Here is a 95,721-nt window from a genome sequence, read left to right as displayed (position 1 = left end):
CATTGTCATGTTTCAAAAGCACACGATAGCCGCTGCCGTCTGCTTCCGCGTGGATTGCACTCCAGCCCGTGAGTGAGCCTGGTCCGATCGCCTTACCTCCTAGAAGGATCTCGGTTGTGTCATCAATCAGATAGGTTACACCCGATGATCCTTGGGTCGAGGTTGACAGAGATGCCGAACCGATACTCTCGATCAGATTTGTTACATGCCCGACCGTTGCATCGTTGTTTAGATCGACATCATAGAACTGCTCAACATCGACGACGTTCTCGACAAGCGCACCGCTAACATGTGCGCCTTGGCCATCGAGAACCCATTCGAAGTACAGGCCATTGTCATGTTTCAAAAGCACACGATAGCCGCTGCCGTCTGCTTCCGCGTGGATTGCACTCCAGCCCGTGAGTGAGCCTGGTCCGATCGCCTTACCTCCTAGAAGGATCTTGGTTGTGCCATCAACCAGATAGACTGTACCATCCACTCCTTCTGTAGTTGTCGAGAGCGTGCTACCACCGGTGTTCTCAATTGTGGTTGTCTTATGACCAATCGTGCCGTCGTTATTCAGATCCGCGCCATAGTATTCTTCCAAATCCACGACATTATCGACGAGCGCGCCGCTAAGATGCGCACCCGTGCTGTCAAGTTCCCACTCAAAAAAGCTGCCGTCATCATGTTTCCAAAGCAGCTTGTAACCGCCAAAAATCTTGGCCTGAACATTGATCGCAGACCAGCCATCCAGCGTATCTTCTCCGACAACATTTCCGCTGAGTGTAACGGCGATATTAGTGGTCGGGCCGCCAACAAGATACACGCCTTGCTTTGCGTGCTGAAGGATTGTGCCAGTTGTCTCTATGGTTGTGATCTGTGTAGCTGAGGCGAGTTGTGCCAAGTTGTACCCATAGGCACCGTTCAGAAATTGAAACAGCTCAACATCATTGTTCACGGTAAATGTCTGGCGTGTGACGACGTTCAGAAATTCGTATTCTCCACCGTTGTCGAGAAACAGGAACTTTTCCAATCCACTAATAAAGCGAACGGTATCCGTACCCGATCCACCCGAGAACGAACCAGAGTTATTCGTGACGATAGCAATATCATTGCCCGCGTCCCCAAAGACCGTATCCTCGCCTTGGCCGTTGGCAACGTGAATGACATCATTGCCGCTGCCACCGAAGATCTTGTTGTTGTTGGACCCGTTAGAGGACGAGCGGATGGTATCGTTCCCGCCATTCCCGCTAATGGTGTTCTGCGCAGTGTTGCCAATGATGGTGTCGTTTCCACTACCCGCGATATACTGTTCGATAATCGTATCGCGCATAATCGCCATATTGCCGATCAGCCCATAAACGTTCGAATAGGTCTCTGCGTTCAGGTTGACGTATTGGTTTCTTGTATCATTAGCGAAGTTGACTATGTCCCAGCCACCATCATCGACAATGTTGAAGGCGACGCGGTAGCCGAGGGAAGCGATCTGATCGTAAACTCCGCCAGCATTCGACCCCACGCCATAAGTAGTGTTACTGGTCCTTAGATCGTTGGGCTTGCCGTAAAGCTCCCACATGGCCAGCACATCCGCGATCATCGGAGTGATCACAAGCGCGTCTGACGCGTTTACATTCGGATTCTCGCCTTGAGAAAAATATGACATGACAGAGGCCTGCCAGCTGTCATTTGGGAAGATCGCACTGTTTCCAAAAGTTACACCAGCGCCGTTATAGGGACCGGGGTGGCCAAGCCCTATGGCATGTCCAATTTCGTGCAAGTAGGTCTGAAACGAATATGTGTCGACACCGATCCCGTAGTTTGCGATCCAATTCGTACTTACGTTCACATCAGCATAGGCCATATCGCGCAATGTGCTGCTATTGTACCAGCCATATTGCGAATAAGCCCCACTGAAATCGTCGTAAAATAGAATATCAGGCCTGGAACTGCTGCTTAGCTGAAAGTCGATCCCTGTGACAGATTCCCAAGTATCCAGTGCCAGTTGAACCATCCATTGGACACTGGGGTCGACACGCGAATAGTTGACCGTGATTGTATTGGAATCCCACTTTCGAGGCCGACTGTCCTCGCCATATACCAAATAGTCGGCGATCTGATTGTGTGCGCTTGCTGACATTCCGCAGTGACCCTTGATAAAATCGAAAATTAATTCTGTTTTCCAATGATTAACTTCTGGACCCTACATGGTCCATTCGCAACAACCAGAATACGGATACGCGTGTACGAGATGTTGCACGCACGCACCGGTTGCTTTGGACTGCCCAGATCAATGCAAATGAGTGGGTCCTAAAGTTGACTAAATTATGACAATATGAGGCGATGCGTCCTGAGGAAAGCTAATCCCCATCACAATCCGCGACGAACCGAAGCAATGCGCAATATTCTGTCGCAAAATAACTATTATGATTGATTTATTCGTTCAGCCTGAGGCCTAGAACGGGTTTAATTCCCGCTCCGACACGCACATTTCGCAGGCTCGTCAGCAAAGTTTAGCCAACCGATTGATGGTTGGCCCGAGAGCACTCAGCCTTGCGCTTCTTCCAGCAAATAGGCCAGCAGGTTCACGATGTCTTCGTCCTTCTTTAGGCCCGGGAATTGCATCTTGTTGCCTGGAACCGTGCCGCGTGGATCGGCAAGGAACCCAGAGAGCGTTTGGATGTCCCATGTGATACCAGAGTCCTTAAGTGCCGCCGAATATTTGAATCCTTCGACCTGTCCTGCCTGCGCCCCCAGAATACCAAACAGTGTCGGACCAACACCGTTGCGCCCTTCTTTCAACTTGTGACAGGCGCTGCATTTGCGAAAGACTTTCTTGCCAGCCTTTGCATCCCCCAGGACGGTCACCGCTGCAACCTCGGTTGTGGTCGCAGGTTCTGCACTGGCCTGTTCACCGTTCAGTTCGAACATAAGCCGCGCAGTGACAGGAACGGTGCGGGTGATGCCTGGCAGCTCGGCCAGTTCCATCAGCTTGTCGACCCCGGCATTCACACCAGCATCTTCGGTGCTGACAAAGACCATATCATTGGTTGTAACCAAGACCGACTTTTCCGACAGGCGGGCCACGAACAGCTCTGCATCAAATTCAACATCTGCACCAGCCAGGGAAAGCACCGCTTCGCTATCAACCGTTGTGGTTTGCCCAACCTCAAGCGCGCGCAATTCGCCCATGTCGATCTCGGCCGTCAACGTCGCGGCGCCTGCTTTGCGGAAGACGTACTCGATCATGCGTTCATTGCGGATATCGATATTGGTCTCGACCGAAGACAGGTCAATTTCAATCATTGCCTGGCCGTCTGGGCTAACCGTCCCACTCAGTGAGGTGAAACTGTTGACCTCACCCTCGCTGTCTTTCTTGATGCTACCATAAGCGAGGTGCGAGCCGTCTGGAACCAAAGTCCAGCCTTCGGCCAGGGCAGGGCCTGCAATAATTGCCGACGCGATCGTGACCGCATGTATCAGATGTTTCATTTCATTCCTCCTCGGGTTATGCCAGTCCTGAGCGCGCGGGCCCGGTCCGTGAACATGAAACACACACAGGTCGTATTTTATTCGATGGCGGGTGAAATAAGCTCGGAACAGGCGGTCAGAACCGCAGTGCAGACGCATTCCAAACGCGTCTGGCGTTTTGCTTTGGCGCTGTCGGGTGCGTCGGACGTGGCCGATGATCTGGTTCAAGCCACATGCCTGCGCGCGCTTGAGCGTCATCATCAGGTGACATCGCACGATCGACTGGATTCGTGGCTAATGACAATCTGCCGATCAATCTGGTTGAACGAGATCCGATCTCGCGCTGTACGCAAGGCACAGGCGCTGTCGGTAACGCCCGAATCCGAACTGGTTGCAACAGGTCCGGATTCAGAAACGAATATTTTCGCCACTGAAGTGTTTACCCAAGTGATGCAACTGCCAGAAGCGCAGCGGGAAACGGTCATGCTGGTGTTTGTCGAAGGCTACAGCTACCGCGAGGCCGCCGCGTTGCTGGAGGTTCCCATCGGCACAATCATGAGTCGGCTGTCCAGCGCCCGGCAAAAACTGAAAACCGTAATGCAGCAAGATGCGGCAAACGCCGCACAACGGAGTGGCAAATGACGTTTTCCGACGAGACGCTTCTGGCGTATCTGGAAGGCAATTTGGAAGAGGCCGAGGCCCGTCAGATCGAGCAGGCGGTCGAGGCGGACCCAGAGCTTGAACAGCGTGTGATGGCGCTGGACCCGTTTGCCAGTATGGTGCAGGGGGTTTTCGAAGCCATTCCCGCGCAAGCGCCCGAAGTTGTTCTTCCTGAGCTCGCCGCTCAAACCTCCGGGCCTGCTGGCATAGGTTTGATGCGGCTTGCCGCTGTAGCAGCCAGTGTTGCGGTTATCGCCGCGTCTGCGACCTGGTGGACCATGCGACCCGCACCTTTGGGCTGGGCGCAACAGGCCGCGATTTATCAGTCACTCTATGCGCCAGACACAATCGCCCCGCTGGATGCGTCGACCGAAACACTGGACAAGCAGTTTGCGATGGCCGAAGAACTGCTGGGCCGTTCCTTGAACCGAGATGCGTTGGAGGCATTGCCGGGGCTTGAGCTGAGGCGGGCGCAGGTATTGTCGTTCAAGGGCAAGCCGCTGATCCAGATCGTGTTTGCAGATGAACAAGGGCAACCCTTGGCCTTTTGCGTGATCCGTCAAGGACCTGATGCCCCGAATAAACCAGCCAAATCGGCGGTTCTAAGCGGTTTGGCCACAGTAACATGGGCTCAGGATGGGTTTGGCTACATGCTTTTGGGCAGCAATCCAAAAACCGATCTGAGCGGTGAACTGGACGCTCTGTCCCAGACATTTACGGGTTAGAAAAATCCACTTGTGAACCGCCCGAAATGCCCAAAGAATAAGGGCATGAAGTCCAAGTCTGTCATACCGCTGCCCGAGGATGAGGCCGAAGAGGCCACACCGCCAAGCATCTATGACGCTGACCCATCCGACGAGGATGACCTTTGGTTTCTCCCTCCTGAGGATAAGGATGCAACAGAGGATTTTTTGCCTCCCGGCCCCCGGGAGGACAATCGGGTTTTGTTCGACCCGCGCGACTGGCGGGCGGCGCAGGCCGCACTCTCCGCTGAGCTGGCCGATCTGGCCCTAACTTTTGGCGCGCTGGATGAACGCTTGCGGGCGGGACCCGATGGGTGGACCCACCGTCTGGCATTGATGGACGTCTCGGATCTGGGCTGGTGGACGGGCGACCGGATCGGGGTGGACCGACTAGCCCTGTGGACAGGCTTGCGCATTGGGGCGACCAGCGATGACGCACAAGCCCTGTACCGGGCGGGGTGGGCCGTGCGCCGCCTGACTTCGGGCGCGGGTCCGTCGGTTGGTGGATGGCAGGCCGGGTTAGGCGCATTTCTGGACCGAATGGCGCAGGGGATCGAAGAAGTACCCGAGGCCGTGGCCGATTTGGCCGAGGTCATGGGCAATGTGGAAGGCTTGCATCCGGTGACACAGGCCGCGATTGCCTTTCACGCCTGGCGCGCCGTCTCGGACGGGATCGGACAGGATACCGAAGCTGCGATTATCGCCGCACGCCATGCAGCCTCAATGGGTCGTGGCGGGGCCATGTTCATGCCGCTGGCCTTATCCGGGCCCGGCGCGCTGCGCGGGATGGGCGAACCCGAAGAGAAACTCGCGGCATGGATCACCGGGGCAGGGCAGGCGGCCCTGGCCGCGTTGCTGCATCTCGATCGCGTCAATGCGTGGGAGGTGCGAGCCCGCGAAGCCACAGAAGGTTTATCCGGTCGCACCCCGCCTCTGTTGATTGATGTCCTGACTGCATGGCCTATGGTTTCGGCCCCGTTGGCCGAGGAACTCACAAAAGCGTCGCGTGCTACAGTACAACGCAATATCGACCGGTTCAGTCGCCGCGGCTTGCTGCGCGAAGTGACAGGGCAGGGGCGGTATCGCGTCTGGACAGCGGCTCTGTGATCCAACAGCCACTCCTGCCGGAAAGCGGCCACTGCGCGCCGTGACAAAGACAGTTTCGGTTCTAAGCACGTGGTTGTTACAGCCAAACTAATGTCGCTGAAGTGCTAGGCATATGGGCCAAACCAAACGTAGCCTTACAGTCAAGAAGCACTGTTTTGGGCCATGTCCCAGCGTGGCTTCTTTCGAAACACAGCGACAGGTGCCTAGATGTCAAACGCGCATGAACTGACCCAAGAACAGTCTGAACGGTATTGGCAGGATGGCTTTCTGTTCCCTCTTTCTGTCTTTTCCGAAAACGAAGCTGCGGAGTTCCGCGCCGAACTGGAACAGATCGAAAAAGACTGGCTGGCGGCAGAGCTGCCATTGCCGCTGAACACCTATAAACGGGTCAACGCCCATCTGGTGATCCCACTGGCAGCCCGGATCGCTCAAGACAAGCGTATTCTGGACGCGGTCGAAGGTGTTCTGGGCCCTGATATCATGATCTGGTCCGCCGAGTTTTTTATCAAGGAGCCACAGACCACGCAAACGGTTGGCATGCATCAGGACCTAACCTATTGGGGCATGGGCGAGACGCCTGATCAGGTGACGGCCTGGATCGCGCTGTCACCCGCCACCGTTCAAAGCGGATGCATGGATTTCGTACGTGGAAGCCACAAGAACCCGATCCTGCCGCATACCGACACCTATTCCGAGACAAACCTGTTGTCGCGCGGTCAGGAGGTGGCCGTCGACGTTTCTGAGGACGACAAAACTCATATCGAACTGAAACCCGGCCAGATGTCACTGCATCACGGGCTGACAATCCATGGCTCTGGCCCGAACGCATCAAACGATCGGCGGATCGGATTGGCGATCCGCTATCTCAGCCCCGGGGCACAGCAACTGGTGGCAGATCGTGATTATGCCATGTTGGCGCGGGGATCGGATGCGCACAGCAACTTCGTACCCATCCAGGCCCCAGACGCACTTTTTTCTTCTGAAGCCCTGGCGCTGTATGAACAAGTGCGGCTGGACCAAAGCAAAGCGTTGGCTGCAGGGGCGGACAGCTCCGTTCCGCTTTATACCAAGATGTAAGCTAGAAGGGTCAGGCGCTTAGCGCCCGACACCTACATAGGTCTCAAAGCCAGATTTCAGCGCTTTGCTTTCAGTATAGATATTGCGCAGATCGACCATGTGGGGTGTGTTCATCGCTTCTGCTAGGTCCGTTAGATTCAGCGCCCGGAACTCATTCCATTCCGTGAGCAGTACGACCACGTCGGCGCCTTTAGCGGCGGCATAGGGATCATCAGACCATTCAACACCGGGCAACAGCGCTTCACCTTCGGATTTACCCTGCGGGTCCACCACACGCACTTTGGCCCCACCGCCGATCAGGGCAGGAACGATGGTTAGCGATGGCGCATCGCGCATGTCATCGGTGTTGGGCTTGAACGTCACACCCAGCATCGCAACGGTTTTACCGTTGAAACTGTCGCTACAGGCTTCGCGGATTTTCTCGATCATGCGCTTTTTGATCTCGTCATTCACGCGAATGACGGTTTCGGTGATCTGCATCGGATACGCGTGCTCTTGCCCGATCCGCGCCAGCGCGGCGGTATCTTTGGGAAAGCACGACCCGCCGTAGCCGGGACCGGCATGCAGAAATTTGTTACCAATACGACCGTCCAGACCAATGCCGCGTGCAACCTCTTTCACGTCGCCGCCGACCCGCTCGCACAATCCTGCGATTTCGTTGATGAAAGTGATCTTGGTCGCCAAAAAGGCGTTGGCTGCGTATTTGATCATTTCAGCGCTTTCCAGATCGGTGGTAAGGATCGGGAAGTCACGCAGATAGAGCGGGCGGTAAATTTCGGCCATGACCTCAGCCGCGCGGTCACTTTCAACGCCGACCACGACACGATCAGGGCGCATGAAATCGTCAATCGCGGCCCCTTCGCGTAGGAATTCAGGGTTCGAGGCGACATCGAAATCCGCATCGGGATTGGCTGCGGAAACAACCGAATGCACCTTGCGGTTTGTGCCTACCGGCACGGTCGATTTGGTGACAATGACGGTATAACCGGTCACCGCCTGCGCGATCTCTTCCGCTGCGGCCATCACGTAAGTTAGGTCCGCATGGCCATCGCCGCGCCGTGTCGGCGTGCCCACAGCGATAAACACAGCATCCGCACCGTCAACGGCTGCCGCCAGATCGGTGGTAAAGCTCAGCCGTCCGGCGGCCACGTTCTTAGCCATCAGCACATCAAGACCCGGCTCGTAGATCGGAACGTCGCCCGCCTTCAGCATGTCGATCTTTGCTTCGGCCTTGTCCACGCAGATCACGTCATGGCCAAAATCCGAAAAACACACGCCCGACACCAGGCCCACATAGCCAGTGCCGATCATCGCAATACGCATTCTAAAAATTCCTTCTCACCAATTACCGCCTGCGGCGCGCATACAATCAAAGAAACTGCGAAGGGATTCAATGCCTGACTCAGGCCTGTCCCTGCATTACACAGTTTCTTGCTGATTTTTGAGACGGAATCAGACGATGCGCCCCCGTAGGCCACACCCAACAGTCCGCGCTGATGAGCGGAAACATGGAAAGAGTGGGGCCAATCTGGCCGAATTCCTGTTGGATCAGAAGCGTGAATTCATGGTTTCAAGCAGCGCGCGCCATCGTTTGGCACGAACCACTTGCGCTACATCTCTTGGGAAGCAGGCGAAACAAACCCAAATCTCTGCATACATTATCGTAATCTGGAGGACATTATTGACCCGCCGCGAATCGATCTGCGGCGGCAACAGGACAAGGCGAACCCTGACTGCGGGGCCTTGTCCGATTGTTCTTTGAGGAACAAAAGCGCTGACGTTTGCGCCCTAATAACTGGTCTGTACGCCAGCTACTTCAATCAGAACCAGCGACCGATGGCGGTAACCGTCGACGATAGTGTCGAAGCGTCAGAGGCGGCCGACAGCACCTTGTAGCTTACCTGAGATGTGGACGGCGCATCAAACCCGACAAAGCGCGCTGTGGCCCCGCCGCTACCGCTGAGGGCAGGGGTATCAGCGAATGTGGCAGGAAAGGCCCAGGTGGCAGAGCCGCTTGAAAACAGCGCACCTTCGGCATTTGTGCAATCCGTTGCGGGTAAGGCGGCGGTACAGATTTGCGTGCCATCTGCAAAGCGGATGTAGTCGCCATTTGCGGTGCTGCCCCGTTCGATCACGGCCCCTGTCGGGGTGCCCGAAACCTCGGAAACAGTCCCCAACAAATTGCCCGGACTATAGCCATAATCGGCGCGCATAAGGCGTCCGGCGGTTGTGTCGTCCGCACTGGTCTGGACCGCCGCGCCTGTGGCGGTGCCGGTGGCGGGGTCAATGCTCAGCGCATCCGTCCAGCTGCCGCCATCCGGGGAAACCTTAATCGAGAAACCCGTGCTACCGTTCAATCCCATCTCGGCATGGCCGGTCCAGTTGGACTGAAATAGCAGCGATGCGGTGTCTGAGGCACCGGATTTGTTGATTTTCAACTGATGACCACCACCATCGTGGCTCAGCAATGTAGCCGGGCTGCGGACGGACAGGCGGTTGTTAGCATCAGAGCTGGTGCCCACACCCACCCCATCCAGATTCTGCGTCGGGATCGGAGGGGTGATCCAAGCCCCACCATCCCAGACCTTCTGCAGGTCAGCCGCCAAGTCCCAGGCGCGCCAACCTGTGTTTGGCGTGACGAAATGCCAGCTATTGTCCAGCCAGGCTGCCAACTCTCCGCCGTGACCAGCCCAATCGCCTGTTGGGGTTGCGCCCAAGGCGTGTATCTCACCCTGTTCCGGCACAGCGGGTGGCGTAGCTGCATCGGTCGAGGCGACAGTCAGTTGCAACACTAGATCCAGACGGCGCAGTGCCTCGTTATGGGTGACGTGTTTCTGCGCCTGAGAGGGTTGCAGGAAAGGAAGGTTCAATCGGGGTGAGTTTTGTGACACGGGGCGCGTCCTCCTGTAGCTGTCGGTCAGACATTTCTGTTGCGCGCCACCCTGCCGTATTGCGCATGAATCCCTTCTGACCGGGCAGATCGCCCAATTTACCCAATGTTAGGTCTTTGTTTCCAAAACATGGACAATAGTACGATATGGCGCAGCACGTTCACGAAACAGAGGTTGCAGACGTGATTCCCCGCCCCGCGCGACGGGTTATGTTTAATTGCGCGCGTAGATGTCTTCGTACCGGACGATGTCATCTTCACCCAGATAGCTGCCGGTCTGCACCTCGATCAGAACCATGGGCACTTTGCCCGGATTCTCCATCCGGTGAACCGCACCTAGCGGGATATAAACCGACTGGTTTTCCGAGACGAGCTGAACCTCATCATCAATCGTGACTTTGGCCGTGCCCTTGACTACGATCCAATGTTCCGAGCGATGGTGATGAGACTGCAGGCTTAGCGCTGCACCAGGGTTTACATGGATGCGCTTGACCTGAAACCGATCATCAATCACCAGGCTTTCAAACCACCCCCACGGCCGGTGGTCGACAGGCAAAGATTCTGCCTGCCTTGCACCCTTGGCCTTCAGCGCACTTACCGCCTGTTTGACATCCTGCGCCCGGTCCATGCTCGCCACCAGAACCGCATCGGGCATGGCGACTGCGATGATGTTTTCCAAACCCATGGCAACCACCTCTTGCGCCGGAGATTCCGAACGAATCAGAACGTTCTGGCAATCGATGGTTGTAACTTCACCTGTCGTGGCCACACCGCTTGCGTCGGGTTCGCTCAGCTCATGCACGGCGGTCCAGCTGCCCACATCGGACCAGCCATCGGCATAGGGGACAACACTCAGGTTTGCCGCCTTTTCCATCACCGCATAGTCAATCGAGATATCATCGACCTTGGCCCAGGCACTGGCGTCCAGGCGCAAAAAGCCCAGATCGCTTCGGGCCAGCTCCACCGCTTGCCGGACCGGCTCGATCAGTTCGGCCGCGTGCTGTTCGAAGGCCCCGATAATGTCTCGCACGGCAAACAGAAAGATGCCCGAATTCCACAGATAGCTGCCATCCGCCAGCATCGCCTCAGCGCGGTCCAGATCAGGTTTTTCGACAAACCGGTCCAATGGAATGGCCGCACCGGATGCGTCCGGCGTTTGGCTGAGTTTCAAATAGCCATACCCGGTTTCAGGTCGGTCGGGCGTGATGCCAAACGTGACCAGATCACTGCGTGCAGAAATCGCTTCGATCCCGCGTGAAACTGCTGCGTGAAAGGCGGTTGTGTCGGGAACCACATGATCAGACGGAGCCACCAACATGATGGCTTCTGGGTCACTGTCTGACAGCTGCAGGGCGGCGGCCAGAACGGCAGGCGCGGTGTTGCGCCCTTCGGGTTCGATTAGGACCGGGCCAGGATCAACACCCACGCCCATCAACTGTTCAGGCACCACAAAGCGGAAGGCTTCATTGGTTAGTATCAAGGGGTTAGCATAGGGCGCAGCCTTCGGCCCGCGAAGCCGCACCGCGCAATCCTGCAGCAAACTGGTCTCACCCACCAACGGCACAAACTGCTTGGGATAGCTTTTGCGGGACAGCGGCCACAAACGGGTTCCTGACCCACCGCAGAGAATGACGGGATAGACGGTATTCATGATGCGCATGCCTTTGAGCTTCAGCTATCTGAATGTATCGCCTTATTCGCCGTTAAGGGGAAGGGCCAGCGCCTACTGAGCCGCTTTTCCCGTGGCAACGATGTCATTCAGATACTGGCTCAGATCGCCGCGCAAATCGTCACGCGCCAGTGCAAAGGCTACAGTAGCCTGCAGGAACCCAGCTTTTGAGCCGCAGTCAAAGCGCTGACCATCGAATTTGTAACCAAATACCGGGACACCGTTCCGAATGTCTTCGGCGATCGCGTCGGTCAGCTGAATCTCGCCACCGCTGCCGGATTTCATCGAGTTCAGATTATAAAGCACCGACGGACCCAAAACATAGCGCCCAATGACGGCAAGGTTAGAGGGTGCCTCATCCGCTTTGGGCTTTTCCACCATACCACGCGTGCGTACCACGGTGCCCACGTTGTCACCCACGTCCAGCACACCATAGGAACTTGTTTTTTCCTGCGGAACTTCCATCGCGGCAACCATGTTACCGCCGGTTTCCTCATAAGCTTCGATCATCTGCTGCAGGCAGGGTTTGTCGGCTGCGATCACGTCGTCTGGCAGCATCACGGCAAAGGGCTCGTCTCCGATCAGACGACGCGCACACCAAACAGCGTGCCCCAGTCCCAGCGCCTTGTGCTGACGGATATAGGCAATTGCACCGCTTTCCATATTGGTCGCGTTCAGCGTTTCTAAAAGTTCATCTTTGCCTTTGTTCTTAAGCTCTTGTTCCAGAACCAGGTTGTGATCGAAATAATCCTCAAGCGCAGATTTCCCGCGCGAGGTAACAAAGATGAATTCCTTGATCCCGGCGGCGCGCGCCTCGTCGATGGCATATTGCACCAAGGGCCGGTCAACCAAGGTCATGATTTCCTTGGGAACAGATTTCGTCGCAGGCAGGAATCGTGTGCCCAACCCGGCAACGGGAAAAATCGCTTTGGTGACCTTGCGTGTCATGGTGCCTCTCAAATCGTAACTTAACCGGAGGATTGCAGCCTGACCGGTGTGTCCTCATATGCTGCGAAACCGGATCAATCAATAACGCCCAACAATTCGGGTACTAATAGGTCAAATCGTGCCATCTTGTGGAGGCAGAGTCAAAATCCGATCTATTATCTGGCTGAATTGTCACGCACTGTTCACCGGATGGGCGAAATCCCGATCACTGTCAGTTTTTCAGACGCGATTTCATCGTTTTCTCGGGGAAACAGGTGGGGTCTTGGCCCGTGGCCTCCTGCCATCGCCCGATTGATCGGCGGGTTTTGAACCCCGGCAGCCCGTCGGCGCCGCCGACATCGTGTCCCTGTTGTTCCAGCGCTCGCTGCATTGCTGCGATGTCTGATCGATAGAGGCCCCCGACTGCGCCCCAACGGCCCCGGAAATCTCCGACACCATACTGAATCCGGTCTCCGACATGGCCCACAAACAGGGCATAAAGATCGCTTTTGTTGTACTCCTTCAGCACGTAGAAATTTGGTGTCACAAGAAACGCCGGACCGTTGCGACCAGCAGGCATCATCAGATAGCCCTCACCCTTGAGTTCGTGGTTTGGGAAGGGTTTGCCCGAAACGCGACTGACACTCAATGCGGCCCAATCCTGTATGGCACGCCCTTGGTCTGGTCCTTCAAGCGCACAAGATAGCGAGGTTGGCACCGTCACCTCAAACCCCCAGTCGCGACCTTCAACCCAACCGTGCCGGTTCAGATAGTTCGCAATCGACGCGATTGTGTCGTCGGCGGAGCCCCAGATATCAGCCAGCCCATCTCCATTTCCATCTACTGCATAAGTCAGAAAGTTAGTCGGCATGAATTGCGGCTGCCCCAAAGCACCAGCCCAAGAGCTTTTCATTTCGCGCACATGACCCGCCTCGGCGATTTGCAGCGCGGCGATCAACTCGGTTGTGAAATACTCAGATCGCGTGCTCATGAACCCTTTGGTCGCCAGAACCTGAAACGCATCATGCCGAATTGGAACCTGACCATACCCGCTTTCGCGCCCCCAGATCGCCAAAATGATGCGGGCTGGGACCCCTGTTTGCGCCTCGACACGAGACAGGGTAGCCGCATGGCGGCGCGCCATTTGCCGCCCCACAGATGTGGCCCCCTGAACCGACCCCGCATTGAAGTATCGCGCCGGCGAGCCAAACTCTGCCTGCCTTTGGGCTTTGGGTGTCTTCGCTTTGCTTCCCGGAGGGATAAGGTCGGGCAGGTCCCAATTCAGCGTGACGCCGTCAAAGGCCGCGTTCATCGTCTTGCGTGACACACCCTTGGCGCGAGCCTGCGGCCAAACGGTCTGATCGAGCCAGGACTGGAACTGCCGTTCGATCGATGCACGATCCTGAGCGGTCACGCCGCTGGCCAAACATAGGCAAAATAGAAGAAAAAGCACCTTGCGCATCTGAAATCACCTGCTCTGAGCCTGTTTGGGCAATTCGTTTTCGTTGATGCCAAGGATGACTGAAACCCGCATCAAAATCCATGAGATTGAACCACATATACGACATGCCGCCTTGCGGTCGAAAAAACCTTGAGAAATGCGCGGTCTCTGCCGATAGTTGTGACCAATGTAGCAGCGAAAGAGAGCAGGCATGACCACGAACAGAGCGTCCTTTGTGGCAAATGTGGTTCTGGTAGCCCTCGGAATTCTGGTCGCGTCGACGCATATGGCAGGGGCCAGTGACAGTTTCATGGACCCCCAGGGCCCTATCGCGGCAGTGCAGAAAACGCATCTTCTGCGCGCAACAGCGCTGATCCTCATTGCCGTTATTCCTGTCCTGGTTTTGGTTCCATTGATCGCACTGCGCTATCGACGTCGAAAAGGAGGGAACGCGGCGTACAGGCCCAATTGGGATTTTTCCGCCCGGCTTGAGATGCTGATGTGGGGCGTACCGGTGGCCATCGTCGCAATCCTGTCCTTCTATCTGTGGAAAACAACCTATCGGCTCGACCCCTATTCAGCCTCGTTCGGTGACGAGCCTGCCGTGCAAGTGCAGGTTGTTGGTCTGGATTGGAAATGGTTGTTCATCTATCCCGATCTTGGAATCGCCACAGTCGGAGAGCTTGGCATTCCCACCAAACAACAGATCGCCATGACACTGACCACCGATACGGTGATGCAATCTTTCATGATCCCAGCTTTGGCGGGACAGATTTATGCAATGCCGGGTATGACCACCAAGCTGCATCTGGTCGCGGACCAACCCGAGGTAATGCAAGGCGAAAACACCCAGTATAACGGGCGCGGTTTTACCAAGCAGAAGTTCGAAACGCTTGCGATGGACCCTGAGGATTTCGAGGCCTGGGTCAACAAGGTCCGTCAGGGCGGTATCGTGCTTGACGCGGAAACGTATAAAACCCTTGCCATGCGCACCGACCGGGATGAGGTTCAGGCCGCGCTTGGCACGCCCGAGATGCCAGACCGTGCCGTGTATTTCAAACTGGATGACGGGGATCTGTTCCATACCATTCTCCACCGATACCATGGCGGCAAAGCACTGCCACTGGATCAACAACCCGGAACAGCTGCATATGGGCAGGAGGTCGACCAATGACATCGGAAAGCGGTTTTTTTGGTCGCCTAAGCTGGGATGCATTGCCGATCACCGGCCTGATTCAGGATCCCAACGCTAATGAGATTGTAGCCAATGCCGCCGCAGGTATTGTCATCGTAGGGGCAGTCGCCGTAGTTGGTTTGCTAACCTGGTTTCGGCTTTGGGGGCCCTTGTGGCGCGATTGGCTAACAAGCGCTGATCACAAGAAAATCGGCATCATGTACATCGTCTTCGCCATCGTGATGCTCGCGCGGGGCGTTCTGGAGGGCGTTGTTATGCGCGCCCAGCAAGCCGCCGGACCGGGCGACGGTTTCCTCGAGGCCGAACACTTTGCCGAACTGTTCAGCACCCATGGCACGATCATGATCTTCTTCGTCGCCGTGCCTTTTGTGTTCGGAATCGCCAACTATGTTATTCCGCTGATGATCGGCGCTCGGGATGTGGCTTTTCCGGTGATGAACCAAATCAGCCTCGGCCTGACGGTATCGTCCGGTATGATGCTGATGGTCTCGCTGGTGGTCGGAGAGTTCTCGACCGGGGGCTGGACGGCCTATCCGCCCTACACGGGCGCTGCGTTCAACCCCGGCGTAGGGCCGGATTACTGGATCTGGGCCATCGTTGTCTCAGGGATCGGAACAACGCTGACGGGAATTAACTTCGCCGTAACGATCTATAAGCTGCGCGCGCCGGGTATGACGTTCATGCGTCTGCCGATGTATTGCTGGACGATCATCTGCAGTTCCATCCTGATAGTCTTCGCCATGCCGCCCTTGGGCGTTGCAGCGCTGTTGCTGGCAGCGGATCGCTATCTCGACTTCCACTTCTTCACCAACGACCTTGGCGGCAATATGATGAACTACGCCAACCTGTTCTGGCTGTTCGGCCACCCCGAGGTATATCTGCTGGTTCTGCCCGCCTATGGTATCTATTCCGAGATCTTCGCGACCTTCTCGGCCAAACGGCTCTATGGCTATACCTCATTGGTCATCGCCACAATGTCGATTGCGGTGCTGTCCTTCACTGTCTGGCTGCATCACTTCTTCACCATGGGCCAAAGCGCGCTGATCAATGCAGTATTCGGCATCGCAACTATGCTGATCGCCATCCCGACGGGCGTGAAAGTCTATGATTGGATGGCGACGCTGTGGCGGGGACGCATCCGGTTCTCAGTTCCCATGCTGTATGGTCTCGCCTTCCTTATGCTGTTTGTTATCGGTGGCCTAAGCGGCGTGATCCTAGCCAATCCAACCATTGACTACCAAGTGCATAACACTCTGTTTCTAGTGGCGCATTTCCACAATGTCCTGTTGCCAGGCGTTCTGTTCGGCTTGCTGGCCGCCTATAACTACTGGTTCCCCAAAGCCTTCGGGTTCCGTTTGCACGAAGGCTGGGGCAGGGTAACAGTCGCGCTCTGGACGATTGGTTTTATGCTGACTTTCATGCCGCTTTACTTTGTCGGCCTGATGGGCATGCCCCGACGATCCTATAGCTGGGAGGACCCAAGCTTTCACCCTTACATGATCGTCGCCGTCATCGGAGCCTTGGTTATCACCGCAGCGCTGTTTTCAGTTCTGGTGCAGCTATGGGTCAGCATCCGCAACCGCGATAAAACCCGTGTTCCCGTTGGTGATCCATGGGATGCGCGCACGCTGGAATGGTCTATCCCAGCACCACCGCCACCTTATAACTTCGCCATCATCCCGCAGGTCACTGACCGCGACAACTTTGCTGCCGCTAAGGAACGCGGCGCGGCCTATCCAGCCCCTGATGCCTATGAGGATATCGAAATGCCACGCAACACCGGCATCGGATTTATCCTGTGTGTGGCCAGTGGAATTTGGATGTTTGCATTGGTCTGGTGGATTTGGTGGCTGGCCGCGCTGATGACCGTTGCTATGATCTTGGCCTTCATCCTCTGGACTTTTGATACCAGCACCGAAATCACCATCCCCGCAGAAGAGGTGCAGCGCGAACATGAGGCTTGGCTGGCATTGGTCCATAGCGAAATCGCGGTGGACCGCGACCATGAGACGGCCCCGGAAAACCGCGGCCTCGCGCGCCCAGACACGGAGGCGGTGACATGAAACGTGCTCCAACCCACAGCTATCCGGGCATAAATCTCGGTGACCGCCATGCCAGCGCCCATAAGGCTTCTGAGGTCGTAACTTTCGGCTTCTGGGTCTTTTTGATGAGCGATCTGGTCTATTTCGGCCTGATGTTCGCCATCTATATCACCATGATCGACGCTCAGGCAGGCGGGCCCGGGCCGCATGAGCTGTTCGATCTGACCAGCATCTTTGCGCAAACCATGATCCTGCTGACCAGCAGCCTGACGGTCGGATTGGCGATGCTGGCCCTGAAATACAATCTGCCGCGACCACGGATCATCCTTTGGTTCGGGGTGACTCTCTTGCTGGGGATCAGTTTCCTTGTATTGGAGATCCGAGACTTCATGGCCATGGCCGAAAAGGGCGGCATCCCGCAGCGCAGCGGGTTCCTCTCGGCCTTCTACGGCCTTGTGCCGCTACACGGTCTACATGTTGCTGCGGGGTGCGTGTGGTTGATTGTGCTGGGTATCCAACTGCGGGTTATGGGCATGACCGATGTCGTCAAATCACGTGTGGTCAGGCTGGCGCTGTTCTGGCACTTCCTTGACCTGATCTGGATTGGCATCATCACGATCGTCTATTTCGGAGGGCTAACCTATGGATAAACGCTCTGAAATGCACCGGCGCGAGCGGCGGCGTTACGTGATCGGCTATGGCGGTTCGTTACTGCTGACTTTCGCGATGTTCGGAGTGGCCTATCGCTGGGGGATTGAAACAACCGGTGTTTATCTAACCATTGGCCTGCTTGGGCTCGCTCAGCTGATCTTTCAACTGGTCTATTTCTTACATATCGACCGCAGACGCAGCAGCCGAGAGGATTTGGACCTGATCCTGTTCTCAACTCTTGTCTTATTGATCATCATCCTCGGCACGGTCTGGATTTTGGGCAACCTCGCGGTTCGCATGCACATGCATCCGATGTAGGAAACGTGGCCCGTTCGGCTATCGGATCAGCTCCAACCCCAGCCACAAAGCACCCCAGCACAGAACAAGACTGACCATGATATTGCCAGCCGCCAGTTCAAGCGTGCGTTCGCGGCGCAATTCCAGCGTTTGATAGGCAAAGCTTGAGAATGTTGTGAACCCACCACAAAAGCCAAAAACCAGGCGCCTCTGCTCTTCCCCCATCTCAACAGGACCGCCCAAATAGCCGATCCAGAGGCCCAGTAACAGGCTGCCGATTACATTCACCATCAGGGTCGACAGTGGCAACGCATGCGTAACCCGCAATGCAAGCCAATGGCGCAACACTGCGCCCAGACCACCACCCAGGCCAAACATTGCGTGCAGGTAGAGATCAGTCACTACCGCTCCTTCCTGCATGAAACCGTCGGCCGAGCGCTTCGCTTGCCAAGGCTGCGGCCAGACCAAATGCAATCTCCAGCCCAGCAGCGGCAGGTGCAGTCCAAAACGTGGTTTCGGCCAAACGCTCTAGCTCGGCCACGAAAGAAGAAAAGGTCGAAAGGCCACCACAAAACCCTACCGCGCCCAGATGTAGAACATGGGCATGAACCCGATGGCGGATCGCGTAGAGCCAGCCCAACACGAAACACGCAAACACATTTATGCCAAATGTTGCGGTCAGCACAGGCGCGCCAGAGACCTCGAATGCGAACGCCTCACGCAGTAACGACCCCAGCGCGCCGCCAACAAACACAGAAAAAAACATCAGGGCTTGTTCGTGTAGTCCGCGTTTGGTGTCTGGTCTCGTCAAGTTAGCTGCCTTTTGCTTTGGTATGATCCGAATACCGCCTGCGAAACGCGGGATCAATCAACGCCTTAACAAGGTTTCACATTCGCGTCCGGTTTGATTTCAATGGGCCGAAGGGCTTGCAATCAAAGGCCAAGCTGTTTCACTTTGGCTTCAACACCTTTGGCACATACTTCACCCACGGAGATCAGAAATGGTTGTACGCAGGCTATATTACTTTCTGAGTTTCGTCTGTCTGCCTTTGGTGGCCGTCTGGGGCTTTTTCTGGTCTCCCGCGCATTGGCTTCTGGTTCTGCTAATCCCTTACGCCGTGGTTGGGATGTATGACATGCTGACCACTAAGCACAACGTACTGAACAACTACCCCGTGCTGGGGCATTTTCGCTATATGCTGGAATTTGTCAGCCCCGAAATCCGCCAGTATTTCGTCGAAACCAACGAAAGCGGGCGGCCGTATAATCGGATCATTCGCAGCCTTGTCTATTCCCGTGCCAAGGGCCAGGTCGACACACAGGCGTTTGGCACTCAATACGATATCACGACCGTAGGTTATCATCGCTCCAACCACTCTCTGGCCCCAAAAGAAGTGGACAAGAGCGAAGAAAGGGTGATGCTGGGCGGCCCGCAATGCGAAAAGCCCTATAACGCATCGCGCTTGAATGTTTCGGCCATGAGCTTCGGTGCGCTCAGCGCCAATGCAATCCGAGCGCTGAACGGCGGAGCCAAGGACGGCGGTTTTGCGCATAACACAGGTGAGGGCGGATTGTCCCCACATCACCTCGCCGAGGGTGGAGATATTATCTGGCAGATCGGTACCGGCTATTTCGGCTGCCGTACACCGGACGGAGGCTTTAACAAAGACCTGTTCGCCGAAAAGGCCAAGAAGGATGTTGTCAAAGCAATAGAGATTAAGCTGTCCCAAGGGGCGAAGCCCTCGCACGGCGGCGTTTTACCCGCCGCAAAAGTCGACAAAGAAATCGCCGAAATCCGTGGCGTGCCCGAGCATCAGGATGTGATCTCACCACCCATTCATTCGGCTTTCGACGGTCCAACCGGGCTGATGGAGTTTGTACAGCACTTGCGCGAAATGTCAGGTGGTAAACCCATTGGTTTCAAACTGTGCATCGGCCACCCATCCGAATTCATGGCGATCTGCAAAGCAATGCTGGAAACCGGTATTCTGCCCGATTTCATTACCGTCGATGGGGCCGAAGGAGGGACTGGCGCCGCCCCGGTCGAGTTCACCAACCGCCTGGGCTTACCCGTAAATGAGGCAGTGGTCTTCGTGAATAACTGCCTTCTGGGGGTTGGGCTACGTGACAAAATACGGATCATCTGCGCAGGCAAAGTGGCCACAGGCTACGACATGATCGAAAAGTTCGCCCTTGGTGCGGATATGTGCAATGCCGCCCGGGCGATGATGTTTGCCGTTGGCTGTATTCAGGCCTTGCACTGCAACACAAACCGATGCCCGTCAGGCGTGGCCACCCAGGACTCGATCCGGGGCAGGGCGGTCAACGTACCGCAAAAACGTCAGCGGGTGCACCGGTATCACGATGCCACACTCGAAAGCTTCCGGGAACTGCTGGGCGCAATGGGCAAAGCCACGGTCTCGGATCTGCATCCCGGCGATATCCGCCGTCGCATGGCAGATGAAACCGAGCGTTCTTATGCCGAAATCTACACTTTCGTCGACGAAGGCGCACTTTTGTCTGGCAAAGCGCCGGACAACTACACAGCAGAATGGGATCGCGCGTCAGCCGCGCATTTCTAGTGGCATCAATTGATCGTCGATCGGGGCTGACTATTGGCATGCGTATTGATCCGACGCACGCTCCATTCCACTGAATCCCGCATTGCTCGACCCAGGGCAAGGTCAAACGCATTGACCAGATCCGGTGTCTGATCGCTGGCTGAAACCACGTTTTCCTGGAACGAACTGGAGGCGATGATCTTGTCCTCGAACGCATCGACGATCTTGATGTTCATCCGAACGTCAACACGCACGGTTTTTGAGTTTTCAGTCTCGGCAGTCACGATGCCCTGAAACTCACGCAAATCCGGCACGATGATATAGTCTGCGCGCAGGCCTACGGTCGACCGCCCGACTGCGGCCACCTTGCCCGAGTTCTCATAGCTTTCGACCAACAGAGCCTGCACAATCAGCGGTGCGCGATCCACCCACCGGGCGCGAGGCAGATACTGAACCTGTAGAGGTGTCGGCTGAACTGCGATCTGGTCGGTGTTCACCGCGGCGGTTGCTGTGGGTTCTTCCACGACGATCTGCATCTGAATACGCGGCAACGAGGACGCAAACGTGCTTTTGGGGGTCAAAAGATACAGGTCATTGGGTTTGGATGCTTGCTGCAACGTACCCAAACCCGCGCAGCCACAAAGGGCCACCGCGATCAGAGTAAGAAAGAAAGGCCTGATCATTGACGGAACTCCGATGCTTGGGTGCCCAACAAAAAGCGTGCCGGGTCGCGCTCAACCTTGTCGACAAGGCGGTCTAGGCTGATAACCAGGCGCTGAGATTCTTCAACAAAGCGTACGAATTGCGGCAAACCGACCCGCAGGAAATCCGAAAGCTGGCGACGATTGTCTCGGACAATGCCGTCGACGGTTCCCAGCAGTTCTTTCGCAGAATTCGACGCGCTAAGCACATCGTCCGAAATCTGGTCGATCTTGACGGTGATGCGCGAGACCGTTTCGGTCACCTGATTGGCGGCGCGGCTGATATCCTGTGCAACCGGGCCGACTTGCGTTTCAATGATACGGTTGGCCGAGTCAAAGGCACGCTCAGCCGAGGCCAAAACCCCTTTGGTCGAATCCATCGCAGCGGTGATCGAACCCAACGTCGTATTGGCATTCACAACCGTTTCCGTGATCACACCCAGTGATACGCTGGCTTCTTCCGACAACCGCGTCAGATGATCCGCAAGGTTGGACCCGCGCTGTATAAACGGGCGCACATCTTCTTCGATGGTCCGGTTCGTGGTTGCCAATGTCACCTTCGCCTCTTCCAGCGCTTCTTTGGCGGTGTCGGACGCTGACTTGACGGATTTCAACGTCTCACTACCCGTCTGCAACGTGGATTCCGCAGCGCTGATTAGCGGATCCAGCTTTGTGGTAAAATCACCGATTTGCTTGGCGGCCTCTCCAATATTGCCTGAGACGGATTCAAAGTCTGAAAGTGTCTTGTCCAGTCGTCCCGTGGCCGAAGCCAGATTGGCCAAAATGTCAGAGACTGCCTTTTGGTTCTTCTCATCAACGATAGAGTTCAGCTCCTGCAGCAGGCTGACGGCCTCGTCCAGAACTTTTGGGGCCCCTTCGAACAGGGATTGAATGGTGCTGCGTTTGCTTTTGATGACACTGTTATTGGGCAACCGCTCAGCCGTGCTGGACCCTCCACTCAATTCCACGTAGCCAACGCCGGTCACGCCCAGAGATTGCAGCTGTGCGATGGTTTCCTTTGTGACAGGGATGTCGGCGTCGACCTCAATCCGGACCCGAACTTTCGATGGATCATCTTCATCAAGATTCAACGAGATCACTTGCCCGACCGGAAGGCCATTGTAGCTTACGCCACCCGCCGCAGACAGGCCCGACACATTTTCGAACAACACGTCATAATATGCGTACTGGCGGGTCACTTCGAATTTCGCGAGCCACAGGAAAAAGCCAAAAGCACCCAATATCCCCGCAAGAGTGAATGCGCCGATCAGAATGTAATTCGCTCGGGTTTCCATCGCCTCTACCTGTCCTGCCCTTTGTCTTGCGCCGCGCGGGCACGGGGGCCTGTGAAATACTCCTGCACCCAAGGATGATCGACCTTGGTCATCTCTTCTATCGGACCTTCAACCAGCACGCGCTTTTCTGCAAGCACGGCGATCCGGTCGCAAATCGCATAAAGACTATCCAAATCATGCGTCACCATGAAAACGGTCAATCCCAGCGCCTGCTGCAATTCGCGGATCAGATCATCATAGGCGGCGGCCCCGATCGGGTCCAATCCGGCCGTGGGTTCGTCCAGAAACACAATCTCAGGATCCAATGCCAACGCCCGCGCCAACGCTGCCCGTTTGCGCATGCCGCCTGACAATTCCGATGGGAACTTACCGCAGCTCAGCTGCGGCAATCCCACAAGGCTGATCTTGAGGCCGCCCAGCGACTCCATCAGTTTTTCGCTGATCCCCGTATGCTCGCGCAACGGGGCCATCACGTTCTGCAAGACGGTCAAAGATGAAAACAGCGCCCCATCCTGAAACGCCACGCCCCAATGGCGTTCAATGCGCCGGCGATCCTGTTCTGGGCCATTCAAGACATCAACGCCCAGAACCTCGATACTGCCAGCAGCCGGTTTGTTCAGACCCACGATAGTCCGCAACAATACAGATTTGCCGGTACCCGAGCCGCCAACAATGCCCAGAACTTCGCCGCGCCAAACATCGAGGTTTAGGTCGTCATGCACCACCTGTGGGCCAAACTGATTGCGCAATCCGCGCACTCGGATCACGGCCTCTCGCTGCGTGTCTGCCGGGGCTGATTGATGCTGCACCGTACCGTCCATCTCAGATCCCCATCTGCGAGAAGAAGATCGAGAACAAGGCGTCGATGGCGATTACCATGAAGATCGATTGCACCACCGACGCGGTCGTGCGTTGCCCGACGCTTTGGGCCGACCCTTTGACCTGCATCGCCTGCCAACAGGCTATCACACCAATGACCAGAGCAAAGAACGGCGCCTTGATCAGACCGATGGCCAGTTGCCAAACCCCCGTGCTTTCGTTCAGGCGGGTCAGGAACATGCCCGGGCTTATCCCCAGATCAATCCAGCTCATCAATGCGCCGCCGAACAATCCGGCCATGTCGGCCACAAAACCCAGAATGGGCAACATGATCAACAGGGCCAAAACGCGCGGGATCACCAGCACCTCAATCGGGTCCAGGCCTAGGGTCCGCATGGCGTCAATCTCTTCCTGAACTTTCATCGAACCGATTGAGGCGGTAAAGGCCGATCCGGACCGGCCCGCAACGATGATCGCGGTCAGCAGAATACCCAGTTCACGTAGGATCGAGATCGAGATCAGCTCGACCACAAAAATCTCGGCCCCGAACTGTTTCAACTGCGTGGCACCCTGAAAAGCCAGCACAACGCCGATTAGGAACCCCATTAACGCCACAATCGGCAACGCCTTGAAGCCGGTTTCCTCCATATGTGTCACAAGCGCGGCGCGGCGCAGCCTCCAGGGCATAACGACGGTTCGGGCCAGACGGTGCAGGGTCAGCCCTAGGAACCCAAGGATCGACATTGTGTCCTGCCACGCCCCAAATGTGCCGCGACCCACACTTTCGACCCAATCTGTAAAGGTTCTGGGCGGGTCCAGCCGACCGGGCTGTTCGGGGATGCTATGCGACACAGTATCAATCAAGGCGGCATGCGCAGGCTTAAGGCCCAGAAACTGGAGCTGCGCGCCCTGAGCGGTGAACCGCTGTGACAAGTCTGCCACGAGCCACGCGCCGCTGGTATCCAGCGCTTCCATCTCGGTCAGGTCGAACGTCACATCGCCGCCAACGGGCTGAATGGCGCTAAAGCCGCGCTCAACGTGTTCCACCAACTGCGTGAGCAATGCGCCTGAGATATGCACAACCGTACGGTCGCTTTCCTGCGAAGACGATATCTGAGGCGGATTCATGCCTGCATGTGACGGAAAAAGAAGATCGGCTGCAACGGGTTTGTGTATTTGCGCCCTGATTTGACCGGTCGGAATGGCACCCGTGTGACACTGATTAGCGCCAATGAGCGAATTTCCCGAAGGTGAGTGACCTAATTCACTTGTTTCAACCAAAGGTAATGGTATCTTTATGGACGTAATTGTTTGTTGTTATTCGGTTGTGTTTCATGTCTGACCATCAAGCCAATGTTGATGTCGAAATCGGGTCTGAACGAGGGTTCGGTTTTGTCTTCACGGCAGTCTTTCTGATCATCGCACTCTGGCCCCTTTGGGGCGGCGGTTCTGTGCGGTGGATACCCCTGGCAATCGCGGGGGCCATTCTTGCGGTAACCTTCCTTGCGCCGCAGGTTCTGACCAAGCCCAATCGGCTTTGGTTCAAATTTGGAATGTTGCTGGGGGCCATCGTAGCACCCATCGTCATGTTTCTGGTTTTCATCACGACATTCGTGCCCTTCGGACTGGTGGCGCGCCTGTTGGGAAAAGACCTTTTGTCTGAGAAATTAGACAGTTCCGCAGAAAGCTATTGGGTTGTTCGCAAGGATCAGCCCGGCAGCATGAAACAACAGTTTTAAAGAAGGGAGTACCAGACGTGACATTCGTTTCCGAGCTCTGGTCATTTATGAGGGTCAGAAAAAAGTTCTGGCTACTGCCCATCCTTGTGGTGCTGGGCATCTTCGGTGGCCTGATCGTTCTCAGCCAAGGTTCGGCAATCGCGCCGTTCATCTATACGCTGTTCTGATCACATGACCTACATTTTGGGCATTTCCGCGCTGTATCATGACAGCGCAGCAGCACTGCTGTGCGACGGCAAGATCATTGCCGCCGCGCAGGAAGAACGCTTTACCCGCAAGAAACATGACCCTGGATTCCCGGAAAAGGCGATTGAATACGTACTGGCCGAATCAGGGATCACCCTGGCGGACGTGGACAATGTTGTCTTCTATGACAAACCGTTTCTAAAATTCGAACGCCTGATCGAAACCTACATCGCCGTTGCTCCACGCGGTTTCAACTCGTTCCGAATGGCGATGCCGGTCTGGCTGCGGGAAAAGCTGTTTCTGAAGGATTTGCTGAACAAACAGCTTCGTAGGATTGATCCCGATTTCACCGTCGACAAGATTTTGTTTTCGGAACACCACGTCAGCCATGCCGCCAGCGCTTATTATCCCTCGCCCTTCGACGAAGCGATTGTTCTAACCGTAGACGGTGTTGGCGAATGGGCCACCACAACCGTCGGGATTGGGCGCGGCAACGAACTGACGATGGTGAAAGAGCTGCACTTCCCACACTCGCTGGGGCTGCTTTATTCTGCTTTCACCTACTACACCGGCTTCAAGGTGAATTCCGGTGAATACAAGGTCATGGGTTTGGCACCTTATGGCGTGCCGCAATTTAAGGACCTGATCCTTGAACATCTGGTCGACCTGAAAGAGGACGGCTCATTCCGCCTCAATCAGAAATACTTCAACTATACAGCCGGTCTGACCATGACCAACAAAGCGCTGGAGGACCTGTTCGGCCATCCCGTGCGCAAACCTGAAACCGATCAGCTGACACAGTTCCATATGGACATCGCCGCATCCGTGCAGGCCGTGACCGAAGAAATCATGCTGCGCATCACCCGCAATCTGGCGCAGGAACACGGTATCCGTAATCTGTGCATGGCGGGCGGCGTGGCACTGAACTGCGTGGCCAATGGCAAAATCCTGCGCGATGGTGCGTTTGACAATGTCTGGGTGCAGCCTGCTGCCGGTGATGCCGGCGGGGCTCTGGGGGCGGCCTATGCAGCCTGGCATCAGGAGTTGGGCAATCCGCGTCAGGTCACTCCAGGCGATCAGATGCAGGGGTCATATCTTGGCCCGCGTTACGAAGATGGCGCAATCGCCGATGAACTGACCCGTGTCGGAGCCAAATTCACCACTTACGAAAACGGTGAGTTGGTTAACCAAACCGCGCAGGCATTGGCGGACGGTAAGGCTGTTGGTTGGTTCCAAGGCCGGATGGAGTTTGGACCACGCGCCTTGGGCGCGCGCTCAATCCTAGGCGATCCACGATCCGAGTCGATGCAGAAGACCTTGAACCTGAAGGTCAAATACCGCGAAAGCTTCCGCCCATTTGCACCATCTGTTCTGCGCGAAGACGTAGCCGACTGGTTCGAGCTGGATGGCGACAGCCCCTATATGCTGATCGTGGCCGATGTTCAGGACAAAATCCGCCGCAAGATGACGGATGAGGAAAATGCCCTGTTTGGCATCGACAAGCTGAACGTCAAACGGTCGGATATTCCGGCTGTGACGCACGTGGACTATTCTGCCCGTATCCAAACAGTGCATGAAGACACGAACCCGGCCTATCACGCGCTGATCTCGAAGTTCAAAGACCTGACCGGATGCTCGCTGGTGGTGAACACCTCGTTCAACGTGCGGGGTGAGCCAATTGTCTGCACGCCCACGGATGCGTTCCGCTGTTTCATGGGCACCGATATCGAGGTCCTGTCGATCGGCAACTGCCTGTTGCGCAAAGAAGATCAGGACCCCGCGCTCAAGGAAAACTACGAGACCAAGTACGAACTGGACTAAACCCTTGCGAGGGTAGCCGTTCCGCGACACAGTCCGCACCTGAAACTCGGGTGCGGATTCGGAGTGCGCGACATGGGCCAGGCCGGAAAAGTTCTGTTCATTATCATCGATCAGCTACGGGCAGATTGCTTGTTCGGCGCGTTGGCAGATCATGTTGATCTACCGCATCTGTGCGCGTTCATGAACGAATCTGTCTCGTTCAAACGTCACTACTCTGTGACAAATCCCTGCGGCCCATCACGCGCTTCGTTGCTCACCGGGCAATACTCGATGAACCACCGATCTGTCCGCAATGGCACGCCATTGCGCCATGACATTCCCAACATCGCCACCGAGATGCGCAAAGCAGGCTATATGCCAATGCTGTTCGGCTACACCGACACCTCGGCAGACCCGCGTGTTCACGATGTGAATGACCCGGTGCTAAAATCCTATGAGCAATCAATGGATGGATTTCTTGAGATCGTTGAGATGCGGCTGGAAGAATCCTATCCCTGGCGCGCGCATCTGATGAAACAGGGCTATGCGTTCGACACCTATATGGATGTCTATAAACCGGTTTCACCCTCTGGGGAGGCGCCAAAGCTGAATGACCCAGCGCTCTATCGCGCTGAGGACAGCGACACTGCCTTTCTGACCGACGCGTTTCTCGACGGCATCGCGCCTTACCAAGATCAGAACTGGTTTGCGCATCTAACCTATATCCGCCCGCATCCACCGCTTGTTGCACCGGCACCCTACAATCGGATGTATGACCCCGTCACTTTGCCTTTGCCGCGGCGATTGGGGACACCCGAGGCCGAAAAAGCGCAGCACCCGTTTTTTGATCCGAACCTCGACCTCTACAAAGCAGTTGATTTTGTTCACGGTTTCGATGAGGTCGAGTCGACAGACGAGAATATTCAGATCCTGCGCTCGATCTATTTTGGGTTGGCGACCGAGGTCGACCATCACATTGGCCGCGTCGTTCAGTATCTGAAAGACAGCGGGCAATATGACGACACTCTGATCGTTATCACCGCCGATCATGGTGAGATGCTGGGCGACCGTCACAGTTGGGGCAAGATGACTGTCTATGATGCGGCGTATCATACGCCGCTGATGATCCGGATGCCCGGCAATCAGGCGCAGGCTGGGGCCGAAATCACCGTGCCAACGGAATCCATCGACATCACACCAACGATCCTGCATTGGGCTGGGCAATCGATCCCAAATGAGATGGACGGCCGGTCTCTGACCCCCCTGTTGCAAGGCGAAGTGCCCAAAGATTGGAGGGGTTACTCATTCAGCGAACTGGATTTTGCTGAGCCGGAAAACCCGACCCCATGGCAACAACGTCTTGGCACCAAAAACAGCGAGTCCTGTCTGGGTATCCTGCGCGATGACCGCTTTACCCTGGTTGAATTTGCCGCCGATTTGCCGCCGCTTTTGTTCGATCATCAAGGGAAAGGTGAATTCGAGAACGTCGCAGAAAATCCCACCTATGCGGCTGACCTTGCGCGCCTTTGTAGGCAGATGTTGCGCCATCGGATGCGGAACATGGACCACACACTGTCACTGCATTCCAATACGCCCGATGGGCCCAAGATGCGCATGCGGCATTGATCCCCTCTACACCTGCTGGTCGTCAGGTGCTACGGGTAGAATAGGGGAGGGTGAATTTGCGCATCACCGAACAACGGATCAAGGCGATGACAACCGCCGGGCTGAACCTGATCGGCCAGGCGCTTTCCATCTATGACAGCCAGTTGCGCCTGGTCCTTAGCAACCGACGGTTTCAAGAAATGTTCGACCTTCCCGATGCACTGGTGCAACCTGGCGCGTTGTTTCGGGACACAATCCACTTTCTGGCGAGCCGTGGAGAGTACGGTGACGAGGGAAGTGTCGATGACATGGTCGAAGTGCGTGTCGAACAGGCGCTGGCGTTCGAGCCACATTACATGGAGCGCGAGCGTGCAAATGGTCAGGTGATCTCGATCGAAGGCGCACCGCTGCCTCAGGGTGGTTGGGTGGCAGTCTATACAGACATAACCAGCGCAAAACGCGCCGAAAACCTGCTGCGCGCGCGGTCCGAGGAATTGTCAGGCCAGCTGCTTACCCATGCCGAAGAGCTTTCGGCCACCAACCGGAAACTGGCAGCAACCATCACCGCGCTGGAAGAAGCCAAGCGCGAGCTGACCGAGATCGAAGCCCGGACTCGTCTGACGACCGAGATGATGCCGGCCCATATCGCGCATCTGAACAGCGAGGGGCGATATGATTACTCGAACCGGCGGCTCAGTTCTGTCATGCCGGGGCGACCATCTGAGATTTTGGGCCTTCACATATCTGAAGCGCTGGGGGCAAACGCCTTTGCCCGGGTCAGTGCTCACCTGCAAAATGCCTACAACGGCAAAACATCGGTGTTCGAGTTCACCGAAGATCAAGACTCGCGCCGCATCCGCGTGTCTTTCACACCTGACGGGGCAGGGGGCGTTTATGTGATGTCGGTAGATATCACCGAAGAAACCCAAGCCCGTGTCGCCCTGCAACAAACCCGCCGCCGTGAAATGGCTGCACAGATGACAAATGGCCTAGCGCATGATTTTTCCAACCTGCTGACAATCATCCTGGGCATGCAATCCCAGCTCGACAAGATGGCGTTGCCAGAAGACGCACATGCGCTGATCGCCGCAACCCAAAAAACAGCGCGGCGTGGTGGTCAGTTGTTGAACCGGATTGCGGATATGACCGGCCATCGCACACCTCAGCCGAAAGCCACCGATCTGCGCCGCTTGCTCGAGGATTTGCGGATAGTGGCCACCCCGTCTTTGCCACGCGGTGTTGGGCTATCGGTCGTGAATACTTTGCCGGATCAGGCGCTTATGCTCGATCCAGGGATGCTTCAGGATGCGCTGTTGAACCTTGTTCTGAACGCACGCGATGCTTGTGGCACAACCGGGCAGGTGACGATCAGTGCACATGCAATCGGCGATATCTGGATCGAAATCACAGTTTCCGATACCGGTTCTGGCTTTTCGTCTGAGGCACTGGAGAAGGCTTTGAACCCCTTTTTCACAACGAAAGGCAGTGATGGATCGGGCCTTGGTTTGCCGATGGTTTATGACACCGTAAAGCTGGCGGGCGGTGACCTGAACCTGCGCAATACGCCCTCAGGCGCATCGGTGATCTTGCGCTTGCCCTACCGCCCAGCACCCCCCGCGCAAGAGGGGCTTGTGCTATTGGTGGAAGACAGTGACGATCTGCGCGGCCAATTCCGGGACATGCTGATCGACCTTGGCTTTTCTGTGATTGAGGCGACCTCGACAGATGAGGCACTGGCTCTGACCGAGAACGTTGAAGGTATTGTCATGGTGCTGTCCGACATTCGACTTGAGGGCACAGCAACCGGGCTTGATCTGTTATCGCAACTCAAATCTCGCTTGCCCTGCATACTCATGACATCATTACCATATACCGATCCTCTGCACCGACAGGCATTGGCCATGGCGCCTGTGCTGAGCAAACCCTTTTCCAAGGCACAGTTATCCGCCCTTGTCCGAACTGAGGCCGCCTGATGACCCAGCCTTTGGTAACGATATTGGATGATGAACCCGAGATTCGGCATATCCTGACTGATGCTTTGGAAGAGGCTGGGTTTCGAACCCAAAGCTATTCCCGGGCCCGCGAGTTCGAGGCCGCACTGAACCAGATCACACCTGACGTCTGCTTGGTGGATTTATCCCTGCCGGATACGGATGGCCTGGCCCTGGTACACCGATTGGCGCTGGAACAAGGTGCGGCCGTGATCATTGTGTCGGGCCGCGCGCAAGTTCAGGATCGCGTGGCCGGGCTGGAATTGGGAGCGGATGACTACATCACCAAACCCTTTGATCCAACAGAGGTTGTGGCGCGTATTCGCGCGCGGTTACGCGCACCGCGCGGTCAAACCTCGAACACCAATCTCGCCGAGTTCAACGGGTGGACAGCATATTTTGATCGGTATCTTCTGAAGGACCAATCCGGGGCCGAAACACCGTTCAGCCACGCCGAAGGTGAGGTTTTGCGCCTATTTCTGGAAAGCCCCAAACGCCTGATCAGCCGTGCACAAATGCAGGACTCCCTGGGTGGCGCAGCCGGGGACAGCTTCGACCGCGCCATGGATGTGCGTATCTCAAGGCTACGAACCAAGCTTGGTGAAGACCCTAAAAACCCGCGCTTGATCAAGACGATATACGGGGCAGGATACATCTTTCTGGGAGATGTTGTTTGGAAATAGGCAGCATCACTCGGATAACTACAGTTACTCGCGCAGGGCCCGATCTTTGATTTTCACAACAGGCTGCAGGATGTAGTCCAACACCGATTTCTTCCCCGACAAAATGTCCACCTCTGCAATCATGCCGGGGATGATCTCAACAGCAATTCCTTGCCCGTCGAGCATTGTATTGCTGGTGCGGATCTCGACCACGAACACCTCTTCATCATTCCGCTGGGATCGGGTGATAGTATCTGCACCGATGCGCAGGATTTCACCGTCCAACCCGCCATAACGTGCGAAGTCATAGGCGGTGATCTTCACCTTTACCGGCTGGCCCGCGCGCAGGAACGCGATATCATCGGGTTTGACATAGGCTTCGACCAGCAAACTATCGTCCAATGGCACAATCTCAATCAGGTCTTCGCCACTTCGGGCCAGCCCACCAATTGTTGTTCGATGTATCCGATTCACTATTCCCCGGACCGGCGATTTCACCTGCGCGCGGAGGGCGCGGTCGCGCAAAGCGGGCAGGGCAGGCTCAAGTGCCGCAAGCTCGGCGGTCGCGAGGGCCAAATCCGTTAATGCTGCGGTCCGAAAACGGCTGCGTGTGGCCTTTATTCGGTCATCGATTTCCTCGAGGCCCGTCTTTAAGCGGTTGGTCACTGCCTCGGCACGTACCTTGTGGCCTTGCCACTCAGCCTCGCTACGGCGCAAGGCCAACAGTGTGGTCGCGGGTTCCATGCGCTGTTCAACCAACGGAGCCATAATGGCCCGCTCTTCAGCCAGCACCTTCAGAGTTTCATCAGCGGTAACCTGATCAACCAACCCCTCTTCATATTCCCGCTGCCGTTGCTGTCTCTGCCGCTCCAGAATGGCAATCTCGGCGCTGAGTTCAGCTTGCCGCCCCTGATAGAGCGCAGTTTCCGAACGCACGACATTTGGCGCGCCTTTTATGAGAGTTGTGTCAAAGCTCAGCTCTGTTCCATCAATTTCAGCCTGCAAGCGCTGAACCCGCGCCATAAGGCCATAGGCACGTTGTTGTTCCTGGCTCAATTGGCTGTCAATCTGGGTGGTATCCAGCTCCATCAACACAGCACCCTGATCAACCAACTCACCCTCGCGCACATGCAAAACCTGCAAAACTCCTGGTTCCGTTGCTTCGATCACCTGCACATCCCCCGATGGCACAATCCGGCCATCCACGCGGGTGACATCATCCAGTTCTGTAAGGTAGGCCCAAGCACCCGCGCTCAACAAACAGGCCAAAATAACCAGCAACAACAGCGAACCTTGCAGCGGTGCCCGCCCCTGCATCTCACGTGCGAGCTGACTCAGATCAGGATGCCGCGACATTTAGATGCCTTCCTGATCTGCGCGCGTGTTGGGTCAGCAGGCTTTTGGGGCCATCCGCACCGATTTTCCCGCCTTCGATCACTATGACACGGTCGACCAGTTCCAGCAGGCTGGTTCTATGGGTCACCACCACGACTGTGGTGTCTGTCGTTGCCGCCTTCAAACGCTGGATCACCTGCGCTTCGGTTTTGACATCCATCGCGCTGGTTGGTTCATCCAGCAACAAAACCGGAGGCCGACCAATCAGGGCCCGCGCCAACGCTATCGCCTGTTTCTGACCACCCGACAGCCCTTCGCCTCGTTCAGCCAATTGTTGATCATAGCCACTGGGATGTCGGGCGACAAAATCCTCAACGCCCGAAGCGCGGCCAGCCGCAATCAAGTCCTCGTCACGCGGTCTAATCGCGCCGCTTATAATGTTGTCCCGAACAGTGCCTGAAAACAGCCAGATATCCTGAAGGACTGAGCCGATATTACGCCGCAGGTCGCCCGGATCAATCTGGCGAATATCCAGCCCATCCAGCATGACCGACCCGACCCGCGGCGAATAGAGACCCAACAACAGCCTGGCGATTGTGCTTTTGCCCGATCCGATTTGACCCAGGATAGCCACCTTTTCACCTGGTTTGATCGTAAAAGATACACCGTTCAGAGTGTCTTCATTCTGATCTGGATAGGTGAAGTGCACGTTGCTGAACGAAATGGCCCCCTTGAAACCCGCCCTCGTGATCCAGCTTCGGCCTTCAGGACGCTCACTTTCGGCCTGCATCAAGGCATCCAAATTGCGATAGGCGCTGCGTGCCTGATTGACGCGGGTCAGGGTTTGGGCCAGCTGTCCCAACGGGGCCAAAGCACGCCCCGTCAGCATGACCGAAGCCACAAGCGCACCCATGCTGGCCTGACCTTCGGTGATCAGAAACACGCCATAGAATACTATCAGAACCTGCGCTGCCTGCTGCGTAAAGCCTGTCAAATTCAAGGCAAACTGGGTCACGGCGCGACTGCGCGCGCCATGGGCGGATTGTCGTTCGATCGCCTGCTCCCACCGATTGCGCATTTGTCGACCGGCAGAGGTTGTTTTGATCGTCTCGAGGCCCGAAACCGCCTCAACCAACACCGATTGTTTGGATTGACCATCCGCCAGGCTTTTCTCGGCCATACGCGACAGGATCGGCTGAACCACAAGACCAGCCAGCAAAACAACCGGTACAGCAAGGGCCGGGACCAGGGCCAAATCGCCGCCGACCAGATAAATCACGAAGATGAACAGCGCGATAAAGGGTAAATCTACAACGGCAACCAATGTTGCCGAGGTAAAGAACTCTCGGAGGGTTTCAAACTCACGCACCGTGCTGGTCATCGCCCCGGTCGAGCCTGTGCGCGATTTCATCTGAATATTCAGCAACTGATCGAAGACACGGCGCCCCATGAACATATCAGCGTTTTGGCCCGCGCGATCGATAAAGCCAGCCCTCAGAAGCTTGAGTACGAAATCGAAAACAAGAGCAATACCGACGCCAAAGGTCAGAGCGATCAGCGACTCGGTTGCTTCGTTCGGAAGGACGCGGTCATAAACCACCATGATGAACACGGATGTCGCAAGGCCCAGCAGGTTGGCAAGCGCGGCGGCCAGTGCCACTTGGACATAGGACCAGCGGTTGGCAGATAGCGCAGACCAAAACCAGTGGCCGCTTCGAACTTGCCCATCATTAGTGACTTCGGCCTTATGATCTCGGCGAAACAGGATCGCAAAGCCCGCATAGACGTCGCTGAGTTCTGATTCAGATATCTCGCAGAGGCCACTGCCGATCTCGGGATCAAAGATCAACATCTCCCCACCGGGCGCGCGGCCGTGATAGGTGACGGCCTTATTACCATCCAGCAAAAGCATCGCGGGAACCAGAGCATCGTCAAAATCTTTCAACGGCCGTGCTCCATATCCGGCCTGCAACCCTGTGTTTTGCGCCAACGCAAGAATGTCCCGAACGGTCAAATCTCCATCCACACCCGACTGAGCAGCCTGCAAAGCGGCGAGCGTAACTGGCCGTTCAAGGCTGCTGGCGATGTTCAAAAAACAGGCTTCATAAGCTGAGATTTGAATATCGGAAGATGGGGAACCTGCCGTCATTGCTGGGCGCTCCAGGTACCGACCGATAAGCCAAGCAGATCAAGGATATCACCTGTCAGGCTCAATGCGGCATAGTTGGTTAGAAAAAAGCTCTGTTCAGCCAAGATTAACCTCTCCTGCGCGTTCACAAAGTCCCGTTGAGCGTCCAGAATTTCAATCAGGCTGCGCCGCCCGATAGTAAATTGTGCACGAGCGGCTTCGACACTTTCAGCGTTGGCCTGCACTGCCAATTTTGCGGCCCGAAGTCTTTCAGCACCGGCTTTTTGATCAGAACGGATAAACCCAAGCTCTCGGGTTATTTCGCGGATCAGCGCCTCGCGGGAGAATTGGGCGTCCTTCACCCGCGCGTGCGCGGCGGCGATTGCCGCGCGTCTTTGGCCGGTACTGTCAAGTTCGTAATTAAACGACAAGTCCACACCGAAATTGGCATCCCGATCAGTATCTTGATTGGCGAAAGCCGCCACTCGGATATCAGGCTGCCTGCGGGCCTGAGCTGCGCTCCATTCAGCCTTTGCAGCCACCAGGCTTGCATCAGCGCGACGCACCTGAGGGCTGCTCATGACGATTTGGGCATCACTTCGGGTCAGGTTCGGAGCAGGGATTGGTTGCGGAAGGGCGTCTGGTGCGGAATCAAACACTTCGCGATAGCGCGCTTCGGCGCGGTCGACCTGCGCAATCGCATCGGCGTAACGGGTTTGAGCATCCGCCATACGTGAGCGTGCAGTCAGCAGATCGGCATTAGAGCCTGCCCCGCTGGCAGTTCGATCCGATATCTGCCGTACCAGCTTTTCATGCGCTGCTACGTTCTGCGCGTTGATCCCTTGGATCTTGCGTCTGTCCAAAACAACGACATAGGCTTCGATCGCGGACAAAGCAGTTGCAGCCGCAGTCTGCAATTGATCCCCTCGGCTTTCGTAAACACGGGCTTCGGCGGCAGCCAGCTCACCTGATGCCGCACCGCCATCGTAGACCAGTTGCGAAACGCGAAGGTAGGGCGACACATCTGAGACATCGGAGTCTACGCGCTCAGACCGGGCGTTGATGCCCAGTGAGACCTGCGGCAGAAAAGCGCCTTTGGCGGCATCCTGTTCTGCCGCTGCGGCCTCCAGTCTTGTTTCACTCTGAGCAAGGTTCGGGCTTGTTTCAACAGCCTGACGGATCTTGCGGCCAAATGCACTTTGGGTCAGCGTTTGAGCAGGCGGCGTTGCGCCGGCACCAGCTGTTCCGCTGGAGAATGAAACCTGGATTCCAGACAGCCCGGGCGGTTGCTGACACCCTGAAACCAGGGGCGCGAACACCAACATGCATGCGAAAGCCTTAAGCATATGCATAAGCGTCCCCTTGCTTATCATAGTTGAATGGCAACTCTTCGAGCTGCGCGTTCACGACAGCATCCAGAAACCCGGAGACCTCGGAGGAGGTTTGGAGCTGCGATCTATCGGCCAGTTGATCCTGTATTTGTCTCAACCACTGCACGTGCGACAGTGAAACCTGATGCGCATGAATCAGGCGCATGCCTCGGCTATTGTTCAAAAGCGCCCGGTGAGTGGACCGCAGACCATGTATCGCCTGAAGATGAATGCCAAAAAGACCATGCGGGCCATCAGCCTTCAAAACCTCGCCCAGCGGCGAGAGTAGATTCAAATCACGGATCAGGCGACACAGCTCCGACGTTTCATGCTCAGCTGCTGCGCGCTGAAAGAGAAACGATTTTACTTTGATGAGATCGCAGTTCAGCCTCTTTGCATCATCAAAGAAACGAACATCATCGGGGTTATCGGTGACCAGCCCCATGGTTTCATCAACAAGCAAATGAAACTGTTGCCCTGAGGTTGAAGAGGCAGGGCCCGCACCAAAGGGTGGGCATCGTAGCGCAGTTGGCAAATATCGCGCCAACCAAGTGCCATTTGAGGCGACAAAAGGAGTGGTGGAATCGACCTGCATCGACAACAGAGCAACGGGTTGGCAACCCACTGGGGTCATTCGGAAAGCGATCGGAAACATGGCGGCAACCTGCAGGACTTCCGCTTCTACAACAGTGCACTCCGTCAGATGTCGAGCAAACTCGTAAGATGTGAACCGCCGCCAAAAGCGATGCCCATGCCGTTCGAAAGTGACCGGAGTCAGGCCGTTCTGTAGCATAGCATTCCCCTCACGCTGTCTGATTAAAAAAGTCGAATCCAAATGTATGACTGCGAGGCGGGTTACGCCGTCGCGCCCGTTGGATCGGTATGCAGGATGTTGTCGGTGGACAGCGCGCTTAGATCATCGAGCCCGTCAAAGATGGCCACGGTTTCAACACTCGCGTCACTCGATCCTGAATAGTCCACCCTGATCAACGCACTGTCTGTACCGTCAGTCGCCAGTACATAGAGCGCATCGCCAGATTGTGCACCTGTGAGGCTTTCGACAGCCGTTTCAAGCGACGCTGCCGTGAGATCGGTCAGCACTGTCGTCAGACCGACAAAGCCAGTGTCGAGACCCAACGCGTCACCAACTGCCAGGGTTTCAAATCCGGTTCCGTCGCCTCGCAATGTGCTGACATCTAACCCGCTGAGCATAAACGCATCCGTCACGTCTGTTGCCGGACCAAGTGTAAAGCCGGTGATCGTATCAACGCCGTTTATTGTCGGGTCAGCTTCGAAGACAACAACATCGCGCCCGGCTGTGTTCAGGTCAATCGCGTCATCCCCTTCGCCGCCACGCACCAGCGTATCGACATCAGACGCCGTCAGCGTGTCATCACCATCCGTTCCCAGGTGCAGCACCATTGGCCCTCCGTCCGGAGTCCTGATCGTCAAAACAATCGGCTGGTTGGGATCCTGTACAGTCATCGTGAATGTAACCAAAGGTTGGGACAGGTCTGTGAAGGTCGTCGCCGCACCCGCAAAACTGACGACATCGCCTGGTCCGGTGTTGGCTAAGAACAGATCGAATTCACCATTTTCTGTGTCAGAATTCACATCGAACGTGACCACGGAGGAGTCGTATTCCAACTCAGCTGTCATGGCCAAACCAGATGAGATATCCCGATCAGAATCCGCGTGGATTGCGAAGGTGATCGTCGAGCCGGATTGCGCAATCTCGGAAATCACATAGGCTGCAGGCACATAGGCTGCTGTTTCTGTCGTAACAGGCAGCGGATCTGGCCCACCCGAGACGATGGCTTGCGCCGTGAAGTCGAGGTCATCACCCGCTTCGGCACCCGCAAATTCAGACGCCGATACTGTCAACGACCATGTTCCATCCGGGCCAACAGTTGCAGTACCGACCGAGTTGCCGTTCAACAGAACATCAACGGCTTGGCCTGTGCTAAGACCCGCTGAGCTGCCACTGACAACCACGCCAGAGCTTTGCGCATCGCTTAGGGCTATCGCTTCATTCGTTCCAATTGCGCGCATGCTCAGCGTGGGCCGGAAATCCGTCGTAACCGAAGTGGTTGCCGCAGGAGAAATGTTTCCAGCGCTGTCCGGAACGCTGGCCGAGATTGGATAGCTGGTCACGTCTGACAATGCGGCCAGATCAGATGTCGGGACAGTGACTGTCCAAGTCCCACCTGAGGCAGTGGCGACATAGGTCTGCCCGCCGAATGCGACGGATACGGTTTGCCCATCCCCGGCGGTTGTGGTTCCAGAGATTGCAAGGTCGCTGTCACGTTCGGTGACATCTAGAACCGCTCCCACAAGCAAGGCATCGATTGTGATGGATGGTGCGGAGAAGTCCGTGTCAAAGCTGGTATTCGTTTGACCTCTATTGCCTGCGCTGTCGGTTACGGATGCAGTGACATCATATGTGATGTCAGGCTGTAGCCCGCTCAGATCAGACGATGGTGCGGTAAGGGTCCAATTGCCACCGGACACGGTTGCGGTTCCAGTGACATCCACCGTTCCATCGGGCCGCACTATCTCGACGGTTACAACCGTCCCGTCTGGTGCATCTGAAGTGCCTGAAATGGTCAGATCCGTACCCTGTTCAGCCGCATTCATCACCGCACCATCAGATAGATTGGTAATAGCGACACTGGGTGCGGTGAAATCGGTATCAAAGCTGTTCGTTGCCTGAATGGCTGGGTTGCCCGCAGCGTCTGACACGTCAGCTGTCACCGATATGGTGGACGCATCTGACAATGCTGCCAGATCGCCAGTGGGGACAGTGACGCTCCAGCCGCCGCCGCTGGCAGTTCCGGTATAGGTTTGACCATTCAGCTCGACCGTAATGACCTGCCCATCCTCAGCCGACGTTGCGCCGGTAATCGTCAGATCAGTCGCTTGCTCGGAAGCATTCATGACAGCGCCATCCGAGAAGCTATCGATGCTGAGTGTGGGTGCGCTGGCATCTTTGGTGAGGGGCGTGTCTGCCTGAGGAGCAGCAAGCCCATCAACATCCGAAACGTCCGCCGTGATAGAAAAGCTACCTCCATCGGCGAGGGCCGCAAGATCACCGGCTGGAACAGTGACGCTCCAACTGCCGCCCGAGACGGTGCCGGCGTAGGTTTGCCCATCGAGCGTGACGGTGACGGTTTGACCGTCCTGCACATTTCCAGTTGTGCCGGAAATGGTCAAATCCGACCCGGCCTCGGCCGAGTTCAGAACCGAACCAATTGTAAGAGGTGCGATGCTGATCGACGGGCCCGTCATATCAACAGGCACCGAAGCCGTCGCAGCGACCGCCGGGTTTCCCGCCGCATCTTCAACGGTGACGCTGACCGCCACAGGCGTTCCAGTTGTAAGGCCCAAAAGATCGGCGTTCGGGACTGTCACGCTCCAACTGCCACCCGAGGCGGTGCCCGAATAGGTTTGGCCATCCATCGTAACCGTAACGGTTTGTCCATCTTCGGCACTAGTGCTGCCCGTCAGCGTCAAATCACCGCTGACATCAATAAGCTCGATCGAACCGCCAGCGACAGGGTCCAATGAAATGGTCGGAGCGCTGAAATCGGTATCGAAACCGCTACTTGCCTGGGGGGCAGCGTTGCCGGCCCCATCCGAAACGTCGGCAGTAACCGATATGGTTGTGCTATCCGGCAATGAGGCAAGATCAGCAGCCGGGACAGTCACGCTCCAATTGCCGCCCAAGACAGTGCCTGTGTAGGTCTGACCATTGAGCGATACGGTGACAGTTTGCCCGTCCTCGGCATCGGTTGTTCCGGTGACGATCAAATCTGTTGCTTGTTCGGCAGTGTTCATCACCGCCCCATCCGAGAAGCTGGTGATAGCCAGGGTCGGGGGTACTGTATCAACGTCGAAAGTAACAGTTTCAACCGACAGCTCATCCCCCATGTCATCGAGATGTCGAATGGTGATGTCCGTCACGCCCTGAGGCACGCCGCTGGCCTCTGACGGGGTCAAAGAGACACTCCAGTTCCCATCTGAGTCTGGGGTCACGGTTTTGACCACTGATCCAATGGTGATCTCGACACTGTCGGTGCCCGCTGGGGCGACGGAATTGATGGTCGAACTGCTGAGCGTTGTTCCCTGTAACTGAGCCAGGTTCAGGCTTGGATGGCTTGGAGCAGGTGGAGGTGTTGGGGTCGGCGCAGGGCTGGCATCATCGCCACCACCACCGCCACCAGCAGCGGCGGCGGCCCCCGCCAGGCCCAAACCGCCCAAGGCCGCTCCAGCCCCACTGACACCGCCTGCAGCAGCAGCGCCCGCTTCAGCCAGGCTGAACTGCGCGATCTCGGCAACCGCCGCTTCGGCGATCATGATGGCGCCGCTGTCCAGAACCTGAATATTCTCGGCCGCGACAATCATGCTGCGCCCATCGGTCATCTTGAGAAGAACATCTCCATTTTTCAGAAGCTTGGCCGATTGCACGCCGGGAATAGTTTCAGCGAACTGGTAGGCATACAGCTCTTCAATCGTGGCCTGAGCAAACGCGGGCAGCGCCAACAGAGATGACCCCAGCCCACCTGCCAAACCACGCCCGGCCCAGCGGCCCATTTTGCGATCTATCCACTGGCGAATGCGGCGCGAGCGGTCCGTTTCTGATTGATCCGCTGCAGGATTCGTATTGGTCTCAGGTGCTTTGGTCATCTTACCCTCACATGTATTGCCGGCGATCTTGGAAGGGGGACAATCCGCACCGTTTAGGCTTTTGCTCATCTGTCTTACCCTTTGACTGCGTCGGCGATCGGACCCGAAAAAATTGAACTAAACTCAAGCCGAACTCCTCGTTTTCACCACATTCTTGCTATGGTTTCGGTCTGGGCATCGGATCATCTTTGTGCTCAACGCCAGGGGTGGCGGTGGGGTGATGACTATGATGCTGCAATTCGAAACATTGGTTGCAACGGGAAGCACGGCGCTCGATTCAGGTATCGGCGATACGGCTTTAAAAACGTTTAACGGGGACACGTATCTCTACACATTGACCGGCCCAACCGGGGGCATCGCGGTATGGAGGCTGGTTGACGGCGCAATCCCACAACTGGTGGATACCCAGTATTACAGCGGGTCGATCATGTTTCAGGTGGGCGGCACAGGAACGCCTGTTTCGCTGGCGGGCACAGATCATCTGGTACTTGATATCGATACGGCCACCGGGATTGTCAGTTATGATCTGAACACCGACGGCACGGTCGGAGATTTGCAGGAAACCGGAACGTTGAGCGGCGGTGGCGATCTGTCTGCCGTGACCCAGTTCTCTGTAGCCTCGACCAACTATCTGGCGCTCGCGCATGAAGATACCGGCCAAATCGGAACCTACATCGTCAACGGTGACGGCAGCTTGTCGCTCGCCGGGCTCATCACCGGAACAGCCGATTCTATGCAGGCAATTCAGTCTGGTGCCGGGCAGTTTATTGTTGGAACAGATGCAGTAGGCGACGGCATCACTGTGTATCGCATCGACCCGGCGAACGGGACGCTCAGTGTGGTCGACAACAGCGACGCCATCGCAACCCTTGGCATTTCGACACCAACTGCGGTTGAAACTGTCGAGGCGTATGGCGAATCCTGGATCGTGGTCGCCGGATCGGGCAGCAACTCGCTCAGCATTATGCGAGTGAACAGTGATGGTACACTTTCGCCGTCCGATCATGTGCTGGATACGTTGGACACCCGGTTCCAAGACGTACAAGACATCGCGGTTATAGAAGTCGACGGGCGGGTCTTTGTGGTCGCTGGCGGTGGCGATGATGGCATCACGCTTTTCACCATGAGCCCAAACGGACAACTGATCCATATGGACAGTTTCGCGGACACGGTGCTGAGCGGGTTGCAAAATGTCGAAAACCTGAGCGTGGCCCAAGTCGGGGGTGAGCTGCAGATTTTGGCGACCAGCCAGATTGATGCAGGCGTGAACCTTCTGACCGTCGACGTTGCAAATCTGGGCGATGTCCGGGAAGGCTTCGGCACCGTCACTGGCACTGCTTTGGACGACATGCTCAGCGGTGGCGTGTTGAATGCAAACCTGCTGGGCGGGGCAGGGGATGACATCCTGATTGCAGGGGAAGGAGCCACTACGATGACGGGGGGGGCAGGGGCGGATATATTCGTGATGCAATCCGGCAGCGGCGTTACAACCATCACAGATTTTGAGGCGGGAACAGACCGGCTTGATTTATTTGACTACTTGCTGCTGCGATCGCCGACCCAGCTGACCGTTACCAGCACGGCAGACGGTGCGGATATCACCTATCGAGGCGAAGTCATCCACATCACCTCTTCGACCGGAGGGCCTCTGACCAGCACCGAGATCTTTGGCACAGGATTTGGCGGCCCCGACCATATCCCTGTTGATTTCAGTGATTTTGGTGTGTCCGAACCACCCAGTTCAGGAGGGATACAAGGCGATATCTCGATCAGCTCCGAGACCGGCAATCCGGGTCTAGGGGATGCTGAAATTCAATTCACACCTGACGGAAACAGCCCGATTACCACAACCGCAGACGAAGACGGAAATTTCGATCTCGGCCTGCCCTCGGGGACTTACTCCGGGCATCTCGACATCACCAAATCCTATTCGACGGCAAGTGCCGAGATCACCGCACTTGATGCATTGCAAGTGTTGCGGATCGCGGTTGGGTTGGACCCGACCTTCGGGCCCGCTGCGCCGGAAAACCTTATCGCTGCGGACATTACGCAAGACGGTAGAATCAATGCACTAGACGCATTGGCAATCTTGCAAGTGGCCGTTGGGCAGACGCCCACACATGAAGCCGAATGGGTTTTTCTGGACGCTAGTGCAGATTTGTCAGGGATCACCGCGTCCAATGTCGATTATGATACGGGAATAGATGTTGTCGCAATCGATGGCGTGATCGAAGCGGACATGACATCCATCCTTTTGGGCAACCTCGAGGCTGTATAAATACTCATAATGATGATTATGTTAAATATAATTGGTGCGGGTGGAGGGACTTGAACCCCCACGCCTTGCGGCGCCAGAACCTAAATCTGGTGCGTCTACCAATTTCGCCACACCCGCAACCGGGCACCTATGTGCCGGACTGGAGCGCTCCATAACAAAGCTTTACTCGGGACGCGAGAGGTAAAATTCACCCCGGCTCAAGATTTTGATCGGCAGGTTTCGCGCGATTTCCCTACCCTTGGGCAAAGTCGCTGGCAAAACACCAGCATCGGGATGTCTCGGCTCATATAGTATGAGTGCTGGAAGGCTGATTTTTCGGGATTAGACTTACACGATCCGAGACGTAGATCTTGGGTACCAATTCGCTCGATGAGACAGAGATTTCTCGATCAGCAGGAAAAACGCGCTTACGTTGTATCGGTTGGACTGCGAAGTTCAAATCGTGTCGAGCTGGCTTTGTCAGTTCGACCTTTTCTGCAATCGGGCCATTGGCAAAAAATCCAGATCGCTCACAGAACAGCACCAGCAGCACCGGAACTAATGCCGCAAATACTGAGTGTTAACGCGATCTCAAAAAACGCAACGAACTGTCTGTGAAATGCGCTCAATGCGGCACTCGCTCAATCTTCAGACCTAAAAACACTGCGCACCTGTTAACTATACACCTCAAGGTTGAGGCATTCCTATGCACGCCACTTCATATTTACGCCACAATTCAAGCACCAAAATATCTTATTCGCGTCAAAATAACACCGCCTTGGCCGGGCTTCTTGGTCCAAGGAGTTAATGAGTCCTTTTCGCCGTTTTGGCACCTGTACGAGTCTTCCGCTCAACTCCAGTAACAAGGGTCTTTGATGTGACCAGCATGAACAACTCCGCCGCTGCCGAGCAAGAGGCCGTCTTCTTCGCTCGCGAAAGCTTCATAGGTGAGCTGAAGTCTTTGAACCGGGACTATCCTGATACAGGCTTTGGTATCTCTCTTCGCACCCACTCGGGTGAACATTACCTGCTGGCAAACGCACGTATGCCCCTGCCCGCAGCGAAATCGGACGGGTTTCCAACCGGCCGGCGTTTGGCCTGCCTCGAAAATGGGGATCGCTTCAGCGCAATTGAGGTGCTGGCTGATTCCCACGCATATGAAACCATCTCACCTCGGGACGAAGCCGAAATTCTGGGTAACGCTCTGGATCTGATCGCCCGTATCGACACCCTGACCAACATGCCCGCAGGCTGCGTTTCGCAGGCCCAGCAAATCGCTGCGACTGGCACCGGAGGCTAACACATGGCGCGCAACGACCACCTTTTGTCCGTCGGAAACGAGGCGCTTGCCCCGATGACGTCGGCAATGTCGTCATTAACGACTCAGATCGACCAATTGACAGAAGTGGCCGATGCGCGGTCAACGGCCCGGCTTGCGACGCTGAAAACGCGGATCGAGAACTTTTCTGCAAGCATCACGATGGTTGGGCAGGTCAAAGCGGGTAAATCCTCGCTGGTGAATATCCTGGCCGCTCGCCCTGCCCTGTTGCCCTCGGATGTGAACCCGTGGACTTCGGTTGTGACCACGCTGAACATCAACACCCGGACACCGGGCGATACGCGGTCCAAGTTCACCTTCTTCGAGCAAGAAGAATGGGACAACCTGATGGTTGGCGGTGGACGCCTTGGTGAATTGGCCAATCGCGCCGGTGCAGATGATGAGATGGAAGACATCCGCCGTCAGGTCGCCGAAATGAAAGCCAAATCAGAGGAGCGGCTGGGCAAGCATTTCGATCTGATCCTGGGACAAAGCCACCAATATGACTATTTCGATGAAGAGCTGATTCAGCGCTATGTCTGTCTGGGCGACGAAGACGACCCGGATATCGACCCAAAAACCGGCCGTTTTGCAGATGTGACGAAATCCGCGGAACTATTCATGGATATTCCGCAATATCCGATCTCGCTGAAGCTGTGTGACACACCTGGTGTAAACGATACCTTCATGGTGCGTGAGCAGATCACCCTGCGCAGTCTGCGCGGGTCCGAGGTCTGTGTGGTGGTTCTGGCGGCAAGCCAAGCATTGACCACGATGGATATGGCGCTGATGCGGATCATTGCGCAGTTCGAAAACCGGCAGATCGTTTTGTTCGTGAACCGGATTGATGAACTGGCTGATCCGGTCAATCAGGTCCCAGAAATACGCGATCGCATCCAAGAAACTCTGAAGCAGAACAATATCGATGCTAATACGAGCATCGTGTTTGGCAGCGCACTCTGGGCCGAGGCCGCTCTGACAGGCAATCCAGACATCCTGACCGATGAATCCCGCAAGGTTTTGAACACCTTCTATCTAGCGGCGGGCTTTGGCGATCAGGCCGCCTCTTTGGACAAAATCTGGGCGCTGTCCGGGCTTCCTGATTTGCTGCTGGCGATGAACGAACGGATAGCAGATGGCGCAGGCGCACGTTTGCTGGATCGCGTCCGCCACCGTGCACGCAATATTGCAAGCCAGATTCGCGCAACGGCCGTTGCCAAAACCCTATCCGGCAACGAAGGCGTTGTTCGCGATCTGGGCGGCGCTTCGCCGGAAGAAGCGATTTCGACTGTTTCAGACGAGTACGAGAAGAAGGCCGCCGAACTGACGGCTGCTCTGCGCGACAAGGTAATCGAGCGTTTGAATTCAGCCGAGGCAAACTTTGTCAAACGCGCCACCGACTCGTTGATTGCTCATCTCGAGGAGAATGGCGAAGAGGGCACTTGGCACTATGATCCGGCGGGTTTGCGAACCCTCCAAAAGGCAGCCTATTTCAGCTTTGCCCGGTCGATGAAGAAAGAGGCGGGCGCGCTCTATACCACTGCTGCAGCTGACGTGGAAGCGCTCTATCACAAGCTGTTAGGTAACCATCTTGGCGAATTCAGCATCGAAGCCCCCATCGTTCCGCGTGTCCCGCCGCCCTTGGGGATCGGGCGCACCATTGCGCTGGACCTACAAAGCACATGGTGGCGCAGGTGGTGGCAAAAGCGCAAAGGCTTCGAAGCCTATGCGGCGGATTACACAAGATTGATCGCATCCGAAGCGAATTCGATTACCAAGGATATCGAGGAAAATCAGGTCGCAGCGGTTCTGGAAAACGTCCGAGCCGGGCTGACCGATTTCATGCGCGAGCAGAAAGAGACGCTGCTGAATATTTCGGCCTCAGCGGAGAATGGCAACAAACAGGCCCCCGCTCTGGCGGCGAATCTGCAGTTGCAGAAGTCGCGCGATGAGATTCTGGGCGACATCCTGAAAAACCTTAGCAACGAAGCGGCGTGAGAAGAAAAATGGCAAAAGACACACAGAACCGTTTCGTTTCCCCCAAGGCATGGGAGCGTATCGAGCAATGGTCACGCCGGAAGCCCGTTTTCGCCCTTATGGGTGAATTCAGCGCCGGGAAATCCACCCTGATGAACTTTCTGCTGCGCACCCATACGCTGCCAACGCAGGTTACAGCAACGCAATTGCCACCCGTCTGGTTCAGCTGGGGCAATCAGTCAGCCTATGTGAAGCGGCATGATGGCAGCAAAGATCTAATCGAATTGGATCAGCTTGAAACAGTAGGTGTGAATGATGCGCAGTTCATTCGCATCTTTCTGGAAGCGGATATTCTAGAAGCGGTCGATCTGATCGATACACCGGGTATTTCCGATCCGAAAATTTCGACCGATGTCTGGCAACGCGCAGTTGGTCAGGCCAATGGCGTTTTGTGGTGCACCCATGCCACGCAAGCCTGGCGTGAAACCGAGCGTGCAACCTGGGTCTCTTTGCCGGAACGGCTGCAACACAACTCTTTGCTGCTGGTCACCCGAGCTGATGCGCTGGGTCAAAAAGACCGGCAAAAGGTGCTGCGTCGCGTGAACCGCGAAGCCGGTCATCTGTTTAATCGCTCAATCTTGTTTTCGGCCCGTGATGCGATTGAGGCCCGCGACAAGACCGGTGATGCCGAGATGTGGTCGCGCAGCGGTGGCGGCAAGATGATCGACAGCTTCCTGGAGATCACTGAAAACATCATGGACCGAAGAGCAGATCAACTTGCGCGGTATCAGATCGACAAAGGCCTTTCAGACGGGCCTAAGGTTCAGCCGTTGCGGCCTTCAAGAAACACCGAGTCCCCCACGGCGACCCGACCAGATGCCGAGACACCGGCACCTCTGAAACTGGTGAATCCCGTGGACGAACCGGACGGCGACAACTCTGTGGTAACCAGCTTCCCCGTCCGTCCAGCGCGTGTTGAAAGACGTGCTGAAGAGGACGAGCGCCCTCGTATCGACTCTGCCGAAGCAGATCGCTTACGGGCCGAGATGACACCTGAATCTGAGGAACGCCCCCAGGATTCAGAGACAAAAGAGGACGAACTGCGCGCGTATTTCCGAGATACCGCCAAAGATCCAATGGAATTTGATGCGGTTTCGGATCAGACATCTGAGATCGACGAATACGACCTTCTGGAGGATGAAGACACTGATGATGAGGTCGAAAACATCCTTATCGTCTCGGATGCTGAGGTTGGATCGTCAGATCCAACAGACGAATCTGAATCTGACGATGTGCTTACATCGCTGAGCACTTCGCTTCATGAGACGCAAGACACGTCTGAAGAAATTGAAGTTGAACAACCTCTGGAAGCCGAAGATCACGTAAGCGAGGCAACGACCTCTTCCATTGCAGCATTGATGGCGGAGCAGCACGAGGCAACGTCAGATGAGTATGAACCCGAGCCCGAAACACACGGGTTGGTCGAACTGTCTTCTGCCACTGCCCCTCAAGAAACCGCCGAGCCGCAAGTTGTTGAGCTGGACGCGCTTTCAGAAGATCATCCTGGCACATCGCTGAGCGCTTTGGCGATGTGGACTGAAGTCACCAAAAACGAAGTTCTGCCCGATGACCCGCGCGAGTTGATGAGAGTGTTCCATGCATTCCTCAAGGAATTCGATCAGATATCTTCCGAGCATAGTGAAAAACAGACCAACGAAGCGTTGCGTTCGATCCCTAAATCCAACGAAAACAGCGGGATGGAATGGCATGTCTTGTAATCGAAACCAAATCCGGATAACCGGCTATTAGCAAAGCAAAACAGTTAGTTACATGTCGATACATGATGCGTTGAACGCTGCTATTGAAACAATACCCGACTGCCTTGCAGCCGGGTATATCGACATGGAAACGGGGATGTTGCTGGGAACCGGCATCAAAGAGTCAGACGACGCGATTGATCTGGATGAACTGGCCATTGCGGTGGCCAACCTGTTCCAGGGGCGCGGCGTTTCCGCCTTTGAAGCGTTGTTGCGCGAAACGGATGCAGATTCTGACGCTGATGGGTTCGGCGAGATCGCGGTGTTTTCGAACGACCGATTGAACATCTTTCTGCGCACGCGTGAATTTCCCGATCACGTGGTTTGCTATGTCTGCCGCAACAGCGCGAATGTGGGTCTTGCCCTCACAAAGTCACACCTCAGCCTTACGTCGATCACGGCTGCGGTCTGAACCAGAGCAATGAGGGTCACGGTATGATGGATACAGACATACTCGAGATGCTTGATGAAATCGGGCGCAAATCTGTCGCGCGGTTGTCTCCGGTTGTGATGATTGCGGGCGACACGCCCGAGCTACGTCGGACCGAGGTTCTGCGTGTGATCCGCAATACGATATTGCCGCGCCGACTGGAATTCACCGCAGCCAATGGGGATTGTCTGGCGCTTGAAGTGAACAGCTCACGCGTGACGGATGTGTTCCGCGTTGTATCCGGTGCCGTCCCGGATTTCGAAACTGCCCCGCGTGAGGAATTGATCGACAATCTGGCACAGCTGGTCTCGGATATCGCCTCGGCCCCTGCCCCACTGGAACTGCTGTCACTGAAACCCGACAACGTGCTCGAAGCGGATGACGTGGGTGTCACCCTGCGTGAGATCAGAACCGCATGTGCCGCAATTGAACTGACCGCTGAACCCACAATTTCGGTTGTGCCGGAACCACAAGAGCCTGCGCCGGAAACACCTGAAATCGCGCCAAGAACCGATGCCAATGCTTCGCTGGCACAAGCTTTCTTTGACGGTGCAGATCGCTTTGCACAGGGGCGCGTTCTGGCCGCCGCACAGGATGGGACACTGGCACAGGCCGCTGAGGAGTGCGCACCAGATGCCAAACTGCATCCCAATCAGGATTTGCTGACTCGCTTTGCGGCTGATCTGGCTGGCTGGGACAAAGATACAAAGACAGGGTTGGGCTTGCCCCAACTGATCGTAATGCGCCCTTCTGGTGGAAAGGGCGCAGGACTGGCTGTTGTAAATGACGGCCAAAGCATCGCCTTCGCTGTACACGAGGCGCGCAAACTGGGGGCCGTGGTCAACTTGTGGACCACGTTGCAGGAGGCAGAAGAATGACTGCCTTCTATGTTGTTAAACCACCGAATTGTTTGAGTAGAGAGTTGTTAGGATACCCAGTATGAGTGAGTCCAATCGTCGTGAGTTAATCCGCATAGCCGAGGACATGAATGAGACGAGCAATGACGAAACCCGTCAGTTCATCTCGCGCATTGTCGGCGATCTTTCAAATCTGAAACCATCCATTGCCTTTGTCGGGCAGATCAAGGCCGGCAAATCCCGCCTTATCAATGGCTTCACCGGTCAGGCAGAATACCTGCCATCCGATGTGAACCCGTGGACAACGGTGATCACCGACATGCATTTCGGGCATCCTTCGGGGCGGACCGAAGGGGCAGAGTTTCATTTCTTCGACAACCACCAATGGCAGTCGCTGATCGCCGAAGGTGAAGAGTTGCGCAATATGTTCCCTGATGACGAGGACAGCTATAAGCGCGAGATGATCGAAGAGCAGGTCGAGGCGATGAAAACGCGCGCGCAGCGGCGTCTGGGCGACAGCTATAAACAATTGCTGGGGCAGCATCACGATCTGGAACAGCTGAATTCGGACGATCTGGCCCGCTACGTCTGTGCTGGCGACGACCCAACCGAAGATGGCCCGTTGGACCCCGGCAGCGACCGGGGGCTGTACAGCGACATCACCCGCAAGGCTGAGGTCTATTTTGACATCGGCCATTTCCCGTTCCCATTGACGGTGACAGACACGCCGGGAGTTAACGACCCTCTGTTGATCCGCGAAGAAATCTCGCGCCAGTACCTGAAAGAATCCGATTTCTTTGTGGTGGTTCTGTCAGCGCATCAGGCGCTTTCTCGTGCCGACCTGAAACTGTTCCGTCTTATGCAAGCGCTCGAGCTTGGGCAGATCGTTGTTTTCATCAATCGTGTAGACGAACTCAGCGATGGCGCAGAGGACGCGACAAAAGTGCGCGCCGATGTTCTGGATGGGTTGGAACAGGCCCTGGGCAACTCAAACATTGACGTGTTGATGGGCAGCGCGCAATGGGCCCATTATGCGCTGACGGGCGATGAAACAGGTGTAAATCACGACCATGTTTTGTCCTGGCTGCGGGCGCATCCGGAACAAATGCGACAGTATTTGGACGGTGTGAAAGAAATCAAGCAGGGCCCCGGCCCGATCAGCCGCGAGGCGGTGCTGCGTTTTGCCGCCATGATCGCCTCAGGCTTGCCTGACCTGCGCCGTCATGTGACGCAGGCCCTGATCGAAGGGCCGCATGACGAACAATTGCGCATGGCTTGGCAGCACCTGAACAGCTTTGCCCAGGCTGAACTGGAACGGTCGCAGGCTGATCTGCGAGTCCTCGAGGCTGATGCAGAAGAAACAGCTGTCAGCGTCGAGAAAAACGACAAGACGCTTGAGGATCTGCGTGCGCTGATTGCCGAGAAGAAACACACTATTACCCATGAAATGGACGAGGTTTTGTCCAATCTACGCGGGGTGATGGATGACACCGTTTCCGAGGCCGTCTCGGCTGTTGTGCGCGGTCCTGAAGGAAAGTCTCCCTTGCTGGCCAAGGGGGATACCGAACTAAACTTCACGCCTCTGCGGGATCGCATGCGGGAACTGGTTCAAGGCGCCTCGCAAGTGGTGCGGCAACGGGTTCTGAGCGAGCTTTACACAATCGACATGCAAAGCAACGCAGCGTTGCGGGCCCTACCCGGCTGGCAGGAACCGGTGGATAATCGCATGAACACCAGTGCCGTGCGCTGGTTCCGCCCGGACACCACGGCGCTAACCCGTGGCATCACGGTCGAACTGCGTGTAAACTGGTTGTCGAGGCTGATCTCGCGCAACAGCGTTGTCTCGCGCGCGGAACGGATGATCACGCAGGAATTCGAGCTGATGGGTGACGATCTGATCGACACTGCGCGTGACGATCTGCTGGAACGGCTGAACACCGTGTTGGATCACTATCTGGCTTTGCTGGCAGGCCATCTGCAGCATCGCGCAGGTACAGATGATACCAACGCAAAGGCGATAGCACAGGACGCGCTCGACCGTGCACGCCGTATCAGTGATGATCTTGGGGCTATCTTTGGCACCGGACATCAGGAAGACAGACTGGCAGAGGCTGCTGAATGATTGAATTTCCAGGGACCGAGCAGGAAGTGCGTCAACTCGAACGCTTCCTGACCGCGACAGAGAAGATGGAGGCGGACGCCGCGCTAGAGGATCTGCGCGCGCGCGCATTGGCCCATGCCGAACGTCTTTCGAACGCGGTGAACATCGGTTTCGCAGGGGAATTTGGCGCGGGCAAATCTAGCCTTGCCAATATGCTGGCTGGTGCAGACATCCTGCCCACTGGCCCACAACATCTAAAATTGCCTTTGGTGATAGTTGCTTATGCCGAAACGCCCGAAACCACAGTGGGCTGGTGGAACAAAGAGCCCAAGACCTACTCGGGTATCGCACTGGAAAAAGCAGCCGCTGATGAGCCCGATTTCATCTCGGTTGGATTGAACACCCCAGCGCTCAAAGAAATCTCGCTGTTCGATCTGCCCGGATCGGGGGCGCTAGACGATACATATAAGCAGACCCTGGACCTGCTCAAATTCGTGGATTGTGCGATCTGGTGCACCAACGGCACAAACGCCTGGCGCGAAACAGAACGCCATTTGTGGGCGCAGGTACCCGCTGAGCTGCGCCAGAATAGCCTGCTTGCGGTGACCCACGCAGATTTGCCACCGGTTGAAGAGGCAATCGAACGTGTTCTGGCGCGCTTGAAAAAAGAAAAAGACGGGATGTTCCGTGCTGTTGTCCCGATTGGCACACCCGTGGCTGTTCGCGCGATGGCGCAAGAGCCCGAGCCGGATTTTGCGCTGTGGGAAAACTGTGGCGGCCAAACGCTGGCTGAACACGTGCTGGAAGTTGCGTCAGGCCGCCGTCAAAGTGATCTGGATGCCGCGCGAAAAGATATCGCACAGGAGTTCCTACCTTTCCTTGAAGCTCTGAAAGGGCCTGAACCGAAAGCATCCGGAGCAGAAAACGCGGATATGCAATCGACCTTGGGCGCGGCTCTACCCCCGTTGAACAATCCCATCCTCGAAGACTGGCTTGCCGCAATCGCGAGCGTCTATGAGGATCTGCGAGAAAACGCGGATATGGAACCAGCGACGTTCCTGCAAAGCTGCCAGGAAATTGTCGAGGATTTTGCCGAGCGTCTGGAACAGGGCGGAGAAATCGACCCCGAGGCCGACTGGATTCCGGCTGAATTCGAGAAGGCCACAGACCTTCTGTTGTTGCTGCAATTCGAAAGCGGCGACGCACCGCTGAAAGATGCCATCAGCATCCTGGCTCAGTTGAGCGACAACCTGGCCTGGGCAGGTAGCACTGTAGTCACGGCGCAGACAAAAACCGGCACCTAAACGACTCCCGTGAAGATTGAGCTGCATCGCAGCGATTCGTTGTCGCCCAAATCCGATTCTTAACAGTTTCGGAATCGTCGACCAGAACGCTCCAATCCGGGTAAGAAGCTTTGGATTGACGATCTTAAAAATCAATATGTTGATCTCTTCTATCCTATAAATCAATATGTTGATAAACGTCCGAAACGATCCATAGTGAAGCCATCGGGCGGCCCCAATAAAGTCTAATTTGAAACGTCTAACCGTTCTCAAGTGACCTGCGGTTGTTTTAGGTTGTCAGTTTCGGGCGGTTTGCCCGGTTGTTTTACCGCAAAAATGTGTAGAACGGGCGGATTGAAATGAGCCACAACCAGGCAGTCGGTGCATCGCACGACGAACCACATATCGAAGGATTGGAACCCGGCGCAAAGCTTTTGCGCGGACAGTACGAAATCCTTCGCTTTCTCAGCAATGGTGGGTTTGGCATTACCTACCTTGCGCGGGATAGCCTTGAACGGGATGTGGTAATCAAGGAGTGCTTCCCGGGCGCCTTGTGCCGCCGCAACGGTGACCTGGTTGAGCCAAACGATCCCGCACTCAAAGAAGACCTGCGCGCTATTATTGACCTGTTCATTCAGGAAGCCCGCAACCATGCCCGCCTTGTGCACCCCAACATTGTCGATGTGCATCAGGTCTTCGAGGACAACGATACAGCCTACATCGCAATGGATCTTATCCGTGGATGCGACCTGCTGGACTATGTAGAAAATCCCGACACCGAAAGCGGCCCTGACTTCATCGTTCAGGTGACCGAAAAGATGCTGTCGGCGGTATCATTCATTCACCAAAGCGGCATGCTGCACCGGGATATTTCGCCCGACAATATCCTGATCGACGAAAACGGTGATCCAGTCCTGATCGACTTTGGCGCGGCCCGCGAACAAGCGGCAAACAAATCCGCTGCCCTGTTGACCCTGCGGGTGATCAAAGACGGGTATTCGCCGCATGAATTCTACGTGCGCGGGGCCGAGCAGGACCCAAGCAGTGACCTCTACGTTCTGGCTGCTACGCTCTACCACGCGATTAGCGGGGAACGCCCGGTCGATGGCCAGTCTCGTCTAAGCGCATTCAACAATGGTCAGGACGACCCCTATGAACCACTGACCGCTCGGTTTGAAGGTTATCCCGAAGGCTTTTTGGAAGCGATCGACAAAGCGATGGAAGTCCACGCAACGGATCGTTTGCAAACCGCCCTGGATTGGCTGCGGATGTTCCGTGGCCCAGGTGTTATGTTTGACACATTTGCCTATCGCCCAGTTTCAGTGATCGTGGGCATGGATCGCAAGGACAAAGAAGAAGAGAAAGAGCGGATCAAAGCAGAGACCGAGAACGCCGAAGCCGTTGTGACCGCGCTGCTGGCTGGCAACTCTGACATCGCACTTGGCAATGAAGACAAAAAAGAAGACGAACTAGCCAAGTTTACCACAAAGGAAGACGCTCCGATCGCCGTGGATACCGTTGTGCAAAGCGGGTCGGGCGGCAACGGCAAACTGCTTGCAGGTGTAGCAGTTGTGGCCCTGGCCATAGCCGCGGGTGGATACTTCGTTGTGTCCGGTGGCGACAAAGCGCCCCAAACGACGGCAACAGCCTCAGTGGCAGAGCCCGAGACGCAAGCAGCAGAGACCGCTGTTGTTGCACCGGAAACCACAGCTGAACCTTCGGTGGAAGAGACTTCAGAGGCGCCTGTCGAGCAGGTAACCTCCGTTCCTGCGGAACCGGCTGCCACAGAAGCAGCCGCCGCAGAACCGAATACCGACGTGGCAGAAGAGGTTACAGTCACTGCTGACGCGACTGACACAGAGGTGGCGACCGTTGAACCTGAAGCTTCGGCCGAATTTTCAGCCTCGGCAGAGCCAACGGTTCCTGGTGTGCTTGCTGAGGATCAGGTTGCCTTCGCGCATTGGGATGTTGACATCCCGTTCTCGGTTTCACGCCGTCGTGCGGTTACCGGAGACACGTTTGCTGTAACCGCCGTAAATCCGGGTCAGGACATGTCGGTTATTGGTGACTGGATCCAGCGTGGCGCAACGATGTTCACACTGAACGGTGACCAAATCCGCTCTGACGCATCTTTTGCGGGCCAGGTTCTGGACGGCTTCAATGTTGATCCCGACGGATACATCCGCGTCGCAGCACGGTATCGCCTGCGGGGTGAAACCCGTGTTCAGAATGGCTTGATGGCTCTGCCCGCAATCCGTGCCCTCGGGCTGCAGAATGGGTATGAATTCACTGTGCGTAGCGATGGAGCGGACGGATGGCAAACCGTTGTATCCAACGTGCCCTCAGATTCGGCCGGCGATCTAAGTGACGGAGATGTGTTGCTGAGCGAAGCCCAAACCGCAACAAATCTGAACACCGCAGAAAGCTTGGATGGAACGCTTGCTGCGCTTGTGTCCGAAAATAAACCCATAGCGCGCTTCACTGTATTGCGCGGCGGGGTTGAAACAGCTGCAACGATGCAGCTTGAGCAGGAGTGATCAGACCGGTTCCCAGGTGATCTGCCAGTGTTGTGTTTGCTGAGGATGGCATTTGAAAAAGTCCATTCTGACGGGGGCCGGACCGTCGCAGAGAGTTACAAGTTCTAGTGGTTTTCCAAAATGATAAGTGCCGATGTGCCCACCGCGCAGAGGTAAATTGTGGTCCCAAGGCGCATAAGTTGTGTGCCGTTCAAATGAAGGTGTCGACGCCATGTTCAAATACAAAAGCCCTCTGAGCCGGCTTCTAGAAGGCGCGGGCAAAACAGAAGAAAAAGACGCTGCCGAAAGCGTGGCACCTGCCGAGGAGACTGCGGAACCCATCGCCGATTTCAACGCATTGCGCCAAGCTTTGGCTGGCGGCAACGCGACATCCGAAACCTACGAGGAATCGGATGAGTTGATGCCGGAAGAAAAGATGCCGGACTTCGCCGAAGAGGCTGCAGTTGAAACGCCTGAAGACGTGGCCGAAGAACCTGTCGAGCAACCGCTTCAAGAAGACCATCAGACAGACACACAGAATGTCGTGTCGTCCCCAGAAACCCCTGCCGAAGACGATCCGGTTGTAACGCTGCGCCTTGGCACCGAGGACAGCGTGGGCGTGGTCGATGAGACGCCCGAAGAACCCACCGCAGAGGCTGAAGAACCGGCTCCAGCAGCGCCAATCGAAGACGCGGCGCAAGCAGAAGAGGTTGCAGAGTCTGCACCAACACCCGCCACTGCGCCTGCCGCGGATCGCCGGGCGCGTGTAAAAACAACCTTCCTGGGTTTCGAGCGCGCTGATACCCATGTTCAGGACATGATGGAGTCTGCCGAGCCCGTCACCAAGACGGAAACCGCGCAGGAAACCTTCCCGGTTGGCTGGTTGGTCGTCACTGCGGGGCCTGGCCGTGGGGCAAGCGTAGCCTTGACCGAAGGGCTGATGCAGATCGGCCGGAATGATGATCAGGCGATCCAGCTTGATTTCGGCGACACAGGTATTTCTCGCGAAAACCACGCGGTGATCGCCTACGATCCGGAAGATCGTAAATGCTATCTGGGTCATGGTGGCAAGGCGAACCTCGTTCGCCTGAACGGCAAACCCGTGCTCAGCACCATCGCCTTGACCAGCGGTGATCTGATCCGCATCAGCGAAACCTCGATCCGGTTCATGGCCTTCTGCGATGACGGCTTTGACTGGAGGGATTCGTAACTGATGTTGGCGACTCCGGCATATGACATTGCCCTGATCCTGAATCAGGGTCAGCGCGACTCGCAGGAAGATGCCGTCGCCGCGCGGACCTTCGATGCAGTCGATGCGGGCTATATTGCAGTCGCCGACGGCATGGGCGGTCACGAGGCGGGTGAGGTTGCCTCGGAGCTGGTGATCAATGCCTGGCGCGATGCGCTGGATGATGAGCTGGATGTCGAAACGCTGTCAGAACGCTCACTTGTTGATGCGCTGCCGCTGGCTGCGATGCAGGCCAATGCATCCATTGCCAGCCACAACGAAGAACGGGGCTTGGGCTTCAACATGGGCTCAACGCTACTGGGTGTGCTTTTGCTGGGCCATCGCGTCTACTGGATTTCGATCGGTGACAGCCCGTTCTATCTGTTCCGGGACGGCGCGCTATCACAGATGAACGAAGATCATTCGATGGCGCCTTCGATTGACGCGCAAGTTGCGCAAGGGACTCTGACTGAAGAACAGGCCCGTGCGCATCCGGATCGAAATCAGCTGACATCGGTCGTTATGGGCGGTGCAATCCCAAAGGTCGACTGCCCCGAAGAGCCGCTGAACCTATCTGCGGCTGACATCGTTGTCCTCGGCAGCGATGGGTTGCAGACCCTTTCAGACAGCGAAATCCAGGATGTGCTGGCTGAACACCAGAACGCGTTGGCGCAAGAGATCGCCGATGCCTTGCTGCAGGCCGTTTTGGCCAAGGCAAAACCCGATCAGGACAACCTGACAATCGCGGTCGCGAAACCAAACAAATCATAACAGGCAAAGCAACCAGATCATGAGAAAGCACCTTATAATATCAAGCCTTGCACTTGCCGCTGCCACCGGCGCGGCCTGGGCGCAAGAAGCGTGTTCAACCTATGAAATCCAGCGCGGCGACAGCCTGCGTGAGTTGTCTATTCAGGTCTATTCGACCGAGGATTTCCGCGTCATCTATGATGCCAACCGTGATGTAATCGGATCCAACCCCAACATCATCCGTGTTGGTGATGTGCTGACAATGCCCTGCCTTGAAGATATCGGCCGCACCTCAGTCCTTGTGGACACCGAAGAAGGGCGTCTGGCGACTGAAATGGCGGCTGAGCTTGTAAAAGCGGCGGAGGAACGTGCCGCAAAAGCGATTGCAGAAGCCGAGGCACGGGTGGCCGCCGCTGAAGCCGAAGCCCAAAAAGCCAGTGAAGATGCAGTGATTGCCGCAAAGGCTGCGGCCAAAGATGAGATCGAAGCGGCGCGCGCCGAAGGTGCGGCGTTGATCCGTCAGGCACAAACCGGTGAACGGCCCGAGATCCGCGACCGGCAGCTTCTGCTGATCACGGGCGGTGGTTTCATGCCCTTCACTGATGAATCGCTGCCGAACCGCGGGCTGTACACCCACCTGGTAGAAACCGCGATGCTGCGCGCCGCACCTGAACAGGGTTACAAAATCCAGTTCGTGAACGACTGGTCCTCTCATCTGGACCTTTTGATGCCGACGCTGGCGTTTGATGGCACGTTCCCATGGTCGCGCCCAAATTGCGAACAGGCAGAAGCCTTGTCTGAAAGCGATCGGAACCGGTGCGAAACCTACAACTTCTCGAACCCGTTTTATGAAGTTGTGGATTCATTCTTCGCGCGCGAAGGTTCGGGCTATGAACAAACACTGAGCTATGCCGATTTTGCTGGGACGACGATCTGCCGCCCCGAAGGCTGGTCGCTATCGCATATGGATGCCGTCAGCCTATACGAGCCGGTTATCACCCTGTTGCGCCCGGTCGACCCCGATGATTGCTTTCACGCCGTGATCGAAGGCCGCGCCGATATCGTTGCCATCGAGGCCCATCTCGCGGTCGAGGCGATCTCGCGTCTAGGCTACCAGCACCGCATTATCGAGAACCCCAACCTAGCGGCGGTAAAGTCGCTTAACGTCATGACCCATAAAGATAACCCTGATGGGGAAGCGATCCTTGAGACGCTAAATCAGGGACTGGCAATCATGCAGCAATCCGGAGAGTGGCGCGATATCGTGTCGACCGCTCTGCGACATCAAATGGAAAATGGATAAGGCCCAGCACGGCCTAAGAAACCTACAAGTCTGGAGGAAGTGGACATGTTTGAACTCAATATTAAGAAAGTGGTGATGTCGGCCACTGCCGTCACTGCACTAAGCGCTGGTGCAGCAGCCGCGCAGCAGGCCTGTACGAACTATACCGTTTCGGATGGCGACACGATGGCGACCATCGCGATCGCGGCATATGGCACGTCAAACTACCAGCCGATCTTCAACGCGAACCGCAACATCATCAGCAACCCAAACGATCTTGAGCCCGGTATTGTTCTGGCCCTGCCTTGTGAAGATGGTAGCCTGCCAAACGGCCAGTCCGCGCAGGACATCATCGCGGCAGAAGAACAGCGTGCTGCGAGCGTAAAACGCTCGAATGTCTATGCCCCACCGATCAAGATGGTCGCGGGTAACGGGTGGGAGCCGTTCACCACTGAAAACCTGAGCGGCGGCGGCATCATGACCCGTCTGGCCACCACCAGCCTGCAGCGTGCAGGGAACAGCCGTGAATATTCGGTCAGCTTCGTGGATGATTGGTCCTCGCACCTGGACACACTGTTGCCTCTTGGCGCGTTTGACATTTCTATTGCCTGGACCGTACCTGACTGTACCAACCGCACCTATGAATGGTCAGCAGCCACCGAGGCCCGCTGCACACAGTTTGTCGCATCGGTTCCGGTGTATGACATCGTTGGCGGTTTCTTCACCCTGCCTGATAGCGAATATGCAAGTGCGACGGATTTCAAAGATCTAGAGGGCGCAACGCTCTGCCGTATGGCGGGCTGGAGCATGGTTGTTCTGGAAGAAGTTGGTCTGAACAGCGACAACTTGACTTTGGTCCATCCCAATTCGGCGCGTGAGTGTCTGGATGCGGTCTTGACCGGTTCTGCTGATGTGGCCGCGTTTGAGGTCGACCTGTTCGCATCTACCATGAACGACATGGGCCTTGGCTCGAATGACATTGTCGAAAACCCGTTCGTTTCGACACTGTCGTCAATGGCCTTCCTGGCGCATCGCAGCAACCCGTTTGCCCGTGAATACATCGCAATGATGAACAAAGGTCTGAACGAAATGCGTCAGTCCGGCGAATGGTATGCGATTATTTCGGATTCTCTGCGTGAGCAGAACGAGAAGCTGAATTCAGCTTCGAACTAACCCTCGGTTCATCCGAACAAACTGGGCCGATCCTTTGATCGGCCCTTTTTTATTGGGGGATCAGTTGGTCCAATCGACCGGATAGCCCTTCGGGAGGCAACAGCCGGGCAATCTTGCGCAACAACCGCTTGCCACCCAACCGCAGCCACTGATTTTGCCGAAGTCCCCAATAGGCAGCAGTTTTCGCCCCCAAGGCGGCCAGTTCCTGTCGTGATACGCGAAACGCCTGATGGCCTGATATCTCATACGGATGCAGATAGATATGTGGGGCCAACCCGTTGGATTTAGCCTGTTCAATCAGATCCCTGGCCACATTATCTGGTGCGAGTTTCAGGTAAGTTCCGCCCAGACGTATCTGCGGCCCCCTTCCCCTGTATTGCGAGGAAAACAGCGGCAACACATGCAGCGTTGACAGTCGCATCTTATCCGCAAAGTCCCGACATTGATCCGGGGACCCAAAGAAAGACGAACTGTCATAGTCGAAATGCCGCTCGATCAACTGGTATTGCTCGGGCGTCTCGCGGTTCACATGGAACTTCGGTGCGCGAAACCCTTTAACAGGAGCATTCGCCGCCGTTTGCAGTTGATCTTTCGCACGCGCCAGCATGGCGTCGACGGTTTGCGCCGACTGCCGGTTCATGCTGTCGTGATAGTGATAATGGCAGGCAATTTCATGCCCCTGCCCCGCAATATGTGCAATCAGGTCCGGGGCGCGTTCGGCGACTACGCCTGTGCAGAAAAAAGTGGCCTTGCGTCCGTCGGGACCACCGTTTTCCTGTAAGAAGCCGTCAATCAGTTCATGGCTCTGCCACAGGGCCTCTGCGCGCAATGGACCGGTTTCCCAGATACCAAGATCGCGCTTCAGGTCGTGGGCGAAATCCTCGAAATCAATGCTCAGATACACGTGGTCACGCCACTGCTTTGCTAGGGCTTTCCTCTTTCAATGCCTCGCGCAGCACAACGAAATCCCCGATGACCAGCGCATCTACACCCGAGGCCGCGAAGGTCGCGCAAGCATTCAGCGGCGAATAGACGATCGGTTCCTGAATGTTGAACGAAGTGTTCAGCAGGACCGGCACTCCGGTCTTTTTACCGAACTTCGTCAGCAAGGCGTGGTAGATCGGGTTGGCTGTTGGCGAAACCGAATGCACGCGCGCTGTCTGATCCGTATGGGTGATGGCCGGGATGTCTTTTGCCCGGTCATCGCGCACGCGGGCAACGATGTTCATGTAAGGGCTGGTTTGGTCGATCTCAAAAAAGTCCGCCGCAGCCTCTTCCGCGACGCTGGGTGCAAAGGGTCGGAAATGCTCGCGCTTCTTGATCTTGGCGTTGATGTCATCGCGGATGCTGTCCTGCCGGGGATCGGCCAGGAACGATCTAGTGCCCAGTGCCCTCGGGCCAAACTCGGCCCGGCCCTGGAACCAGGCGATAATCTTGCCATCGGCCAGCAGGTCCGAAACCTTTTCGATCAGCTCATCCTGCGGCAGCGCAGTTTGTGGCTGCGCACAATAGTCATTCAACGCCATGGTGATCGACGCCTCGTCCCATTCAGCACCCAGATAGGGGTTGCGGACTGACGCCATGTCGACCTGATCATGCGGGATACAAGCCAGTGCCGCGCCAACGGCACAACCCGCATCATGCGGTGCGGGTGGGATGATGATCTCGTCAAACGTCCCTTTCGAAATCAATGTGCCATTTGCCGTCACGTTCAGCGCACAGCCGCCGGAGATAACCAGTTTGCGCAGGTCGGGATTGGCTTTGCGGACCGGCTCTAGCACGTGGTGCAGCGCGTCTTCAAATGCTGCCTGAACCGAAGCGGCCAGATCGATATGACGCTCATTTGGCACAGTTCCGGGCTCGCGCGCCTTGCCGAACAGTTCTTCCAAACGGGGGTGGAACACACCGCGCAGGGCCGAGTGATAGTCGCACAACGTGGTGTTCACCCGGTAGCCGCCATTGTCTTCTAACAGCAGGATCTCTTTCAAGATCGCATCGCGGTAAATGGGTTTGCCATAGGGGGCCAGCCCCATCATCTTGTATTCGCCTTCCAGCATCTTAAAGCCCAGAAAGCCGGTGAAAGCGGAATAGAAGTGACCCAGAGAATTTGGCCAGCGGTGATCGGCAATCTGCTCACGCTTGCCATTGCGCATCGTGGTGACAATGGTCGAGCTTTCTTCGCCGCCACCATCGTAAGACAGCGATACAAAACTGTCCCAATCGCGCATCGCTTCGGCGTACAACTGATGGGTCAAGTGGTGATTGATATAATGCAGTTTGAAATCACAAGGCCCGTGTTCCGAAGTCAGAATCTTGCGGATTTTGAACAGGTCCATCCAGCCGCTGTCCTGCGGCGTTTCTCCGCCACTGCCTGACGAGAACAACGCGCCGATTCGCGTTGTCACGCCTTTGGCCGCCGATGGGCTTTGCAAAATCTTGCGGACCGTGCCCATTCCGCGCCCGGCCATGCGCCAGGGCTGCCAATACACGGCGACCTCGTCGATATCTGCGAATTTCAGACCACCGATCCGAAGCACTTCCGAGATTGCATGATGGGGAAAAGCACCGTCGTTCTTGACCCGAGTCAGACGCTCTTCTTCAACCGCGGCAACCAGTTTTCCGTCTACAAACAACGCCGCTGCGCTGTTGTTCATCGTTGCCAAACCCAAAATTACTGACATAACCTAAAACACCCTTGGCCAAATAAACTGCCGTCAACGCGCACACCGTAACGGCCTTCGCATTCGCTGTGCAAGGATGTAGATCACACAAGCGCGACAGAAAATACGCAAGTCTGCGGAAACTGGCTGAACGGTCTGAAAATCAACGTATTTGTCTGAGGTATTGTGCGATCCGCTGCAGATGTCTCTTTGCGCTGACTGGCTTTGAACTGCGAACAATCCCCTGTTTTTGTCGAATCCGTTTACGATTTCCACCCTCACAGGATCAAACACCGCGCCCTCGGAAAAGAGTGTTTACAACACCCCTGTCCGGTCTGTTAGGTTGCAGCCGTTGAGTTTGGCATTTGGTTTGGTTTTCGATTTTCAGGTTTGCGTATGTTCCCATCTCGCCAGTGTTTCAGCCCGTTCGATTTTGCGGGATCATGGCAAGAGCGCAGCAAGAACAAAGTGTTATAGCGGGGCTCGACCCAAAAACCGCCCCGTGTAGCGTTGCATCCTGATGAACAAGACACCGACCCGATTGATGAGGTGCAAGGGATGAAGATTCTGTCGTTCAAATCTGGCCATGACGGCACCGTGGCGGGAATCGATTGTACGAACAAAAGCCTCTTGTTCTCGTATGAGGCCGAAAAGAACAGCTTTCCCCGATACACGCCGGTGACCCCGGATACGTTCATTGATGCGGGGCTGTGGTTCAAGGATCTGCCAGAGATTTTGGCTCTCAGTGGCTGGTCCAGCAGCGGAATGGATCATGTCACCACCTCTGGTGCGGGGTACTTCGGCATCGGCCAGGGCTCGGAAAGCGTGGGCAAACGTACCTTCTTTGGTAAAACGGTCGACTACTACTCGTCCACGCATGAACGGGCTCATATCTGGTGCAGCTATGCGCTCTCGCCCTTTGCTCAGGGTGAGCCCTGTTACGTGCTTTTGTGGGAAGGCGCCTTAGGCGATTTCTATGAAATCGACCGCAATCTGAACATTCATCATCGGGGCCAAGTGATGACCGCACCAGGCAGCCGGTTCGCGTTCCTCTATGCTCTCGCCGATCCCGAGTTTCCGATTTCGGGCGGTGAGATGCGCCCGTCGGACCCAGGTCGCCTGATGGCCGCTTGCGCCTTTGGCGCGGCTGGTCCGGTGGACGAAGATGAACAGGCGTTGATCGATCAGATCCTGTCAGTCGACCTAACCACGCACCCGTTGCGCAAAAGCTCATTCGTAAACTCGCCGTTTTTCAATATCGGTACTGACAGTCAGAGGCTCAAGAATCTGGCAACCAAACTTTCAGACGCCATATTCTCGCGTTTTCATCAGTTCGCGGAAGTAAACCTGCAAGAGGGTTTGCCGCTGTTGATCGCCGGCGGCTGCGGCCTGAATGGGAACTGGAATGCACAATGGGAGAACAGCGGCCTGTTCCGAGAAGTGTTTGTACCGCCCACCACAGGGGATTCGGGATGTGCAATTGGTACGGCTGTCGATGCAATGCGACACTATACGGGGCAAGCCAAACTGGATTGGTCTGTCTATTCTGGTCAGTCTTTCTCTGACGACAAGGTTGAGTTGGAGGGGCTGAAGGCCTCGGAACTGAACCTGAAGACCGTCGCGCAAGCGCTTTACGACGGAAAGATCATTGGATGGACGCGAGGCAATTGTGAAATCGGCCCACGCGCGTTAGGCAATCGGTCGATACTCGCGGCCCCGTTCAAAGCAGAGACGCGCGCCAGGTTGAACCGGATCAAGGGACGCGCAGAAAACAGCCCCGTTGCCCCGTCTTGCATGGAAGAAGACGCCGCGCTGCATTTCGCGATGAAAGGCCCTTCGCCCTATATGCTTAGCTTTCATCAGGTGACCGATCCGAAATTAGCAGCCATTACCCATGTGGACGGCTCGGCCCGCGTGCAGACCGTTCGGCGCGACCAGAATGCGTTTTTCTATGACTTGCTGGCCGAGTTCAAATCGATCTCGGGCACCGGAGTTCTGTGCAATACTTCACTGAACTTCCGAAACTCCGGGTTTATCAACACCTCCAGCGATCTGGCGCATTATGCGAGGCAGGTCGGGCTGGATGGTTTTGTAGCAGGAAACACGTTTTACGAGATTATCGACGGTTGAAGGTATCTAAGTTCGGGCATCCGGACAAACAGTTCAATTCCGAGTATTGTGATGAAGAGTAATGAGTCTGTGTTCAGCACGTATCAAGGGAGGCCGGCAATGAGAACGGCCGATACTATTCATGTAGAAAAACCCGATCTCATGTGGTGCGCAGTGATAGTGCTGCTTGCGGTGGTATTGTTCTTTGCCGCGACCCCGTGGGGTATCGGAGTCCGTCCGGATTCGGCCTCATACCTTGGCTTTCCATTCTATTTTCAGGGGCATTCGCCAGGATACATCTGGGCAATCGATATCGTCGAAAGCCTTGGAATGGGCCCACTGACAGCGGCCACCGTGGTCAACCTGTCTTTCCTATGCCTGAACGCCTTGATGACGTTTGCACTGGCGCGCGGGCTGGGAACATCCCGTCTGATCGCCGGTTTTGCGGCGCTTTTGATCGTAACGTCTCCTTTGGTGTTTGAACTACATGTGACCGTCCTGTCCGAAGGGATGTTCATCTTTCTGATGCTGCTGACACTGGCACTGCTGAGCGTCTATGTTGGCACGGGTGCTGTGCGGTTTCTAATACTGGCCGGGCTTGTGTCGGTTCTGGTGTTCCTGACCCGTTTCAATGGCGCGCCTATTTGGGTCGTGGGGGTTTTGACACCCCTTTTTCTGGGACCACAGGGTATAAAAACCCGCTTGCTGCATGCCGGAGCCTTTCTGGCCGCGGTGATCGCCCCGCTGATGCTGTGGTCATACATCGAAGCCGCAGCCGGTGGATCGGGACTTGGGCGAGAGTTTGCGTTTCTGGGCAACGCAACATGGGCCATTCTGATACAGGGCGCAAACTCGATCTGGGTGTCGTTCTTCCCGAATGTGGTGCCCGATATCCTGAAGATCGCTGTCAGCCTGGTTCTGATCGGTCTGCTGATCTGGATTGTCTGGCACGAAACCATGACCCGTGTGGTCAGGCGCGCGCCGGATGCGGATGACCGGTTTGCCACGTTCCCGCTGTTGGCGACTGTCTATATATTTGGTCATTTCGCGCTGCTGCTGTTGTCGATCCTGATCGAGCCAAATCTACCTTTGAAACCCTCGTATTTTGCGCCGGTCTATGTGCTGCTGATTATCATGGGATCCCACTACTGCGCACACTTTGTGGCGGGCGACGGCTTGCAGCGCTGGACCGGGCTGGCCCTGTTAGGGCTCGGCGCGTTGGTTCTGATCTCAAATATAGCCAGAACCGGAAATCTGATTACCGAGTTTCGGGAAGAGGGCATCTTTTTCGCAGGTCCAAAATGGTATCAATCGCCGCTGGCGGCTGAGATTAGCAAACTGGACCCCGAAACATTTGTGTATTCCAATGCCCCAGACGTGGTTCATCTGGTCACAGGGTACAAAACCACCTGGTTACCAATGAAATTCAACCGACGCACGGGGTTCGAAATCCCCGAGCGGCCCTATGCCAAAACGCTAGGTGAAATGCGGGAAGGTTTGGCAAATGGAACGGCCGTTGTTGCCTATTTCGATGATGTGACATGGCGGTTCTACCTGCCCACTCAGAACGAGTTGACGCAAGAACTGAACCTGACAGAGGTCATCCGTACAACAGATGGAACTCTTTTGAACACGTTGGGCAATTAACGACGTGCCGACCGGCCTGCCCTGCGGTTACACTTCCTCAACTTAACTAAGCTGAGGGGCGCGTCATGCTTATGACGAAAGCCGAACATGAAGTTGGCACCGACGAAGCGCTCTGGCTGCAAGGGCTTGAGATTGCGGTGATCCTGCCCTGCTATAACGAGGCAGTTGCCATTGGCGAAACCATCGCGCAGTTTCGGGCAGCGCTGCCCGGCGCGACCATCTATGTTTTTGACAATAACTCTACCGACAACACCTCGCAGGTCGCGGGCGAGGCGGGTGCCGTGGTTCGCACCGAAAATCTGCAAGGCAAAGGCAATGTCGTCCGCCGGATGTTCGCGGATGTCGAGGCTGATGTTTATGTGATGGCGGATGGGGATGCGACCTATGACAGCGCCGCCGCGCCCCAGCTTGTTCAGCTGCTTGTGTCGCAGAACCTGGATATGGTGAACGGCGCACGTGTGAACAAAGAGACCGAGGCCTATCGGCGGGGACACAAGTTCGGCAACGCGCTGTTTACTGGCTTGGTCAAGTTCTTCTTCAGCGACAAGATCAACGATTTGCTGTCGGGCTATCGCGTGTTCAGCCGTCGCTTTGTGAAAAGCTTCCCCGCCCTATCGAACGGATTTGAGATCGAAACGGAACTGACGGTCCATGCCATGCAGATGCGCATGCCCATCGGCGAAGTTCAAACGAGCTATTTCTCGCGCCTGCCGGAATCAACCTCGAAGCTTTCGACTTTCAAGGATGGCTGGCGCATTCTCAAGATGATCAGTCTGTTGATCAAAGAAGAAAAACCTATGGTCTTCTTCATGTCGCTGGCTCTGATCTTCTTTCTTCCATCGTTGTCAGTGTTCCTATCGGTCTTGAACGAGTTCCTGCAAACCGGGATCGTCAGCAGGTTCCCATCTCTGATTGTGGCGGTTGCAGGGTTTGTGGCTGCTATGTTGTCGGTTGTCTGCGCCTTGATCCTGGATTCCTTGGCGCGCGGACGGCGCGAGATTCGGCGCCTGTCCTATCTGCAGTTCCCGGGTGTCACTCAGACAAACGCACCCAAAGAGTGACTTTGGGTGCAGTGCAGGTTCAGCCCAGAAGCTGGTTATAGATCTTGCACACCCCGTCAATGTGAATGGCCATCCCGAAATTCTCTCTGGCATAGCGCTGACCGGCGTCGATGATCCGCTCCTTAAACGCTGTGTCACTGTGCATCTGTTTAACAGGTTCGACAAACGCCTCGGCGTCGAAGGGATCAACAAGAAACCCGTTCTCGCCCTCCACAATCGCCTCGACGTTGCCGCCGTGCCGCGTGGCCACCACAGGGGTGCCTAGATACATGGTTTCAATCAATGTGCGTCCAAAGGGTTCATCCAATGCGGTGACCAGATTGGCGTCCATCGCGGCCATGTAACCGTCGATCGGCTGGCGGAAGCCCATGAAGTGAATCTGGCTATCCATCCAAGCCTCGGATGCCAGGTCTTTACAGGTTTTCTCCAGTTCACCGCCCCGCTCGCCGACGCTGCCAAACAGCAGGCCGTGCACCGGCACATCGGGCATGGCCTTTTGAATTGCAGCGACCGCTTTGACAAAATGATCAGGGCGTTTGCGCGGAACGTAATTTCCGAAATACCCCAGCAATAGCGCCTCGGACGGGAGGTTCAGTTCGGCCAACACGTCCTGCCGTGCTTGCGCGGGATCGGGCGGGTTGGGATTAAAATCGAACGGGCTGCGGATCACGGTGAACTTCTTATCCACCGACCGTACCGGCTTGCTGGGTTTCGAAAAATGAGAAACGCTGATGATATGGTCCGACAGGACCGGGGCCAGCTTGTTGATCCCAAAAGCGGTCGGGTCCTGCCGGTGATGCCAGATATGCTTACGACCGGACAGTTTCGTCGGCAGCGCCCAGTTTGAATGCATCCGACCTTCGTTCGTATGGACGATATCCGGTTTGATCCGCTTCAGAACCGAGATGAACCCCGGGACGCTGGACATCAAATACTTCACGGGCCCGCAATCCCCGTCATATTTGATCTGCCCGGGTGACATTAGAGCAGGCTGTTTAAGTACCTCATAGTCCAGTCCCAGTGATTTGGCGTACTCCCCCGCCAGACCATCCTGATAGTGCACAATAATATAAGGTTCGTATTTTGATCGGTCCAAGCCTGCGGCCAGCTTCATGGCCGAGACATGGCTTCCACCGATGACGGTGTCCCCTTCAAAAGGAAACAGGATTCGTTTGGTCATTTGTCTTCTCGTTAATCTTAAATCACTGGTAAATGCGGGGTTTTCAAACGTGGTTTCTTAGTATGTTGGCGATCCCCTATTGCCGCGCCAGATGTGACCGGATGGCAAAGATGCATCCCGTCGTCCAGACGATGTTGAAAACCACATGGGACAGGGCAACACCCTCGATCCCCAAGACATAAAGCAACGGTATGAACGACAGCGCAAATATGCCGGTCGCCACCATTGTTGTCCGCACCAAAGCCCGATCTAGCCCCATGCTCAGCATGGTTGGATTTAACGACAACCCGCCCAGATAGATCACCGCCGCAAACATCAGAATTGTCATAACCGGAGCAGCGCCCGCAAATTCGGCCCCGAACAGCAAGACCGCGAGATCAGACATTTTCCATGCCAGCGGGATCGAAATCACCAGCGACACGCTCAACATCACCAGCGAGACATAGCGCACAAGTTTCCAGAACTTGGTGAACTCCTCCGCGGACCATAGCCGCGTCATCTCAGGGTACAGGACCTGTCGGATCGGGCCGCCGATACGCACGATATTCGTCATGATACGTTTGCCTACTTGATAGAAACCAACCGAGGTAACATCCAGCAGCGCCCCCACGACAAGCACGTCAAGCCGTTGGGTTGATTGCCGCAGCACCACGTTGAAGTTCGAATTCCACAAAAACCGCAGGAACCGGGGGTTCTGCTTTAGCGCAGTTCTGAGGCTCAACCGCATAAAGCTGTGTACCCCCCGCCGTTTCAGTTCGCGCAGCGCAAGGCAGAAGGCAACAAGGCCAGTCAAAACCTGATGCATCAGCATCAGAGCCAGAAACGCCCAAAGTCCCAGATCCAGCAGGAACACAATGATCGTGCCCACAAGGCGCAAACCGGCGACCACCATGTCTGACACAGCTAGCAGATCAAACCGGTCATGAACGCGCAACACTGCAATACCGGTGGGCCGCAGCGACAGGAACAATCCCAAGGCTACAAGAACGATATAGGTTGAACCGCCGTCTTCGGGCAGGCCGATCAGCGGGGCGAGAAACGGCGCTAGCAAGATGGCGATTGCGCCTGCCAGAAGGCCTCCCAGAATATCTATGACAACCGACAGTTTGATCAGATGCGCAAAGCGGTTTGTATCCTCCTCGGTCAGCGCGTCGCTGCCGTACTTGATCACGGCCTGCCACGGTTCCAGCCGACACAGCCGGTCAAGAACCTGCACATAAGCATCAACCAAAGCCAAAATCCCCACTGCAGCAGGGCCGACCGCACGCGCGGTGATGATCAGAGTCAGCAGCCCAAACACCGCGATGAGTATCTGGGACAAGAACAACCAGGACATGTTCTTTGCAAGCCGCCCGATCAGGGATTTGGCGTCAAAACGGATCATGGTCTTGATGGATGTTCCTTCCGGGTGTTGCCCCGGGCACCTGAACTTAACATGGTGCAAAACAACCTTGGCACTCGTCTCAGGTCAAATACCTTTCATCACTCATTAAATTTCAAATTTTGGCGATTCCAAACTGTTACTTGTTCTATCATTTTGTTTTTTGGACTTGTATCCTTTTACAAAAGCGAAGTTTGATAACGAAATCCAGTCCTGTTTTTGGAATCCTGTTTTCCACAAAGAGAGCTTACAATAGGGGCCGGTGAATGCAGAGGGGAAAAGTCGTGAAGACTTGCCTTTTTGGTGCGAACGCGTTTGGTTGCGATTTGAATTTGGGTATTGATTAACACCATATGGAACAAGCAAAAGTTCTCATACACATTGGGTACCACAAGACCGCGACATCTGCATTGCAAAAGCAGTTGTTTTCGGCAGCTGATGGGCCATTTACCACCCCGCCGGGTGAGCCAAAATATGTCTTGTCGAATAGATTCGTATTACCGCAACCTTTAACATTTGATCCTGACGCGGTTCGTGAACAATACGCTGATTTTCTGGATACTGCCCACGGATCAGGAAAAGTCGCCGTGTTCTCGCACGAACGATTTTCTGGCTATCCGGCGACCGGCGGATTCGACAGCCCGATGATCGCTGAACGCCTGAAGAAGACATTCCCGAATGCCCATGTGCTGATCGTCTTCCGCGAACAACTGTCCAGCATTCTGTCGATGTACAGCCAATACATCACTGATGGCGGGCATAAATCGTTCAAACGATACATCGCTCAGGTCGAACCAATGATGCGCCGCGTGCCCATGTTCAGCCCGGAATTCTATCACTACCACCGCCTGTTCAAATACTACCAAACGCTGTTCGGAGAAGACCGTGTGCATGGGCTGACATATGAACAATTCGTCCGGGATTCAGACGCGTTTGTTGCACAGCTTTGCGGCGGATTGGGTGTTGCAGCCTCGAAACAGCAGTTCGACCGTACTAACACCAAACGGTCGCAAAGCTTTCAGGTGCTTCAGCGGGTTGTCAATCGGACGCTCAGCCGAAACCAGCTCAGCGCCGGAGCATTCATTCCTTTGCCGAACGCATCCCGTAGATTTGGCAAGCTCAGCGGCCCACTCAGCAGGATTTTCCCAACCGCTCTGGATACTATGATCGAAAGGCGCACGGCCAAATATGCTGCTGAACAGTTTGATGGGGCCTTCGCCGAGTCCAACGCTGCTTTGCAAGAACTGACAGGGCTGGACCTTGGCCAATACGGGTATCAGATGCCCGATCGTTAGACGAACTAACCCTATTCAACCCCCTGATAAAGCAAATGACCAGCACCCCAAATGCTGGTCATTTTTTCGAGTGAGTGATAGTGCCCGAAGGCGCCACCGGTATTTATCTCAGGTTGAACCTAACTTACCAAAGCATGTGGGCCGCGGATATTAGGGGAATCCCGTAGGTTTGATGATTTTCCCCCAAAAAACCGATTATCATTCTGTAAATAATCAACTATTTACAGCACACCGCATGACTTTACGCGCAGGTCAGATGTTCACTCGGAAGATGAGTAAAGCTGTTGATCCGGTCTCAGAAGACCCATTTTGCGCAGCAGAATAGTGTTGATACGCCGGACATCAAATACAGCCTCAGCCCGGCTGCGGGAGGCCTGCCCCATCTGCGGAATCAACTCGGGGCTTCTCAAGAAACGGGCCATCGCTTGGCTCAGCGATTGCGGATCACGTATCGGAACCACAAAACCGGTCTCAGCTTCGATCACCGGGTCGGCGCATCCAGGTGCGTTTGTAGTTACAACCGCACGCCCTGTCGACATCGCTTCGAGGATCGTGCGTGGTATTCCTTCGCGATAGGCCGACGGCAGCACAAAGACCGAACAATTGCGCAGGTAAGGTCTGACGTCATCTGTTTCGCCCAGATATTCGATCACGCCTTCCCGTTCCCATTGATCGATTTCTTTCTGCCCAACAGAATCCGGATTGGCATCCATAGGGCCCAGCAACTGGAACCGCGCCTGCGGATAGTCGCGTTTCAAAAGCCGGGCAGCTTCGACGTAGTCAAAAACGCCCTTTTCCTTCAGCAGGCGCGAAATCATAAGAAAGACTGGCGGGCCATCTGGTGGATCAGATGCCGCGTATTTATCAAGATTGACGCCCGACCCTGGCACAACGCTCAGCCGTGTGCCCTGCCCGACCATGCGACGATCTTTGAACTCCTGCTCGTCAACGGCGTTATAGACCAACAGCTCATCCACACCCCGTAAGGACAGTCGGTACATATTGGCAGACAAGGCACGGACGGCACGACGTTTCAAGCTGGTGTTCTGCGCGTTGAACACATAGCCCAAGCCTGTGCACATCGCGTATTTCTGCGGAACCCCAGCCAGGCGCGCGGCCAGACAGCCATAGATGATCGGCTTCATGGTATAGGCAAAAACGGTATCTGGCGCGAAATCGGCAAAGATCTGGCGCAAGCTGCGCAGTGTTTTCAGATCAGCTATCGGGTTCATCCCGGTTCGTGCCAGCGGGAAATGTACGAATTTCACTCCGATCTCGTGCAACGCTTCTTCACTGGGCGCGTGACGTTCCGGGCCGCAGGCGATCACTTCGGCGCGCATCGACAACTCGCGCAGCAGATCATAGCGAAAATTGATCAGCGACGAGGTCAGATTGGCCACAACCGCGATCTTGCGCATCGGGGCGTTTTGTTCAGCTGTCATTGTATTCACAGTTTGCAACACGGCACACTCCGATCCGCCGATGTGACGATCAGGCTGGTCTTGGTTGATTTGGTGCTGAAATAACTCACCCGGAGAAACCTTCGCTGTGTCAGTGCGCAGAATTGGCCTTAGGCCACATCGTCAATTGTTTCGTCCCACTCTGCAAGGATGTTGTCGGGGGCCAACCAGACCCTGCTTTCCAAATCCGCATCGCGCATCTTCTGCAACAGCTCGGGCGATGAGGACAGGCGCAGAACGGCCTGCGCCAGACCATCCACATCCTCGGGCGGAACCAGCAATCCGTTTTCCTCGGGCCGTATCAACTCGCGCGGGCCATATGGGCAATCGAACGAAACTAGCGGCAAGCCCGTGACTGTGGCTTCGGCCAGCACATTGGGGAACCCTTCATAACGCGATGAGAAAACCAGAATGTCGGCATTGTCCATCCATTCACCCGGCGCAGCACTGGAGCCTGGCATTGAGACGACATCTCCAAGCTGCAGCCTATCCCGCTGCGCCTCCAGCGCTTTGCGCGCGGGGCCTTCGCCATAGATGGTCAGTCTTGCACCGGGATTGCCCGCCAGGATTTGCGCCATGGCATCAAGTAGCAGATCAAATCCTTTTTGGTGATCCAGACGCCCCACCGCGACAAGATTTGACGATCCTGTTCCCAGATGTTCGCGCGCGCCGGTGGGCAATGCGCAAGGGTTTGCGATAATCCGCGCCTTGCGCTGTATCGCGCGGGGCAAATCCTCGCTGGCGCGCTGTGTTTGCATCACAACCGCGCGGGCCCGCCGCGCCAGCAGGTTCTGAGCATGACGCCAGACCGGATTGGCGGTCTGCGCGCGCGGGTTGTTTCGTTCGGATATGATCACCGGGGTCGCACGATCCAGCGTCGCAATCAAGGTCAGCACGTTGATCTTGGTCAGGAAGCTAATGATGACATCTGGGGCAACCTGCTGGATCACTGATCGGATGTGGCGCAACCGATCCAATTGTCCACCACCCGCTTGTGCGACGTGAAGCGTAACCTCGTCGGGAAAAGGGAAATACGAACCACTAGGAGGCATAGTCAGCCCAGCCACGTGAACCTCATCCCCACGCTCAGCACGATGCGCGGCCAAAATCGATACGATCTTCTCCGCTCCGCCGGCGCCGAAACCACCCTGAATGATTAGGATCTTCACGCGGTGCTATCCTGACATCTTCTTGCGCGGTTCTTCGGTCTCGCGCAGAGGCTGTGTCAGAGGCTGATCGCTGGGTCCGGGTCTGTTGAGTTCATGTTCGACAATAGGGCGATTCAGGTCTTTGGATTGCAGGAAGATACGACCGATATATTCCCCCAAAATACCCAGGAACATCGCGTTCAGCGTCATCGACAGCAACAACAGAATTGTGGTGGTCGCAAAACCGGCAGGCCATTCGGCCCCAAAAACCAGCTTGGCGATCAGATAGCCCACCATTAGCAGGAACATCGATAACCCGACCGTCAGGCTGATCATCGATGCCAGTCGCAGGGGCAGCAGCGAGTGGTTGATCAACCCGTCAACGGCCAAAGACAGCATGGCGCGGAATGGAAACTTGGATTCCCCGGCGGTACGCGCCACGCGGTCATATTCAAATCCAACCTGATTGAACCCCATGCCGCTGATCAGACCCCGCACATAGGGTGAGCGGTCGTCGACCCGGCGCAGCTCATCCAGAATGCGGCGGTCGGTCAGCCGGAACTCCCCGGCATTGCGTGGCAAATCATCATCGCTGATCATGTCGATCAACGCGTAAAAGGCGCGCCGGGCCCAGGCCACCAATGGGCCATCCGGCAGGCTGCGGCGAATGCCGTAAACCACGTGATTGCCCTGACGCCACAGATCTAGCATCTGCGGGATCAACTCGGGCGGATCCTGCATGTCACAGTCCAGCTGCACCGCACAAGCTCCGTTGGCCGAGCGATAGGCGGTCAGGACCGAAGCCTGATACCCCATGTTTCGCGCAAATCGGATGACACGAACGCGCGGGTCCTCTTTGGCGATCTCGGACAGGATCTCGAATGTACGATCTTCCGAATGGTTGTCGGTAAAGATGATCTCGGGCTCATACCCGTCGAGGCCGTCAAACACCTGAATGACCCGGTCATAGGCCGTCCGCACGTTGTCTTCTTCGTTATAGGCCGGGATAAGTATAGAAACGAGTGTCATGAAACCGATCCTGTCAGTGTCGCCTGCGCGCGCATAGCCCATTCGACCGTCTGCTTCAGCCCATCCTGCACATTGGTTTCGGGTCCCCAGTCATAGCTGGATTGCATCAGACCGGGATGGTTGATCAAATCGATTGGCGCACCAGCGGGAGAACCAAACTGTAGCAAATCCTTAGGCGCGTTCGAGAGGCCCTGCACCATCTTGGCCACATCCCGTACCTTTGTCGCCACACCTGTACTGATATTGACGACCGGGCCGGCGGCCTTCGGGTCAGACCCCAGCATCAACAACCCACGCACGGCGTCATCGACATAGAGCAAATCGCGCGCATCGTCGGGGCGGCCGATCTGGGCTGGTTTGTTGGTTAGCAAGCTTTCAATCAGGTAAGGCACCAGCTGCTGCCCGGTTTGACCTGGGCCATAAGTCAGGGACAAGCGCGCCGTCACTGCCGGGAATGGCAGGCGGGGCTGCAACATCTCAAGATATTTTGTGCCGGTCAGCATCGAAGTGCCATAGCTGTCACGAGGCTTTTCACACTGTGTTTCGAGATAGGGAACCGGGTTGTCCCCATATTCTGCAATCGTGCCCAAACGTACAAATGCACCCGGGGGTGATTCACATTCCGCCGCAGCACTCAAAACTGACAGAATGCTGTCGACATTTTCCCTCAGGCTAGCGGACGCATCACTCAGATCCGGAGTATTCGGAATGCGGGTTTTTGCAGCCGCGTGAAACACCAGATCTGGCTGGGCCTCGTGAAACGCTCGCGCGACTGCAGCAGTGTCGGTCAACGCTACCCGAGCCAAATGGATATTCGCAGCCACATCAGCCAACCGATCAATGCCTGATCCCGGGCGGACCAATGCGGTCACCTCATCCCCACGAGCAACGCAGGCCCGCACCAGATGCGAACCGATAAAGCCGTTTGCGCCGGTGATGAGCACACGCATCATGACTACTGTGCGCCTCGGTAATGCGAGACCGCCTCTTTCGGTTGCAGGATCGCATCGGACTTACGCCCAAGGAAAAACACGCCACTGGCCCCGTCAACACGATAGGGTTCAGGGATCACGCGATCCAGATATTGCGCCCAGAAGACACAAAGCTTGGCAATCTTGCCCGCCGTACGTGACCGGAACAGGCCGCGGAACAGATAATCGACGGACCACATAAACTGCACACCGGGCCCCGCGCTGGCACCCGAGTCGATCCGATCGAATGCGCGGAACAGATAGCGGTGGCCGCTTTCGGTGAAGCGGGTAAAGTCATAGGCTCCTTCGTGGACCTGCTGCAGAAACGGGGTTTCCGCATAGATCAACCCACCTGGCTTGAGCACGCGATGAATCTCGGCCGCGACCTGGCGTGGGTCCAGCACATGTTCCAAAACAGCCTGAACGATCACGCCATCAAACACGTCATCCTGCATCGGGATGTCATGCGCATCGGCAACGAACTGGATATTCGGCGACTGATAGATGTCGAAAGCAAAGATCTGAACGTTGGGGTCTTCGTAGAGTTTCCCCATCCCCTGCCCGACACTGCCACCACCCACGATCAGAACGCGCGGGTTTGGGTTCAGTGACTTAATTTCGGACAAGAACCGATCCACATTGCGCAATGTCACCTGTTTGATAGGCGACGCCAGCCGTTTCAACAGCTTCACCGGCCCGCGATAGCTGCGCCGGTGAATCTGCGATTCCACTTCGATATCCGTGGGCTTGGGCGGCTCGATGACCGAGGTTTCATAGTTCACAAAGACCGGCACAGCGCCATTAACAGCGCAAGGGCCGGTGCCCTGTTTGAAATCATCCCGGATCAGATCCCGGATCGCCTCAGTCGGGGCCAGTGGCATCAGGACGCCTCCCGCGAGAGCCCGGCAACATGAGGCCGCAGGAATTCTGTCAGCTTTTCATGCATGTAGTCGATATGCGCTTGCGTCAAACCATGGTGACAGGCAAGCAGAACACCCCCGCGCATCACCTCATCCGAGACCGGGTAACCCGCAGGATCGGTACGGTATTCAACACCTTTCATGGCCGGTTGCCGCAGAATGTTTCCGGTAAAGACCGGACGGGTCTGAATATCGGCGGTTTCCAGGAAGATCTGCATCTCGCGCCGGGTAAAGGGCGCGCCATCGCGGATCGTAACCGGGAAGGACAGCCAGCCTGTACGCGACCCCGGCAGTTGATTGGGCAGGATGAACCATTCTTCATATTGCTTGAAGAATTCCAGATGTGCAGCAAACGCTTCTTCACGCAGACGGATATTGTTGTCCAATTTACCCAACTGCACCAAGCCAAATGCGGCGCTGATTTCCGATGGCTCAAGATTAAAGCCCAGAGCTTCGAACAGGAACTTGGCATCATAATCAATGCCGTCCAGCTGCACGTTGAACCGGTTCTCAATCGCCTCAGATTCAACAAACAGGGATGAGCTACGCCCCCAAGACCGCATCAGCAGCGCCTTGCGCGCCAGTTCGTCATCATTGACACACAGCATTCCGCCATTGCCGGCCCCGTTGATCACGTGGCTGCCATAGAAGCTGGTGGTCGAGACGTCGGAATACACGCCTGTGCTGGCGCCATCCATCTGCGCGTCCAACGTATCGGCACTGTCTTCGATCACTTTCAGTCCATGCGCATCCGCCAGTTCGCGGATTTTGCGCCAGTCCGGCAGGTTGCCGATCAGCGATGGGATCATCATGGCCGACGTGTTCGGCGTGATCATCCGTTCGATCTGATCCACATCGATGTTGTAGGTGCCCACTGCGGCATCCACGAATGCCGGGATCAGACCCTTGCGCACCAACGGCGCCACGGTCGTCGCAAATGTCAGGGCAGGCGTAATGACTTCACTGCCTTCCGGCAGGTCCAGAATCTCAACCGCCAGATAATTTGCGGACGAGCCCGAGTTTGTCATGATGCCGTGGTTCTTGGCAAAAAGCTTGGCAACCTTAGCCTGCATCTCGCGCACCTTGGGGCCCATTTGGGTCGATGTTTTCAGAACCTCGACAACGGCGTCGATCTCTTCCTGGCCATGGACGGTTTGCCCGTAGTTCACTCTCATAAAAGGCACTCCTTAAAAATACGCAGTTTACTGTGCGGCGACTGGGGTCGCGTCATGTGTTTCAGATGTTGTCAGGGTTTCGAAGTATTCGATCTGTGTCGCGGTGACCTGTGCCATGTTCTTCCCCGCAGCATGGGCTTTGTACCAATCTGCGGTCAGGTTGATGGCCCCTTGTAGCGTCAACTGAGGACGCCAGTTCAGGCGCGTTTGAGCCTTGGTGCTGTCCAGTCGCAGGATACCGGCCTCGTGCGGCGCATCGGTGATCTGATCGGGGAAGCTGAACATAGGTGCTCCATCACCCCAGGCGCGCTGGATCATGTCAGCCAACTGGCGCACATCTACGGTGCTTGAGACATCCGGGCCGAAATTCCACGCCCCGGCATAGGGCGCACCGTCTGTCAGCATCTTTTCGGCGACGCGCAGATAGCCTGAAACAGGCTCCAGAACATGCTGCCACGGGCGCACGCTGGCGGGGTTGCGGATGACAACCGGCTCGCCGTTGGCCCAGGCGCGAATGATATCGGGGACCAGGCGATCCTCGCCCCAATCACCGCCACCAAACACGTTCCCGGCTCGCACGGTCGCCAGTTGCGGGCCGTTCGGATCGGAAAAGAAGGAATGCGCATAAGACTGGGCCACAAGCTCGGTTGCCGCTTTGGAGGCGCTATAGGGGTCTTTACCGCCCAGCGGATCGTTTTCACGATAGCCCCAGACCCACTCGCGATTGTCATAGCATTTGTCACTGGTGATCACGATCACCGCCTTAAGCGACGGCATCTTGCGCGCAAGCTCCAGCACATTGGCCGTGCCCTGCACGTTGGTGGCAAAGGTCTCTGCCGGTTCCCGATAGGATTTGCGCACCAGCGGTTGTGCCGCCATGTGGAACAGGACCTCGGCATCGACCCCGTCCAGCGTGCTGGACAGAGCATCAGGCTCGCGAATATCGGCAAACCGGCTGTCGGTGGCCTGAGCCAGATCGCAGCTGTCATAGAAGCATGGGCCGGGCTCGGGTGGCAGCGACAATCCGGTCACCTGTGCGCCAAGTCGCTGCAGCCACAACGACATCCAGCCGCCCTTGAACCCGCTATGGCCGGTCACAAGGACACGGCGGCCATTGAACTGGCCGCCGAACATCTGATGCTGATGTGCAGTCATTTTGCCCTCAGATTGCAACCGGGTATTCGGCTGAAGATTGATCGCCGAACTGCATCCAGGGTGGCGTTTCCTCTTCGCTGAGCGCGTTCAGCGCGTTGCGGTCACGGATCGTGTCCATCGGATGCCAGAACCCATCATGACGATAGGCCATAAGTTCTCCATCCCGGGCCATTTGCGACAGAGGCGACTGTTCCAGTGGCTCGGTATCGTCAACCATGTAGTCCATCACACCCGGTTCGAACACAAAATACCCACCATTGATCCAGGTCTCGCGGCGGCGCACTTTTTCGGTGAATGCATCCACCCGGTCACCTTTAAGTTCGATGTTGCCGAACCGCGCAGGCGGCTGCACCGCTGTGACAGTTGCCAGCTTCCCGTGGGATTTGTGGAAGTCAATCAAGGCGTTGATATCGATATTGCCAAGACCGTCCGAATACGTGCACATGAATGTCTCACCTGGGTCCAGCCATTCTTTCAGGCGACGAATACGCCCGCTGGTCATGGTGTGTGCGCCGGTGTCAACAACCGACACATTCCAACCACCCGGCGCCGACGGCACCAGCTTCAGCTCACCTGTGTCCAGAGCAACCGAAATGTTGTTTGCGATCAGGTGGTAGTTGGCAAAAAACTGTTTCAACAGAAGGGCTTTGTACCCTGCGGCAACAACAAAATCACGGTGGCCGAAATGGCTGTAAATATCCATGACGCGCGCGATAATCGGGCGGCCTCCAACCTCAACCATTGGCTTAGGAATCGCGACCGTTTCTTCGGCCAAACGCGATCCCAATCCTCCTGCCAGAAGTACTGTTTTCATCTGTGCTACTCCCTCAAAATACCTTTAACTAAATTTCAATGTTACGTCGGGGTTAAGGCGGATTGCCCATTGTTGCTCGGGCGGGGTGGGTGGTGCATGCGTTCAATCTGCCACTCCCGCGCGCTTGGAGTATATCACACCTTTTCCGTAACGGTTATTTAACCCGTCTTTTGGCACCGCGGCGTAGCCATTTGTTTGCGCATATCGCAACAATGGTGCCTCAAGTGTGGAATCATATCCCAAAAGGAAAGCGGAGGGCGGATTGGAATCAAACAGGGCGATCAGATCATCTGCTCCAGCCATGACATAGTGCTGCGCCAGTTCGGGGTCTGTGTAGGGCGCGATACGATAAGCGAAGGGGCCAGTGGCCAGTTCAGCATAGACCGGCAGGTGGGCTTCCAGTGGATAAAGCGGCATCAGCGTCGCGACCGGACCGTCCGGGATCTCACTGTCTGCGACCACGTCCTGCAAGGCTTGAGCGCCTTTTGCGATGCGGCCGGCCGTAAAGCTGTCTGGCTTCGCAAGATTCAGCAGCCCCGGTGCCAATCTCGGTGCTCCCAGCAGTACCATCAATGCGAAACCCGCCGCACAGAGAGGTGCAATAGCCGTACGTTTTTCAGCGGGAACAATGCGATAGACTAAAGCCCCTAAAAGGGGAACAGCAATCAGCGGTTGGATATAGTATTGAGGAAAACCGGGAGTCGGTACAAAGCTGAACAGCGCCGTTATGCCCAGCAGGGCCAGAACCAGTATGATCTGACCTGTTCCATGCCCCAGACGCACAGCATTGGCGCCAGCCAATGCGGCAACGAAGAACACGGCCATCAATCCGACCAACGCCGCACCCCCGAACCAGGTTGCATAGGCCAACAGGACCTTGCCACCGATCCCCATGGCCAGCCCAGGCTCAGACGCGGCGTTGGCTTGCCAATACGCCACATGCGGGCCGGTGTGAAATTTCAGTATATGCGCCAGAAAATCCGAAGGGTCAGAGGCCAGATACCAGAACAAGGGAATGGCCCCGATCAAACCGCCGATCAGCACCGGCAGAACGACCCTGCGTAGACGAGCTGCTAACGGCAGATGCCAAGGCAGCAGGAACGCGGCGATTGCAACCGGTGGGATGAACATCGCAGCACTGACCTTCATACCCGCTGCAATCGACAGGCAGAGACCGGACAGCACCAGCCAAAGGAAGCCGGGGCGATCCCTGAGTGTCTGGACAATAAACAGGCCCAGCCCCCAAGCGGCAAAGGGCAAGGGCAACAAGTTGTTGCTTGCGGCCATCCCCGCCTGAGCCTGCAGCGTTTCGTTGACCACAAGCGTCACAACAAAGAATACCGCCAGAAGGCGTGAGCCGGAAATCCGCCAGGTCGCCCAGCCGATGCCCGAGGCCAGTAACAACCAGGCAAAAAACTGTCCGAAACGGGCCGAGGCCAGAAGGCCCTCGCCCCCGAACAGCAGGTAGAACCCCCTGTAATACCAAGCAGAATTGGGAACATGGTTATAGAAGAAATCGCTGTAAAGGCTCCAATAACCCAAAAGTTCAGCTGGGGGCACGAACATCAGTTCGTCCCGACGCAGGCCATACCCCATGATACGTCCGTAGAGCGCCGCAAACAGGACAACCAAAACGCCAATCGTTACAACCCGCATCAACAGGCTACCACCAGAGCGCACCGTTGTATGGATGTCCGAATCTACGCTCAGGCCAGGGTCAGCGGAATGGGTCATTGCTCATCTTTCTGCGGGTTAGCACGCAAAGCACGTGAGATCAGACCATATGACAAAACAACAGTCGGCCCCAGCGCAATGCCCTGCGCCAGATAAGCATCAAAGCCGAGCTGTAGCAAAGCCCACAGCAGCACGGCGTTAAACGCGTAGACGATGACATAGGACAGCGCGTAGTGCGGCAGCCGCCCATAGCCCTGTACGTAGAACACGAAACGACCATGGACCTGAAAGTTCCAAAGAACCCCGACGATGAACTGGATGGCAAGCGCCACCTGAGGGTGAGCGCCAAACCAGACCAGTATCGAAAATACGGCATATCCAAACAGCGTGTTGATCACACCGGCCCCGATAAACCGCAGGATCCGGTCCCACCCGTGCTGGGTGGGAGTGATCACGCCAGATTGACTCAGTTCTGACATCTTATGAAACGCTCGTAAGAGCCCTTATTTACTCGTAACACACACGGCTTGGGTCAAAGCCGACACAACAATAACTTCAAACAATAGCTTTAGCGGCCACCGACGGTTTCCAAAGCATCGGAGTTTGCAAAGGCACCGACCATCTTCTCGGTCGGGATCGCGGTGATCTTCGACTTGGTCCGGGGTTTGATCAGATCCTTGGTTTCGATCGGACGCAGACCGTTGACGCCATAACCTGGAACCAGCTCTTTCAGCAGCTTTTTGACGCCCAGATCGTCGCCGTCCAGTGCAGCCTGTTCCAGCTTAAGGATCATAGCACGCAGACGCGCAACCGAGACACCTTCGGGGATCGCTGAAGCCACACCCGGGATGCCGCTTTCGCGATGCTCTTCGGTCACATCAAACAGCTCCTCATACAGCTTTTCGCCTTTGCGGATACCGATGAACTTGATGTCGATGTCCTTGTAAGGAACCAGCCCCGCCAGACGGATCATACGCTCGGCCAGATCAACGATTTTCACCGGGCGCCCCATGTCCAGAACAAAGATTTCGCCGTGGCTGTTTTCCAGATTCAATCCTTTGGCCGCCGCAACCAGCGTCAACTGCACGGCCTCACGAATGGTCATGAAATAGCGTTCCATTTTCGGATCAGTGACCGTCAGCGGGCCGCCTTCCGAAATCTGGCGCTGGAACAGCGGGATCAGCGAACCCGACGAGCCCAGAACGTTACCAAACCGGACCGAGAAGAAGCGCGTGGCCTCATCAGTGCCGTTGGTTACACGATCCTGCGCCTGAGCGTAGAATTCCGCAACACGCTTGGTCGCGCCCATGACGCTGGTGCTGTTCACGGCCTTATCGGTCGAAACCTGCACCATCGCAATGGCACCTACGTTGCGCGCAGCATCGGCGACGTTACGCGTACCGATCACGTTGGTCAGAACACCTTCGCACGGATTCAGCTCGACCATCGGTACGTGCTTCAACGCAGCCGCGTTGAAGACCAACTCGGGACGGTGACGTTCGAAGATCTTGTTCACACGGTCAGCGCTGCGAATATCGGCAACATAGATGCGGCGCGAAACTTCGGGGAAGTTCTGGCTCAGGTCCATGTCGATCGAATAGGCATTGTATTCCGTGTTTTCGATCATAACGATTTCCGCCGGCTCGAACGACGCGATCTGACGAGTCAGTTCGCTGCCGATCGATCCGCCAGCACCTGTGATCAGGACACGGCGATCCTTAAACATCTCGCGCAGCATAGAACGCTCAACCGCCTTTTGTGGGCGATCCAAGATGTCTTCGGGGTTCACGGTCCGGATACCGTTGCTTTCGGTGCCCAACTCTTCCAAACCGGTCAAGCGCGACACAGGAATGCTGTTGGCTTCGGCCCAACGGGTCAGTTTGCGGATACCATCGCTTTCGAAATGGGTAACCGGCTCAGTCAACAGAATACGCTGAGGCAGGTTGTCATCAAACTTCAGCCGCTCGATGACGGCATCTGCATCCAGCAGCGAGCCGATGATCTTTACGTCGTGAAAGTACAGGCCTTGCGTGTTGCGGGCGTCATCAATGATGCCAACGGGTTCATATTTTGATTCCGTGTTGCGCAGCGAACGAACAAACAGGTCACTGCTGGCACCGGTGCCAACAAGGATCACCGGGATTTTGCCATTGTCACTTGCGGTGCAGCCCTGAACCTTGCGCTTGAACTCGGTGCTGCGGGCAATGATGCGCAGGCTGCCCAGTGCAGGCACGATCAGGAAGAATTGAATAACATAGACTGCAAGCGGAACTTGGGATGTGACTGCAGCCGCCATGCCGAACAGGGCCAGTGTTGCGACACAGAAGAACGACGCGCGCACGATCAGCGCCACATCACGCAGCGACGTGGACCGGGTGTGACGCTTATAAATGCCTGACATCGGCAGGATCGCCAGCGCAATCAGGCAGGACATCAGAACCAATGGGATCAGTGCCGCAGACGCAGCCGCAGGCAATGCGCCCCCGTTGGCCAGCACCACAGCCATAACAACGGAAATAGCCGAGGCGACAATATCACCAATCACCAAGCGACGGTTTGCGCTCAGCTCAATAAGTTTTTGCTTCAATGTGGATCCGATGTCGCCCAATTTCAGATCGGGTTCGATCGCAGTATCTTTATCAGATCCATTCTTGAGCTTAACCAACTCACGCTCATACATACTCAGTACTCCGGCGTATAAATTGCCCACTACTACCCGACCCAGCAGGACAGATCGAAAACAGCCGATCAGCCGTCAAAGCCGCACTCACACGCCAGCAGAAACCACTTGCCAGCAAGTTTGATTATTTTTGTAAGGTCCCCCTAGACCGGCTCAGGTTTGAAAATCATCAGACCCTTTGCCACAACCCTTTCTCACTCGTACGAACCAAACTACAATGTTCAGCGGCCAACATGGCCACTAAGGTTTCAATATGATTAAAATCTAACATAGCCAACACCGGAGCAAAACGCTTTTTTCACGTTTCCGGCATCGTTTGACCAAAGAAATGCCCTATTTCCCAATGTTCGCACAGCATTCGGTCTGTTTGAGAACTTTTTGTAAACATCTGATCGGACAAGACGCGCCCCACGAATTGGCGTCTTTGTTTCCAGACCGGAAACGTAGTGTGACTTATGACACATAACAAAGCTCAATTGATTCGAGCCATTTCAAGCGGTTTGGCTCTACCCCAGGCCTCGGTGACTCCGGGTTCAATCTCTGCGATCTTGGTCATGTCCTCGCTATAGAACTCGGCAAGGCGGCGCGACAGATCTTCTGACAGCGGCGGATACTGTACCTGACGGGCAACCGCATTGCGCAAAGACCGAACCGGCCAGGTGTGACGAACAGGATCAATGACAGAACGAACCGGTCCAAGGATCTTGCGCAACGGCAAAGGCACCATAGCAGCATTCTTGTCCTTTACCTTTTTCTTAACCGGCGCTTCCAGCTTGCCGGTCAAATTAAGATGCGCGCGTACCTTTTCCAGGTTCCCAATTGGATTGCGGCGAATATCCTCATAGGCCAGCAATAGGATTTGCTCGGCCGGGAACAGATCATAGAACCGTGCCAAATGATGCGCATAACGCCCATCGGACAGGAATCGTTGGTCCGCCGCATACGCGGGATTCAGATAGTCTTCGATACGGTCCGTAACCTCTCCACGACGGAACAGCATGCAATAATCCGAATATGCGCGCTGCACCGGATCACGCATTTGCAGGATCAGCCGCGCATTCGGAGCGAAATCCCGAATGCGCTGCGCGGCCTCGGGCACTGTCAGATAAGAGTTCGACTTCTCGCCGATCAGCGGCGCCTGTTCACATCCATCGAACTGATCCCGATACCAAGCCAATCCTTTGTCGTATTCTCTTGAAAAGAAATGCAGCTCGGGCCCTGGCATATAGATAGCCGGGGTTTGTGTCAGCGAATGCTGCAACCACGTGGTCGCACATTTCGCAGCACCTATGATCAGAAAATCGACCGGTCTGTCAGCGGGCAATGTCATGATGAAACTCGTTAACTAAATTCCCTGGGGCCGAGGCCCACTTAGTTTCTATACTCAATTCGACGTAATAACCGTTTTCCTGACAACCTCGATTGTATCCCCCGGTTGCACCGGATCGGTTCCCTTTACACGCTGCGTTTGCGTATTACCCCCACGGGTAACAATAAACTCAATGGTCGTCTCGCTGGCGATGTCATCCTCGCTCAGATACCCGGCGGCAGCCAGTTCACCATGCAGGGTCGACGCGGTTTGCAACCGGGTCTTCAGCGACGCGAGTTGGCTTTCAACCTCATTCAGTTTCACCAATGCATCTGAACGCGCCGTGTCATCCAGTTGTAACTCATCTCGCTGCGCACGGTTGAGGTCCTGGCGCGCGACCAGCAACGCAACCTCCTGATCCAGACGCTTCGACTCCAGGTCGTTCAGCGCATTGGTCATCGCGGTAACTCGGTTCGACGCAGTCAGCCCCTTTTCCCTAAGAGAGTTGAGATTCTCCAGCTCTTTCGAGACGTTAGCGATCTGCGTGTCGCGCAATTCAAGCTGCTGTGTCAGGCTTTCGATTTGTTCTTTAAGAAGGGCTTGCAGGTCCCTGATCCGTTCACCCTGCCCTTCACGTGCGGCCAATGTTGCCTCAAGGATTTCGCCTTCCAGCCCTTCGGGCGCGTTTGCCAGATCAGCGCCTTTGTCATCGCTTTCCAGAACGGTCAGATCCGCGATCAGCCGCTGGCGCTGTTGTTCCAGCTCATCAATCTGCGTGGCCAACAGGCGAATCTCGCCACCCATGCGCAGCACCTGAATGTCATTGCCGGTTGCCAGTTGAATCGGTGGGCGGATAGGCCCTCCGGCCAGCGCTAGAATCTGCTGTGCTGTCATACCCACGTGGAAATCGTAGGCGCCCGGGGAATTCACGTCGCCCAGCACATAAACCGGCAGATGGCCAATCACCTCAAGCGCAATGCGCGGCGGTTCGACCATGCCGATTTGGCGGCGGAATTTCAGCTCTAGCGCCGCTGCCAGCTCAGCCGGGGTGTGACCCTCTGCTTCGACCTGGCCGACAAGTGGAATCATCAGATCACCGTCACCGGTGATGGTGTATTCGCCGGTTACACCGGTCCAGCTTAGGTAAGTTGTTGAATCCGCATCCCAGCGCATCGCTTTCAAAGACAGCCGATCCTGCGGCAGCAGGCGATATCCCTCGGCCCAAACGGCGCTTGCCGCCAGAGTGAACATCACCAACATCACTTTGAAACAGGTTTTCAAACCTCTGTCTCCCAACTCACTAACTCTACGATCTGTACTACAAACCAAACTGGTGGTTCTGTGATCTTCGATACACAAGAAACGCAAGCTTTATTAGCTGTACGTCAAAAAATCTTCGGGCCCGGTTCAAACCTACACAAGCCCACGCAATCAAGCTAAGCACTCCTGTATTGCGTGACAAGAGAAACGGCCCATCGTTGCGGCAATCCTATTCCTCGCCCCAAATCCGAAACAATGCTCCACTAGCAGTCAAACCGTTGACGAAACCAGCTGCGATGTCGGCGTTATATTCCCAACATTCTCCACAACCGGCGCGATTCGATCAAAGCGCCGCAGACTTCTTGCAAAACACATCCAATTCGAACAGATTGAGGCGGTCTCTGCCCAGGCGATTTAGTCATTGCCTCTGGCGTGTGATTTGTTTGTTGATTTCAAGTGTTGCGGCGCGCCGCGTGTGTTCTGAGTTGGATTGAACTGTGAATAGAGTACCCGAAATTCTGCTCTGCATCCTGTTGGGTCTTATCTCTCTGCCCTTCTTTCTTGTCGCGTGTCTGATTGTTGCAACCTCTGTCGGGTTGCCATTGATGTTTTCACAGCGCCGCTGTGGTCTGGGTGGGCGCGAATTCAATCTGTTCAAACTCCGCTCGATGTCAGAAGCACGTGGCCCGGATGGCGCGTTGTTGCCAGATGATCAAAGACAGACCCGCGCGACGGCCCTGATCCGTCGCTTGCGTCTGGATGAAATCCCGCAATTGCTGCTGATCCTGCGCGGTCACATGGCTCTGGTAGGTCCGCGCCCCTTACTGCCCGAAACCATCGAGAGCTTTGGGCCCGAAGGGCAGTACCGCTGTTCGGTTCGGCCCGGGCTGACCGGTTGGGCTCAAGTGAGTGGAAACACAAATCTCAGCAATTCCGAAAAGCTCAGCCTTGATCTGTGGTATGTGGCACATCGGTCATTGGCGTTGGATTTGCAGATCATGTCAGAAACCGTCGGTGTTGCTCTGCGCGGCGAGAATCGTCGCACAGACCGGATTAAGACCGCCGCGGATTGGTTGCAGCAACATCCGCCACAAAAATCTTCGTTTCAGGGGTCGCCCGCATGAAAACAGTATTTGTCGGGGCTGTCGAAACCTCCCACGCCGCGTTGGTCTCAATTTGTGCCGCCGGGCATGCACCCGATTTGGTCATGACATTGCCGCCTCACCTGTCGCATCGGCATTCCGATTTTGTCGATCTCAGCGTCGTGGCCAATCGCTATGGCGTGCCCGTTGAGTATATCGAGAAAACCAACGCACCCGAGACCATCGCACAAATCGAGGCCCTGAAGCCCGACCTGATTATGGTCATCGGGTGGTCGCAAATCTGCGGTCCGGCCTTTCGCGCCATCCCCAAGCTGGGGTGCATCGGCTTTCACCCCTCGGCCTTGCCGAAGCTGCGCGGACGTGGAGTAATACCCTGGACTGTGTTGCTGCGAGAACGAAACGTCGGATCGTCCCTGTTCTGGCTCGGCGAAGGTGCGGATGATGGGCCCATTGCGGCTCAGGCGCGCTATGCCGTTGATCCGAACAGCGTCACCGCACGCGAGCTTTATGATCGCTCTTTGCGTGCCATCTCGGGACTTCTGCCTCCACTGCTTGAGCAGATCGCCGTCGGAGACATCCCGCGCGAACCTCAACCCACCACCGGGATCAGCATTTGTGCACGCCGTCGGCCAGAAGACGGCCTGATCGACTGGACGCGTTCGGCTGAAGAGATCGAGTGCCTGATTCGTGCTTCGGGCCCGCCCTATCCGGGGGCGTTCACGCAGGGCTCGGACGGTCGGCAGATTGTGATTACAAAGGCCAAATTCTCGGAACCTGACGGGTACTACATCGGCCTGCCCGGTCAGGTGCAGGACATTGATGGCCAAAACTTTACCGTCGCCTGCGGGGATGGGCGCAGCCTTGATATTCTGGAATGGTCCGGGGCGGATATTCCCCCGGCCATACATTCGAAACTAGGAAAAACGTCATGATAACCACCGATCTCATCAGCACCGGGGCCGGACCTGCCCTGGTCATCGCCCCTCACCCCGATGACGAGGTGCTGGGCGCAGGTGGTACTATCGCCCGGCTTGCCGATGCGGGCCGCGAAGTGCACGTGGTTGTGGTGACCCGTGCCAAGCCGCCGAAGTTCCGGGATGAAGATACCCAGATCACCCGCGCCGAGGCGCGCAAATCCCATGACTATCTGGGCGTGACGCAGACCCATTGGCTGGATTTCACCGCCGCCGAGCTATCAGAACAGCCACATTCGGATCTGAATGGCGCGTTGGGCAAGCTGGTGCGTGATCTTGGAGCCGATCTGATCCTTGCGCCGCATCCGGGCGATATTCACATGGATCACCAGCTGACATTTCTGTCAAGCCTTGTGGCGAGCCGTCCGCATCAGGACAAGTACCCGGCGACTATCGCAGCCTATGAGACATTGTCCGAGACCAATTGGAACGCGCCGTATCTGACGCCGCCTTTTGTGCCCAATATCTTTGTCGATATCTCGGACACGTTGGAACGCAAGCTGACGGCCTTTGCGATGTTCGAAAGCCAGGCAAAGCAAGCCCCGCACGAACGCTCGGTCGAGAGCTTGCGCGCGTTGGCGACCCTGCGCGGTGCAACCGTCCACCGGCACGCGGCCGAGGGGTTTGTTCTGGTCCGAACTGTGGTCTGACAGGAGAGTTCGAAATGGCATCTTGGCCCATATACGATCAGGAACAGATAGATGCGGTCAGCCGGGTTCTGGCGTCAGGCAAAGTCAACGCCTGGACCGGACCGGATGTACGCGCGTTCGAAGATGAATATCGCGCCTATACCGGTTCTGCGCATGCCATTGCCATGGCCAACGGCACGGTCACGCTGGACGCGGCCCTGCACGTGCTGGATCTTGAACCCGGGGACGAAGTGATTGTCACCCCGCGCAGTTTTATCGCCTCGGCCAGTTCCGTGATGCTGGAGGGTGGAGTACCGGTCTTCGCGGATGTCGATCCGGTGACCCAGAACATCACCGCCGAAACCATCGCGCCGATGATCACGTCGCGCACGCGCGGGATCATACCGGTACATCTGGGCGGCTGGCCTTGCGATATGGATGCGATCATGGATCTGGCGCGAGCGCATGAACTATGGGTGATCGAAGATTGCGCGCAGGCCCATGGTGCGATGATCAGCGACCGCCACGTGGGCACCATCGGCACGTTCGGATCGTTCTCGTTCTGCCAAGACAAGATCATGACCACGGGCGGTGAAGGTGGTTTGTTGACCACGAATGACCGCGAACTCTGGTCTCGGGTCTGGAGCTACAAGGATCATGGCAAGGGTTACGATACGGTGTTTAACACCGATCATCCCCCGGGGTTCCGCTGGTTGCACGATTCCGGGCCCGGCACAAACCTGCGTATGACTGGTCCATCGGCGGCTTTGGGCCGCGTTCAATTGCAACGTCTGAACGATTGGCGCGCCCATCGCACGGCCAATGCCCGGATACTGGGCGAAGCTTTGGCCACCTGCCCCGCGTTCATGGTGCCAAACCCACCGGACAACGTGACCCATGCCTACTACCGGTTCTACGCCTTCGTACGCCCGCAGGCCCTGGCCGCGGGCTGGTCGCGCGACCGCATCATTGCCGAGATCTCGCAGGCGGGGTTCCCCGCCTTCTCAGGCAGTTGTTCGGAAATCTACCTTGAAGATACGTTCCGCAAACAGGGGCTCGGCCCCGCTGAACGCCTGCCGGTTGCGCGCGAGCTGGGCGAGACTAGTCTGGCGTTTCTGGTTGATCCCGGCTGGTCGCAAGAAGACATCGCGCGTATTGCACAGGTCATCGTTGATGTAGGCAATCAGGCCCTGGCAGGGCAGAAAGCCGGATAGATGATCCTGCACGTGGTCACTGATTTCTCGACTCAGGGCGGAGCGCAAGCGATGCTCGCCCGGTTACTGTCAAATTCCGGCGAACGGGCAGTTGTGGTGGCTCTGACTGAAGTGTCAGATCGGTGCCGCGCGATGGCAGGTAATGAAAAGGTCGAGTATATCTCGCTGCGGGCCCGGTCGCCTTTGTCTTTTCCCCGCGCCATCTGGCAGATTGCGCGTTTAATCCGGACCAACAAACCCGATGTGGTGCTGTGCTGGATGTATCACGCCATGGTTGTTGGCCTGATCGCGCAGGCTTTGTCACTGCGCCATGTGCCGGTGATCTGGACCGTTCGGCAGGCTTTGGACGACCCGGCGGCCTTTACCCGCAGCACCCGGATCGCCGTGCGCCTTTCCCAAAAACTGTCACGGTATTGCGATGGGATCATCTACAACTCGACCCGCGCGTTGGAACAACACGGCAAGTACGGATTTGCACAAAGCAATGCCTCGGTCGTGCCGAACGGTTTTCTTTTGCCCGACGCGCCGACCCCCAGACCTGGCCCCGCACGCGTGGTTGGACTGGCGGCCCGGTTTCATCCACAAAAGGATTTTGAGACATTTTTCCGCGCTTTCGCCATCGCGCGTCAAACCATCCCAGACCTGACCGCGCGGTTGGCCGGGGATGGTGTGACCAGCGAGAACGAAGCGCTACGCGCGCTGATGGCCCAGGCGGGTATACCCGAAGACAGCGTAACGTTGTGCGGCGATCTGCACGACATGACCGCGTTTTATAACAGCATTGATCTTCTCGTCCTGTCCTCGCGCACCGAAGGTTTCCCGAATGTCATAGCCGAAGCAATGAGCTATGGCCGCCCGGTTGTGACCACTGACGTCGGAGACGCGGCAAAGATCACAGGTGATATAGGCTATGTCGTAGCCGCGCGTGATGCCGAAGGGCTTGGACAGGCCCTGACAGATGCCGCGAACTGGAGAGCCGACACTTACGCACAGCGCAGTGTGGCGGCCCGGGATCGCATCGCCTCTCAATACTCTCTCGCCGCGATCGCTGCGTCTTATGATGCGGTTTTGTTTGGCACCACACCAAAGGCCGGGACGTCGACCGCCCCGCATACCGGATAGGAAAACAGGGCCATGTGCGGCATTGCGGGATATCTTGCATTCAACCCAATCGGTCGTGACGCGGGCACAGCCGCGCTGAAGCAGATGTGTGACAGCATCGCGCATCGTGGCCCAGACGCGGATGGCATGTTCGTAGACCCTGAAACGGGCGTGGCCCTGGGGCATCGCCGTCTGGCCATTGTCGACCTGTCCGAGACCGGCGCGCAACCCATGAGTTCGCCCAGCGGGCGCTACTGCATTGTATACAATGGGGAAATCTATGGGTTCCTCGACCTGCGCCAGAAGCTGATTGATCTGGGCGTTACGTTCCGGGGCACCTCGGACACCGAAGTTTTGCTGGCCTCGATGGAGCAGTGGGGCATACGTAGAACTCTGGAACTGGCCCATGGTATGTTTGCCTTTGCGGTGTTCGACCGGCAACAAAACCGGGTTGTCTTTGCGCGGGATCGGCTGGGTAAGAAGCCGCTCTATCTGGGTGTGAAAGGCGGCCATCTGCTGTTCGCCTCAGAACTCAAAGCCCTGCGCGCCCATGCGGCTTTTGGAACACCCGAGGTCGACCGCCGCGCGCAGGAACAATATGCGCGTTATGCCTTTATCCCGGCACCCCTGACGATCTACCGCGACGTGATGAAATTGCCCGCAGGCACCATGGTCGAGGTTCAGCTGGATGCACCCCCATCCTCGGCCGAGGATCTGGTGACAGGGCTGCACAGGTTCTGGGACCTGCGGGAACGGGTCGAAACCTCTCAGGCCAATCGATACACGGATGAGGCGCAAGCATTGGAAGGCATCGAAGACGCTCTGATGTCGGCAGTAGGCGAGCGTATGGTGGCTGATGTGACCGTTGGCACGTTTTTGTCCGGCGGTATCGACTCCAGCCTGATCACTGCGATGATGCAGCAGCAATCCGAGCGCAAAATCACCAGCTTCACCGTTCGTTTCGACCATGACGCGACAAACGAGGCTGATCACGCAGCAGCTATCGCAAAACATCTGGGCACCGACCATCACGAGGTCACCGCGACGCCCGAGATGGCGTTTGATCTGCTGCAGACGCTGCCGCAAGTTTATGACGAACCCTTCGCCGACCCGTCTGCCTTCCCGACGCTACTGGTGTCGCAACTGGCTAGCAAAAAGCTGAAAGTGGTAATGTCAGGCGACGGCGGAGACGAGTCGTTCGGCGGTTATGAACGCTATGCCCGCATGATAGCGATGGAGCGGGTCAGTGCGAAACTACCCGGTCCGGCAGCCTCGGTTCTGGCGGCCTCACCTGCGGCTGTGACGCAGGCAGCCGCGACACTTCTGAAACCGTTGGCCCCGGCCTCGATGCGGGATCAGATCACGCCGGATCGCCTGTCCAAAGTCGCCGCGATTGCCCGCCATCGGGACTTCCGCAGCCGGTATGATGCACTGTTTACCCTGTGGACGCCTCCATCTACATCCGATCAGGGCCTGTTCCGATCATATGCGTTGCCGCATGGGCTCGGCCCGGTGGATACAATGATGCTGCTGGATTCCGAGCTCTACTTGCCCGAAAGCATTCTGGTCAAAGCCGACCGTGCCTCGATGTCGGTCGGGCTTGAGATCCGTGCACCCCTGTTGGACTACCGCGTAGTAGAGGCCGCGTGGCGCGCGCCGGATACGCTCCGATATGACGGTAAATCAGGCAAAGTCGCCCTGCGCCGTCTGTTGGACAAACGTGTGCCGAAAGCGTTGTATGACCGGCCAAAACAGGGCTTTGGCATCCCGCTTAACGATTGGCTGCGGGGGCCGTTGAAATCCGTTGCCAATGATGTCTTTGCGTCAAACAATGGTACTTTCGATGCGGTGGACCGGGCGCAGCTGAAAAAACGCTGGTCCGAGCATCTGTCAGGCAGCCGCAACTGGGGCCCGCATTTGTGGGTGGTGCTGATGTACCATTTTTGGCAGCAGGAATGGATGGCCTAAGGCACTTCCATTTTTTTTGAAGCATCACGTTATCACCAATGTCCCGAGACCGCGAAGCGCGGCAGGGTATTGGTGATTCAATATGAACTGGAAGGGCTTCAAGGCAGCGGGTCGCCTGCCAGAACGCTCAGATATTCCTCAAGATTTGACCAGCCATCACCATCGCGGTCTTTCCAGCCGTCACTGCGGTCATCCGGATCCAAACCTTCGCGAGCCTCTTCCCAGTCATCCGGCAACCCGTCCAGATCACGGTCATTAAGTGCGGATACCTCGGGCAGGTCTGGCCAGCCTCCGGCCTCATCCGGGTGATCGATCCTTTGCCCGTCACAGCCCCGGACGTTTTCAATGATCGACTGGTCCAGACTGTCCAATTCCCGATCCGGCCCCGAACGCGCGCCAACATTGCTCAACACATGTTCCAAAACACCCGAGACAGGTTCGGGAGTGACCGACAACGGGAACGCGGGGTTTGAGACAACATTGGGTCGGGCCGCGACATCCACCACACGACCCTGTTTTGACCTGTCACACAGGATGTCCAGTCGATTGTCCAGATAGAGGTTATCGTCGGCAAAAACCTCAAGCTTGTTGTTTGGCTCAACCGGAAACACTTCAATCGCAGCGGGGCGCGGGCGGTTTCGCGTGCTCGGTCCGGGCAGGATCACGTTGCCCACATAGTTGATCCACGTGTCGCCGTAGAGGTTCCGAAACTCGCCAAATTGCGAGGAGGCATCATAAAACACGTTGTTTACGATATCGACCGGACCCAGAGCGGTTGAAGATACATCTGGATTGCGGTCGCGGTTATGGGCAAACAGGTTCCCCGTAAGGGTGACCCGCCCACAGTCTGAGACGGCCCCATCCTTGGAACAAATCAAGGCGCCTTTCGAATGGCGCCGCTCTGTATGGCTCGATTTGTCCAGACCATAGGCCAGGATGGTGTTGGCGATGGTGATATCATGGCTGGCATAGCGTTCGCTGCCGATCCCGAGGTTCTCATCAACGCCAAACGCGACCGAGACATGGTCAACATAAACATCCGTGCTGCTTTCAATGCCCAGCCCGTCAACACTCGGAGAGGGTTTCTTGCTCGGGCCCGGACGGAATTTCATGAAACGCAGCAAGACATTATGTGAATCGTACACCATCAACGGTGATGACTGCACGTTCCCAACGCGCAGCTGTATCCCCCGTCCTGGCGCAGTTTGCCCGGCAATATAGGTATTCGGCGAAACACGGAGTTGTTTGTCGACAACGATGGTGCCAGAGACAGCAAACACACAGACACGCCCGACACCGGGATGCTGCACGCATTCCCTCAGGCTGCCGCGTCCGGAGTCGGCCAAAGTGGTCACGTAGTACACGCTGCCGCCGCGCCATCCGTTGGCGTATTTTCCGTATCCGATGGCACCGGGAAACGCGATCTGCCCCTTGTCGGCATCATCTGCTATCGCGCCGGGTGCAATCGGCAATATCACTACAAGCAAACTCAGAAACTTAAGGTGGAAACTGCGGAAAATATGCATGCTGGACCTAATCATGTCGAAACCGAAATATGAAACACAAAGGATTGTTCAACCCTCCGGAACAGACCCTAGCGTAGCTTGTCAGGTTTAACACCCCAAACCTATTACATCGGCACTTTCCAGCAAAGAATTGATCGGATTGAGAAACTCCCGCCCCCTCGCTTTGAACTCACTGCGTTTCCAAACCAACCAGGACGCAAGTTCGAGGATTCCGGGCTTTCCCTTTCACCTCGTATCGGTGCAGGATATGGACAAGAATTTT

Annotated in this window: 75 protein-coding genes and 1 tRNA gene (1 of these 76 running past the window's edge); 39 read left to right on the top strand and 37 right to left on the bottom strand. The window is 56.1% G+C overall.

Features of this window, described 5'->3' with window-relative positions:
• Positions 1–2,119, bottom strand: a 2,119-nt coding sequence (locus ACR0JX_RS12480) for a M10 family metallopeptidase C-terminal domain-containing protein (protein WP_480544115.1), incomplete at its 3' end; no start/stop codon positions are given.
• Between the two features lie 407 nt (positions 2,120–2,526).
• On the bottom strand, positions 2,527–3,471 hold the full coding sequence (locus ACR0JX_RS12475; RefSeq protein WP_480544113.1) for a c-type cytochrome: 945 nt from the start codon (positions 3,469–3,471) through the stop codon (positions 2,527–2,529).
• A gap of 54 nt (positions 3,472–3,525) precedes the next feature.
• On the opposite strand from ACR0JX_RS12475, the gene ACR0JX_RS12470 reads away from it, so the two are divergent.
• The 4 genes from ACR0JX_RS12470 to ACR0JX_RS12455 all read left to right on the top strand — a co-directional run bounded on the left by ACR0JX_RS12470 (position 3,526) and on the right by ACR0JX_RS12455 (position 7,037).
• Complete coding sequence (locus ACR0JX_RS12470; protein ID WP_480544112.1) at positions 3,526–4,092, top strand: RNA polymerase sigma factor; 567 nt, start codon at positions 3,526–3,528, stop codon at positions 4,090–4,092.
• Positions 4,089–4,835 carry an anti-sigma factor gene (locus ACR0JX_RS12465; protein WP_480544111.1) on the top strand — a complete coding sequence of 249 codons (747 nt, stop codon included), beginning with the start codon at positions 4,089–4,091 and terminating at the stop codon, positions 4,833–4,835. Before ACR0JX_RS12470 ends, ACR0JX_RS12465 begins: the two co-directional genes overlap by 4 nt.
• A gap of 45 nt (positions 4,836–4,880) precedes the next feature.
• Positions 4,881–5,960 (top strand): helix-turn-helix domain-containing protein, encoded by a 1,080-nt coding sequence (locus ACR0JX_RS12460; protein WP_480544110.1) that lies wholly within the window; start codon positions 4,881–4,883, stop codon positions 5,958–5,960.
• 207 nt (positions 5,961–6,167) lie between these two features.
• The gene (locus tag ACR0JX_RS12455) at positions 6,168–7,037 is read left to right on the top strand and encodes a phytanoyl-CoA dioxygenase family protein (protein WP_480544109.1); all 870 of its coding nucleotides are present in this window, start codon (positions 6,168–6,170) and stop codon (positions 7,035–7,037) included.
• An 18-nt stretch (positions 7,038–7,055) separates the two neighbouring features.
• On the opposite strand, the gene ACR0JX_RS12450 is transcribed toward ACR0JX_RS12455, so the two are convergent.
• The 5 genes from ACR0JX_RS12450 to ACR0JX_RS12430 form a co-directional block, all read right to left on the bottom strand.
• Positions 7,056–8,360: a UDP-glucose dehydrogenase family protein gene (locus ACR0JX_RS12450; RefSeq protein WP_480544107.1), complete on the bottom strand. Its 1,305-nt coding sequence runs from the start codon at positions 8,358–8,360 to the stop codon at positions 7,056–7,058.
• A gap of 497 nt (positions 8,361–8,857) precedes the next feature.
• Positions 8,858–9,928 carry a DUF2793 domain-containing protein gene (locus tag ACR0JX_RS12445; RefSeq protein WP_480544106.1) on the bottom strand — a complete coding sequence of 357 codons (1,071 nt, stop codon included), beginning with the start codon at positions 9,926–9,928 and terminating at the stop codon, positions 8,858–8,860.
• Between the two features lie 213 nt (positions 9,929–10,141).
• Positions 10,142–11,578, bottom strand: a complete 1,437-nt coding sequence (locus ACR0JX_RS12440; protein WP_480544105.1) for a mannose-1-phosphate guanylyltransferase/mannose-6-phosphate isomerase — start codon at positions 11,576–11,578, stop codon at positions 10,142–10,144.
• Positions 11,579–11,650: 72 nt separating this feature from the next.
• Positions 11,651–12,544 (bottom strand): UTP--glucose-1-phosphate uridylyltransferase GalU, encoded by an 894-nt coding sequence (galU, locus tag ACR0JX_RS12435; RefSeq protein WP_353011362.1) that lies wholly within the window; start codon positions 12,542–12,544, stop codon positions 11,651–11,653.
• Positions 12,545–12,755: 211 nt separating this feature from the next.
• Entirely contained in the window at positions 12,756–13,985 is a 1,230-nt protein-coding gene (locus ACR0JX_RS12430; protein ID WP_480544104.1) for a lytic murein transglycosylase, read from the bottom strand.
• Positions 13,986–14,175: 190 nt separating this feature from the next.
• Between ACR0JX_RS12430 and ACR0JX_RS12425 the strand changes: the two genes are divergently transcribed.
• The 4 genes from ACR0JX_RS12425 to ACR0JX_RS12410 are packed head-to-tail and all read left to right on the top strand — an operon-like array spanning position 14,176 to position 18,170.
• Positions 14,176–15,138: a cytochrome ubiquinol oxidase subunit II gene (locus ACR0JX_RS12425; protein WP_480544103.1), complete on the top strand. Its 963-nt coding sequence runs from the start codon at positions 14,176–14,178 to the stop codon at positions 15,136–15,138.
• On the top strand, positions 15,135–17,222 hold the full coding sequence (locus ACR0JX_RS12420; protein ID WP_480544102.1) for a cbb3-type cytochrome c oxidase subunit I: 2,088 nt from the start codon (positions 15,135–15,137) through the stop codon (positions 17,220–17,222). The genes ACR0JX_RS12425 and ACR0JX_RS12420 overlap by 4 nt, the downstream gene beginning before the upstream one ends.
• The gene (locus ACR0JX_RS12415) at positions 17,219–17,851 is read left to right on the top strand and encodes a cytochrome c oxidase subunit 3 (protein WP_170534986.1); all 633 of its coding nucleotides are present in this window, start codon (positions 17,219–17,221) and stop codon (positions 17,849–17,851) included. Before ACR0JX_RS12420 ends, ACR0JX_RS12415 begins: the two co-directional genes overlap by 4 nt.
• Complete coding sequence (locus ACR0JX_RS12410) at positions 17,844–18,170, top strand: cytochrome o ubiquinol oxidase subunit IV (protein WP_353011352.1); 327 nt, start codon at positions 17,844–17,846, stop codon at positions 18,168–18,170. Before ACR0JX_RS12415 ends, ACR0JX_RS12410 begins: the two co-directional genes overlap by 8 nt.
• 18 nt (positions 18,171–18,188) lie before the next feature.
• Here the strand turns inward: ACR0JX_RS12410 and crcB are convergent, their stop codons facing one another.
• Both crcB and ACR0JX_RS12400 read right to left on the bottom strand, forming a co-directional pair.
• Positions 18,189–18,551, bottom strand: coding sequence for a fluoride efflux transporter CrcB (gene crcB, locus ACR0JX_RS12405; RefSeq protein WP_480544101.1), 363 nt, complete (start codon positions 18,549–18,551; stop codon positions 18,189–18,191).
• On the bottom strand, positions 18,544–18,915 hold the full coding sequence (locus ACR0JX_RS12400; protein WP_480544100.1) for a FluC/FEX family fluoride channel: 372 nt from the start codon (positions 18,913–18,915) through the stop codon (positions 18,544–18,546). Before ACR0JX_RS12400 ends, crcB begins: the two co-directional genes overlap by 8 nt.
• A 235-nt stretch (positions 18,916–19,150) precedes the next feature.
• On the opposite strand from ACR0JX_RS12400, the gene ACR0JX_RS12395 reads away from it, so the two are divergent.
• Positions 19,151–20,731 carry an FMN-binding glutamate synthase family protein gene (locus ACR0JX_RS12395; RefSeq protein ID WP_480544099.1) on the top strand — a complete coding sequence of 527 codons (1,581 nt, stop codon included), beginning with the start codon at positions 19,151–19,153 and terminating at the stop codon, positions 20,729–20,731.
• 5 nt (positions 20,732–20,736) lie between these two features.
• On the opposite strand, the gene ACR0JX_RS12390 is transcribed toward ACR0JX_RS12395, so the two are convergent.
• From ACR0JX_RS12390 to ACR0JX_RS12375, 4 genes are read right to left on the bottom strand one after another with little or no spacing between them, the layout of a single operon-like run.
• Positions 20,737–21,393 (bottom strand): ABC-type transport auxiliary lipoprotein family protein, encoded by a 657-nt coding sequence (locus ACR0JX_RS12390; protein ID WP_480544098.1) that lies wholly within the window; start codon positions 21,391–21,393, stop codon positions 20,737–20,739.
• Entirely contained in the window at positions 21,390–22,706 is a 1,317-nt protein-coding gene (locus ACR0JX_RS12385) for an MlaD family protein (RefSeq protein WP_480544097.1), read from the bottom strand. The genes ACR0JX_RS12390 and ACR0JX_RS12385 overlap by 4 nt, the downstream gene beginning before the upstream one ends.
• A 5-nt stretch (positions 22,707–22,711) precedes the next feature.
• A complete protein-coding gene (locus ACR0JX_RS12380) occupies positions 22,712–23,527 on the bottom strand; it encodes an ABC transporter ATP-binding protein (RefSeq protein ID WP_480544096.1) in 816 nt (271 codons plus the stop codon).
• Between the two features lies 1 nt (position 23,528).
• A complete protein-coding gene (locus tag ACR0JX_RS12375; protein ID WP_480544095.1) occupies positions 23,529–24,653 on the bottom strand; it encodes an MlaE family lipid ABC transporter permease subunit in 1,125 nt (374 codons plus the stop codon).
• Between the two features lie 206 nt (positions 24,654–24,859).
• Here ACR0JX_RS12375 and ACR0JX_RS12370 point away from each other — a divergent pair, with 206 nt between their 5' ends.
• The 6 genes from ACR0JX_RS12370 (at position 24,860) to ACR0JX_RS12345 (ending at position 31,529) form a co-directional block, all read left to right on the top strand.
• Complete coding sequence (locus ACR0JX_RS12370; RefSeq protein ID WP_353011338.1) at positions 24,860–25,264, top strand: SxtJ family membrane protein; 405 nt, start codon at positions 24,860–24,862, stop codon at positions 25,262–25,264.
• 17 nt (positions 25,265–25,281) lie between these two features.
• The gene (locus tag ACR0JX_RS12365) at positions 25,282–25,431 is read left to right on the top strand and encodes a DUF5989 family protein (RefSeq protein WP_353011336.1); all 150 of its coding nucleotides are present in this window, start codon (positions 25,282–25,284) and stop codon (positions 25,429–25,431) included.
• Positions 25,432–25,435: 4 nt separating this feature from the next.
• The gene (locus tag ACR0JX_RS12360; RefSeq protein ID WP_480544094.1) at positions 25,436–27,271 is read left to right on the top strand and encodes a carbamoyltransferase family protein; all 1,836 of its coding nucleotides are present in this window, start codon (positions 25,436–25,438) and stop codon (positions 27,269–27,271) included.
• Positions 27,272–27,343: 72 nt separating this feature from the next.
• A complete protein-coding gene (locus ACR0JX_RS12355; RefSeq protein WP_480544093.1) occupies positions 27,344–28,876 on the top strand; it encodes a sulfatase-like hydrolase/transferase in 1,533 nt (510 codons plus the stop codon).
• A gap of 56 nt (positions 28,877–28,932) precedes the next feature.
• Positions 28,933–30,828 (top strand): hybrid sensor histidine kinase/response regulator, encoded by a 1,896-nt coding sequence (locus tag ACR0JX_RS12350; RefSeq protein ID WP_480544092.1) that lies wholly within the window; start codon positions 28,933–28,935, stop codon positions 30,826–30,828.
• A complete protein-coding gene (locus ACR0JX_RS12345) occupies positions 30,828–31,529 on the top strand; it encodes a response regulator transcription factor (RefSeq protein WP_480544091.1) in 702 nt (233 codons plus the stop codon). The genes ACR0JX_RS12350 and ACR0JX_RS12345 overlap by 1 nt, the downstream gene beginning before the upstream one ends.
• A gap of 24 nt (positions 31,530–31,553) precedes the next feature.
• On the opposite strand, the gene ACR0JX_RS12340 is transcribed toward ACR0JX_RS12345, so the two are convergent.
• The 5 genes from ACR0JX_RS12340 to ACR0JX_RS12320 form a co-directional block, all read right to left on the bottom strand.
• A complete protein-coding gene (locus ACR0JX_RS12340) occupies positions 31,554–32,864 on the bottom strand; it encodes an HlyD family type I secretion periplasmic adaptor subunit (RefSeq protein WP_480544090.1) in 1,311 nt (436 codons plus the stop codon).
• The gene (locus tag ACR0JX_RS12335) at positions 32,848–34,992 is read right to left on the bottom strand and encodes a type I secretion system permease/ATPase (RefSeq protein WP_480544089.1); all 2,145 of its coding nucleotides are present in this window, start codon (positions 34,990–34,992) and stop codon (positions 32,848–32,850) included. Before ACR0JX_RS12335 ends, ACR0JX_RS12340 begins: the two co-directional genes overlap by 17 nt.
• Positions 34,989–36,323, bottom strand: a complete 1,335-nt coding sequence (locus ACR0JX_RS12330; RefSeq protein ID WP_480544088.1) for a TolC family protein — start codon at positions 36,321–36,323, stop codon at positions 34,989–34,991. The genes ACR0JX_RS12335 and ACR0JX_RS12330 overlap by 4 nt, the downstream gene beginning before the upstream one ends.
• Positions 36,310–37,134 (bottom strand): SapC family protein, encoded by an 825-nt coding sequence (locus ACR0JX_RS12325; RefSeq protein WP_480544087.1) that lies wholly within the window; start codon positions 37,132–37,134, stop codon positions 36,310–36,312. The genes ACR0JX_RS12330 and ACR0JX_RS12325 overlap by 14 nt, the downstream gene beginning before the upstream one ends.
• Positions 37,135–37,196: 62 nt before the next feature.
• Complete coding sequence (locus ACR0JX_RS12320; RefSeq protein ID WP_480544086.1) at positions 37,197–41,027, bottom strand: Ig-like domain-containing protein; 3,831 nt, start codon at positions 41,025–41,027, stop codon at positions 37,197–37,199.
• A gap of 226 nt (positions 41,028–41,253) precedes the next feature.
• Between ACR0JX_RS12320 and ACR0JX_RS12315 the strand changes: the two genes are divergently transcribed.
• Entirely contained in the window at positions 41,254–43,305 is a 2,052-nt protein-coding gene (locus ACR0JX_RS12315) for a dockerin type I domain-containing protein (RefSeq protein WP_480544085.1), read from the top strand.
• Positions 43,306–43,337: 32 nt separating this feature from the next.
• Here the strand turns inward: ACR0JX_RS12315 and ACR0JX_RS12310 are convergent.
• Positions 43,338–43,422 (bottom strand) — tRNA-Leu (locus ACR0JX_RS12310).
• 748 nt (positions 43,423–44,170) lie between these two features.
• Here ACR0JX_RS12310 and ACR0JX_RS12305 point away from each other — a divergent pair.
• The 12 genes from ACR0JX_RS12305 (at position 44,171) to ACR0JX_RS12250 (ending at position 60,016) form a co-directional block, all read left to right on the top strand.
• A complete protein-coding gene (locus ACR0JX_RS12305) occupies positions 44,171–44,584 on the top strand; it encodes a hypothetical protein (protein ID WP_480544083.1) in 414 nt (137 codons plus the stop codon).
• 3 nt (positions 44,585–44,587) lie between these two features.
• On the top strand, positions 44,588–46,600 hold the full coding sequence (locus tag ACR0JX_RS12300; protein WP_480544082.1) for a dynamin family protein: 2,013 nt from the start codon (positions 44,588–44,590) through the stop codon (positions 46,598–46,600).
• Between the two features lie 8 nt (positions 46,601–46,608).
• Positions 46,609–48,357, top strand: coding sequence for a dynamin family protein (locus ACR0JX_RS12295; protein ID WP_480544081.1), 1,749 nt, complete (start codon positions 46,609–46,611; stop codon positions 48,355–48,357).
• Between the two features lie 52 nt (positions 48,358–48,409).
• Positions 48,410–48,808, top strand: a complete 399-nt coding sequence (locus ACR0JX_RS12290; RefSeq protein WP_480544080.1) for an NUDIX hydrolase — start codon at positions 48,410–48,412, stop codon at positions 48,806–48,808.
• Positions 48,809–48,831: 23 nt separating this feature from the next.
• Positions 48,832–49,704, top strand: a complete 873-nt coding sequence (locus ACR0JX_RS12285; protein WP_480544079.1) for a hypothetical protein — start codon at positions 48,832–48,834, stop codon at positions 49,702–49,704.
• 61 nt (positions 49,705–49,765) lie between these two features.
• A complete protein-coding gene (locus ACR0JX_RS12280; protein ID WP_480544078.1) occupies positions 49,766–51,805 on the top strand; it encodes a dynamin family protein in 2,040 nt (679 codons plus the stop codon).
• The gene (locus ACR0JX_RS12275) at positions 51,802–53,088 is read left to right on the top strand and encodes a dynamin family protein (RefSeq protein ID WP_480544076.1); all 1,287 of its coding nucleotides are present in this window, start codon (positions 51,802–51,804) and stop codon (positions 53,086–53,088) included. Before ACR0JX_RS12280 ends, ACR0JX_RS12275 begins: the two co-directional genes overlap by 4 nt.
• Before the next feature lie 338 nt (positions 53,089–53,426).
• Positions 53,427–55,604: a serine/threonine-protein kinase gene (locus ACR0JX_RS12270; protein WP_480544075.1), complete on the top strand. Its 2,178-nt coding sequence runs from the start codon at positions 53,427–53,429 to the stop codon at positions 55,602–55,604.
• A 211-nt stretch (positions 55,605–55,815) separates the two neighbouring features.
• Positions 55,816–56,793 carry an FHA domain-containing protein gene (locus ACR0JX_RS12265; protein ID WP_480544074.1) on the top strand — a complete coding sequence of 326 codons (978 nt, stop codon included), beginning with the start codon at positions 55,816–55,818 and terminating at the stop codon, positions 56,791–56,793.
• Positions 56,794–56,796: 3 nt separating this feature from the next.
• A complete protein-coding gene (locus ACR0JX_RS12260) occupies positions 56,797–57,582 on the top strand; it encodes a PP2C family protein-serine/threonine phosphatase (RefSeq protein ID WP_480544073.1) in 786 nt (261 codons plus the stop codon).
• A 19-nt stretch (positions 57,583–57,601) separates the two neighbouring features.
• Complete coding sequence (locus tag ACR0JX_RS12255; RefSeq protein WP_480544072.1) at positions 57,602–58,864, top strand: substrate-binding periplasmic protein; 1,263 nt, start codon at positions 57,602–57,604, stop codon at positions 58,862–58,864.
• A 45-nt stretch (positions 58,865–58,909) separates the two neighbouring features.
• On the top strand, positions 58,910–60,016 hold the full coding sequence (locus ACR0JX_RS12250; RefSeq protein ID WP_480544071.1) for a peptidoglycan-binding protein LysM: 1,107 nt from the start codon (positions 58,910–58,912) through the stop codon (positions 60,014–60,016).
• A gap of 49 nt (positions 60,017–60,065) precedes the next feature.
• On the opposite strand, the gene ACR0JX_RS12245 is transcribed toward ACR0JX_RS12250, so the two are convergent.
• On the bottom strand, positions 60,066–60,920 hold the full coding sequence (locus ACR0JX_RS12245; protein ID WP_480544070.1) for a polysaccharide deacetylase family protein: 855 nt from the start codon (positions 60,918–60,920) through the stop codon (positions 60,066–60,068).
• A 4-nt stretch (positions 60,921–60,924) separates the two neighbouring features.
• The gene (locus tag ACR0JX_RS12240; protein WP_480544069.1) at positions 60,925–62,697 is read right to left on the bottom strand and encodes a carbamoyltransferase family protein; all 1,773 of its coding nucleotides are present in this window, start codon (positions 62,695–62,697) and stop codon (positions 60,925–60,927) included.
• A gap of 537 nt (positions 62,698–63,234) precedes the next feature.
• On the opposite strand from ACR0JX_RS12240, the gene ACR0JX_RS12235 reads away from it, so the two are divergent.
• The 3 genes from ACR0JX_RS12235 to ACR0JX_RS12225 all read left to right on the top strand — a co-directional run bounded on the left by ACR0JX_RS12235 (position 63,235) and on the right by ACR0JX_RS12225 (position 67,493).
• Positions 63,235–64,806, top strand: a complete 1,572-nt coding sequence (locus ACR0JX_RS12235; protein ID WP_480544068.1) for a carbamoyltransferase C-terminal domain-containing protein — start codon at positions 63,235–63,237, stop codon at positions 64,804–64,806.
• Between the two features lie 99 nt (positions 64,807–64,905).
• Positions 64,906–66,432: a hypothetical protein gene (locus tag ACR0JX_RS12230; RefSeq protein ID WP_480544067.1), complete on the top strand. Its 1,527-nt coding sequence runs from the start codon at positions 64,906–64,908 to the stop codon at positions 66,430–66,432.
• Positions 66,433–66,497: 65 nt separating this feature from the next.
• Positions 66,498–67,493 carry a glycosyltransferase family 2 protein gene (locus ACR0JX_RS12225; protein ID WP_480544066.1) on the top strand — a complete coding sequence of 332 codons (996 nt, stop codon included), beginning with the start codon at positions 66,498–66,500 and terminating at the stop codon, positions 67,491–67,493.
• A 19-nt stretch (positions 67,494–67,512) separates the two neighbouring features.
• Here ACR0JX_RS12225 and ACR0JX_RS12220 read toward each other — a convergent pair whose 3' ends face one another.
• Positions 67,513–68,673: a glycosyltransferase family 4 protein gene (locus ACR0JX_RS12220; protein ID WP_480544065.1), complete on the bottom strand. Its 1,161-nt coding sequence runs from the start codon at positions 68,671–68,673 to the stop codon at positions 67,513–67,515.
• A gap of 76 nt (positions 68,674–68,749) precedes the next feature.
• A complete protein-coding gene (locus ACR0JX_RS12215) occupies positions 68,750–70,057 on the bottom strand; it encodes a lipopolysaccharide biosynthesis protein (protein ID WP_480544064.1) in 1,308 nt (435 codons plus the stop codon).
• Between the two features lie 584 nt (positions 70,058–70,641).
• On the opposite strand from ACR0JX_RS12215, the gene ACR0JX_RS12210 reads away from it, so the two are divergent.
• Entirely contained in the window at positions 70,642–71,349 is a 708-nt protein-coding gene (locus ACR0JX_RS12210) for a sulfotransferase (protein ID WP_480544063.1), read from the top strand.
• A gap of 260 nt (positions 71,350–71,609) precedes the next feature.
• Here ACR0JX_RS12210 and ACR0JX_RS12205 read toward each other — a convergent pair whose 3' ends face one another.
• The 13 genes from ACR0JX_RS12205 to ACR0JX_RS12145 all read right to left on the bottom strand — a co-directional run bounded on the left by ACR0JX_RS12205 (position 71,610) and on the right by ACR0JX_RS12145 (position 86,965).
• On the bottom strand, positions 71,610–72,791 hold the full coding sequence (locus ACR0JX_RS12205; RefSeq protein WP_480544062.1) for a glycosyltransferase family 4 protein: 1,182 nt from the start codon (positions 72,789–72,791) through the stop codon (positions 71,610–71,612).
• A 128-nt stretch (positions 72,792–72,919) separates the two neighbouring features.
• Positions 72,920–73,978: a glycosyltransferase family 4 protein gene (locus tag ACR0JX_RS12200; protein WP_480544061.1), complete on the bottom strand. Its 1,059-nt coding sequence runs from the start codon at positions 73,976–73,978 to the stop codon at positions 72,920–72,922.
• A gap of 6 nt (positions 73,979–73,984) precedes the next feature.
• The gene (locus tag ACR0JX_RS12195; RefSeq protein WP_480544060.1) at positions 73,985–74,986 is read right to left on the bottom strand and encodes a glycosyltransferase family 2 protein; all 1,002 of its coding nucleotides are present in this window, start codon (positions 74,984–74,986) and stop codon (positions 73,985–73,987) included.
• Positions 74,983–75,939 (bottom strand): NAD-dependent epimerase/dehydratase family protein, encoded by a 957-nt coding sequence (locus tag ACR0JX_RS12190; RefSeq protein WP_480544059.1) that lies wholly within the window; start codon positions 75,937–75,939, stop codon positions 74,983–74,985. Before ACR0JX_RS12190 ends, ACR0JX_RS12195 begins: the two co-directional genes overlap by 4 nt.
• A 2-nt stretch (positions 75,940–75,941) precedes the next feature.
• Entirely contained in the window at positions 75,942–76,838 is an 897-nt protein-coding gene (locus ACR0JX_RS12185; protein ID WP_480544058.1) for a class I SAM-dependent methyltransferase, read from the bottom strand.
• A complete protein-coding gene (locus tag ACR0JX_RS12180; protein ID WP_480544057.1) occupies positions 76,838–78,052 on the bottom strand; it encodes a DegT/DnrJ/EryC1/StrS family aminotransferase in 1,215 nt (404 codons plus the stop codon). The genes ACR0JX_RS12185 and ACR0JX_RS12180 overlap by 1 nt, the downstream gene beginning before the upstream one ends.
• A gap of 27 nt (positions 78,053–78,079) precedes the next feature.
• The gene (rfbG, locus tag ACR0JX_RS12175; protein ID WP_480544056.1) at positions 78,080–79,207 is read right to left on the bottom strand and encodes a CDP-glucose 4,6-dehydratase; all 1,128 of its coding nucleotides are present in this window, start codon (positions 79,205–79,207) and stop codon (positions 78,080–78,082) included.
• 7 nt (positions 79,208–79,214) lie between these two features.
• Positions 79,215–80,021 carry a glucose-1-phosphate cytidylyltransferase gene (rfbF, locus tag ACR0JX_RS12170; protein ID WP_480544055.1) on the bottom strand — a complete coding sequence of 269 codons (807 nt, stop codon included), beginning with the start codon at positions 80,019–80,021 and terminating at the stop codon, positions 79,215–79,217.
• 102 nt (positions 80,022–80,123) lie between these two features.
• The gene (locus ACR0JX_RS12165; RefSeq protein ID WP_480544054.1) at positions 80,124–81,755 is read right to left on the bottom strand and encodes a hypothetical protein; all 1,632 of its coding nucleotides are present in this window, start codon (positions 81,753–81,755) and stop codon (positions 80,124–80,126) included.
• Positions 81,752–82,174, bottom strand: a complete 423-nt coding sequence (locus ACR0JX_RS12160) for a GtrA family protein (RefSeq protein WP_480544053.1) — start codon at positions 82,172–82,174, stop codon at positions 81,752–81,754. The genes ACR0JX_RS12165 and ACR0JX_RS12160 overlap by 4 nt, the downstream gene beginning before the upstream one ends.
• Positions 82,175–82,263: 89 nt before the next feature.
• On the bottom strand, positions 82,264–84,375 hold the full coding sequence (locus ACR0JX_RS12155; protein ID WP_480544052.1) for a polysaccharide biosynthesis protein: 2,112 nt from the start codon (positions 84,373–84,375) through the stop codon (positions 82,264–82,266).
• Positions 84,376–84,847: 472 nt separating this feature from the next.
• Complete coding sequence (locus ACR0JX_RS12150; RefSeq protein WP_480544051.1) at positions 84,848–85,705, bottom strand: sulfotransferase family protein; 858 nt, start codon at positions 85,703–85,705, stop codon at positions 84,848–84,850.
• A 54-nt stretch (positions 85,706–85,759) separates the two neighbouring features.
• Positions 85,760–86,965 (bottom strand): polysaccharide biosynthesis/export family protein, encoded by a 1,206-nt coding sequence (locus ACR0JX_RS12145; protein ID WP_480544050.1) that lies wholly within the window; start codon positions 86,963–86,965, stop codon positions 85,760–85,762.
• Between the two features lie 476 nt (positions 86,966–87,441).
• On the opposite strand from ACR0JX_RS12145, the gene ACR0JX_RS12140 reads away from it, so the two are divergent.
• Genes ACR0JX_RS12140 through asnB form a run of 6 tightly spaced genes read left to right on the top strand, consistent with a single transcriptional unit; the run spans position 87,442 to position 93,933 of the window.
• On the top strand, positions 87,442–88,068 hold the full coding sequence (locus ACR0JX_RS12140) for a sugar transferase (protein WP_480544049.1): 627 nt from the start codon (positions 87,442–87,444) through the stop codon (positions 88,066–88,068).
• Complete coding sequence (locus ACR0JX_RS12135) at positions 88,065–88,979, top strand: methionyl-tRNA formyltransferase (RefSeq protein WP_480544048.1); 915 nt, start codon at positions 88,065–88,067, stop codon at positions 88,977–88,979. The genes ACR0JX_RS12140 and ACR0JX_RS12135 overlap by 4 nt, the downstream gene beginning before the upstream one ends.
• Positions 88,976–89,671: a PIG-L deacetylase family protein gene (locus ACR0JX_RS12130; protein WP_480544047.1), complete on the top strand. Its 696-nt coding sequence runs from the start codon at positions 88,976–88,978 to the stop codon at positions 89,669–89,671. Before ACR0JX_RS12135 ends, ACR0JX_RS12130 begins: the two co-directional genes overlap by 4 nt.
• Positions 89,672–89,685: 14 nt before the next feature.
• Positions 89,686–90,864 (top strand): DegT/DnrJ/EryC1/StrS family aminotransferase, encoded by a 1,179-nt coding sequence (locus tag ACR0JX_RS12125; RefSeq protein ID WP_480544046.1) that lies wholly within the window; start codon positions 89,686–89,688, stop codon positions 90,862–90,864.
• The gene (locus ACR0JX_RS12120; RefSeq protein ID WP_480544045.1) at positions 90,865–91,986 is read left to right on the top strand and encodes a glycosyltransferase; all 1,122 of its coding nucleotides are present in this window, start codon (positions 90,865–90,867) and stop codon (positions 91,984–91,986) included. It abuts the gene before it with no gap.
• Positions 91,987–91,998: 12 nt separating this feature from the next.
• Positions 91,999–93,933, top strand: coding sequence for an asparagine synthase (glutamine-hydrolyzing) (asnB, locus tag ACR0JX_RS12115; RefSeq protein ID WP_480544044.1), 1,935 nt, complete (start codon positions 91,999–92,001; stop codon positions 93,931–93,933).
• 98 nt (positions 93,934–94,031) lie between these two features.
• Here the strand turns inward: asnB and ACR0JX_RS12110 are convergent, their stop codons facing one another.
• Complete coding sequence (locus ACR0JX_RS12110) at positions 94,032–95,459, bottom strand: pectate lyase family protein (RefSeq protein WP_480544043.1); 1,428 nt, start codon at positions 95,457–95,459, stop codon at positions 94,032–94,034.
• Positions 95,460–95,706: 247 nt separating this feature from the next.
• Here ACR0JX_RS12110 and ACR0JX_RS12105 point away from each other — a divergent pair, with 247 nt between their 5' ends.
• On the top strand, positions 95,707–95,721 hold the 5' end (the start) of the coding sequence (locus ACR0JX_RS12105; protein ID WP_480544042.1) for a GtrA family protein. The gene runs 408 nt beyond the window's last position; the window shows 15 of its 423 coding nt (coding positions 1–15); the start codon lies at positions 95,707–95,709; its stop codon lies off the right edge, out of view.

Source organism: Ruegeria sp. AH7 (genome assembly GCF_056541325.1).
Note: the sequence above shows the minus strand (reverse complement) of the source record. Positions and strands in the feature narration are given on the sequence as shown.

Excerpts from the sequence above, each read along its gene's own strand:
- ACR0JX_RS12455 (WP_480544109.1), top strand. The coding sequence starts at position 6,168 with ATGTCAAACGCGCATGAACTGACCCAAGAACAGTCTGAACGGTATTGG.
- ACR0JX_RS12220 (WP_480544065.1), bottom strand. The coding sequence starts at position 68,673 with ATGACCAAACGAATCCTGTTTCCTTTTGAAGGGGACACCGTCATCGGT.
- ACR0JX_RS12275 (WP_480544076.1), top strand. The coding sequence starts at position 51,802 with ATGATTGAATTTCCAGGGACCGAGCAGGAAGTGCGTCAACTCGAACGC.
- ACR0JX_RS12190 (WP_480544059.1), bottom strand. The coding sequence starts at position 75,939 with ATGATGCGTGTGCTCATCACCGGCGCAAACGGCTTTATCGGTTCGCAT.
- ACR0JX_RS12215 (WP_480544064.1), bottom strand. The coding sequence starts at position 70,057 with ATGATCCGTTTTGACGCCAAATCCCTGATCGGGCGGCTTGCAAAGAAC.
- ACR0JX_RS12320 (WP_480544086.1), bottom strand. The coding sequence starts at position 41,027 with ATGACCAAAGCACCTGAGACCAATACGAATCCTGCAGCGGATCAATCA.
- ACR0JX_RS12440 (WP_480544105.1), bottom strand. The coding sequence starts at position 11,578 with ATGAATACCGTCTATCCCGTCATTCTCTGCGGTGGGTCAGGAACCCGT.
- ACR0JX_RS12270 (WP_480544075.1), top strand. The coding sequence starts at position 53,427 with ATGAGCCACAACCAGGCAGTCGGTGCATCGCACGACGAACCACATATC.
- ACR0JX_RS12135 (WP_480544048.1), top strand. The coding sequence starts at position 88,065 with ATGAAAACAGTATTTGTCGGGGCTGTCGAAACCTCCCACGCCGCGTTG.
- ACR0JX_RS12125 (WP_480544046.1), top strand. The coding sequence starts at position 89,686 with ATGGCATCTTGGCCCATATACGATCAGGAACAGATAGATGCGGTCAGC.
- ACR0JX_RS12390 (WP_480544098.1), bottom strand. The coding sequence starts at position 21,393 with ATGATCAGGCCTTTCTTTCTTACTCTGATCGCGGTGGCCCTTTGTGGC.
- ACR0JX_RS12150 (WP_480544051.1), bottom strand. The coding sequence starts at position 85,705 with ATGACATTGCCCGCTGACAGACCGGTCGATTTTCTGATCATAGGTGCT.
- ACR0JX_RS12420 (WP_480544102.1), top strand. The coding sequence starts at position 15,135 with ATGACATCGGAAAGCGGTTTTTTTGGTCGCCTAAGCTGGGATGCATTG.
- ACR0JX_RS12430 (WP_480544104.1), bottom strand. The coding sequence starts at position 13,985 with ATGCGCAAGGTGCTTTTTCTTCTATTTTGCCTATGTTTGGCCAGCGGC.
- ACR0JX_RS12330 (WP_480544088.1), bottom strand. The coding sequence starts at position 36,323 with ATGCATATGCTTAAGGCTTTCGCATGCATGTTGGTGTTCGCGCCCCTG.
- ACR0JX_RS12305 (WP_480544083.1), top strand. The coding sequence starts at position 44,171 with ATGAACAACTCCGCCGCTGCCGAGCAAGAGGCCGTCTTCTTCGCTCGC.
- ACR0JX_RS12155 (WP_480544052.1), bottom strand. The coding sequence starts at position 84,375 with ATGTATGAGCGTGAGTTGGTTAAGCTCAAGAATGGATCTGATAAAGAT.
- ACR0JX_RS12180 (WP_480544057.1), bottom strand. The coding sequence starts at position 78,052 with ATGAGAGTGAACTACGGGCAAACCGTCCATGGCCAGGAAGAGATCGAC.
- ACR0JX_RS12470 (WP_480544112.1), top strand. The coding sequence starts at position 3,526 with ATGAAACACACACAGGTCGTATTTTATTCGATGGCGGGTGAAATAAGC.
- rfbF (WP_480544055.1), bottom strand. The coding sequence starts at position 80,021 with ATGAAAACAGTACTTCTGGCAGGAGGATTGGGATCGCGTTTGGCCGAA.
- ACR0JX_RS12240 (WP_480544069.1), bottom strand. The coding sequence starts at position 62,697 with ATGTCAGTAATTTTGGGTTTGGCAACGATGAACAACAGCGCAGCGGCG.
- ACR0JX_RS12475 (WP_480544113.1), bottom strand. The coding sequence starts at position 3,471 with ATGAAACATCTGATACATGCGGTCACGATCGCGTCGGCAATTATTGCA.
- ACR0JX_RS12345 (WP_480544091.1), top strand. The coding sequence starts at position 30,828 with ATGACCCAGCCTTTGGTAACGATATTGGATGATGAACCCGAGATTCGG.
- ACR0JX_RS12235 (WP_480544068.1), top strand. The coding sequence starts at position 63,235 with ATGAAGATTCTGTCGTTCAAATCTGGCCATGACGGCACCGTGGCGGGA.
- ACR0JX_RS12465 (WP_480544111.1), top strand. The coding sequence starts at position 4,089 with ATGACGTTTTCCGACGAGACGCTTCTGGCGTATCTGGAAGGCAATTTG.
- ACR0JX_RS12385 (WP_480544097.1), bottom strand. The coding sequence starts at position 22,706 with ATGGAAACCCGAGCGAATTACATTCTGATCGGCGCATTCACTCTTGCG.
- ACR0JX_RS12285 (WP_480544079.1), top strand. The coding sequence starts at position 48,832 with ATGATGGATACAGACATACTCGAGATGCTTGATGAAATCGGGCGCAAA.
- ACR0JX_RS12335 (WP_480544089.1), bottom strand. The coding sequence starts at position 34,992 with ATGACGGCAGGTTCCCCATCTTCCGATATTCAAATCTCAGCTTATGAA.
- asnB (WP_480544044.1), top strand. The coding sequence starts at position 91,999 with ATGTGCGGCATTGCGGGATATCTTGCATTCAACCCAATCGGTCGTGAC.
- ACR0JX_RS12165 (WP_480544054.1), bottom strand. The coding sequence starts at position 81,755 with ATGACCCATTCCGCTGACCCTGGCCTGAGCGTAGATTCGGACATCCAT.
- ACR0JX_RS12250 (WP_480544071.1), top strand. The coding sequence starts at position 58,910 with ATGTTTGAACTCAATATTAAGAAAGTGGTGATGTCGGCCACTGCCGTC.
- ACR0JX_RS12130 (WP_480544047.1), top strand. The coding sequence starts at position 88,976 with ATGATAACCACCGATCTCATCAGCACCGGGGCCGGACCTGCCCTGGTC.
- ACR0JX_RS12205 (WP_480544062.1), bottom strand. The coding sequence starts at position 72,791 with ATGACAGCTGAACAAAACGCCCCGATGCGCAAGATCGCGGTTGTGGCC.
- ACR0JX_RS12425 (WP_480544103.1), top strand. The coding sequence starts at position 14,176 with ATGACCACGAACAGAGCGTCCTTTGTGGCAAATGTGGTTCTGGTAGCC.
- ACR0JX_RS12315 (WP_480544085.1), top strand. The coding sequence starts at position 41,254 with ATGATGCTGCAATTCGAAACATTGGTTGCAACGGGAAGCACGGCGCTC.
- ACR0JX_RS12355 (WP_480544093.1), top strand. The coding sequence starts at position 27,344 with ATGGGCCAGGCCGGAAAAGTTCTGTTCATTATCATCGATCAGCTACGG.
- ACR0JX_RS12300 (WP_480544082.1), top strand. The coding sequence starts at position 44,588 with ATGGCGCGCAACGACCACCTTTTGTCCGTCGGAAACGAGGCGCTTGCC.
- ACR0JX_RS12450 (WP_480544107.1), bottom strand. The coding sequence starts at position 8,360 with ATGCGTATTGCGATGATCGGCACTGGCTATGTGGGCCTGGTGTCGGGC.
- ACR0JX_RS12415 (WP_170534986.1), top strand. The coding sequence starts at position 17,219 with ATGAAACGTGCTCCAACCCACAGCTATCCGGGCATAAATCTCGGTGAC.
- ACR0JX_RS12195 (WP_480544060.1), bottom strand. The coding sequence starts at position 74,986 with ATGACACTCGTTTCTATACTTATCCCGGCCTATAACGAAGAAGACAAC.
- ACR0JX_RS12120 (WP_480544045.1), top strand. The coding sequence starts at position 90,865 with ATGATCCTGCACGTGGTCACTGATTTCTCGACTCAGGGCGGAGCGCAA.
- ACR0JX_RS12400 (WP_480544100.1), bottom strand. The coding sequence starts at position 18,915 with ATGTTTTTTTCTGTGTTTGTTGGCGGCGCGCTGGGGTCGTTACTGCGT.
- ACR0JX_RS12225 (WP_480544066.1), top strand. The coding sequence starts at position 66,498 with ATGCTTATGACGAAAGCCGAACATGAAGTTGGCACCGACGAAGCGCTC.
- rfbG (WP_480544056.1), bottom strand. The coding sequence starts at position 79,207 with ATGACTGCACATCAGCATCAGATGTTCGGCGGCCAGTTCAATGGCCGC.
- ACR0JX_RS12255 (WP_480544072.1), top strand. The coding sequence starts at position 57,602 with ATGAGAAAGCACCTTATAATATCAAGCCTTGCACTTGCCGCTGCCACC.
- ACR0JX_RS12280 (WP_480544078.1), top strand. The coding sequence starts at position 49,766 with ATGAGTGAGTCCAATCGTCGTGAGTTAATCCGCATAGCCGAGGACATG.
- ACR0JX_RS12295 (WP_480544081.1), top strand. The coding sequence starts at position 46,609 with ATGGCAAAAGACACACAGAACCGTTTCGTTTCCCCCAAGGCATGGGAG.
- ACR0JX_RS12380 (WP_480544096.1), bottom strand. The coding sequence starts at position 23,527 with ATGGACGGTACGGTGCAGCATCAATCAGCCCCGGCAGACACGCAGCGA.
- ACR0JX_RS12340 (WP_480544090.1), bottom strand. The coding sequence starts at position 32,864 with ATGTCGCGGCATCCTGATCTGAGTCAGCTCGCACGTGAGATGCAGGGG.
- ACR0JX_RS12160 (WP_480544053.1), bottom strand. The coding sequence starts at position 82,174 with ATGTCAGAACTGAGTCAATCTGGCGTGATCACTCCCACCCAGCACGGG.
- ACR0JX_RS12370 (WP_353011338.1), top strand. The coding sequence starts at position 24,860 with ATGTCTGACCATCAAGCCAATGTTGATGTCGAAATCGGGTCTGAACGA.
- ACR0JX_RS12265 (WP_480544074.1), top strand. The coding sequence starts at position 55,816 with ATGTTCAAATACAAAAGCCCTCTGAGCCGGCTTCTAGAAGGCGCGGGC.
- ACR0JX_RS12460 (WP_480544110.1), top strand. The coding sequence starts at position 4,881 with ATGAAGTCCAAGTCTGTCATACCGCTGCCCGAGGATGAGGCCGAAGAG.
- ACR0JX_RS12110 (WP_480544043.1), bottom strand. The coding sequence starts at position 95,459 with ATGCATATTTTCCGCAGTTTCCACCTTAAGTTTCTGAGTTTGCTTGTA.
- ACR0JX_RS12410 (WP_353011352.1), top strand. The coding sequence starts at position 17,844 with ATGGATAAACGCTCTGAAATGCACCGGCGCGAGCGGCGGCGTTACGTG.
- ACR0JX_RS12360 (WP_480544094.1), top strand. The coding sequence starts at position 25,436 with ATGACCTACATTTTGGGCATTTCCGCGCTGTATCATGACAGCGCAGCA.
- ACR0JX_RS12395 (WP_480544099.1), top strand. The coding sequence starts at position 19,151 with ATGGTTGTACGCAGGCTATATTACTTTCTGAGTTTCGTCTGTCTGCCT.
- ACR0JX_RS12290 (WP_480544080.1), top strand. The coding sequence starts at position 48,410 with ATGTCGATACATGATGCGTTGAACGCTGCTATTGAAACAATACCCGAC.
- ACR0JX_RS12185 (WP_480544058.1), bottom strand. The coding sequence starts at position 76,838 with ATGCCACTGGCCCCGACTGAGGCGATCCGGGATCTGATCCGGGATGAT.
- ACR0JX_RS12230 (WP_480544067.1), top strand. The coding sequence starts at position 64,906 with ATGAGAACGGCCGATACTATTCATGTAGAAAAACCCGATCTCATGTGG.
- ACR0JX_RS12375 (WP_480544095.1), bottom strand. The coding sequence starts at position 24,653 with ATGAATCCGCCTCAGATATCGTCTTCGCAGGAAAGCGACCGTACGGTT.
- ACR0JX_RS12260 (WP_480544073.1), top strand. The coding sequence starts at position 56,797 with ATGTTGGCGACTCCGGCATATGACATTGCCCTGATCCTGAATCAGGGT.
- ACR0JX_RS12325 (WP_480544087.1), bottom strand. The coding sequence starts at position 37,134 with ATGCTACAGAACGGCCTGACTCCGGTCACTTTCGAACGGCATGGGCAT.
- galU (WP_353011362.1), bottom strand. The coding sequence starts at position 12,544 with ATGACACGCAAGGTCACCAAAGCGATTTTTCCCGTTGCCGGGTTGGGC.